Origin of the sequence: Actinoplanes aureus, assembly GCF_015704865.1 — a bacterium.
GTDB classification, from domain to species: domain Bacteria; phylum Actinomycetota; class Actinomycetes; order Mycobacteriales; family Micromonosporaceae; genus Actinoplanes; species Actinoplanes aureus.
The window spans coordinates 59,676-169,375 of the sequence record NZ_JADQTO010000025.1 but is presented as its reverse complement, the minus strand read 5'-3'; the positions used below and the strand labels follow the sequence as shown (position 1 = coordinate 169,375).

Sequence of the window (109,700 nt, the reverse complement as noted above, 5' to 3'; positions counted from 1 at the left end):
TCGACCCGGCCCGCACGTCCAGGACTGCTTGATACCGCTGTTCGGTCACGCTGATCTCCACCAACACTCGGCGGAGTGTCACGCACGTCCTGATACCGATCTGTCACGCAGGTCCTGAGACCCGACAGCCGGGAGTCCGCGCTGCGGTGAGAACTTTCTATACGTCTTCAAGGCGCGGCTTCGGGGCACGGCGCTACCGCCTTCGGCTCCGCGCCGGCCCCGGCCGCGCCGCTCACAGAAGCTCAGCGCATCGACGAGGTCTTCCCGCTCTGGGTGCAGGCGGACGTGCAGACGCCGCGCCGCCCACACCCGAGTCCCTAAGATGTCGCAGTGGCCAGGAAGCCCCTAGCGCGTCGCCGATCAAGAAGCCGTCAGTCTCTCACCAGGGCTTTGTGGCCCGATCTAGTCGCGCTGCCAGTGGGCCTCGCAGCCCTCGGTGTGGCCGGCTACTCCCTCGCGGAGAACCTCGGCCTATCCAACGCCCAGGCCGTTGGCTTCGGCGCGGCCAGCGTCGCGGTCGTACTTATTTTCGGTGCGTCACTCACGGCGGTTGGATACTTTCGGGGACGGAAGGCGGCGATCGCGTCAAAAGAAGCGTTTCGCGCGGCAGCAGACCGGGTTGTTACCTCGGTCCAACCCGCACCAACGGCGGAAGCTTCGCTCGACGAAGAGCTTGCCGAAGTAGCCACATCACTTACCACGGCTGTGTCTCGTCTACGGCAACTTAGCGCTAGGGCGGAAGCATTCGAAGCTGAAGTGCAAGCACTGGTCACCCGCGCAGAGGCTGCGAAGGCGACCGCCAGCCTGCACGAAGAAGACGCTCGCCGAATCGCACAGCTCCTCGGAGCTGAAAGCGAGAGTCGCCTACGACATGAGATCGCGAAGCTGACCACCGAGCACAATGAGCAGCTCGACAAGCTGCGCCGGTCAGCCAACAGGTCGGCGCTGTGGACCTTCACCGGCGGCGTACTGCTTGGCCTCATGGGCAATGTCGTCGTGGCCCTCTGGCTGGGATGAGGCCGGCCGTCGGTCCAGGTGCCGCCTAGGCGACCACGCGCGGCGCATCCGAGCAAGCCTCCGGCGGGCAGGATCTCCGACCCTGCACCCGGATAAGGCCTCCGGCGGCCAGGGCTACCCGCCCTGGACCCGGGCGACTCTGGGATGCCAGGCCCGAGCGACACCCCACCGCACACCGAAGGCAGCCAGACCGCGTCTGTCCGGGCCAGGTCGTACGTCCGGTAGGGCGCTCCACCTGGCCCGGACAGACGCGGCCCAGCAGGGCGGAGCCTGCGCGACGGGATGCCACCACCGAACCAGACCAGCCCCCGCTCCGTTGGGGGAAATCGGGAGAAGATCCTGGGACCCTTTCCCCAGAACGACCAACGCAGACCAACAATGACTAAGGCCGCTAGCAGCGCGTATCGAAGATCGGCCACGTCGATCAACGACCCCTGCCTCATTCGGGACGAAGGAAGCGTCGGTTCATTCGCGTCCAGCCACCTTCCAGATCCGCGAGTCCGCCAGGCAAAATCATGGCCGTCGATACCAAGCGTGAGCCCGAGGGGGACATTCCGTGAGCTACGAAGACGACGGCAACGTGGCCTACGTGCCAGTGAAGGTCTACGACAACGGCCTTGCAGTGCCGATGGGCACGACGTTCCATTCCGATCGAGAGCAGACGCAAGCCTTGGTCGACTGCCTGAACGCGAAGGCCGAGACAGCAAGCGACACCAGCCGGTATCGCGTCGGAGGACTCGCTCCTCTCCGGGACGTCCCCGTAGGGCCGAACTACCACGGACCATTCCACTCACTCGACGACTCCTGCACTGCATCGCCAGCCTGATCCCTTGACATACGCGGAGGCCCACCCCCAAGGTCATCGGGCACATCCAGGGCACAACTCCGACGAGAAACCATCCGAAAACGATGGCAATCAATGGCAGGCGTTGACGCAGCTCAGATGCCCTCTCGGCGGCATCGCCGCAGGTCACCGCGACCCCATGATTGGTTCGAGATGAACTACTACGCCCACCACGATCATGGGGCCGTCTCTGGGCCGTCCGGGCCGCCACCGGGCCGTCGAACGTCAACCAACGTCGACCGGCACCGACTAGCGCTGCCGTACGAAACACCAGGTGAGCCAGCATGACCACAGCCGTAACCAGTGCAGTGATCAGGCGCCACGCCTGAACATGCACTTCAGCACTACCGACCGGTAAGGAATTCGCGCAGCGCCGAGTTGAATTCGCGCTCGGCTTCGATGTTGCACACGTGGCCGACGCCGGGGAGAACGGTGAGCGTGGAGTGACGGATCGCCGCGTGCAGCCGCTGGGCCACGTCCAAGGGCGCCCTGACGTCCTGATCGCCGTAGATCAGGAGCGTCGGCAGTTCCAGGTGCGGCAGCGCGTCACGCAGGTCTTCGGCGGATGCCTGCGCCATGGCCCGGAATCCGGCCGGGTGGAAGGCCAGCATGGCGGCACCGAACCGGTCCCGCACGTCTGATGCTGTCCCCTCGGTGAACATCGTCGGCAGCAGCGCGTCCCGGAACGCCTTCGGCTCCAGTCTGGACAGCGTATCCGCTTGTCGCAGGCGCTGCTCGGTGACCTCGGCAGACAATGACCCGGCCCAGCCCGCGTAGGCGGAGGCGAGGACGAGAGCGGCGGGTACGGCCGGGTAGCGCCGGCAGAAGTCGATGGCCAGGGACCCACCGAACGAAAGACCGACGATAGACGGCCGTTCGAGTCCGAGGCGCGCGACGAAACCGGCGAGGCAGTCGGAGTATCCCGCCATGCCGAAGGACTCGGGCGGATCGGATGAGCCTCCGGCGCCCGGCGCATCCCAGGCCACGACGGTGAACTCGTCGGACAGCGCGTCGATCTGGCGGCGCCATGTCGTCGCGCCGTCTCCCACATAGCCGTGCAGCAACACGATCGGCGGTCCGGTGCCGGCACGCTCGTACGCGATGCGCAGCCCATCGACGTCAATGGTCTCCATGCGAAACCAGTCTGGTGGCTTAACACCCGCCGGCCAAGGGGCAGGGCTGGTCAGCCGGTGACGACGCGGTTTCGGCCGGTTTCCTTCGCGCGGTAGAGGGCGTGGTCGGCCCGGGCCAGCAGTTCGTCGAGGGAGGTGTCGCCCGGTTCCAGGCGGGTGAGGCCGACACTGATGGTCACCGTGACCGGACCGGCCTGGGTCTGGACCGGCTCGGCGGAGACCGCCTGCCGCATCCGTTCGGCGAGTTCGGTGGCGTGGCCGTCGTGGTCGGGCAGGACCACGGCGAACTCCTCGCCGCCGTACCGGCCGAGCACGTCGGAGTGGCGCAGACGGGCGCGGATCCGGGCGGCCACGGTACGAATGACCTCGTCCCCCACACCATGCCCGTGCGTGTCGTTGATCGCCTTGAACTTGTCGATGTCCAGCATGGCCGCGGCAAGCTGGCGCCCGTTGCGGGACGCCGCCTGCACCAGGGCACCGGCGATCGCGTAGAAGTGCCGCCGGTTGTGCTGCCCGGTCAGTTCGTCGGTGGTGGCCAGTTCCCGGACCTTGCTGAACAGCCGCGCGTTCTCGTACGCCGCCATGCCCTGCGTCGCGAGTGCGGCCGCGACCTGACGGCTGGTGTCGTCGAGCCCAGTGCCGCCCAGCAGGACCAGCCCCGCGCATTCGTCGCGGGCGCGCAGCGGCACGGCCAGCACCACCGGCGCGCCGTCCAGCAGGCGTTCCCGCAGGCCGGCCGTCGCCGAGGGTTCGAGCAGCACCGGGGAGCCCTCCGGCCGCTCGTCCAGGTGGAAGGCGGTGCCGACCAGTTCGGCGGGCGCCTGGCCGACCACCTCGACGACCTCGCCGCCGAGGCCGAGCAGGCAGCCCGCGGTGGCGCCGAGCTGGGTCTGGAGCATGGCGCACAGCTGACGCAGCAACTGGTCGGGTTCGAGGATGGCGCTGAGCTCGGCGAGGCTGGCCCGCAGCATCTCGGCGAGCGCCTGCTGCTGCCGGGCCGCCTGCACGGCGGAGTGCAGCTGGGCCGCCCGTGCGGTCTCCAGCGACACCGCGACGTGGCTGGCCACCGCGGTCAGCACGGCGACGTCGTCGTCGGTGAAGACGCCACGGGCGAGCCGGCTGTCCAGGTAGACCACGGCCACCAGGCGTCCCTTGAACTGGACCGGCGCGACCAGGATGCTGCGCAGGCCGTGCACCACGGCACTGCGGGAGCCGAGCGCGGCGCCCTGCTCGGTGCCGGTGACCACGAGCGGCTCGGCGGTCTCGGCGACCCGCCGGACCAGGGTGGCCCCGTACTCGATGGTCTCGGCCAGGTCGCCGGAGGCGTCCCGGCCGGCGAAGCGGACCGGCTCGCCGGCGTCGTCGAGCAGGAAGAAGAGCGCACGTTCGGCGCCGAGGATGCGTAGCATCTCGTCGAGGGCGACCTGGGCCAGTTGCCGCGGGTCGAGGATCGTCGCGGCGGCCACGCTGACCTGCTGCAACGCGTCCAGGTGCCGGTTGCGGCCGGAGCTGGGCCGGCGTTCCGCGACGGTACGCCGATGCGTGCCCGCCCCCTCGTCCACGCCGAACTCGGTACGGGTCTGCCGGCGCCGCTGCTCCCAGCCGTGGAAGACGGCCAGCCCCAGGGCGAACCGGGCCTGCCGGTCGGCCTCGTTGGCCATGCCGAGCGTCCGGAACGCGCGGGCCCGGATCCGGCACACCTCGTACTGGATGAACGGTGCGTCCACCGCGCGCAGCCGGCGTTCCGCCTCGTCGGCGGTCTTGATGCAGCGCTGCAGGTCGCCGGCCACGTAGTACAGCGAGGCCCGGGTGGTGTGGTACACGGCCCGCAGCAGCGGGGTGCCGCCGACCTTGCCGAGGTCGGCAACCGCCTTGCGGGCCACGACCAGCCGCTGCGGGCGTTCTTCGTCGGAGGCGTACCGCAGCTGGATCAGCCGAGCCTGCGCCTGATAGACGTAGATCCACTTGTGCTGGGGCATCAGCTCACCGGGGCGCAGCCCGAGTGCGTAGAACTCGGCGAGCACCTCCTCGATCTGCGGGCCGACCTCGCCCTGTTCCAGCAGGACGCAGGCGGCGGCGGTGAGGATGTTGGCCCGCTGCACCCGGGTCCCGGTGCCGTCGGGGAAGGCGGCGCGCAGCCGTTTCAGTGCCGCGCCGGCCTCGCCGAACCGGCTCTGCCCGGCCGGGATCATCACGCTGAGCATGCCGAGCGAGGTGCCGAGAGCCCGTTCCGGGTCGGCCAGGTGGCCCATACCGCGCTCGAACTCACGCTCGCTCTCCGCCACGTAGCCGCGCAGCAGGAAGCGCAGGCCGAGGGTGGCGTAGCCGGGGATCAGCTGGGCCGGCACGTACCAGCGGATGTTGCGGGTGATCACTTTCTCCCAGGCGGTGCCGTCGTCGTAGCCGCCGAAGAGCAAGGCAACGCCGCGCATCCACTCCACGTAGGCGGCCAGGCCGGGATCGCCGAGCTCGGCGGCGACCCGGGCGGCGCGGCGCAGGCACCGCTCCGAGGTGCCGCGCAACTTGATCACGGCGGTCACGTACCCGATCAGCGAATAGATCCGGACGTACTCCGGGCAGGGTCCGATCCGGTTGACCGCGTACAGGCCGCGCATGGCCAGGATCGCGGCCTCACGCAGGCGCAATCCGATTCCGGCGGCATAGCCGCCGGCGTCCAGCACGGCGGTGAGCGCGGCGAGCGTTTCCCGCCGCCGGCCCCGTGCCGTTCCAAAACCCATCCGGGTACGCCGGACGAAGCCACCCGCCATGGCGATGAACAACGTCGTGATCAGGACGAGCAGTCCCCGCCCGGGCAGCGGCCGGCGGAGTTCGGCGAGGGCCGCCCGGGCCGCCTCCAGTGCCTGACCGTCGTCCCAGAGCGTGTGGTGCAGCTCGATCCGGGTGGTGAGCAGCCGGGCCCGCAGCAGCCGGTCGGACTCGCCGGCCAGCGCCCGGTCCAGCACCTCGGCACACTCGTCGAACCGGCCGGCCCGCAGGTACGCCTGGGCGAGCGGGTGCAGCAACGCGGTACCCGGCGCCGGGTCACCCGCGATGGCTTCGGCCAGGTAGTCGATCGCCTCGGCGGGCGCCTGGTCGGCGAGGGCGCGCAGGCCGGCCGCCGCGGCGCTGCGCCGGCGGGCCTCGGCCGGCACCAGGTCACCGGCGCGCCGGTGGTGCCGCGCCACCGCGTACGCGTGACCCTCGTCCCGCAGGTCCTCCGGCAGTTGCTCGAGGGCGCCCGCCAGAGCAGCGTGGATCCGCCGCAGCCCGTCCTCGTCGACCCGCTCCAGCAGCACGTCACGCAGTTGCGGGTGGACGAACGCGTACCAGCCGCCGGGCCGGGGCTCCAGCACGTGCCGGTCGACGCCGGTGGTGAGGGCCGCCACGACGTGGTCGGGTTCGCCGATGGCGAGCAGTGGCTCCGGACGGAACCGGATCCCGGCCACGGCGGCGACGGTGAGGGACTCGACGGCCGAGCCGGACAGGCCGTCGAGCCGGGTGGCGAGCAGGTCGCGGACGTCGGCGGTGGCCGGCAGCGCGTCGGCGCCCGCGGTGTCCAGCCGCCAGGTCCCCCAGAACGGGCTGAGCAGGCCGGCGTCGAGCAGCCGGAGCAGGTGGCTGACCACGGCCAGCGGGGTCCCGTCGGTACGCGTCGTCACGTACCGGGCCAGCTCGGCGGGCACTTCGGCGCCGGGCAGCCGGGAGGTGATCAGGTCGGCGACCGCCGGATCGGGCAGCGGTGCGCAGGTCACCTCCAGCACACCGGACGCGCCCACGGTGGCGGCCGGATCGGTGGCCGCGTCCGGCGCGGTGAGCAGCAGCAGGACCGGCAGACCGGGCAGCTCCGGTACGAACTTGGCGAGCAGTTGCCGGGTGCCGGAGTCGAGCTCGTGGGCGTCGTCGACGACCACGACCAGCCCGCCGGCCCGGGTGGCCAGGTCACCGAGGAAGGCGACGCCGGCCGCGAGGACGTGCTCGTCACCGCCGGGCGCCGGGGTGGCCGGCTCGGCGGCGGCCGGGCCGAGCTCGCCGAAGAGCTTGCCGATCAGGGCCGGACCGGCCACGGCGGAGGCCTCGGCGATCTGCTGCTCCACGACGGCACGCCGGTCCTCCGGCATCCGGCGGACCGTCTCCAGCCAGCCCTCGATCGCCTCGCGAGCGGCGGACAGCGGGGACTCGTCCGGGCGTCCGGTGGCCCAGAGCACCGGGACACCGTCGGTTGCGGCCTGCCGGGCGATCTCCTCGGCGAGTCGCGTACGCCCGGAGCCGGGACCGCCCCGGATCACCGCGACGCCGCCCTGCCCGGCCCGGGCCCGTTCCCAGCGCCGGGACAGGCGCCCCGCCTCGGCGTCGCGCCCGCACAGCGGCCAGCCGGTGACGGCGGGACGTTCCGCGGCCTCGCCGCCGGGGCAGCCGCGCAGGTCGGCCAGGAGTGCGCCGGCGTCCGGGTAGCGGTCGTCCGGGTCCTTGGCGAGCAGCCGGTACACCACTGCCGTGAGCACAGGGTCGACGCCGGGGCGCAGCTCGGCGATCTCCGGCACCGGCGCGGCCAGGTGCAGGCGGAGCAGCTCACCGACGTCGTCGGCCTCGAACGGCAGCCGCCCGGTCAGGCACTCGAAGAGCACGACGCCGAGCGAGTACAGGTCGGAGCGGCCGTCGACCGGGCGCTTGAGCATGCCGGACTGCTCCGGCGGCGCGTACAGGAAGGTGCCGACCGCCTCGTCGTCCGGGCTGTCGTCCGGGCCGCCGCCCAGCTGCGCCAGCCCGAAGTCGATCAGCTTGGCCGGGCGGTCCCCGGAGACCATGATGTTGCCGGGCTTGATGTCGCGGTGCACCATGCCGAGCCGGTGCGCGGCGGCCAGGCCACGAGCCAGCCGGGCGGCCAGTTCGACCACCCGCTCCTGGCTCAGCAGCCCACCGGCCAGCAGGTCGGCGAGCGAGCCGCCGGGCAGGTGCTCGAGCACCAGCGCGGGCACACCGTCGAGGTCGCCGGCCGCGAACGCGCTGACCACGGCCGGGTCGTGGATGCAGGCCAGCAGCGCCGCCTCCCGGTGGAAGGCGGACCGGATCTCGGGGTACGCCTCCGGGTCGGCCAGCGGACGCTTCAGCGCGTACCAACGGTCGCCGCGTCGGGCCCGATGGACCATCGTGAACGCGCCCCGGCCGAGCTCCTCCTCGACGTCGAGATCGGTCAGCTCCGCCGGCCGCGCCCGTCCTTTATCCGTCACCTACACACTCACTCCGCATCCGGCGTCGTTCTGCTGATCGGCTGAAAGCGGGCCGAACTGAACGATCACCGTCTCGGCGAACATCATCGCGAGCTCCGGCGCGGGGATCGGACGGGCGAAGTGGTAGCCCTGGCCGCGATCACAGCCCAGAGCCCGCAACAGGTCGGCGTGGTACGCGGTCTCCACCCCCTCGGCAACCGTGGTCAATCCGAGGCTACGCGCCAGATCGACGATCGTGCGCACCAGCGCTGTCTGCTGTGCGTCACCATCGCCGTGTCCGTTCCCGGCCGGCATGAACGACCGGTCGATCTTCAGCACGTCGATCGGCAGATCCCGCAGGTAGGCCAGCGACGAGTAGCCGGTGCCGAAGTCGTCGATCGCCACGCGTACGCCCTCGGCGCGCAACGCGGAGAGATGCACCAGCGCCTGCTGGGCGTGCCCGCCGGACCGCACCAGCACGCCTTCGGTGATCTCCAGGGTGAGCGCCGTGGCCGGCAGGCCGCTGTCCCGCAGCGCGCTTACCACCTTCCGGGTGAAGTGCGGGTCGATCAGCTGGCGCGGCGAGACGTTGACCGTCAGCGTGGTGCCCCACCGCTGGTACCAGGGGGCGGCGTCGCGGCAGGCGCGGCGCAGCACCCACTCGCCGAGGGCGACGATGAGGCCGCTGTCCTCGGCGGCCGGGATGAACCGGTCCGGGCCGATCGGCGCCTGGCCGGGCGGGATCCACCGGACGAGCGCCTCGGCCGCGGTCGGCGTTCCGTTGTCCAGGTTCACGATCGGCTGGTAGTGCACGGCGAACTCGCCGGCGTCCACCGCCGCGCGCAGCCGCTCCAGCAGGCGGATCCGTTCGCCCTGCTCGTCGCGCATGGCGACGTCGAACAGGGCGGCACAGTCCTTGCCGGCGGCCTTCGCGGCGTACAGGGCCAGGTCGGCGTCGGCGAGCAGCTGCACGGCGTCCGAGCCGGGTTCGATCACCCGTACGCCGACGCTGGCGGTCACGTGCAGCACCTGGTCACCTGCGGTCAGCGGGCGGCGCATCGCGTCGACCAGCGGCTCGCCGCCGCTGCCGGGTCCCACCAGCAGGGCGTACTCGTCACCGCCGAGCCGGGCCACGTGCTCCCCGGCGCCGAGCAGGCCGGTGAGCCGCTCGGCGACGGCGATCAGCAGGGCGTCCCCGGTCGGGTGCCCGAGACGCTCGTTGACGTCTTTGAAGCCGTCCAGGTCCAGCAGGAGCAGCACCCCGCCATCGCCACCGGCGGCGGCCTCGGCGATCAGGCGGGTCATCTCCACCCGGTTGGGCAGCCCGGTGAGCGCGTCGTGCCGCGCCTGGTGGCTCAGCGAGCGCTGGAGCTCGGCCTGCTCACGCAGGGCGTCCCGCAGCCGGCCGGCCCGCCGGTTCGCCGTCCACGTGGCGTGGCTGGAACGGATGACCAGCAGGACCGCGGTGAGGGCGGTCGCCGCGAGTGGCAGGACCAGGTCGACGTGGTCGAGGTCGTGGCCCTTCTCCTCGCCGGTGACCAGGTACGTCGTGGCGACCGGCCCGACCAGGACGAGCGCCGCGTTGAGCGCGACCGTACGCCAGCTCTGCCCGCTCCCGGCGTGCTCCTCCGTGCCGGTCGGCGCGGACGTGTCGGGATGCAGCGCCGCCGCCCCGATCAGCAGCAACGCCAGCACCCAGCCGGCGGCGCTCCAGGCCGGGCCGGCCCAGGATCCACCGTTCGCGGTCGCGATGAAGTAGACGACGTCGGCGGCGGTGAGCACCACCGTGGCGGCGACGAGCATCCAGTCGGACCGGGTGAGCCGCCGCAACGCCACCACCAGCCGGGTCACCGCGGCGAGCATCAGCAGGTCAAGCCACGGGTAGGCGATCACGCTCGGCGCGCCCGGCCACGGACCGTGATCATGAACGAAGGGGTCGTAGAGCAGCACCCAGACCAGCACGGTCCCGGTGCAGAAGGCGATACCGGCCTCACTCACCCCGGACCACCGTGAGGCGATCCGGTCGCCCGGCAGGGCGAGCAGGCCGATCATGAGCAGCACGTACATGCTCAGGTAGAGGATGTCGACGGCGGAGACCCGCATCGCGATGGGCTGCCCGACGGCCAGGCCGACGGCCCAGATCGTGTTGGCGGCGCAGGAGCAGACCACCGCGGCGGCCATGGCCCGCCACGGCCACCGGATGTGCCGGTGCAACCTGGTCCCGGCCACCACCGCGGCGAAGGCCGCGCCGGAGGCGAGAATGTACGCGATCTGGCGGCTGAAATCGTCCATCAGCGGCGCGGCGACCGCCACGAGCAGGCCGATGATCAGGCACAACATCCAGGCATGACGCCGCAGATGGGTGGCGCTGCGCGAACTCCGGTTCACCGGCGAACCCCTCCGTAGCCTGCTCCGACCGGCTTACCATGACCCGCCCGGGGTGCGGACCGGTTGCATCCCGGGCACCGTCACGGAGCGGCGGCGGCTCAGAGGGTGGCGGCCAGTTTCTGCAGCGCCTCGGCCGCGCCGGTGGTCAGCGGTTCGCCATGGCCCGGCAGGATGACCTTGACCTGGAGCGCCGCGAGCTTCTTGACGGACGCGGCCGCCTGGTCCTGGTTCTCGGTGTACTGCGGTGAGGAGCCCTCCAGCCCGTTCTCGTTGCGCAGCGCGTCGCCGGCCACCAGGACGCCCGTCGACGGCTCGAAGATCGACATATGCCCGGCGGTGTGCCCGGGCGTACCGATGATCCGTAACCCGAAGACCTCGTCGCCGTCGGCGATCGCGGTCATCGGCTTCTCGGCGTTGATCCCGGTGATGTCGGCCTGCCCGGCGTAGAGCTTGCCGGAGACCAGCGGCGCCACCCCGGCGAGTCCACCGGCGTGGTCCTGATGCTGGTGGGTGAGGATGACGTGCTTCACCGCGGCCCAGTCGCTGCCGGCCGCCTTCAGCGCGTCACCGATCGCGGTTTCCGAGCCGGCCGTGCCGGTGTCCACGACGGCCGCCTCCCCACCCCGGATCAGCAGGTACGCCGAGACGAAATTGAGGTTCACCCGCTGCCAGTCGCCGGCCACCGCGGCGCCGCCCGACGAGGACGCGGCGGCCGGCGTCCCCGGTGCGGTGCTGCCGGAGGCGGCCGGGTCGTCCGAGTTGGAGCAACCGGTGAGAGTGTTGAGGACGGTCACGCCGAGCACACCGGAGCCGGCGGTGAAGAGCAGTCTGCGGGTGAGTCTGAAGTCACTCATCCCCCCATCCTCAGCGCGCCCGCCGAGGCGTGGGGGGCGGGCCGCGGGGATCGTTGCCCGATCGACGCTCAGCGCAGCCAGGGTCGCAGGCAGTAGTCGATCATCCGCAGCTGGCGGGCCGGATCGGCCAGATCGGACCCCATGATCGCGTGCACCTGCTGGCCGACCGCGATCGACAACAACACGTCGATCACGTCGTCGACCGGGGTGCCGGGATCGAGCCGGCCGTCCTGCACCGCCTCGGCGAGATGCCGGCCCAGCAGGTCGTGCCAGTACTCGTCGACGTCGGCGCGGGTTGCCGCGATCTTGTCGTTGGCGGCCAGCCGGCCCCAGAAACCGACCACGACGTACGCCTCGTCGACGGTCTCCTTCTCCAGCGGCAGGATCTCGCGCAACATCGCGTGCACCGCGTCCAGCCCACGCAGCTCGGCCGTGGCCGCCGCGATCCGCGCGTTGGTCCGCTCGGTGATCCGCTGATAGGCACCGGCCGCCACCGCGTCGTACCCGTCGAAGTAATGCCAGAGCGCCCCCGTGCCGACGCCGAGCTCGGCCGCGATGGCCCGGGTGGTCGCGGCGGGCAGCCCGTCGCGGGCGACGACGGTCAGGTACGCCTCGATGATCTCGTCGCGCCGCTGGTCGTGATCGACGATCTTGGGCACTCTTCTCCCTCCGGGAAACGTTGGAGAGGCTACCCGCCGTGCCGGAAGTGTTGCGCACCTGACAGTCCACAACGGGTCTGCGGGACACACGCCGCCATCGATGCCCGGCATGCTGAGCCGACACGGGTGGAAGTGAGTTGTTTCGAGGTGAGCAATGACTATCGCGTTGCGGCCGGCGGGCACCGACGAGGAGGACCGGGTCATCGCCCTGGTCAGCGAGCTGACCGCCGAGGTGGTTCAGGAGGCACCGCCGCTGGTCGTGAGCCGGCGTGCCACCGACGACGGGCCGGTGGCGGTGCCGGCCCTCGACGAGGTGCTCGATCGGGTACGCGATCTGTGGCTGCGACGCCTGAGCCCCGCTGACCGGCTCGCCGTGCACGTGGCCGCGCTGCACCGCTCGCCGCGGCCGACGCCGGTGTCCGCGGCCGTGATCGCCTGCCGCCTCGCTGCCGACTGCGGGCACCCCGTCCAGCTGCCCGAGTTCACCTCGATGACGTGCGGGACGGTGAAACCCGGCCGGCGCGGGGTGTGGTCCGCCGAGGTCGGCACCCGGCCGTACGGGATCGGGCAGATCGGCGACTACGGCAGCATCCGGGCCGCGAACGCCGCCGTCTGGGACACCATCGAGACCAACCGGGAGACGGTACGGGCCCGGATGCGTGCGGCGTCGCCCCTGCTGGCCGGGGTGGCCGGGCGAGCGTGGGAGGAGCCGCAGGTCAGTGTCTGGGCCACCGCCGAGCAACGGGACTCCGACGATCCGGACCTGGTGACGATGCACCAGATCGCACACCGGGCCCGGGTGAGCGTCACCCGCGCCGACCGGTGGCGGGCCGAGTTCCCCGCCTTCCCGTCGCCGGAACCGGGCACCTCGGTCTGGTTCTGGCCGCTGGTGCGGCGGTGGCTGACCGACACCGGCCGGACGCCCGCCGACGGCTTCGCCGCGGACCGGCCGGTGCTGCCACGCGAGCTCGGTTACTGAGCGGGGTCCGGCCCGGTCATGACGAGAAGCAGGAGAGCGATCACCTGCGTACCGGCGAGCACCACGGCGAGCAGCGTGATCGAGTAGTCGTAGAGGCCGCCGGCGAGGGCGCCGCCGGCGATCGCGGCGACACCCTGGATCGCGGCGAACACCCCGTAGGCGGTGGCCCGCCGGCTGCCCGGGACCAGATCGGCGACGAGCGCCTTCACGGTGGAGTCCTGCACGCCGACGGCCGCGCCCCAGAGCAGGGTTCCGGCGACGATGGCGGTGACGCTGCCGGACAGCGCGAGCGCGGGGGTGCCGGCGGCCAGGACCGGGAGGGCGTACAGGACCCGGGCGCCCCAGCGGTCGTAGAGATAGCCGCTGGCCAGGGCCGCCACGGCACCGGCGGCCATCGCGCCGGCGTACAGGACGGGCACCGCGGCGAGCGGGATCCCGCCGGTACGACTCGCGTGATAGGAGATCAGGCCGAACGTGACCAGACCGGCGGTGGAGGCCGCGGCGGCGGCGGCGAACCAGTAGAACCGGCGGGGAAGCGGACCGGCCGCCGCACTCACCGGGGCATCGGGCCGGGGCGCCGGGCCGGGAAACCGCCGCCGCATCCACACCAGCAGCACCATGGCGACGGCGCCGGGGACGGCGAGTACGGCGAGCGCCGGCCAGACCGTACCGGCGAGCGCCACCAGGGCGGCCACCAGCAGCGGGCCGGCGAACGCGCCGATCTGGTCGAGGGCCTTGTGCACCGCGAACCCGCGGCCCCGGCCCACCGCGCCGGCCGCCTCGGCGAGCAGCGTGGACTTCGCCGGGCTGCGGATCGCCTTGCCGATCCGCTCGGTCACGATCAGGGCGGCGGCGACGGCCAGACCGGCGGCGCCCAGGGCGGGGGTCAGGGCGAGCAGGGGTACGCACACCGCGGTCAGCCCGTACCCGGTGATGGTGAGCGCCCAGTACCGCGCGGTCCGGTCGGCGAGCGGGCCGGAGACCAGACGCAGCAGCAGGGCGGCCGCCTCGCCGGTACCGGTGATCAAGCCGACCGCGAGGGCGGACGCGCCGAGCGTGGCGAGCAGCGGGCCGGTGATCGAGCGGGCGCCCTCGTACACCATGTCGGCGGCGAGGCTGACCACCCCGAAGGCGGCGATCGCCCGCCACGGTGTCAGCCGGGGGCGCGCGAGTTGCTCCGTCACGTGAACTCCTCCGGGGGAATTTCGACCCCGCACATCATCGCGCCCGTAGTGAACCGGTAAGCGTTTCCCCCAACGCATGTTTGGCGTCCCCCAGGAACAGGAAGACGGTGCTCATGCATCCCCAACCCCCGCGCCGCACCACGCACGCCTACGGCACCCCGGTGAACCGGCTCGTCTACGACCGCTGGGGCGCGTACGGACGCCCGGTCGTCCTGCTGCACGGCCTGCTCTACGACCGCACGATGTGGTGGCCGGTCGCGGCCGACCTCGGCAACGCGTGCAGTGTCGTCGCCGTCGACCTGCCGGGGCACGGGCAGTCGGCGCCGCGCGGCGACTACGACCTGGAGTCCCTGGCCCGGGACCTGGCCGTGCTGATCGCCGGTCTCAACCTGCACCGGGCCCCGGTGATGGTCGGGCAGGGCGAGTCCGCGCTGCTCGCCCAGGCGTTCGCGGACTCCTACGCGACCCGGGCCGTGGTGACCCTGGACGAGCCGGTGGCCGGGCTGCCGGACACCGTCGAGCAGCATCTCGCGACCGCTGACCTGGGTACCATTCCCGCGCCCTACCGGCAGTTCGCCGTCGCCCGGCCGGACGCGACGCTGCTCCGGGCGTACCAATGCTGGTTCAAGCTGCCGGATGCCGGCCGTGCGCGGCCGCACCCGGTCTCCGCGGTCCGGCCGCGCTGCCGTTTCCCGCACCTGCGCTCGCCGGCGTCCTTCGCGGCGACCCTGCGCGACCTGCTGTGACCGAAACAGCCCGGGCGGAGGATCCGCCCGGGCTGGATATCAAGTGTGCCGATGGTGGAAGCGCGCCCGGTGATGGCCGTGTCCGTGCCGGCGTGGTGGTGGTAGTAGTGCGGCACTGCTGATCACTATGCAGAGGATCAGCATCGCGCCGACCAAGATGTCGATCAGCATGTGCGAGACCTCCTGATTAGCCCGGATTTATCACGGTCCTCCGCGAGCTACCGCACGTCAACCCGATCCGGTTTATTTCGCGGTTCGGCATGGTTGCCGACCGGCCGAGTGCCTAAGCTGCCCGTGAGGGGAGTACCTCCACACAGAGCGTGGCGGTCACCACGGGCACGCCGAACGTGCCCCCGTGCGCTCGCCCGCGAGCCTGCGACGTCCGTCGCGGCGGGTGAGGGAGACCTCGGACGACAACGCGTGTCCGAGGAGGCCCAGTGCTCCAGTTGCCTGACTCAACCCTGCCCTCAATCGCTTCCGCCCAGCTATGGGCGATCACCATCGCGGTGCTGCTGGCGCTGCTCGCCGCCGATTTCGCGGTCACCCGCCGCCCGCATGAGGTGGCGATGCGCGAGGCGGTCGGGTGGTCGATCTTCTATCTCGCGCTGCCGGCCGCGTTCGGCGTCCTCATCTGGCAGGTGTACGGGCGCCGGCCCGGGATCGAGTTCTACACCGGGTACGTGGTGGAGAAGTCCCTGTCGGTCGACAACCTGTTCGTCTTCGTGCTGCTGCTGGCGGCGTTCGCGGTGCCGCCGGCCCTGGCTCAGCGGGTGCTGCTCTACGGCATCGCCGGTGCGCTGGTCATGCGGGCGATCTTCATCGCCGCCGGTGCGGCGGTGCTGCAGACCGGCGCCTGGGCGTTCCTGCTCTTCGGGGCGGCACTGCTGGCCACCGCGGTGAAGGTGCTGCGTGACGCGATGCGCCACGAGCGGTATCACGTCGACATCGACACCATGCGCAGCGTGCGGCTGATGCGCCGGTTCATGCCGGTGACCGGCGACTATCACGGTGGCCGGCTGACTGTCCGGCTCGGCAGCCGGCGCGCGCTGACGCCGCTGGCCCTGGTGGTGGTCGCCGTCTTCATGACCGACCTGGTCTTCGCCGTCGACTCGGTGCCCGCGGTGTACGGGGTGACCGAGGACCCGTACCTGGTCTTCGCCACCAACGCGTTCGCCCTGCTCGGCCTGCGGGCGCTGTACTTCGTGCTGCGCAACGTGCTGGACCGGCTGCGGCACCTGGACTACGGACTGGCGATCATCCTGGCCTTCATCGGGGTGAAGCTGGTGCTGCACTGGGCGCACAAGGTCTGGCCCGCGGTCCCGGACATCCCGACCGAGCTGTCGCTGGTGGTCATCGCCGTCACCCTCGCCGCCGTGACGGTCACCAGCCTGGTCGCCAACCGCCGGGAGGCGGTTGGCGCTCGCTGACGGGTCAGGCGCGGTTCCCGGCTCTTACGCGGAGGTGGCCTCGCTGAACCGGGGACGGATCTGATCCACCGCTTCCCGGGTGATCTCGATGAGGGGGCGGGCCCGGGACAGCGAGGCCACGGCGGCATCGAGGTCACCGGAGCGCGCGTCGGTCTCGAGGCGGCCGCAGGCGTCGGTGGCCGCGCCCGCCCCGAGGTTCGCCATGATGCCCTTGAGCTGGTGCGCCTCGGTCCGCAGCGTCTCGGCGTCGTCGAACGCGAGCGCGTGGATGATCCGGTCCAGGTGTTCGGGGATCTTCTCGGCCAGCGCGCCGAGCAGCCCGTTCAGCGCTTTCGCGGTGACCACCGGGTCGGGCCCGCGGAGCTGGTCGAGCCGCTGTCCGATCTCGGCGACCACGGAGCCCAGGTCCGGTACCGGCACCCGGCTGGTCCACCGCTGGAGCACCCGCGCCACGTCAGCCGGGATGAGCGGCTTGGCGATGTGCCCGTCCATGCCGGCGGCCAGGCAGCGGGCCCGGTCCTCGGGGAGCGCACTGGCGGTCAGCGCGATGATCGGCACGTGGTGGCCCTCCGGTTCCCGCCGCCGGATCTCCTCGGTGGCGGCGTACCCGTCCATCTCCGGCATCAGGCAGTCCATGAAGATCGCCTGGTACTCACGCCGGCTCGCGTACTCGACCGCCTCCACGCCGTTGACCGCGACGTCGGCGCTGTAGCCGAGGTTGGCCAGGATGCCCAGGGCCACCGTGCGGTTGATGTCGTTGTCCTCCACCAGCAGCAGGTGGCCACGGCCGAGCGGGGCGTCGGTGGTGGCGCCGATCGCCTGATCCCCGGCGTGCCCGGTCAGTACGCCGACCAGCGCGTCGTAGAGCTGCGACTGCCGGAGCGGCTTGGCGAAGGCCGCCGAGAACCGCCCGGAGTCCGGTTCCTCGGGCAGGTGGTGAGCGTCGTCGGCGAGCAGGATGGTTCTCGGCGGCGGGCAGCCCTCCGGGGCGATGGTCAGACCGGTGATCTCCAGCCCGTCGTTACGGGCCGTACCGATGTCGACGATGACCAGGTCCATCGGCCGGCCGGCCGCGGCCGCGTCACGCAGCGCGGCCCCCGCGCTGACCGTGTCCTCGGTGCCGGTCGCCTGCATGGACCAGGCGGCGAGCTGCTCGGCGAGCACACCGCGGTCGTTCGCGTCGCGGTCCACGATGAGCACGCGCAGGCCGTCGAGCGAGTGCCGTTCGGAGAGGTCGAGGTCGTCGCGGGCGGTGCCGACCGTGACGGTGAACCAGAACGTGCTGCCGTGTCCCGGCTCGCTCTCCACCCCGATCTCGCCGCCCATCAGCTGGACCAGGTCGCGGCTGATGGCGAGGCCCAGTCCGGTGCCACCGAACTTGCGGGTGGTGCCGGCGTCGGCCTGGGTGAACGCCTCGAAGAGCAGTTCCTGCTGGTGTTGGTCGATGCCGATGCCGGTGTCGCGCACCTCGAACCGGATCGGCACCGCATCCGGGCCGGCCGGGAGCCGGTCGTCGCGGGCGGCGATGACGGTGACCTGTCCCCGGCTGGTGAACTTGACCGCGTTGCCCGCCAGGTTGAGCAGCACCTGGCGCAGCTTGGCCGGGTCGCCGCAGACGGTGTCCGGCAGACCGGGCTCGCAGACACCGGTCACGGTCACCGAGTCCCGGGTGTCCGCCGGCGCGACGAGCGACACCACGTCGTCGATGAGCCGGCTGACCTCGAAGTTGGCCTCCTCGAGAAGGACCTTGCCGGCCTCCAGCTTGGAGAAGTCCAAAATGTCGTTGATCACCGAGAGCAGCGCCGAGCCGGCGGTGTTGATGCCTTCGGCGTACCGGCGCTGCTTGTCGTCCAGCGGCGAGCCGAGCAGCAGACCGGTCAGGCCGATCACCCCGTTCATCGGGGTCCGGATCTCGTGGCTCATCGACGCCAGGAACTGCGACTTCAGGCGGGCCGTCTCGATCGCCTGGTCACGGGCCTCGGCCAGGGCCAGCTCGGTCTGCCGGCGGGCGGTGATGTCGCGGACGAAGCCGTGGAAATGCACGCCGCCGTCGTGGCCGATCCGCCACATGGTCAGCTCGACCGGGATCTCGTGGCCGTCCCGGTGGGTCGCGGCGATCTCGGTCGGCCGGTCGAGCACCCAGTCCCACCGGCCGTCCAGCAGCCGTTCCAGCGGGCCGACGTAGCGGGCCGGCAGGATGGTGCCGGCCACCTTGCGGCCCAGGACCTCATCGCGTGACCAGCCGAAGACGTGCTCGGCCTGCCGGTTCCACTCGGCGATCACGCCGTCACCGTCCATGGTGAAGAACGGGTCGCTGGCCGCCTGCATGATCATTTCGAGCTGTTCGCGCTCCACGCGGAGGCGCTGCTCGGCCTGCACCCGCGCGGTGATGTCGTGGGCGACGGTGGACGCGCCGATCACCGTGCCGTCGGTGTCGCGCATCGGGGCCATGCTCAGCGACACCTCGATGATGCTGCCGTCCTTGCGCTGGCGGCGGGTCTCGTAGCGGCTCAGCGCCTGCCCGCCGAACACCCGGCCGAGCAGCTCCTTCTCCTCGCCGAGCCGGTCCGGCGGCAGCAGCCGGGTGACGTCGCTGCCGACCATCTCGTCGGCGGTGTAGCCGTACAGCCGCTCGGCGCCGGGATTCCAGGTGTGGACCGTGCCGTCGAGGGCCTTGCTGACGATCGCGTCCTGCGATGCCTCCACGATCGCGGCCAACCGGGCGTTCACGTGGGTCTGGACGCTGAACTGAGTGCGCGGCTGGACGGCCTGGCCCCGGCGCCTGCGGCGAAGCGCTGTGGCACCGACCGCCAACACCGCCGCGGCGAATGCCCCGAAGATCAACACACCTGCTCCAGAAGACGAATCCGATTCAGCATCACCGTACATGTGATGATTTTCTGCTTTAGCCTTATTCCGGACATAAGCTCTCAGACGACGACGGGCAGAGGGAGACGCCGTGGCGACAGTGATGGTCGTCGACGACGTGGCCGCCAACCGGGACATCGTGCGCATGCTGCTCGGCTACCGGGGTCACGAGGTCATCGAGGCGCGCGACGGAGCCGACGCGCTCCGGCTGGCCCACGTCCACCACCCCGACGTCGTCGTCTCCGACGTGCTCATGCCCGGCATCGACGGCCTGGAACTGGTCCACCGCCTGCGTACCGACCCGGACCGGCAGACCGCGCAGGCGCCGGTGATCTTCTACACCGCCAACTATCTGGAGCCGGAGACCCGGCCGATCGCCGAGGCGTGCGGGGTCAGTCAGGTGGTGCTGCGCTCGCAGGATCCGCACACGCTGCTCGACGCGGTGGACGAGGCCCTGGCACACGGCCCGGTCACCGTCGAGGTCCCGGCCGCCGACGAGACGTTCACCCAGGCCCACCTGCACGCGGTCAACGCCAAGCTGATCGAGAAGGTGCGTGCCCTGCACGACACCGAGCGCCGCTTCGAGGCGATGGCGATCGCCTCGCCGGTGGGCATCGGCATCATCGACCGGCACGGCAACGCCGACTACATCAACCCGCGCCTCGCCGAGATCATGCAGGTGTCGCTGGACGGCTTTCTCGGCCAGGGCTGGCTGACCTGCCTGGACACCAGCGCGCAGGACGCCGCTCTCAGCCTGCTGCACGGCGCCGGCGACGTCAGCGAGCTGAAGTTCGACCACCGGATCACCTGGCCCGACGGCACCACCCGCCGGCTGCGGCTGCACCTGCGGCAGATCCGCGACGACGAGGACGGCCAGTTGGCCGGTGGCGTGCTCATGGTCGACGACGTCACCGACCTGGTCTCCGCGGAGGAACGGCTGCGCGAGGAGACCCTGCGCCGGCAGGAGGAGACCCGGCACCGCGACGCCGAACGGCTGGACGCCCTGCGCCGGATGGCCGGTGGCACCGCGCACGACTTCAACAACATCCTCGGCGCGATCATCGGGTACGCCAACCTGGCCATCGAGACCATCGGCGACGCGCAAGGCGAGGGCACCATCCCGTCGGAGACCGCTGAGTCGCTGCTCGGCGACCTCGGGCAGGTCGTCAAGGGCGGCGAACGGGCCAAGACGCTCACCCAGCAGCTGCTCGCCTTCGGTCGGCGCGACATCACCCAGCCGACCTCGTTCAACATGAACACGCTGCTGCGCGACACCTCCGACACGCTGCGCGCCGCGGCCGGCAAGGGCACCGACCTGGTCCTCGATCTGGATCCCAGCCTGCCGGACGTGCAGGCCGATCCCGCGCAGATCTCCCAGGCGGTGCAGAACCTGGTCCGCAACAGCGTGGAGGCCATGCCGTCGGGCGGCACCGTCACGATCACCACCGTGCTGGAGGACGACCACGTCGTACTCCACATCCGGGACACCGGCACCGGCATGCCGCAGGACGTCCTGGACCGCGCCTGCGAGCCGTTCTTCAGCACCAAGCCCACCGCCGGCACGGCCGGCCTCGGCCTCTCCACCGCGCAGGGCATCGTGAGCCAGGCCGGTGGCCAGCTCACCCTGCTCTCCCGGGAGGGGTACGGCACCACGGCCACCTTCGCCCTGCCGGCCGCTGTCACCACTCCCGCCGCCCCACCGCCCGCCGACACGCACCAGGCCGACCCGGGCGGCGAGACCCTGCTGCTCGTCGACGACGAGGCCGCCCTGCTCCAGGTCACCGCCCGCATCCTCAGCGGCGCCGGCTACCACGTGCTGACCGCCGCCGACGGCGCCGAGGCGCTGAACGTCCTGGAACAGCACCCCGGGCACGTGTCGGCCCTGGTCACCGACGTGGTGATGCCCGGCATGAACGGCCGCCAGCTGGCCCAGATCGCCACCGCGCGGCAGCCGAACCTCACCATCGTCTTCGTCTCCGGGTTCGCCGAGGCGCTCTTCGACGAGCAGGGCAACAACCTGGAACCGGGTTCCACCATCCTGGCCAAGCCGTACAACCGGGAAACGCTCGTCAGCACGGTACGGTCGGCGCTGAGCGCGGCCCACCACAGCTGACCCACAGGTCATCGGGGCCCGGCGTCGACTACGATGCTTTGCCCGCGGCGTAATCGGCGTCCGCGAATACGTCCATACCCGGACGTAGCGCCCACCGACCCCCGGAAGGACGCCCCGGTGACCACTGCCAGTGACCGACCGCCCACCGCAGCGGACACAGCGACCGTCCACCTGCCGCACCAGGCGACCCCGACGCACGACAACATCGGTGCCCCACCGGAACCGCCCGCGCCGCCGGCCGGGCGGCGCGGCCGCAAACTGCTGATCGCAGGCGTCACCGTGCTGGCCCTGATTGCGGGCGCCGGGGTGGCCGCGAACTGGGCCTTCCAGGGCGAGGTCCCGCGCGGCGTCTCGGTGCTCGGGGCCGACCTCGGCGGGCTCAGCCGGGCCGCGGCGGCCGCCGCGCTGCGCGAGCACCTCGCGGCGGACCAGAAGCTCACCGCACCGGTCCAGGTCCGGATCGACGGCGCCGGCAAGACCGCCACCGTCAAGCCCGCCGACGTCGGCCTGGTGGTCGACGTCGAGGCGACCGTCGACGCCGCGGCCAAGGGCCGGCCGGAACTGTTCGGCGAGCGGACCGTGACCCCGGTCATCGCCGTCGACCAGGACCTGCTGGACGCCGCACTGCGCAAGGCGGCCGGCAAGTTCGGCACGGCGATGCGCAAGCCCGCCGTCGTCTTCGACGGTGTCACGCCGCGCGCCGTACATCCGGAGCCCGGCCGCGACCTCGAGCCGGCCCGCTCGGCCGAGGCGCTGCGCGCCGGATGGCTGGGCGGCGGAACGGTCACCGTCCCGCTGGTCGAGGTGCACCCGGTGACCACCGCGGCGGAGGTGGATCAGCTGCTGGAGACGGTCGCCCGCCCGGCGGTCTCCGGCCCGGTCACCGTCACCTCGGAACGCGGCACGCTGAGCATCCCGCCGGCGGCCATCGCGCAGAGCCTGGTGCTCACCGCGGACAAGACCGGGAAGATCGAGCCGCGCATCGACGACAAGAAGCTGCGGGCCGCCGTCGCCGCGCCGCTCGGCAAGCTGGAGGCGCAGGCTCGCGACGCGAGCTTCACCTTCGCCGGCGGCAAACCCAAGATCGTCGCGGGCACCGAAGGCATCACCCTCGATCTGGCGGCCGCGGCGCCGCAGCTGCTCACCGCCGTCAAGAGCACCAGCGATCGTACGGTGGAAGCCGCCCTGACCAAGGCGGAGCCGAAGCTGACCACGGCCGACCTGGAGAAGCTCGGTGTAACGGAGAAGGTCTCCACGTTCACCACGAAGTTCACCGGCGGCCTGTCCTCGTCGCGGAGTCAGAACATCGTGCAGGCCGCGAAGCAGGTCCGGGGCGCCCTGGTGCTGCCCGGCAAGATCTTCTCACTGAACAAGCACACCGGTGAGCGCAGCTACAAGCAGGGCTACAAGGACGCGCCGGTGATCCTGAACGGCAAGCTGGTCCCGGGCGTCGGCGGCGGCGTCTCGCAGTTCACCACGACGCTGTTCAACGCCACCTACTACGCCGGGCTCGAGGACGTCGAGCACAAGCCGCACTCGTACTACTTCGACCGGTACCCGGCGGTCATCGAGTCGACGATCTTCTACCCGGACCTGGACTTCCGGTTCAAGAACGACAGCCCGCACGGCGTGCTTCTCGACACCAAGTGGACCAGCAACTCGATCACCGTGTCGGTGTGGAGCACCAAGGTCTGGGACAAGGTGACCACCGAGTACAGCCCGCGGCGCAACATCACCTCACCGCAGACCATCACCCTGCCGGACGGGCCGAACTGCATCGCGACCGGCGGGCTGCCCGGCTTCACCCAGGACGCGTTCCGTCTGTTCCACCGCGACGGCAAGGTGGTCAAGCGGGAGAAGTTCACCTGGAAGTACGACGCCGAGCCGAACTACGTCTGCGGCGGCGCCGAGTCGGCTGACTGACCCGGAACGGCCCGGCCGGAGCCGGGCCGTTCAACGCTTCTCCACTACTGCTTGGTCGCCGAGACGACCAGGTTGAAGCCGGTGTCGGCGGCCAGGATCGGGTTGGCGAACCCGGCACCGGCGAGCAGCTCCAGGCGCTTGGCCGGACCACCCGCGGTGCCCAGCCCGTACGCGCCCGGCTGGGCCAGCGAACCCGGAGTGCACAGGGCGGTCGACGACGCGTACCCGATCCGGGTGATCGGCATGCCGATCGTGGTGGTGAAGTCGTCGGCCGACCACGGCTCCACGGCGACCACGATGCCGCCCGGCGCCAGCGAGTCGTACGCCGACTTCAGCGCCGCCGCCGGGTCACCCAGGTCGTGCAGCGCGTCGAAGAAGACCACCACGTCGAACTGCCCGTAGCGGGCGATCTCCGCCGAGTCGGCCACCTGGAACGAGACGTTCGCCGGGCTGCCGGCCTCGATGGCACGGGCCCGGGCCGTGGCGATCGCCGGCTCGTGGTTGTCGAAACCGGTCACCGTGCCGGCCGGCCAGGTGTTGCCGATCAGCAGCGTGGCGAAGCCGTGCCCGCAGCCGACGTCGGCCACCCGGGCGCCGGACTCCAGCTTCCCGACCAGCCCCGGGACGGCCGGGAACCAGGTCTGGGCCAGGTGGTTGACGTAGGCCGTACGGAAGTAGCGCTCGATGCCGTGGTGCGTGCAACCCGGCACCTCCTCGTAGGGCAGGCCGCCGTTGCCGCGGAAGGCGCCCTCCAGCTGGTCCAGCGAGAGGTAGTGGCCCGCGATGATCTCGCCGGCCGCGACCAGGTACGCCGGCGAGTCCAGCACGGACAGCACGAGAGCGTGCTCCATGGGCAGTTCGAAGGTGTCCCCCTCGACCGTGACGTACCCGGAGACCGCCTGCTGCCGGAGCCACTCGGTGACCAGGCGCGGGTGCAGGCCGGTCTGCGCGGCGAGCTTCTCGGCGGTGACGCCTCCAGCGCCGGTCATCGCCCGGAACAGGCCGAGCCGGTCGCCGAGAACGGTCATCACGGTGCTCGCGGCGCCGGCGATGTCGGTGATCATCTGTCCGACGAAGGCCTCCACGCGGGCCTCGTCGATGGTCGGGGTCTGCTGTGTATCTGTCGTCATGCCCTTACCGTGCGGGCCGGGCCTTGCCGCTGCCTTGCGGATGCCTTGCCGCCCGCTGTCAGCCGGCGCGGGCGGCCAGCAGGGTCAGCACGTGCCGGACGATCGAGGCGGTGTCCCCGGCACCCGGCGGCGGGGCGGGCACGGCGACCGCGGCCCGCAACGCGGCCAGCCGATCCCGGTCCGGGCCCATCACCACGGGCGCCATGGAGTCGCGGTCGGCCGCCGCCACCAGCATCGCCGCGGTCTCCGCGTCGCCCAGGCCGGCGAGCAGCTCGGCGGTGAGGCGCATCATCGTCCACACCTGGGCGGTCATGTTCGCGTCCCGCACCGCGACGATCGTCTCCCGGCAGGCGGCCACCGCCTCGGCGTACCGCCGCAGCCGGATCAGGGCGGCGGTCCGGGCCACCCGGGCGACGTTGCCCATGTACACCTGGTTCACCCGGTCGCTCGCCGCGATCGACCGGTCGTACCAGGCCAGCGCCTGCTCCGGGGCGCTGCCCGCGACCAGTTCGCCGCGGGTGAACGGCACGAACCCGTCCAGTCCCTCGGTGTGCAGGTCGTCCGCGTACTTCTCCAGCCAGGCCTGACCGGCCGCCGCGTCGCCGCCGTAGACGTCCATCAGCGCCGCGCAGCAGATGCCGGTCGCCCGCGCCCAGCGCGGCGCGCCCGGGTCGGCCGCCATCCGTTCGGCGTCGGCGCGCACCGCGCCGGCCCGGCCCGCGAACATCCCGTTGGAGATCCGGACCATCAGGGCGCTCCACCGCAGCGGATGGTCGCCGGGCATGCGGTCGAGGACCGCGCTGAGCAGCCGGTCCGCCTCGGGCAGGTCACCGCGGAGCCACTCGGCGGTACCGGCCGCCAGCGCACACAGCACCTCGCTCTCCGACTCGACCCGCTGCGGCTTCCAGCCGGCCAGTTGCTCGGTGAGGCCCGCGTCGGGGGCGTCCGAGCCGATCACACCGAGCAACCCGGCCAGCCGGGCGCCCTGCTCCTCGGTGCCGCTCTCCCCCAGCCAGGTGAGCGCCTCCTGGAGGTTGGCCAGCTCGCGGCGCAGCGTCGGGGTGGTCCACGGGTCGCGCTCACGGCCCCGGCGGACCAGCTCACGTGCGAGGTCGAACATCCAGCGGGCGTGCGCGTCGCGGGCCCGCCGCACGCCGTCCGGGCCGAGATGCCCGAGCCCGACGTGGCGGACCGTCTCCAGCAGCCGGTAGCGCGGCGGGTCCGCGCTGAGATCGCAGGTGACCAGAGACGCGTCGACCAGTTCGGCGAGCAACGGTTCGGCGGCCCGGTCGTCCGGGGCGAGATAAGGCAGCGCCTCCAGGCCGAAGCCGCCCCGGCAGACCGCGAGCCGGTCCAGCAGGCGCTGCGCCGCCGGGTCGAGCAGACGGTACGACCACTCGACGGTCGCCGACACCGCGGTGGCCCGGTCGCCGCCCCGGGCCGGGTCGAGCACGTTCAGCCCGGCACCCAGCCGGTCCCGCAGGTGCACCATCCCGAACACCGACTCCCGGCGGGCGGCCAGCTCGACCGCGAGGGGGAGGCCGTCGACCAGCCGGCAGATGTCGGCGGCCAGTTCACGCGTACGCGAATCGTCGGCGAAATCGGCGCGCAGCAGCGCGGCGCGATCGCAGAAGAGCGCCACCTGGTCCTCGGCCGGCAGCGGGCCGAGCCGCAGCACCCGTTCGCCGGCAACGTCGAGACGCTGGCGGGAGGTGGCCAGCACCCGCACCTCGGGGCAGCGCACCACCAGCTCGCCCACCAGCTCGCGGACCGCGTCGAGCAGGTGCTCGCAGTTGTCCAGCACCAGCACGGCGGGGGTCGCGCCGAGGCGTTCGGCGAGGGCGGCGACGCCACCGTGCGGCGCGGCCCGCAGACCGAGCGCCCCGGCGACCGCGGCCGCCACGTCCGCCGGCACCGATCGCTCGGCGAGCTCCACCACCAGTTCGTCGCCGGTCAGCGCCTCGGTCATCAGGCGGGTCTTGCCCATCCCACCAGGGCCGACCAGAGTGGTGACCCGCCCGGTGGCGAGGGCGTCGCGTACCGCGTCCAGCTCGCTGCGCCGCCCGAAGAACCGGTCCGGCCGGCGGCGCACACCGGCGGCCGGCCGCACCGGCGCCTCCCGGACCGGCGCCGGCCGCAGCCCCGGATCCTCGCTGAGGATGCGGCTCTGCAACTCGGCCAGGGCCGGCGACGGATCGACGCCGTGGCCATCGGCCAGCCGCTCCCGGAACGCGCGGGCCGCCGTGAGCGCCTCCGCTGTGCGCCCGGTCGCGTGCAGGGCTCGCATGAGCAGCAGCTGGGTACGCTCGCGCAACGGCTCCGACGTCGCCAGCGCCTCCACTTCGGGCAGTGCGGCCGCCGCGTCGCCCGCGTCCAGGCGACGTTCCAGCCACTGCTCGCGCAGGTGCCGGCGCCACTCGGCGAGGCGGGCCACCTCCGGCGCGAAGACCAGCCGGCCGGCAACGTCCGCCAGCGGGTCGCCGCGCCACACCGCCAGTGCCTCGGCCAGCGTGACCGCGGCCTGCTCCGGCCGCTGGCCGCGGGCCCGGGTGACCAGACGCTCGGCGCGCGTGATGTCGAGCGCGTCCGCCGGCAGGTGCAGCCGGTATCCGCCCGGCTCCCGGCGGAGCGCGTCGCCACCGGTGTGCCGCCGCAACCGGGACACGTAGCTGTGCAGGTTGCCGACCGCGTTCTCCGGCGGCTCCCCCTCCCAGAGGGCGTCGATCAGGTCGGCGACCGGGACGGGACGACCGGCGGCGAGGGCCAGCCGGGCGAGCAGGACACGTTGCGGCGCGCCGGAGAGCGGGATCGGCACACCGTCCCGGCTCAGCTCGACCGGACCCAGCACGCCCACCCCGATGCCCACGGCGTCATTCTCGCCACTCGTGTGGGCCGCCGACCAGTCGTCATCCCGACTGACCTCGGCTCGCGCCCGGCGCCGGACGTTTACGGTACGTGCCGACCACCTGCCGCCGGTCCCTCGTCCTGCTGTCGTCGCCGCTGCTGATGCTGAGCCTGACCGCGTTCGCGGCCGACGAACCGCGCCGGCTTCCCGCCGTCCCGCTGCTCACCGCCGCCCGGTACACCTTCGACGGTCCGCGGGCCGGGCACGACGACTCCGGCCGCGGGCGTCACCTCACCCCGGCCGGTGGTGCCGCCGAACGCGTACGCCACGGTCGTCACCGGGCGCTCCGATTCCCGCCGCCCTGCCCGTCGCCGACGTGTCCCCGGCTGATCATGCGGGCACCGAGCAGCGCCGGCCTGAACCCGGGCAGCCGCGGCCTGCGGTACGGCGCCAGCGTCCGGCTCGCCGCGGAGCACACCAGCGAGGGGCAGAACGTGCTCCAGAAAGGCTTCTCCGCCGAGGGCAGCCAGTACAAACTCCAGATCGACGGGTACGCCGGCCGGCCCAGCTGTGTCCTGATCGGCCGGCCGGACCGGGTCATCCACCGCGCGGTCGCGGACGTCATCGTCGCCGACGGCCGCTGGCATCACCTGGAGTGCCGGCGCGGCGGGCGTACGCTGACCGTCCTGGTCGACGGCACGCCCCGCGGCGACGTCCCGGTCCCGGCCGGCCTGTCGATCGTCAACGACCGCCCGCTGCTCATCGGCGGCAAGAGCCTCACCGCGGACAACGACCAGTTCCACGGTGCCGCCGACGACGTGTGGGTGGCGATCGGCTGACAGCACCGGACGATAGGGTCTGCCGGTGCGGACCAAGCAGCAGCTGACCGAGGACATCCGCCGCGAGCGGCGGGCGGTGCTGGTCGTCAACGCGCGGTCCCGGCGCGGGCGGCAACTGTACGCGGACGCGCACGCCCGTCTGGTCGCCGCCGGGTTCGAGCTGCTCGGCGCGTACGCCGTCGAACGCGACCTGGAGAAGAGCCTGGCCGACGCCATCGCGCAGGAGCCGGACCTGCTCGTCGCCGGAGGCGGCGACGGGACCATCAGCACCGCCGGGCGGATGCTGGCGCACCGCGACATCGCGCTGGGCCTGCTGCCGCTCGGCACCACCAACAACTTCGCCCGGACCGTCGGCATCCAGCCCTCACTGGACAAGGCCGTCGCCACCCTGGTGGACGGCGCGGTGATCGACGTGGACCTGGGCGTCGCCGGCGACATGCCGTTCACCAACCACGTCGGCGCCGGCCTCTCCGCCGAAGTGATGATCAACGCGCCGAGCCGGCTGAAGCGGGTGATCGGCCGGCTCGCCTACCCGATCACCGCGCTGGGCCTGCTCACCCGCCACCGGCCGCTGCGCGTCACGGTCCGCGCCGACGGCGTCGAACAGGTCTTCCTGACCCACCAGGTGTACGTGGCGAACGGCGGCTTCCACGCCGGCCGCCCGATCACCGCCGACGCGCACGCCGACGACCGGCTGCTGGTCGCCTACCCGGTCGGCGGCGCCACCCGGCGCGAACTGCTGCGCGAGACCGCCCGCAACGCGCTCACCGGGCATCGGCGCACCTTGCACGAGCGCCCGTTCCTGGCGGTCGGCGAGCTGTGGCTGGAAACCGACCGCCCGGCCCACGTCGAGGTCGACGGCGAGCCGTGCGGCCGCACGCCCCTGCGAATCGCATTGGACGCGAACGCCCTGCGCATCATGGCGCCGCCCGGCACACCCGATCATTGAACCTTTCAACGTGGCGAGGGCCGCACTGCCGGCGCCGGCCATCGACCCGAGCACCGCCAGCCCGATGCCAGGGTGAAAAGGTTCATCAGAAATGATCGGCAACGGTCAGCCGAGATTAGCCACCGCCTGATCGGGCCACCTTCGCCGGAGGCCTGGCGGCCGCAGCGACCGCCGCGGGCACCGGAGCCGGCGCCCCGCCGCACCCAGAATCGCGGCCACCGCCGCTGCGGGCGCGTTCGGCATGCATCATGGCGATGCTGCCGATCTTCTACGATTTCATCGAGCGCACCCTTGCCGCCTCGAACACCGTGCAGGGGGAACTGGTCAGTTCGGCAGGCCTGCCGGGCGGCCACTGGCCCGGCATCAACGACCGGATCATCAACCCGAGCCGGCCGTGGGTGGTGGCGACGGACTGAGCGACACGCCCGGCACATGATGTTGTGTTGCGCGTGGCTGGTGTTTAGCAGATATAGTCCTGCCCGCAGCTGGTTCGGCCGTCCTCGCAGGCGGCCGAGGCAAGAGGGAATCCGGTGTGAGACCGGAACTGCCCCGCAGCGGTGAGTGGGAACGACCGCCGTCACACAAGCACTGGGCCTAGCGGCCTGGGAAGCGACGGCCAGTAGGAGCGCGTACGACGCCCGCGAGTCCGAAGACCTGCCAGCGTGCCGCGCGCCGACCGGCGTGCGGCGGTCGAAGGTCGCGTGGGACGACCGACGCCGAAACCGGCCGCCGCGCGGCCGGTGGCGTCTTCCCGCGCACCGACGACCCTGTCGAGAGGGCGCGAGGGAGAGAGCCATGACGACGTCGCAGAGAGCGACGCTGCCGGAGCAGCGCCGGCACGCGATGCGGGTACGCAAACGCAACGGTGACCTGGAACCGGTGGACGTCAACAAGATCGTCCGAGCGGTGGAGTTGTGGGTCGCGGACCTGGACGAGGTCGATCCGCTGCGGGTCGCGACCCGGACGATCAGCGGGCTCTACGACGGCGCCACCTCGGCTGAGCTGGACAAACTGTCGATTCAGACGGCTGCGGAGCTGATCGGCGAGGAGCCGCAGTACTCCCGGCTGGCGGCTCGGCTGCTGGCCGCCTTCGTCGACGAGGAGGTGCGCGGGCAGGGCGTGGCGAGCTTCAGCGAGTCGATCCGGTACGCGCACACGCTCGGCCTGATCGGCGACGAGACCGCCACCTTCGTCGCCCGCAACGCCGGTGAGCTGGACGACGCCGTCGACCCGCGCGGTGATCTGCGGTTCGAGTACTTCGGCCTGCGTACCGTCGCCGACCGATACCTGCTGCGTCACCCGCAATCCCGGCTGGTCGTGGAGACCCCGCAGTTCTGGTTGCTGCGGGTGGCGTGCGGCCTGTCGCGTACCGCGGCCGAGGCGGCGGGCTTCTACCGGCTGATGTCCAGTCTTGCCTATCTGCCCAGCTCACCGACGCTGTTCAACTCCGGCACCCGGCACACCCAGATGTCGTCCTGCTTCCTGGTCGACTCACCCCGCGACGAGCTGGACTCGATCTACGAGCGGTACCACCAGGTCGCGAAGCTGTCCAAGTTCTCCGGTGGCATCGGCATCTCCTGGTCGCGGGTCCGCGGCCGGGGTGCGCTGATCCGCGGCACGAACGGCAGGTCGAACGGCATCGTCCCGTTCCTGAAGACCCTCGACGCGGGTGTCGCCGCGGTCAACCAGGGTGGCCGGCGCAAGGGCGCGGCCTGCGTCTACCTGGAGCCGTGGCACCCGGACGTGGAGGAGTTCCTGGAGCTGCGGGACAACACCGGCGAGGAGTCCCGGCGTACGCACAACCTGAACCTGGCGAACTGGATCCCGGACGAGTTCATGCGCCGGGTGGAGGCGGACGGCGACTGGTCGCTGATCGACCCGTCCGACGCTCCGGAGCTGCCCGATCTGTACGGTGCCGAATTCGACGCCGCGTACCGGAACGCGGAGAAGAAGGCGGTCAAGACGGTCAAGGCCCGCGACCTGTACGGGCGGATGATGCGCACGCTGGCCCAGACCGGCAACGGCTGGATGACCTTCAAGGACCGCTCCAACGCCCTGTCGAACCAGACCGGCGAGCCCGGCAACGTCATTCACCTGTCGAATTTGTGCACCGAGATCCTCGAGGTGAACAGCGACGACGAGACCGCGGTCTGCAACCTCGGCTCGATCAACCTGGGCGCGCACACCACGTCCGAGGGCGTGGACTGGGAGAAACTGCGCGAGACGGTACGGACCGCGGTGACCTTCCTGGACCGCGTCATCGACATCAACTACTACCCGTCGCAGCAGGCCGCCGCCTCGAACCCGCGCTGGCGACCGGTCGGTCTGGGCCTGATGGGACTGCAGGACGCGTTCTTCACGCTGCGCCTGCCGTTCGATTCCGCCGAGGCTCGCGATTTGTCCACCCGGGTGCAGGAGGAGATCTTCCTGACCGCTATGGAGGCGTCGGCCACCCTTGCCGAACAATTCGGCGCGCATCCCGCGTACCCCGAAACCCGGGCCGCGAAGGGTGAGTTGCATCCGTTCCTCTGGGGTGCCCAGCCGGCGCAGGTCGCGCGCTGGAGCGCGCTGCGCGAACGGATCCGGGAGAGCGGCCTGCGCAATTCGCTGCTGGTCGCGATCGCGCCTACGGCGACGATCGCGTCGATCGCCGGCTGCTACGAATGCATCGAGCCGCAGGTGAGCAATCTGTTCAAGCGCGAGACCATGTCCGGCGAGTTCCTTCAGATCAACACCTATCTGGTACGCGAATTGAAGGCCCGGAACCTGTGGACGCCGGAGATCCGCGAACAGATCAAACGGGCCGAGGGTTCGGTGCAGGGCATCGCCGAGCTCCCCGCCGCGGTGCGGGAGCTGTTCCGCACCGCGTGGGAACTACCGCAGCGGGCGCTCATCGATCTGGCCGCCGCCCGGGCGCCGTACATCGACCAGTCGCAGTCACTGAATCTGTTTCTGAGCGCGCCGACCATCAACAAGGTGTCGTCGATGTACCTGTACGCCTGGAAAGCCGGCCTCAAGACCTCCTATTACCTGCGCTCGCGTCCCGCGACCCGCATTCAGCAGGCGACGGTCTCCGTCATCCCGGCGCTGACCGCCGCGGACGTCTGCTCCCTGGAAAACCCCGAGTCATGTGAGGCCTGCCAGTAATGCTGCTCGACCCCGGAATGGACCTGACCCTGCGGCCGATGAAGTACCCGCACTTCTTCGACCGGTTCAAGGACGCCATCAAGAACACCTGGACCGTCGAGGAGGTCGACCTGCACTCCGACCTCGCCGACCTGGCCCGGCTGACCCCCGCCGAACAGCACCTGGTGTCCCGGCTGGTGGCGTTCTTCGCCACCGGCGACACGATCGTGGCGAACAATCTGGTGCTCAACCTGTACCAACACGTCAATTCGCCGGAGGGCCGGCTCTATCTGTCCCGGCAGCTGTTCGAGGAGGCCGTGCACGTCCAGTTCTACCTGAACCTGCTCGACACGTACGTGCCCGATCTCGACGAGCGCGCGGCCGCGTTCGCCGCGGTGGACAACATTCCGTCGATCGCCCGCAAGGCCGAGTTCTGCTTCCGGTGGATCGACTCGGTCTTCGAATTGCGTGAACTGCGGACCAAGGACGACCGCCGGGCGTTCCTGCTCAACCTGATCTGCTTCGCCGCCTGCATCGAAGGCCTGTTCTTCTACGGCGCCTTCGCCTACGTGTACTTCCTGCGTTCGCGCGGGCTGCTGCACGGGCTGGCGTCCGGCACCAACTGGGTGTTCCGCGACGAGAGCATGCACATGGCGTTCGCCTTCGACGTCGTCGACACCGTCCGGCAGGAAGAACCGGACCTGTTCGACGACTCGATGCGGCAGCAGGTGCGCGACATGCTCACCGAGGCGGTCGAATGCGAGGTGCAGTTCGCCGCCGACCTGCTCGAACAGGGGGTGAGCGGAATGTCCCCCGGCGACATGCGGGAATACCTCCAGCACGTCGCCGACCGCCGACTCGCGGCGCTCGGTATCGAGCCGGTCTACGGCAGTAAGAATCCGTTCGCCTTCATGGAACTGCAGGACGTCCAGGAGTTGTCGAACTTCTTCGAGCGGCGCGTTTCGGCGTACCAGGTCGGGGTTTCCGGAAACGTAAGCTTCGACGACGACTTCTAGTACTCCGGGGTGGTGTTGTTGCACCTGCCGTAGCGGCACGTGGTCTCCTCGAGGCACCTCAGCACGAAAGGCTCCGTCTGTGACGTACTCCTTCGCCATGCCTCCCCGGCAAGTCAAGATCGGTGATGCTGCCGTCTTCGCTGGGACCACGCCGCGCGCTATTCGCCACTACCACCAGATCGGTCTGCTGCCGGAGCCCGAGCGGGGCGTGGACGGTCGCCGTCGCTATGGCTACGACGACATGATCCGCCTGCTGTGGATCCGCAAGATGGCGGAGGCCGGCATCAGCCTTGACGACGTGCGGGCCGCCTTCGAGGAGACCCGGGACATCGGGGAGGTGCTGGGCCGGCTGGAGGAGACCCTGGCCGCTCAGGAGGCCGAAATCAAACGTCAACGCGCGGCCGTCCAGCGTCTCCAAGCGGTGGGCAGCCCGCTGGGACTGCTCTCCGAACTGGTCACGGACCGGCTCGGCCACCTGCCCCCGGGCACACTGCGCCCCGCCGACCTGGACGCGCTGCTGGTCACCGAACGCGTCTTCGGCCCGCTGGGCGCCGCGATCCAGGCCAGCGTGTTCATCGTGCTGGCCACCCACCCTGACCTGCGGGCGGAGCAGGACCGTCTGGACGCGGCCGAGGCAGCCCTGGACGACAGCGTGGAGCCCGAGGACCCGCGCGTGGAAGAACTCGCCGTACAGCGATGCGCCCACCAGATGGCCCTGGAGCGTGCCGTCGAGACAGCCGGGCTGGACGCGGCCGAGGAGAAGCTCTTCGAGATCTACGACGCCGACCTGGCAGAGGAGAAGGACACTCAGATGAGCGCCTTCGAAGCAGTCACCAAGATGCCCTACGACTTGTCTCCCGCCCGGAAACGCTGCATGGAACGCACGGCACAACTCCTCGCAACGGACGGAACTGCGGTCACAACTCGCGGAGATTGATCAACGGCTGACCCGATCAATGAAGACTCGGTTCCGCCTCATCTGCTGACCGCAGATCGGCTTGGCCGGCGGGCGCCATCGCCTTGAAGGTGGAGGCGGCACGCAGGCCGAGCCGGAGGAGAAACCCATGCATCCATTCACTGCCGCGACGCCGGGCGGGACCGGGTCCGTTGACGACCAGCTGTCCGTCCAGCTTCTGCACCAACGCATCATCGTGCTCGGGGCCGAGGTCGACGACCCGATCGCCAACCGGATCTGCGGGCAGCTGCTGCTGTTGTCCGCGGAGGACCCGCTGAGCACCATCAACCTGTACATCAACTCGCCGGGCGGTTCGGTTACCGCCGGGCTGGCGATCTACGACACCATGCGGCTGATCCCCAACGACGTCAGCACGCTGGCACTCGGGCTCGCCGGGAGCATGGGGCAGTTCCTGCTCACCGCCGGCACCCCCGGCAAGCGGTATGCGCTGCCGCACGCCCAGATCCTGATGCACCAGGGCTCGGCCGGATTCGGCGGCACCGCGGCGGACGTGGAAATCTATGCCAACCAGCTGGAGCGGCTCGGCCGGACGCTGTTGCGCCTGACCGCCGAGCACACCGGGCAGCCGATCGACACGGTCGAACGCGACAGTCGGCGTGATCGCTGGTTCACCGCCGAGGAGGCGCTCGAGTACGGCCTCATCGACCGGGTCCTCGACAGCGTCGACGACGTACGCCCCGAGATGGCCCGCCAGCCGATGGGACTGAGCGCGTGAGCCACTACACCATCCCGACCGTCGTGGAGAAGACGCCGAGCGGGGAACGCGCCTTCGACATCTACTCCCGGCTGCTGTCGGACCGGATCATCTTCCTCGGCACCGAGATCGACGACGGGGTCGCCAACGTGGTGATCGCCCAGCTGATCCACTTGGAGTCGACCGGGGAACAGGAGATCGGGCTGTACATCAACTCGCCGGGCGGCTCCTTCAGCGCGCTGACGGCGATCTACGACACCATGCACTTCGTCCGGTGCGACATCGCCACCATCTGCGTCGGCCAGGCCGCGTCGGCGTCCGCGGCGCTCCTGGCGGCCGGCACCCCGGGCAAGCGGTCGGTGCTGCGGCACGCGAAGGTCACCCTGCACCAGCCGTCCGGCCAGGCCCGCGGCACGCTGCCGGACCTGGCCGTGGAGGCCAAGGAGGTGGCCAAGGTCCGGGCCGAGATGGATCAGATCCTGGCCGAGCACACCGGTCATTCGATCGCCAAGATCCGGGAGGACACCGACCGCCGGATGACCCTGACGGCCCCCGAGGCCGTCGCCTACGGCCTCGCCGATCAGGTCATCAGCCGGCGCGAGCCGCGCGGATACCGGCTCAACGCCGCCTGATCAGGCGGCCAGCAGGACGACATCGCCGGACCGGGAGCCGCGCGGCGCATGTGCCGCGCGGCGCAGCCGGGCCGTCTCCAGCCGCAGAACCGGGGCGCGATGCACCGTGAGGTCGCGCCCCACCTCGGCCAGCAGGTCGGCCAGCCCGATGCCCAGCGAGTCACAGACGGCGGCCACGATCTCCGAGCTGGCCTCCTTGCGGCCGCGCTCGACCTCGGACAGGTACTGCACCGAGACGCACGCGTCCCGGGCCACCTCGGCAAGGGTCCGCTCCTGCTCCAGCCGGCGGCGCCGCAGCACCTCGCCGAGCAGGGTGCGCAACAGAGGCCGGGGGCGGTACGTCACGTCTTCCATGCGCCGACGGTAGTGAGCCGTCGCCGTCGCCGACACCCGATCGAGCCCGGTTCTGCCAGCAGCGTAGCGGCCGCCGAGTTCCCTCCGCCGGCAAGCGACCACGACGAAACCGCGCCCGGTTCCCCCCGCAGCGCGACGGACTGGTGTTTCCCGGCGGCCGCGGTGGGGCCGGGACGGACAGCACGGCTCGCGCGGGGAGAGCGGGCACGCGTCGGCTTCGGCGGGACGCCGGTCACCCGTACCGAGGAAGGAGAGTGACCGGCAAGCGGACCTCGACCCCGTCAGGCCGGGGTGGACGCCTTCTCGTCGGGGGTCTCGCCGGCGGCCGCGGCGGCCTCCGCCTCGGCGATGATCTGCTGCTCCTCGTCGCGGTTGCGGCGGTACTGGCTGAAGGCGTACACGAGGGCGGCCGCCCAGGCCACGTAGATCACGGCGTAGATGGAGTAGCGGACGCCGTCGGAGGCGTCGATCCAGTCGCTGCGCAGCAGCGAGCGGCTGTTGGTCAGGATGATCACACCGCCGACGGCGGCGCCGAGGACGCGCGGCGGGATGTGGCGGACCAGCCAGGCGGCGATCGGTGCGGCGATCACGCCGCCGATGAGCAGGGCGGCGACCCAGCCGAAGTCGATGTTCTCCGAGCCGATGCCGATGATGAAACCGATGCTGGCGGCGATGGCGACCAGGAACTCGCTGGTGTCGATCGAGCCGATCGTCTTGCGCGGCTCGAGGCGGCCGCTGGCCAGGATCGCCGGGGTGCCGACCGGGCCCCAGCCACCGCCGCCGGTGGAGTCGACGAAGCCGGCTACGACACCGAGCGGGGCCAGGAACCGCTTGCGCAGCGGCTTGCCGAGCTGGCCCTTGGGCAGGCCCTGGAAGGTGAAGCGGAGGAAGACGTACAGGCCGAGGGTGAGCAGGATGATCGCCATCAGCGGCGCGGCGGTCTCGGTCGAGATGCTGGACAGGAACGTCGCGCCGGCGAAGGCGCCGACGGCACCCGGGACACCGATCTTCAGGACGACTTTCCAGTCGACGTTGCCGAAGCGCCAGTGCGAGAGCCCGGAGACCAGCGTGGTGCCGATCTCGGCCAGGTGCACGGTGGCCGAGGCGGCCGCGGGGTTCGTGCCGATCGCGAGCAGCAGGGTGGTCGAGGTCACGCCGTAGGCCATGCCGAGGCTGCCGTCGACGAGTTGGGCGCCGAGACCGACGAGGGCGAGGAGGAGGAGTTTTCGCATGTCTCTACCGCCAGGACTGGAGGGTTACGGTTTCCGGGGCGCCGGCTGCTTTGCCGACCTGCTCTGCCAAGCCTGTATTTCCTATTTATTGGATCGGAGATTAGTTGCTCGGGCGGCGCACGGCAAGCGGGCATCCACATGCTGTGACCGGTAGTGGTGGCCGTAACCTGTGCCCATGGCTGACGCGGACGATGTACGCCGTCTCGCACTGGCGCTGCCACAGGTGGCAGAGATCGACAGTGACGGCTTCGACTTCCGGGTGGCGAACAAGGGTTTCGTCTGGTCGTACCCGGAACGGCTGCCGGGGCAGCCGCGGGTGATCCGCGTCGACATCGCCGTGCTCTACGTCGGCGACGAGGCCGAGAAGCAGGCGCTGCTGCTCGGCGAGCCGGACCTGTTCTTCACCACACCCGGCTACGACGGCCTGCCGCTGGTCATGCTGCGCCTGCCCGCGGTGTCGGTGGACCGGCTGGCCGAGCTGATCACCGACGCCTGGCGGATGCGCGCCCCCGAGGAGATCGAGGCCGAGCTCGGCGCCTGATCAGCCGGACAGGCCCCGCGGCAGACGACCGGTGACCTTCGCCCGCAGCTGCGGGCAGGCCAGCGCGTCCTCGGCTTCGCACTGTGCCGCGTGCTCGACGACGTCCAGGGCGGCCTGGGCAGCGGCGATGCGCTGCCGCAGCTCCTCGCTGTGCCGCCGGAGCAGCTCACGACGGGCGTCCCGGTCGGCGGCGTCGGCGAGCAGCTGCCGGGTCTGCTCCAGGCTCAGCCCGCCCTCCTTGCTGATCTGGATCAGCACGATCCGGGTGGCCTCGGCCGGGCCGTAGACGCGCCGGCCGGTGCTCGTCCGCTCCGGCGCCAGCAGGCCCATCTCCTCCCAGTGACGCAGCACGTGCGGTGCGATCCCGAACATCGCCGCCAGGTCGCCGATCGGCATGGTCGCGGAGCTTGACTTCATGTCGACATGAAGATGCAGAGTCCGGGGCGTTGTCAACACCCACGGAGGAACGATCATGTCGGATCAGCAGGCCGCACCCCGGTTCGACCGGCGGGCCAGTGCGGCGTACGACCGGAGGGCTCGCCGGATGCTCGGCGGCCTCTACCGCCGGGTGACCTCGGAGGTGACCGCGGCCGCATCGGTCGGCGCGACCGTGCTGGACATCGGCACCGGACCCGGCGAACTGCTCAACCGGCTCGCCGCCCGGCGACCGGATCTCGCGCTCACCGGGCTGGACCTCTCCCCGGAGATGCTCGCGATCGCACGTCGCTCAGCCGCTTCGCCGTCGATCGGCTTCGAGGTGGCCGACGTCGCGGCCCTGCCCCGGCCGGACGACAGCGCCGACGTGATCGTGTCCACGCTGAGCGCGCACGAATGGCCCCAGCCGGAGCGGGCCGCCGCGGAACTCGCCCGGGTGCTGCGCCCCGGCGGGCGGCTGCTGATCTACGACTTCCGGTTCGTCCGCCTCGGCCCGCTGACGGACGCGCTGGCGCAGCGGTTCGCCGGAGTCCGGCGGGACGCCCTGCACCCGCTCTCGCTCGTCATGCGCCTGAGCGCTCCGTAAGCCTGCGCTTACAAAGCGGTGGTTGCTTGTGGATCACACCTTTGTTTAGGTAAGCCTTACCTTAGCAAGGACAGGATGATGAATTTGCGATACGCCGCGCCCGTCGAGGGATCCGACAGCACGGTAGTGATCACCGACCAGGTCGACATCGAGGCGCTGGCCGCGGTCTACCGCCGCGTGCACGCCGCCGACCTGCATCTCGTCGACCACAGCACGCCGACGGTGGAGGAGCGCCTGATCTGGACCGCGCAGGCACCGGGCTTCCGGGCGGCGCTGGCCTACGTCGGCGACGAACTGGCCGGCACCGTGATGGGCTGCCCGCTGCCACCGGAGACTCTCTGGTGGCGGGACCTGACCGACGTCGAGGACCCGGACCTCGCGGTCGAGTGGGAGGGCCGGACGTTCGCCGTGTGCGAGGCGTTCGTGCTTCCGGAGCACCGGAAGCACCGTCTGGGCGTACGCATGGTCACGGACCTGCTGGACCAGCGCGCGGAGGAACGTGTCTCGCTCGCCGTGGCGGAGACCAACACCCGGGTGTGGCACGCCCTGCAGCGGCTGCGTTTCCAGCACGTCGGCGACCTCGTACCGTTCCCGGGCTGGCGGTCGCACCGGATGCTGGTCCGGGCGCTGCCGCTGAGCTCGTCGCGTTAGGGATGCCGGGGCCGGCACCGGCCGGCCCCGGACGACCTCAGGAGCTCTGCGCCGCCTTGCGGTAGGCGAGCAGGCCGAGCACCAGGCCGGCGAGGCCGGCGACCAGGCCCGCGATGCCCCAGGCGGTACCGTTGCCGCCCTCCGACTCACCGGAGCCGTCGGCCACGGCGTCCGCCGCTTGCGAGGGAGCGGCCGAAGCCGCGCCCGCCGCGGTCAGCTTGAGCACCGGCGCCGGGCTCTCCGGCTCGGTGCCGTCGGTGGTCGGCTCGTCGATCCAGCGCACCACCGTGCCGTCGGAGTACGTCTGCAGCGCCTTGAAGACCATCTGCTCGGCCTCCGGCAGCGGCCCGAGCGACACGTCGAACTCCTGGAACGTGCCGGGCTTGATCTCCGAACCCTGGGCCGCGGTCCAGGTGATCTTCATGACCGCCTCGGTGATCTCGCTGTCGTGCGCCTTGATCGGGGTGGCCAGCTTGCTCTTCTCGGCCACCGCGGTCCACCCCGGGACCGGCTTGAGGGAGACCGACGCGACCGGCGCGTCCGCCGGCAGGTTGACCTCGAGCTTGGTGGTCGACGCCTCGTCGCTCTCGTTCGGTACCCGGAACGTCACCTTGGTGTAGCCACCCTGGGTGGCGGTGCTCGGGTTGACCGTCACGTGCGCGGCCGCCGGGCCGGCCACGGCCAGCACGAACGCGGCTGCCATGGCGGAGACGGCGGCGGCACGGCGGAGAACTGCTCGCTTCATCACGGGACCTTTCACGCCTTGCGGCGACGGGCGTACAGGAAACCGGCGAGGCCGGCCAGAACAACAACGATGCCGATGACCAGCCCGACGACCGTTCCGGTGCCGGACGACTCCTCGGTGGCGGCTTTCTCCTCGATGGGCGCGGCGCTCGCCACGGCCACCGCGGTGCTGGGGGCTGCGCTGGGGCTGGGTGCAGCCGCCGCGGAGGGATCCGCGACGGTGAACTCGTACGAGCCCTTCACGGTGTGCCCGTCGGTGGAGACGACCTGGTAGGCGACGGTGTAGACCCCGTTGGGCAGGGTGTCGTCGAGGGTGATCGTCCCGGTGTTGCCCTTGACCGCCGGCTCGGAGGCGGGCACCGGCTGCCGGTCCGCGTCGCTCACGGTGATGGTCGTGCGTTCCGGGTCCAGCTTTTGGAGGAACCGCAACTTCACCTCGGCGGGTGACTTCTCCAGCGTCGCCTTCTTGGCCGGGCTGGCCTCGGCGAGCGCGTTGTGCGCCCAGGCCGGCCCGCCCGGCACCAGTACGAGCAACGCCGCGACCAGGACGAGCAGCAACCGGGCCGGGGCGGTAGGCGTGGCGATTCTCGGCATCATCTTCCTCAGACTCGGGATCGCCCGTTAGTCGCCGCCGCACCGGGGTTGGTTCCCGGTATTTCTTCGGTCACGGACTGTTACTGGGAACTGGCTGAGAATCACCGCCGACTAAGGATTGACGCCGTCACCGGGACGCCGGGCGCGTCGACTGCCACTCCCTTCGACACCACGAGGACAGCCGATGTCTGTGACGCCCGAACTCGCCGATCCCCTGGCCGAAACCGCACCCACTCGCCCCGCGCGGCGCGCCTCCGGCTTCGCCGCGCTGCTGTTACGCCTGCACTTCTACGCCGGAGTGCTGGTCGCGCCGTTCCTCGTGGTCGCCGCGGTGACCGGGCTGCTCTACACGGTCACGCCGCAGCTCGACGCCGCCCTCTACGGCGACAAGCTGACCGTCGCCGAGGCCGGGAGCACCGCGCTTCCCCTCGCCGATCAGATCGCCGCCGCCCGTGCCGCGCACCCGGACGGGACACTCGCCGCGGTGCAGCCCGGCACCGGCGACCAGACGACCAGGGTCGTGTTCTCGCAGCCCGGCCTCGGGGAGAACCAGCACACCGTCTACGTCGACCCGTACACCGGTGACGTTCAGGGGCAGCTCACCACCTGGTGGGGCTCCACCCCGGTGACCACCTGGCTCGACGATCTGCACCGCAACCTGCACCTCGGCGACCTGGGCCGGCACTACTCGGAACTGGCCGCGAGCTGGCTGTGGGTGCTGGCGCTCGGCGGCATCGTGCTGTGGTGGCGGCGCCGGCGCAGCGTCCGCGGCATGCTCACCCCGGACCTGGCGGCCAAGAAGGGCGTACGCCGTACCCGCGGCTGGCACGCCGCCACCGGCGCCTGGCTCGCCGTCGGCCTGCTGATCCTGTCCGCCACCGGTCTCACCTGGTCCCGGTACGCCGGAGCGTCCTTCACCACCGCACTGGACACTCTGGACGCCCACCGGCCCGCCCTCGACGTACCCGGTGCCGCCGCCTCGGCCGGTGGCCACCACGGCGCCGGCGGCGACACACCCACCACCGTGGACCCGGCCGAGGCCGACACGGTCCTGCGGGTGGCCCGGGACAACGGCCTCACCGGCCCGGTGGAACTGACCCTGCCGGAGAGCGGCGGCCAGGCCTGGACGGTCGCCGGCGTCGACAACACCTGGCCGGTCGGCCTGGACCGGGTCGCCGTCGACCCGGCCGCCGCCACCGTCGTGGCGCGCAGCGACTTCGCCGACTGGCCGCTGCTCGCCCAGCTCAGCAAGCTCGGCGTGCAGGCACACATGGGCGTCCTGTTCGGACCGGCCAACCAGATCCTGCTCGCGGCACTCGCCGTGGGCCTGCTCTGCGTCATCGTCTGGGGCTACCGGATGTGGTGGCAGCGCCGGCCGACCCGCGGCGACCGCCGTGCGCCGGTCGGGGCCGCGCCGGCCCGGGGCGGTTGGCTCGGCCTGCCGGGGTGGGCCATCATGGCCGGGGTGCCGGTGGTCTTCGCGCTCGGCTGGGCGATGCCGCTGCTCGGGGTGCCGCTGCTGGCGTTCCTGGTCGTCGACGTGGTCGCCGGTGCGGTCAGCCGGCGGCGTGCCGGAGCACCTCGGTGATCAGGTCACGGGTGGCCTCGTCCGGCAGGGCGTAGAAGACGTTGCGGCCGCGGCGCTGCCGCCGGACCAGCCGGGCGTCCAGCAGGCAGCGCAGGTGGTGGGCGACCGCGGTGTGGTCGGCGGGCACCGCGGCCGCCAGCTCCCCCGCGGTCCGCTCGCCGTCCTGGAGCAGGATCAGGATGTGCAGCCGGTGCTCGTACGCCATGCCGCGCAGCACGGTGACCGCCCGGTCGAGCAGTGCCGGGGTCACCGGTGCGCCGACCGCAGCAGGGCGGACACGAGCAGGGTGCCGGTCGCCGCCAGGGCGATGCTCGCGCCGGCCGCCAGGTTCCAGCGGGCCGAGGCGTACAGACCGGCCAGGCCGCTGGCGATCGCGAGCCCCACCGCCAATGCCGTCACCACCGGCAGGCGGGCCGACCAGAGCCGCGCGGCGGCGGCCGGGGCGACGATCAGGGCGACCGCGAGGATGGTGCCGACCGCCGGGACCAGCGTCACCACGACCACCTCGATCAGGAGCAGCAGCAGGAGGGTCCAGGCGCCGACGGCGTACCCGGCGGCCCGGGCTCCGGACGGGTCGAAACCGGTGAACAGCAGTGGCCGGGCGCAGACCGCCAGCACCGAGCCGACCACCAGCAGCGTCCCGCAGGTGATCAGCAGGTCCCGGGTGGTGACCGTCAGGATCGAGCCGACCAGATAGGACGACAGGTCCCGGCTGAACCCGCTGCGCAGCGCGACCAGCCCGGCGCCGAGGGCGAACCCGGCGGAGAGCAGCACGCCGGTCGCGGCCGTCGCGTTGCGGCCGGTGCGGCGGCTCAGCGCGGCGACGCCGAGGACCACCGCGACCCCGGTGACCATCCCGCCGAGCAGCAGGTCCAGGCCGAGCAGGGCGGCGACCACCACGCCGGGGAACGTGGCGTGGGTGAGCGCCATCGTGAAGAACGACAGCCGGCGCAGGACCACGTGCACGCCGACCAGGCCGGCGAGCGCCCCGGCCAGGATCACCTCGGCGACCGCCCGGTGCAGGGCGTCGTCCCAGAAGCTCATCGGAGCCGGCCGGCGGGCAGCAGCACCAGGTACGCGGCGACCAGCAGCAGGACCACCGTGGAGGCCGAGGTCAGCGCGATGCCGTACCCGATCGAGGCATGCCAGCTGATCAGCAGTCCGGCGTACCCGGCGGCGAGGATCAGGCCGGTGCCGAGCAGCGCGAGCACGGCCGGCCGGTCGGTGACCAGGCGGGCCGCCGCGGCCGGCACGATCAGCAGCGCCACGACCAGGATCGTCCCGACGGCACGGACCGCGGCCACCACCACCAGCGCGACGAGCACGTTGAGCCAGAGGTCCAGCCAGAACGTGCGGTAGCCGGCGGCGGCCGCGGCGACCGGGTCGAACGCGCGGAACAACAGCGCGCGGGCGCCGACCGCGAGCAACCCGAGGATCACCGCGGCGAGGGCCGCCGTCTCGGCGATCTGCTGCGTGGTCACCGTGAGCAGCCGTCCGAACAGGAAGGTCGTGAGGTCGGAGGTGTACGACGACCGCCGCGACACCAGCACCACACCCAGCGAGAACATCGCGGTGAGCAGGACCGCTGTGGACGCGTCGTCGGTGACCGCGCCACCGCGGGTCAGCACGGTCAGCACCACCGCGGTGAGCAGGCCCGCGACCAGCGCGCCGAGGAAGATCCCGTCGGCACCGCCGGCCAGGAAGCCGACCACTACCCCGGGGAACACGGTGTGCGTGAGGGCGTCGGAGACGAACGACAGCCGGCGCACCAGCACGAAGACCCCGACCGGGCCGCAGATCAGCGCCAGCAGGGCGATCTCGGCGAGAGCGCGGCCCATGAACGGTACGGTGAACGGCTCGATCACGGGGCGTACGCCTCACGCAGCGTCGCGTCGGAGAGCACCTCGGACGGCGGCCCGGCCGCCCACTGCCGGCCGTTGACCAGGCAGGCCTCGTCGGCCACCTCCCGCGCCAGACGCAGGTCGTGGGTGCTGAGCATCAGCGCGGTGCCGGCGGCGGTCAGGTCCCGCAGCACGGCCAGGATGGCCTCCTGGCTGACCGCGTCGACGCCGTTGAACGGCTCGTCCAGCAGCAGCATCCGGGGTTCGGCCGCGAGCGCCCGGGCCAGCAGCACCCGTTGCCGCTGACCGCCGGAGAGCACCCCGTACCGCCGTCCGGCGTGATCGGCTAGCCCGACCCGGTCGAGGGCGTCGCGGGCCGCCCGGCGGTCGGCGGCGCGGGTCGGCCGGAACCAGCCGATCCGCCGGTAGCGGCCCATCAGCACCACCTGCCCGGCGGTGACCGGGAAGTCGGCGTCGAGGTCACCGGCCTGCGGCACGTAACCGCAGAGTTCCCGGCCCCGTTCCGGGCTGCGGCCGAAGACCTGGGCGGTGCCGCCGAGCACCTCGGCGAGACCGACCACGGAACGGATCAGCGTCGACTTCCCGGCTCCGTTCGGGCCGACCAGCGCCAGGCGCCGCCCGGCCCGCAGCGCGAGGTTCACCCCGGTGAGCACCGGCGAGCCCTGGTAGCCGACGCTGACCCCGGTGTACCGGAGAGCGGTCATCCGCCCAGCGCTTCGACGATGACCCGGGTGTTGTGTTCCTCGGCGGCGAGATAGGTGCCGTCCGGGCCCAGGCTGTCGCCGTACAGTGCGTCCTCGCCCGCGACCACCTTGACGCCGGCCTGGCGCGCGATGGTCTCCGCGCTCTTCGCCGGCAATGAGCTCTCCGCGAAGATCGCCTTGGCGCCGGTTGCCTTGATCTTGGCGACCAGCTCGCTGAGCTGCTTCGCGGACAGCTCGGCCGAGGTGTCCAGGCTGGGGATCACCGAGCCGACGAACTCCAGGTCGTACCGGTCCACGTAGTAGCCGAACGCGTCGTGGTTGGTGACCAGCTTGCGGTTCGTGAGCTTCGCGAAGGCGGCGGCGTTGTCCGCGTCGAGCTTGTCGAGCTTCGCCTGGTACGCGGAGAGGTTCGCGGTGAAGGCGGCGGCCTCGGCGGGCGCGGCGGCCGTGAGGCCCTTCTCGATGTTCGCCACCATCAGCTTGGCGTTGCGCGGGTCGTGCCAGATGTGCGGATCGTGCTCTTCGCCCTCCTCCGCCTCCTCTTCCTCCGCGTGTTCCTCCGCGTGGGCATGGCCGCCCTCGCGCAGCGTCACGCCCTGGCTGGAGTCGATCACGGAGCCCCGGAAGCCGGCCGACTCGATGGTCCGGTCCAGCCATTCCTCGAGTCCCACACCGTTCTTCACCACGACCTTCGCCTCGCCGATCGCCTTGATGTCGGCGGGTGTCGGCTCGTACTCGTGCGGGTCGACGTTCGGCTTGATGATCTGGGTGACGTCGATCCGGTCGCCGCCGAGGTTGCGGACGAAGTCGGCGACCTCCGGCGTGGTCGCGACCACCGCGAGTCGCTCCGGTCCGGCCGCCGCCGTCCCGGCATCACCGGAACCGCACGCGGCGAGGGAGAGGAGCGCGACCGCGAACATGCCTGTCATTCGTTTCACGCCGGAAACGGTAATCGTTTTCAAAACTTATCGTCTAATCGCGAGATGACGATGTGCTCATATGGTTCGCAGGTCCAGGGTGTGCCAGACCGCGGCATCCGGATCGCCGGTGGACCACCAGAGCATCCCGTCGCGGGTGGCCGCCAGGTCGGCCGCCGCGGCCAGGGTGACGCTGCGACCGGCGACCAGATCGTGCACGAGCAGCCCGGCGGTTCCGGTCACGTCGGAGTCGGGCCGCGGCTGGGAGAGGATCTCGAAGCGGTCCAGCACGGCCACGTCGGTGACCGCGGACTGGGCGCCGGGCCCGGCGATCCGCCGCCGCTCGGAGCCGTCCGGGCGCATCAGGTCGATCCGGGCCAGCCCGTCGCCGGACATCACCATGACCCGGCACCAGGCCGGGCTGCACATGTTCCACTCGGCACCGGACGCGACCACCCGTACCTCGCGGCCGGACACCAGATTCCGCATCCGGATCGTGCCGGACTGCCCGCCCACGTCGTCGGTCAGCCACGGCCAGGCGGTGAGCGCCCACTGGCCGGTCACCTCACGAACCCGTACCGCGCCGCCGGTCAGGGCGACCGAGCGGATCTCGGTGGTCTTCTCGTCGTCGCCGGCCGCCCAGTGCACCCGGCCGTCGGCCACCACCAGGTCGTGCTGGTTGCCGTAGAACAGGACGTTGCCGGTGTCGGCGGTCAGCCGGCGGGGCGGGTCACCGTCCTTGGCCGCCCAGATCTCGACCGGCCGGTCACCCGACGACTCGGTCCAGAGCAGCTCGGCACCGGCAGCGGTCAGGTTGTCGAAGCGCGGCTCGCCGGCGTCCGGGAGCCGGCGCAGTTCTCGCGTTCCGCCGCCGGCCGACTCCACCAGCAGCCGGACGAATCCGTCCCCGGTGACCGTGCCGACCGCCGTCGTGGCGTCCCGGAAGAGCAGCGGCTCGACGGTCAGATCGCGCAGGTCCGCCCGCCGCGCCGACGGCCAGACCGACTCCAGGGTGGGTACGACCGGAGCCGGTGACTGCTGAGGCAGACCGCCGGCCAGCAGGGCGCCCGCGGCCAGCAGGGCGATGACCAGGCCCGCTCTCATTCGTACTGTTGCTTGGGCGGGGTGACCGGCTGCCACTGGGCGACCTCCAGATAAGCGATGTCGGCCTGGTTGACCGGATCCTCGCCGCGCTTCGCGCTGTGCGTGCCGGTGACCTGGATCCAGGTTCCGGCGGGCACGTCGATCAGCGGCCCGCCGGTGAGCCCCACCTTGATCGGGCGGCCGTCCGCGGCGCAGCAGCCGACCACGATCCGGGCCAGCATCGGGGCACCGCCCGGGCCGGCCGTGACGAAACCGGTGAGCTGCACGCGGCGGCCGGTGAGGCTGCGGCCCTCGTCGAAGAGCGCCCGGGAGGCGTAGTCCAGCAGCCCGATCGGGGCGGGGTCGCCAGCCGGCAGCGCCGCATAGTCCGAACCGGACACCGGCAGGGTGCCCGACTGTCCGGCGGTGAACGAGCCGAGCGCCGGCGGGGCAACCAGCAGCAGGCCCAGCACGGGCAGGATGAGCAGCCAACCGACCCGTGGTTCGTGATGCGAATGATCGTGATCGGGCCGCCGCTCGTACCAGAGGGTGGCGATCGCGGTCGCCACCAGCGCCACGCCCGCCGCGATCAGGAACGGGCGCAGGCCCTCCTTCACGTACCGCAGATAGAGATCGGTGAACGAGGCCTTCAGGATCGCGCCGCCGAAGAGCAGCAGGACCACCGCCTGCGCCTGCCGGTTCACAGCAGCACCATCCCGGCGACCGAGCCGGCCAGCACCGCCACCACGAAGGTGGCCGGGGCGAACCGGGCGGTGAACCCGCGGCCGAACACACCGGCCTGCATCGAGATCAGCTTGAGGTCGACCATCGGGCCGACGACCAGGAAGACCAGCCGGGAGGTAAGCGAGAACTGCGACAGCGACGCGGCCACGAACGCGTCCGCCTCGCTGCAGATCGACAACAGCACGGCGAGCACCGCCAGTGCCAGCACCGACAGGACCGGTTCGGCGGCCAGAGTCTGCAACCAGGCCTCCGGCACCAGCACGTTGATCGTCGCGGCCGCCGCGGCACCGAGCACCAGGAAACCGCCCGCGTGCACCACGTCGTGCCGGCACGCCGACCAGAACGCCCGCCCTCGCGACGCACCGTCCACATCCGGCCGGTGCGGCAACTTGATCCACTCGGCCTTGCCGAGGCGCAGCCACAGCCAGCCCATCACGATCGCCACCACCAGGCTGGCCAGCCCGCGCGCCACCACCATCTCCGGGTCACCGGGAAAGGCCACCGCGGTCGCGGTCAGCACAATCGGGTTGACCGCCGGCGCCGCCAGCAGAAACGCCAGCGCGGCCGCCGGCGTCACCCCGCGCCGGATCAGCGACCCGGCGATCGGCACGCTGCCGCACTCACAGCCCGGCAGCACCACACCGGCCACACTGGCCGCCGGCACGGCGAGCGCCGGATGCCTGGGCAACGCCCGCGCCCAGAACGAGCGCGGCACGAAGACCGCGATCACCGCCGACAGCAGCACTCCGAACACCAGGAACGGAACGGCCTGCACCAGCACCGACACGAAGACCGTGGTCCAGGTCTGCCAGCGCGCGCCGGGCACCACCCCGGCGAGCTCCCCCCGGAAGATCACCAGCAGCACGAGCAGTGCCGCCAGCACCTCCACCGAACCGATCCCCGGCCCTTGCCGGGCCTCGCGTTCCAGCGTGCGGGCCTCAGCCACCCTCACTCCCCTGCCGTCGGCTGCGACGAAGAAATCTACCGCTTGCGCAACGCCCGACAACCTTGCAAACCCTTTCGGGTACGCGCGACGCCGTCCCACGTCGAGCGTGAGCGGCTGCCTGGGCCCGGCGGGCGCGGTGCGGCCTGGAGTGGGCAGCAGGTCGCGGGGCTCGGCGGGACGGCGTGGGTTCGGCGGGACGGGGTGGGGCGTACCGATTATGGGCTTGCCGCCAGGAACAGGAAAACCGCGAGCAAGCCTAGGTGCAGGCCGCCGTGGAGGATGTTGGCCCGGCCGGGCACCACGGTGAGCGTGCCGACGACGACGGTGAGTCCTAACAGCACCATCTGGGTGCCGCCGAGGCCCAGCAGCAGCGGGCCGGGCAGCCAGATCATCGCCACGGCGATGGCCGGGATGGTCAGGCCGATGCTTGCCATGGCGGAGCCGAGCGCGAGGTTGAGGCTGGTCTGGATGCGGTCGCGGGCCGCGGCGCGGACCGCCGCGATGGTTTCCGGCAGGAGCACGAGCAGGGCGATCACCACGCCGACCACGGAATGTGGCAGGCCGGCGCCGACGACGCCGGACTCGACGGCCGGGGAGATGCCCTTGGCCAGGCCGACCACCGCGATCAGGGCGAGCAGCAGGAGGCCCAGGCTGTTCAGGGCGGTACGCGAGGACGGCGGCTCCACGTGCTCCTCGGCGTCGATCACCTCGCCCTCGGTGGTGATCGGCATGAAGTAGTCGCGGTGGCGGCGGGTCTGCACGGCGACGAAGAGCAGGTACAGGCCGAGCGAGACGACCGCGGCGAAGCCCAGCTGCGCCGGGGAGAACTGCGGGCCGGGGCGGCTGGTGGTGAACGACGGCAGGACCAGGCTGAGCGTGGCGATCGCCGCGACGGTGGCGAAGGCGGAGCCGGTGCCCTCCGGGTTGAAGACCGCGATCCGCCGGCGGAGCGCGCCGACCAGCAGGGAGATGCCGAGGATGCCGTTACAGGTGATCATCACGGCGGCAAAGACGGTGTCCCGGGCGAGGGACTGGGAATTCTCCCCGCCGCTGATCATCAGGGTGACGATGAGGGCGACCTCGATGACGGTGACCGCGACCGCGAGGATCAGCGAGCCGTACGGTTCGCCGACCCGGTGTGCGACGACCTCGGCGTGGTGGACGGCGGCCAGGACCGCGACGCCGAGCAGCAGTGCCACGACCGTCACGCCCGGCGGCGGCAGGTCACGTCCCCAGGTCAGAATCAGGGCCGCGACCGCCAGAATCGGCACGTAGATGGTCCAGCGGGACAGGTACGAAACGATCTTCGGTGTCATCCGTCAACCTTGCCAAAAGGTGGGTGACGGCGCTCGGCTCTCCGCGGAGAAAAGAGGCTCAGCTCTCCTCCGCGGCGGGCGCCTGGCGGTCTGAATGGCCGAGGTCGCGGCCGGGTGCGATGCGGTCCCGGACGAGGCGCTTCAGGTGCGGCAGCTCGGGGAAACCGCCCTCGGCCTTGCGGGACCAGAGGGTCTCGTCGCCCAGCCGGATCTCGAAGACGCCGCCGATCCCCGGCACCAGCGCCACCTCCCCCAGCTCCTTGGCGAACGTGGTGAGCAACTCCTGCGCGGTCCAGGCGGCACGCAACAGCCAGCGGCATTGCGTGCAGTACTCGATTTCCAGGCGGGGCTGTCGCATGGTCACAGCGAACGAGTATGCATTCTCCGGGCCGTCATGCATGATCATGGGCCGGGATCGGGTGAACGAGGAGTCGGGTTGAAGCGACGCTGGATGAAGACTGTGGTCACCGTGGTGGTGGCGGGGATCGCGACGGCGTCCTGCTCGGGTTCCGGCAATGACGGGGGCGCGGAGGCCGCCGAGGCGCGCGACTACGTGGCGCTGGGTGACTCGTACGCCGCCGGGCTGGGCGCCGGGAACTACGCGGACACCGAGTGCTACCGGAGCACCGACTCGTCGTACCCGCGGCTGTGGGCGAAGTCGCGTCCCGCCGGCACGATCGGCGAGGTGACCGACAGCACGTGCAGCGGTGCGGTGATCCACGAGGTGCGGACCACCCAGTTGCGGGCGCTCGACGAGAAGACCGGATGGGTGACGGTGACCGTCGGCGGCAACGACGTGGGCTGGTCGCAGACCCTTCAGCAGTGCATGCTCGGCAACGACCTGACCTGCGGCTCCGCGACCCGGACCGCCGCCAGCACCGCCGAGACGGTGCTGCCCGAGCAGCTGGACGGGCTCTACACGGCGATCAAGGAGCGCGCCCCGAACGCGAAGGTGTACGTGCTCGGCTACCCGCACCTGCTGGCCTCCGGCACCGGGGTGAAGTGTGAGTCGCTGAGCGCGGCTCGCCGGGAGGCGCTGAACACCGGCGCGGACACCCTCAACGAGCTCATCAAGGCGCGTGCCGCGAACGCCGGGTTCACCTTCGTCGACGTCCGGGAGATCTTCGACGGGCACGAGGTGTGCACCGCCACGCCGTGGATCCACGCCGTCCGCGACCAGATCGCCGAGTCATTCCACCCGACCGCCGACGGGCAGAAGGCGTACGCCACCGCGCTTACCGCCGTCACCGGCTGAACTCGTCGTAGAGCGACTCCAGCCGCCGGGTCTGGGCCCGCAGGTTGAAGCGTTCCCCGACGTGGCGCCGGGCCTGCGCGCCGAGCCGGCGGCGCAGGACGGCGTCGCCCAGCAGACTGGTCATCGCGGCGGCCAGCGCGGCCGGGTCCGCCTCCGGGCAGAGCAGGCCGGTCTCGGCGTCGACGACCGCTTCCGGGATGCCGCTGTGCCGGGTCGCGACCACCGGTACGCCCAGGGCGCCCGCTTCCAGGACCGTGGTGGGCAGCCCCTCGGTGTCGCCGTCGGGGGCGGTCTTCGACGAGACGACAAGCATCCGCGACTCGGCGAGGTGCCGCTGCACCGACTCCGGCGGCTGCGCGCCCATGAACGTCGCGTCCAGGCCCAGCCGCTCGGCACGCTCGCGCATCCCGGCTTCCAGCGGGCCGTCACCGAGGAACACCGCCCGCGGCCGGGGCGCTCGCATCCCGGCCAGGGCGGTGAGCAGGTCGTCGACGCCCTTCTTGGGGACGAACCGGCCGACGAAGGCGACGTCCCAGCGTTTCGGGAGCAGCGGGGGCGTGTCGGGTACGCGTACGCCGGTGTGGTGCACGCGTACCTTCGCCGGGTCGGCACCGCAGTCGATCGCCCGGTCCCTGATCACGCCGGAGACCGCGATGATCAGGGCCGCCCGGCCGAAGACGGTACGCAGGTTGCGCCGGTAGCGCAGGCCGTGCAGTCCGGAGCTGAGCGGCTGACGGGTCACGTCGTGGCCGTGCAGGGTGACCACGAGCGGCACACCGAGCCGGCGAGCCGTACCGCTGATCAGCCAGCCGTCGCCGCCGAAGTGGGCGTGCACGAGGTCCGGCCGCAGGCCGGCGAGGGCGCCGCGCAGCCGCGGTGAGGTACCGGTCAGGCGCAGCCGCAGGAAGGCGGCCGCCCGGTCCTCGAACACTACGGTGTCGTCCGGCCGGGACAGCACCGAGGCGAGACGTTCGGCGCCGATGTAGAGCGGGCGCCAGCGGGTCAGCGCGTCACCCTGCGCCCGGACGAACGTCTCCGAGCCGGGCAGCATGGCGCTGCGCCAGACCGCGACCCGGCGGTCAGCCGGCATCGACCGCGCGGCCCACGATCAGGTCCCGCACCCGGCGCCGCAGGCCCGGCGGCAGGGCCCAGATCTGCAGATGGGTGAGGTAGTCGAGGGCGCCCGGGCGGCCGTTGCCGCGGGCCTCGGCGAGCAGCTCACGGAAATGCCGGGCCTGGCGGGAGGGCGCGGCCATCGAGCTCATCACGCTGAGCGTGAAGGCGGCGTACGCCCGCGGCGTGAACAGCTCCCGGTTGGCGCGCAGCCACCGCATCTGCTGCTCGTAGGGCATCTCCAGGCTGATCCGGTGCCGGTTCTCGTCCTGGTGCCAGAGCACCAGCGGTTCGGCGGCGTAGAGCAGTTCCACGTCCGGCTCGCGTACCGCCCGCAGCGTCCAGTCCAGCTCCTGCTGGCGGCGCAGCCCCACGGTGAACGGCACGCGGCGCAGCAGTTCGGTCGGCGCCAGGATGGTGGAGGTCTGGATGAAGCCGTCGCCGTAGAACAGGCCACGCCGGACGGTGAAGTACTCGCTCAGCGGTTGCCCGGCGGCCGGCAGCCGGCGTGGCATCACCGAGTCGGCGCGCGGCGTACGGCTGATCAGCCGGCTGGCCACGATCGGCGATCCGGCCGGCGACGCCTCGGCGAGCGCCAGCTGGATGGCGATCTTCTCGGGCAGCCACTCGTCGTCGTCGTCCAGCAGCGCGGTCCACCGGCCACGAGCCTCCCGAGCGCCGGCGTTGCGGGCGTTCGGGGCGTTGCCCCGCACCGGGAGCACCACCACCCGCAACCGTGGATCGGCGACTTCGGCCAGCGCCTTCTCGGTCGCCTCGTCGGGCCCGTCGACCACGACGATCACCTCGAGGTTCCGGTGGGTCTGGCCGAGGGCGCTGCGGACAGCGCGGGTGGCGAGGTGCGGGCGGTTGCACGTCGGGATGACGACGCTGACATCCAGCGCTGACGACATGGCCCGAAAGCTATGCGCGCCGGGCGGCCCGGACATGAACCCCAGGCGGCGCCTGAGCGAGGGCTGCCCCTCATGTGCGGAAACAGCCTTGCCCGGTGGTTCCGGCCGTCAGCGGGACGGTTCCCGGCGCGGACGAACCGGTTCTCTGAGCGCGGTGACGGGTTCCTCCTTGACCGGCGAGAGGTCGGAGTAGACGGGCCAGCCGTTCCGTGCCCGCATGACGGCCCAGACGACGTTGAGGCGACGGACGTAATCGAGAAGGGCGAGGTTCTCATACAACAGATAGGCGACCGGAAGGACGATCAGCAGCTGGACGATCGGATCCGACACGTCCGCGAGATATATCAGGACGATCCCGAGTGCGATGATGGCCGCCGTCAGGAACTGGATGACCAGGCTGCGAAGAACCCGGGGGATCGCCATCGCCGCGTAGTGCGAGAACTTGTCGGGATTCTCGCCCATCCAGGAACTGACCGCCTCCAGCCTGGCCGACTTGAGAATCAGCCGCCGGTCCCAGCGCGCGTTGTATCGCGCGACCAGGCGGGATACGGGCGGTGTCACCAGATTGGCGGCTATCGACAGCGGGATCGCGAGCACCAGGCCGAGCCAGAAAGAGAGCTTGCCGTCCACCACAGTCCTTCGGGTAGGTCGCTTTCCTACGGCGGTCAAACTGTATCGGGACATGGTTGGGGGCGCCGAACGATCGACGCCGCCCCGGCAACTTTTATGGAGCGGCCAAGGTCTCACCATCCTCCCGGGCGTCGGCGTCACCTGACGGGCCACCAATATCGTCACGGGACGGCGCCGCCGTACCGCATTCCGATTCGTGGAAGCCTGCCGTCGAATCCGTCAATTGATCTTCGGCTTGAGTCGCAGCGACTTTTGACCTGACAGGGTGAATTGCATCTTTTTCGCAGCGCCTTCCAAGGAAGCCCCAGCACAGGACAAGAAGCAAGAGTCCCATCAGGGCGAGAGACACCGCGATGAACGCGGGCTCTCGCACGTTGCGAGTCCTAGAAAACCTGGGACCTCATGGCAAGGTCCCCTTTCTCCTCGACACGGGCCTGGCCGGGCAGACATCCGGCGGTGGACCAGTCACCACCCATCCCTTGTTCACGTCATTTCGGCACCTCGACGCACGCATGAACAAATACAAGAGAGCATGGAAAGGAGGGCTTGCCCTCTTGGCCTTCGCAACTTGGTTCCGAAGGCCAACACAGCGTCCCACAAGATCAGGAATTGGCCGGCGCGGCCCGACGAGGAGATTCAGCCATCCGAGCGACCACGTACGTCTCGGGAGGAGCGGGCGGGAAACGCCCACCTGGATCCATCGGGACGATCTACCGTAGCTACGGGGGCCACGACTGAGATGGAACAGCTGATGCTCGCCCCGGCGGACGGGCTGACCGGGGCGGAGGCCGAGGCCCGGCGCCGGCGGGGCGAGGCGAACAGCGCGGTGCGCGGCGGCACCCGCGGTTACGCCGAGATCCTGCGCACCAACGTCTTCTCCTTCTTCAACCTGATCCTCTTCGTGATCGGCGCCGCGCTGCTGGTCCTCGGCCGGTACAGCGACGCCCTGATCAGCGTCGGGCTCGGCCTGATCAACGCGGTGATCAGCGCCGTCCAGGAGATCCGGGCCAAACGCAAGCTGGACCGCCTCCAGCTGCTGGACCAGGCCGGTGTGCTCGTGGTCCGCGACGGGCGGGAGACCGAGATCGCCCCCGACCAGGTGGTCCGCGGCGACGTGCTGCGGGTCCGCCCCGGCGACCAGATCGTGGTGGACGGCCCGCTGCTCGACGGCGGCCGCATCGAGGCCGACGAGTCCCTGCTCACCGGCGAATCCGATCCGGTGGTCAAACATCCCGGCGACGACCTGCGCTCGGGCAGCGTCTGCGTGGCCGGCGACGGGCACCAGCTGGCCCGGGACGTCGGGGCGCACAGTTACGCCGGGCGGCTCACCGCCGAGGCCCGCCGCTCCACCACCGACATGACCCCGTTGCAGCGGCGCATCGAGTTCATCGTCCGGCTCGTGATGGCGCTCACCGCCCTGATGAGCGGCGCCATCCTGGGCCAGGCGGCGATCGAGGGCTTCAGCGTGCTGCGGGTCGTCCAGATCACGGCGGTGCTGTCGGGGCTCGTACCCTATGGGCTGTTTTTCTTGATCGCCCTCGCCTACACCGCCGGCGCGGTCCGCATCGCCCGGCACGGCGCCCTGGTCCAGCAGGTCAACGCCGTCGAGTCGGTGAGCAACGTGGACGTCGTCTGCACCGACAAGACCGGCACCCTGACCACCGGGCGGCTCTCGCTGGAGGAGATCGTCCCGCTCGCCGACCACGAGTACGCCGAGGTGGCCGAAGTGCTCGGCGGGCTGGCCCACAACGCCACCACGCCGAACCTGACCGCCCTGGCGCTGACCGCCGCTCTGCCCGGCGAGCCCTGGCAGGTCCGCGACGAGATCCCGTTCTCCTCCTCGCTGCGCTGGTCGGGTTTGGTCGCCGAGGAGGGCAGCTGGGTGCTCGGCGCCCCGGACACGCTCGCACCGCGGCTGCGGTCGGCGCTACCGGCGGCGGAGGTGACGTCGCGGACCGGCCTAGGCCTGCGGGTGTTGCTGCTGGCCCGCACCGAGGACCCGGAGGCCGGGCTCCGTGACGCGGACGGGCGGCCGGATCTGCCGATGCTGGTGCCGGTCGGGCTGGTCGCGCTCGCCGACCAGCTCCGCGACGACGTCGTCGAGACCGTCCGCCGGTTCCGGGACGACGGTGTCCGGCTCAAGGTGCTCTCCGGCGACGATCCGCGTACCGTCGCCGCGATCGCCGGCCGGGCCGGCATCGAGGCGGACGAACCGGTTCGCGGCGCCGACCTGGACGACCTGGACGACGCCGCGCTGGACCGAGTGGTGGCCCGGGCCTGCGTGTTCGGCCGGGTGGCGCCCGAGCACAAGGAACGGATCGTCCGCTCGCTGCGCCGGCAGGGCCACTACGTCGCCATGATCGGCGACGGGGTGAACGACGCCCGCGCCCTCAAACAGGCCCAGGTCGGGGTGGCGATGCGCAGCGGCAGCACGGTCACCCGCGACGTCGCCGACATCGTGCTGGTCGACGACTCGTTCGCCGCGCTGCCGCCGGCCCAGCACGAAGGCCGCCGGATCATCAACGGCATCGGCATCTCGCTCTACGTCTTCCTGGCCCGGGTGGCCAGCCAGGGCCTGGTCATCCTCGCCGTCACCATGCTGGGGCTGGGCTTCCCGTACTCGCCCACCCAGGTCGGGCTCACCATGTTCACCGTCGGCATCCCCACGGTGTTCCTCACCTTCTGGGCCCGGCCCACCCGCCCGGACCCGCACCTGCTGCGCAACCTGGTGCGGTTCGTGGTGCCGGCCGCGGTGGTCACCGCCACCTTCGGCACCGCCGTCTACACCGCCCTCTACGAGATGATCACGCTGGGGTTGAGCTCCGGGCGCACCCCGGACCGGATCACCGACGAGTTCGAGACCTACACCGGTCTGACGTACGGCAGCGACGCCGACTTCACCACCGCCTCGGCGACGATCCTGGCGCAGACCGGCCTGTCGACCTTCTTCTGCTTCGCCTCGTTCATCCTGATCCTGTTCCTCGCCCCGCGCTCCCGGGCCTTCGCCGCCTGGACCTCCCCCAGCGGCGACCTGCGCCCCGCGATGCTGGTCGGCGCGCTCTGCCTGCTGTTCAGCGCGGTCCTGAACGTGCCGGTGCTCTGGGACTACTTCGGCCTGATGGGTCCGTCCAAGCCGGTCTTCTTCGTGGTGCTGCCGGCGCTGCTGCTCTGGTACGCCACTCTCACCGTGGTCCTCCGCTTCCAGCTGTTCGACCGGCTGCTCGGCATGCGGCCGGCGCGGTAGTTGTTCGACCGGCCGCTCGGCATGCGGCCGGCGCGGTAGCGGCTCATCCGCCCGGGAGGAAGCGAACCCGTTGGCCCGTGCGGCACGGTCGTTCCAGACGCGGAACGAGCGGGAGGGACGGAAATGGCTGTCGACACGTACTCCGTCTATGTAGGCGTGTATCCGAGCGTGGCCGCGGCACGGGCGGACTACGAGCTGGTGAAGACCCTGCACCGGGACGAGGGTCTGATCGACGACTACGACGCGGCCGTGCTGGAGCGCAGCGGGGACGGCAAGACGAAGATCATCAAGAAGCACGAGATGCCGACCCGGGTCGGCGGCGGGATGGGCGCCGGGCTCGGCCTGGCCGTCGGCCTGTCCGCGGTGATCTTCCCGTTCGCGGCCCTCGGCGGCGGCCTGCTGGCCGCGACCACCGGCGGCGGTGCGCTGATCGGCGCCCTGGCCGGGCACGCCGCGGCCGGGATGAGCCGGCACGACATCAAGGAACTCGGCGAACTGCTGGACGACGGCGAGGCCGGGCTGGTGGTGGTCGCGGCGGTCGACATGGGGCCCAAGGTGGAGCGGGTGCTGCGGCAGACCGCGGAGAAGGTGGTGGCCCGCGAGCTCAAGGCGGACACCGCCGCGATCGCGCAGGCGGCCAAGGCGGTCGAGGCGACACCCTGACCGCCCGCTTACTGCTGCATGATCCAGATCGGTAGCGGTGCGGTCAGCTCGCCCACCACCCGCCAGCCCGCCCGGCGGTAGAACTCGACGTTGCCGGGCGTGCTGGTCTCCAAGATCGCTGGCAGCCCGTCGGCCGCGGCCCGGTTGAGCCCGGCGGCCATCACGGCACGGCCCCAGCCGCGACCGGCGCTCGCCGGATCGGTGCCGAGAACGCCCAGGTACCAGAACGGACTGTCCGGCAGGGCGCTGTGCACGGCGTGGTCGTAATCCTTCAACCGCGCGACGGCATCGGGCGGCAGATCCGGCTCGGCCACATGGCTGGTGACGGCCGCGGTGCCGACCGGCGGCTCCCAGATCGCCACCGCCGCCCCGCCGATCGTCCAGATCGACTGCCGGCCCACCCGCTTGTCGAAGAGATGACCGAAGAAGGCGGCCGCGTGCGCCGGATAGGTCTCCTCGTCCGGAAAGAGGAAGCGCAGAACAGGGTCGTTACGGAACGCTGCGACCAGGGATTCGACGATCCCGGTGCGGTCGGCCGTGGTGGCCACGGTGATCTCAGGTGCTGACACAGCCGGACTGTAGCGCGACCCCCGGCACCGCCCGCACCCGTCCTAGGAGGCTAGGTGAGTCGGCGCCGGCGGCCGGTAGCGTCAGGCGGTGGGGATGGTGTGACCGTTGGCGTCCAGCCACTGGTCGAAGGTCTGCAGCTCGGGGTTGAGCTTGCGGACCTCGTCCAGGTCGCGGACGCCGGTGAAGTAGTCCTCGAACTCGGTGTAGTACTGGAGCATGTTGCCCGCCTCGTCGGCGCCCGGAAAGCCCAGGTTCCGGTAGGCGTCGTGGGTGAGCGGACGGTAGACGACCGGCTCGCCGACGGCCCGGCTCAGGCCCGCGGCGACCTGCTCACCGGTCAGGTGCTCGCCGGCGATGTGGACGGTACGCCCGGCGTACGAGGCGCCCGCCTTGAGGATCGCGTAGGCGGTCTTGCCGATGTCCTCGACCGCGATCCCGGCGAGCCTGCTCTCGCCCATCGGCAGGGCGAGTGTGAGCACGCCGTTCTCGTCGCGGGTGGCGCCCCAGCCGTTGGCCAGGTTCTCCCAGTAGAAGGTGGTGCGCAGGAAGGTGGTCGGCACTCCCGCCGCGCGGAACAGCTCGTCCGCCTCGGCCTTGGCGTCGAAGTGCGGGACGTTGTACTTCTCCTGCAGCGTCGGCATCCGGTCGTTGTCGACCGCGATGTGGTCGCGGGTGTCCTCCAGGGTCGACCAGACGACGTGTCGCAGTCCGGCCCGCTTCGCGGCGCCGGCCAGGTTGGCGGCCTCCTCGAGCTCCTTGGCAGCCGACATGTGCGCCCAGAAGTTCGTCACCAGGAAGGCGCCGTACGCTCCGGCGAACGCCCGCTCCAGGCTCTCCGGGTCATAGTTGTCCGCCTGCACCACCTCGGCGCCGAGCTTGACCAGCTCCTGCGCCTTGGGCGAGGTGACATCCCGGGTCAGGGCGCGCACCGCGAATCCACCGTCGGGGTCGGCCAGGATGGCCCGCACCAGTCCGCCGCCCTGCGACCCGGTGGCGCCGACAACCGCGATGATCTTCTTCTCGCTCATGTTGCTCACTCCCCTGTATCCGGTGCGGGGCCTGATCGGCGCTCGCAGATCACCACAACCGGTCCTTCAAATTTTAAATTCCTAGCGCCGCTGAGACGGCCGTCACCGGAAACATCCGCCGGAACTCAGTGACCGCTTTCGGCGGCCGATCGGGATGGGGTGACGGCAGGTGAGAACGACCTGGCGAGGGGCACGCGAACGGAGACGCCCGCGCTGGATCGGCTGACCCGGGCGGCGGCCAGGGTGCTGCGCGCGCCGATGGCCGGGGTGTTCCTGCCGGGCGACCCCCGGCGGCCGGCCCGGCATCCGGCCAGCCGTTACGTGCACGCCGAGAACGCACCGCTGATCGTCACCGACGCCCGGGCCGACCACCGGGTCAGCACGGCGTCCGGCGAGGGTCAGCACGTGGTCGCCTACGCCGGTCATCCACTGCGCGGGGCGGACGGCGCGGCGGTCGGCACGTTCTTCGTGACCGACATCGTGCCGCGCCGGTGGACCGACGAGGACCTGGCGAACCTGGCGGACCTGGCCGCCGCGGCCGAGGCGCTCGTCGCCTCGGACAGCGGATCCGACGCGTTCGAGCGGGAACAGGAGCGTGCGTTCCTCCAGGCGTTGCTGAACAGCCTGGACACCGGGGTGGCGGCGTGCGGCAGCGACGGGCGGCTGGCCCAGTTCAACCCGGCGATGCGGGAGATCCACGGGCTCGGGCTGCGGACGGTCGGCGCGGAGGCGTGGGCCACCACCTACCACCTGTACCGGGCGGACGGCCGTACCCGGATGAGCCCGGACGAGGTGCCGCTGGCTCGCGCGTACGCCGGAGAGTCCGTGCAGCACGAGGAGATGGTGATCCGCACGCCGGAGCGGGCGCCGCGCCGCTTCCTGGCCAACGCCCGGCCGATCGACACCCCGGACGGCCGGCGCCTCGGCGCCGTCGTCGCCATGCACGAGGTCACCGAGGCGCACCGCGCCGAGATGCTGCGCCGCTGCCGGGCACGCCGTCGCCCAGGCACTCTCCGAAGCGACCTCGGCCCGGGAGGCGGCCGTGGCGGCGGCCACCGCGGTCGCCACCGAGTTGGACTGGGTGCGCGCCGAGTACTGGGAGGTCGACGAGGAACGCGAGGTGATCGAACGGGCCGGCGGCTGGTCGCAGGCGGAGGCCGGCCACGAAGCGGTGAGCTTCCGCCGCGGTGAGGGGCTGCCGGGCGCGGTCTGGGCGCGGGGCGCCGAGCTGTGGATCAGCACCGCGATCGGCCTGCCGGTGCACGGCGAACACCAGGTGGCCGGAGTGCTCACCTTCCTGACCGGCACCGAGGTGCCCCGCGACGACGACGTGCTGACCGTGCTGCACGACATCGCCGCGCAGGTCGGCCGTTTCGTGGAGCGCCGCCGCGCCGAGGACCTGACGCTGGCACTGGCCGCCGCGCGGCGCGATCTGAACCGGGTCGTCCAGAACGTCAACGACTGCATCTGGACGGTCGAGATCATGCCGGACGCGCACGTCCGGCCGGTGTTCATCACGCCGGGCGCGACCGGCGTGTTCGGCGGCGAAACCCACGGCGCGGACGAGCAGACGGAGCGGATACACCCGGACGACCTGGACGCCTTCGCCGGGTTCCGCGACCAGATGACCGCCGGCCGGGCCGGTGAGATCGAGTGCCGGGTGATCGGGGTGGACGGGCGGATCCGGTGGGTGTGGACCCGGGGTATGCCCCGGATAGAGGACGGCCACCTCTACGTCGACGGGATCAGCACCAACGTCACCGAGCGGCGGGAACTGGCCGACCAGCGGGAGCAGCAGATGCGCCGGCTGGAGGAACTGGACCGGATGAAGGACGAGCTGGTCGCCGTCGTCAGCCACGAGCTGCGCAACCCGATCGCGATCATCGCGGCGTACACCGAGTCGCTGCTGGAGGAGCCGGAACTGGCCTGGCGGCCGGAACTGGCCGTCATCGAGCGCACCAGCGCCCACCTGGTGCACCTGGTCGAGGACCTGCTCGATCTGGCCCGGCTGGAGAACGGGCACACCGCGATCGACCCCCGGCCGCTGCGACCGGAGCGGCTGCTGCGCCAGGCCGTACAGGAGCATCAGCGCAACGCGGACGCCCGGCCGGTCACCCTGGTCGCCGAGATCGGCGCGCTACCGGTGGTGCCGGGCGACGCCGCCCGGCTGCGGCAGGTGCTGGACAACCTGCTCTCCAACGCGATCAAGTACACGCCGGCCGGCGGCACGGTGACCGTCACCGCCGGCGCCACCGACACCACGGTCGTCGTGGCGGTCACCGACACCGGGATCGGCATCCCGGCCGAGCAGTACGCGCAGCTGTTCACCCGGTTCTTCCGGGCCAGCACCGCGACCGACCGCAAGATCAAGGGCACCGGGCTGGGGCTGGCCGTCACCAAGGCGATCGTCGAGGCGCACGGTGGCACCATCGCCGCCGAACCGGGGCCGGGCGGCGGCACCCGGTTCACCGTGACGCTGCCCCGCTGACCGGCGGCGGCCTCAGGTGCCGGCCGGCCGGCCGTGCCGCCAGTAGCCGATGAAGTCCACCTGGTTCTTGGGCACCCGCAGTTCCTCGACCAGGTGGCGGCGGCCGCCGGTGACCAGCGCCGACTCACCCACCAGGTACGCGTAGACGGTCCCGCCCAGCAGCTGGGTCTCGCGGAGGCGGGACATGGCCAGCCCGCCCGGCACCCCGCCCGCCCCGTCGCGGGGCACCCAGTGCAGCTCGACGCCCGCCGGCACCCGGAACTCCTGCCGGTCCTCGGCCGACGGCAACTCCACAATGGCCAGGCCCTTCGCGTCCCCGGGCAGTGACTCGCAGATGCCGGCCACCGCGGGCAGGCCGGTCTCGTCGGCGATCAGCAGCGTCCAGTCGTGCTCGTGCCGCGGGTTGTAGCCGATCCCCTGGTCCAGCAGGCCGACCTGGTCACCGGGCTTGGCGTTCAGCGCGAACGAGGCGGCCGGGCCGCAGCTGCCGTCCGCCTCCCGGTGGATGACGAAGTCCACGTCGAGTTCGCGCTGTTCGGCGCGGTAGGCGCGGACCGTGTAGTTGCGCACGTACGGCCGCTTCTGCTTCGCGGTGGCCAGGTACTGCGCGTACCAGAGGCCGGAGGTGGCGGTCGGCAGCTTCAGGGTGTCCTGTCCCGGGCGGGGCAGGAAGAGACGGAACCACTGGTCGAAGCCGAGCGGCGTGAACCTGCCGAGGCCTTCGCCGCCGAGGGTCACCCGCACCACGTTGGGCGAGACCCGCTCGCCGCCGGCCACCTCGAGCATGAGCACGTGCGGGTCGACCGCCTTACGAACCTTGAAGCTGGCCATGTATCGGACCTCCGGAGCTGCTGCGACGGGCGATGTACGCGCCCGGCGTCTCACCGAAGTGCCGCCGGAACGCCAGGATGTAGCCGTTGGCGCTGGTGAAGCCCACCCGGGCGGCGACAGCGCCGACCAGCATCCCCTTCGCCAGCAGGTCGAGTGAGTGGTTGAGCCGCAGCCGGGTGCGCCACTCGGTGAAGGACAGCCCGCTCTCCGCGCGGAACGCCCGGCGCAGGCTGGTGGAGCTGGTGAAGTGCAGGGCCGCCCACTCGGTGGCGGTGCGCTGGTCCCCGGGCGTCTCGGCGAGGGAGCCGGCGACCGCGCGGGCGATCGGGCTGCGCGGCTCGGGAACCGCCAGCCGGCTGCCGCGCAATCCGGAGAGCAGGGCGAACAGCTTCGCGTCCCGCACTTCGACCAGAATCGCCGTGTCCGTCACCACCGCACCCTCTCCCCGCCGACCACGAGTGAAGGTAAGGCTAGCCTAACGATGTGACGGCCCGGACCCCCGCCTGATCGTCGACCGGCGTCGCCGCTTGCGTGCGGGCGGCCGCCGGAGACCCGGGTTCCCGCGCGGCCGCAGGATGCGACGCGGTGGCTCCGGCTTGCGCCACAGGTACCGCACGCGCAGGGCCACACCCAGCGAGACCAGGCCCGCGGCCGCGAGCCGGGCCAGGTATTGGAACCGGTTGTCCCAGGCCCAGCCCTCCATCGCCACCGACGTCAGATCGTCCTCGTTGATGTAGACCTGGATCCGGTCACCGGGCTGCGGGTCCCCGGCGTCCCGCTCGGTCCACGCCTGGCGCATCTCACCCTTCCACGGGAAGGAGAGGCGGTAGGTCCGGCCGGCGTCGCTCACGTTGACCTGCTCGACGGTCGCCACCCCCTCGAACCAGGTGTTCCGGTAGACCACGGCCCGACCGGCGTCCACCAGCACCGAACCCGCGAAACCGCACGCCACAAAGATCAATGCCAGGTGCGCACACATCTCCCGGAAGTCCACGCGATCATGGTGACATCCGGGCGCATCAATCCACCGGCGGCGGAGAATGACGGGATGGGGAGGAGGGCTCTGGTGCGCGGTGCTGTGGCCGTACTGATCGCCCTGGTTTTGATCTTGATCTTGGCCTGGGCCGTGCAGCGCAAGCTGATCTACTTCCCGGACCGCGCGGCGCCGCCGCAGGCGGCCGGCGCGAGCGAGGTCACCCTGCGCACGTCCGACGGGCTGCGGCTGGGTGCCTGGTTGATCAAACCCATGCCGGGTACGCCGGACCGCCGCCTCGCCGTGCTCGTGGCACCCGGCAACGCGGGCAATCGGTACGGTCGTCTCCCGCTCGGCGAGGCGCTCGCCCGGCTCGGGCTGACCGTGCTGCTACTGGAGTACCGCGGCTACGGCGGCAACCCGGGATCGCCCAGCGAGCAGGGGCTGGCCCGGGACGCCGACGCCGGGCTCGCCTACCTCGTGGAGCAGGTCCGGCTGCCGGTCCTCTACTACGGCGAGAGCCTCGGCGCCGCGGTGGTGACCGCGCTGGCGGTACGGCAGCCGCCGGCCGGGCTGGTGCTGCGGTCCCCGTTCGAGGACCTGGCGACGGCCGGGCGGGCGCACTATCCGTTCCTGCCGGTCGGGTGGCTGCTGCGCGACCGCTTCCCGGTCACATCGCTGATCTCCCAGGTCAAGGTGCCGACCGTGGTCGTCTACGGCACCGCCGACACGGTCGTGCCGCCAGCACAGAGCGCGGCGGTCGCCGGTCGCGCCGCCGGGCTCGTCTCCGCGGTCGTCGTCGACGGCGCCGACCACAACGACCGCGCCCTGCTCGACGGGCCTCAGCTGATCGCCGCCGTCGCCGCCCTCATTTAGCCTGCCTCGACAGCTGGATCACCTTGTCGACCGCCACCACGGCGGGTGCGAGCAGGGAGAGGCCGATCACGACCAGCCACTGGGTACCGGCGAGCGACGTGGTGTCCAGCAGGCGCTGCAGCATGCCGAGCTCCACGGCGGCCCAGGTCAGCGTCCAGCCGGCGATGATCCAGCCCAGGTACGGGAAGACCGGCGACGACCAGGGCGCCTCGCGTTCGCGCCGCATCACCAGGCCGATGTTGACCGCGCTGAGCGAGACGATGGCGAAGGCCATCGTCATGGCCGCGGACGGCTCCGTCGTGCTCGGCTCGTCGGGCCCCCACACCAGCACGGCCAGGGCGCTGGCGGCGATGATGAACCCGGAGACGACCCATCGGACGATCTGCGGCGTGTTGACGATCTTCGTGCCGGGCCGGCGCGGCGGGCGCTCCATGACACCGGGGTCCGGCACGTCGACGATGAAGCCGATCACGACGGTGACGACCACGAAGAACTTGGCGAACAGCAGTTGGAGCGGGAAGAGCGCGATGCCGTCGTTGATGTCGAGGATGGTGGCGAACAGCATCAGCTGAAGGACCGCGGACAGGATCGTGAGCTGCAGCCTGACGTACGCGGAGATCCGCCGGTAGATGTCGCGGCCCAAGTCGACGGCGCGGACCAGGGTGGCGAAGTTGTCGTCGGTCAGCACGATCTTGGCTGCCTGCTTCGACACCTCGGAGCCGCTGCCCATCGCGACCCCGACGTCGGCCTGTTTCAGCGCCGCCGCGTCGTTGACCGCGTCGCCGGTCATCGCGACCACCTCGCCGGACTCCTGCATGAGCCGGGCCAGCCGCAGCTTGTCCTCCGGCGCCACCCGCCCGAACACGTGCAGTTCGGGAAGCCGGTCGATGACCTCCTGATCCGGCAGGCGGGCCAGTTCGGTGCCGGTGATCACGCCACGGCCGAGACCGAGGTCGTCGGCGATGGCACGGGCCGTGACGGTGTGGTCGCCGGTGATCATCCGGACGTCGATCCCGGCGCCCAGGGCGACCCGCACGGCCGCCTTGGCCTCGGCACGCAGCGGGTCCATGATCCCGACGAGCGCAACCAGGACCAGGTCGTCGACCGCGGACATCGGGTCGGCGAGCGCCGCGGACATGGCGGCGTCGCCGAGGTCGCGGGCGGCGAAACCGAGCACCCGCAGCCCACGTTCGGACAGCTGCCGGACCGCGCCGAGGAGCTCGTCGCGGACGGTGCCGATCGGCACCAGCTCGCCGTTCCAGAGAGCCTGGCCGCACCGCTCGATCACCACGTCGGGGGCGCCCTTCACGCTGGCGAAGTGCGGCTGGTGCAGGATCCCGCCGGACAGCGAGGCGGGCCGGTCGTGGAACGTCGCCATGAACTTGTACTCGGAGTCGAACGGCACCTCGGCCCGTCGCGGCATGGCCGTACGGGTCTGCTCGGCGTCGACGCCCATCTTCGCGGCGAGCACCACGAAGGCCGCCTCGGTCGGATCACCGATCACCGTCCCGTCGTCGGCGACCGTGGCGTCGGTGCAGAGGGTCAGCCCGAGCGCGAGCCGGTGGAAGTCCGGCGCCTGCCCGCCGGCCACGCCGAGGATCTGGCCGGTCTTGCGGTAGCCGGCCCCTTCGATGCGGAACCACTGGCCGCCAGCGAGCATCGTGGTGGCCGTCATCGCGTTCATCGTCAGCGTGCCGGTCTTGTCGCTGTTGATGACCGTCGTACCGCCCAGGGTCTCGACGTCGGTCAGCGACTTGACCACCGCTTTCAACGCCGCCAGCCGCCGCGCCCCGGAGGAGAGCATGGCCTGCACGAAGGTGGGCAGGCCGTCGGGTATCGCCGAGATCGCGGTCGACACGCACAACAGCACCAGCGTGCTGGTCTCCTGGCCGCGGGCGATGCCGAAGACCGCGATCACCGCGACGGCGAGCCAGGCGATCAGGCCGAAGATCTTGGTCATGCCGTCGAGCTCGCGTTGCAGCGGCGAGCGGGTCCGCTTCGTGGCGGTCACCATGTCGGCGATCTGGCCCATCTGGGTCGCCTGACCGGTGGCGGTCACCACGAACGTCGCCGTGCCCCGGGTGACCTGCGTGTTCTGGAAGACCAGATTGGTACGGTCGCCGAGCGCCCGATCCCCGCCGGGCAGAGTGGTGCGGTCCTTGGGAACGGGGGCGCTCTCCCCGGTGAGCGCGGCCTCCTGCACCTCCAGGGAGGCCGACACCAGGATCCGCCCGTCGGCCGGGACGACATCGCCCGCCTCCAGCAGCACGACGTCACCCGGCACGAGCCTCGTCGAGTCGATCTGCTCGGTCAGGCCGTCACGCCGTACCCGGGCCGACGGCACCTGCAGCTGGGCCAGCGCCTCCACGCTCGCGCGCGCCTTCATCTCCTGGTTCGTGCCCACGACGACGTTGAAGCCCACCAGGGCCAGCACCACCAGAGCGGTCGGCACCTCCCCGATGACCAGGCTCGCCGCGCCGACGATCAACAGCATGATGTTCATCGGATTGGCCAGCTGGCCGCGCGCGACCACCCACCGGCTCGGCGGCGTCTCGACCGGCAGTTCGTTGGGGCCGTACCGGGCCAGCCGCCGGTCCGCCTCCTCGGCGTCCAGCCCGCGCCCCGGATCCACCTCCAGCCGCCGCGCCGCGTCCTGGGTCGGGACGTCGTACCAGCGCGGCTCCTCGACCGCGGGTTTGACGGCGGTCACGCCAGCTCCCCGAACGGTGTCGGAATGTGCCGCGCCGTCAGGTCCGTCTCCTGGTAGTCGTCCGCCTGCTGGCGCCGGGGCAGCTTGACGTCGCGGGTCTTCAGCGGCTCGTACGGGACCTGGCTCAGCAGGTGACTGATGATGTTCAGACGGGCGCGCTTCTTGTCGTCGGTGTTGGCGACGTACCAGGGTGCCCAGGCGGTGTCGGTGCGAGCCAGCATCTCGTCCCGGGCCCGGGAGTAGTCGTACCAGTGGGTGTACGACTTGAGGTCCATGTCGGACAGCTTCCACACCTTGCGCGGGTCGTGGATGCGGCTCTCCAAACGCCGGGTCTGCTCCTCGGCACTGACCTCCAGCCAGTACTTGAGCAGCAGGATCCCGGAGTCGGTCATCGCCTTCTCCCAGGCCGGGACGGTCTGCAGGAACCGCTCGGTCTGCTCCGGAGTGCAGAAACCCATCACCGGCTCGACGCCGGCCCGGTTGTACCAGGACCGATCGAAGATCACGACTTCGCCGCCGGCCGGGAAGTGTGCGACGTAGCGCTGCGCGTACATCTGGCTCTTCTCCCGCTCGGTCGGCGTGGGCAGAGCGACCACCCGGAACACCCGCGGGCTGACCCGCTCGGTGATCCGCTTGATGGTGCCGCCCTTGCCGGCCGTGTCCCGGCCCTCGAACACGACGCAGATCTTGGCTTTGGTCGCCTTGACCCACTCCTGCATGGCCACCAGCTCACCGTGCAGATGCCGCATCTCGTTCTCGTACGCCCGGCGCTTCATCCTGGCCACCGGGGCGGCCACCTTCGCGCTCTTCGGCCGGTTCTTGTCCTTCTTCGACATGGCGACGTCTCCGCGTCCGAGCTCAGGCATGCCGCGGCGCGGCAGCCGCAATCAGCCCCACGTGCTGGAACCGCGGGGCCGGCGCCATCGCAGTCTTCCGCCGGGCACGCTCCAGTGCCTCATCCGCATCGGATGACACCGGCGTCGGACCCAGGTCGCCGGGTGGCTTCCGGGTTCGTTGGGCGTCCCGTTCCGGGACAGACCAGGCGGCACTCCAGCAGGCGGCGGGGCCTGACGGCGCTCGCCGGGCCGCCATTTCGGCCGCAAGTCCGCATCCCCGCATCCCGGCCCGGTCCGGCCCCGGCTGGCGCTCAGGCCCCTGACGCGGCTAGCAATCCCATGCTTTGCGTGACGGGCGCCGAGGACCGTGAGCGCCGTAACCGTCAGGTGATGCTGTTTCCCGGCGGTCGCGCTGGGGCCGGGACGGAAAGCCTGGTCCGCGCCGGGAGAGCGGGGACGGGGTCGGCTTCGGCGGGACGACCGGTTGCGCGTACCCCGAAAGGGCACGGGTCTAAAGGAGGCGGGCGAGTTCGGCGAGGTCGCTGACTTTCAGGTCGGCGTCGATGCCGCGCAGGCCGGCGGTGCGGGCGCCGGCGGCGCGGCCGGCTCGGATGCCGACGTCGGCGTCCTCGACGACCAGGCAGCGGCGGGGTGCGACGCCCAGGGAGGCGGCGGCGTGCAGGTAGCCGTCGGGGGCGGGCTTGCCCCGCGGTACGTCCTCGACCGTCACCAACAGCGGCGGGGTGATGCCGGCGGCGCCGAGCCGGGCCTGGGCCAGCCGCACGTCGGCGCTGGTCACCACGGCCCACGGGAGCCGGCGTTCGGCCAGGACGGTGAGCAGGTCGGTGGCGCCGGGGGCCGCGGTCACGTCGGCTAGATCGTCGTACTGCAGGTCTAGTTGGCGGGCGGCGGCGGTGGCGATGGTCTCGTCGTCGGCGCCGGGCAGGAAGCGGCGGGCGGTGGTGTGCGCCGGGGCGCCGTGGGCTACGGCCAGCACCGCGTCGGCATCCACGCCGTGCTCGGCGGCCCAGGTACGCCAAGCCCGCTCGACGGCGGCATGCGACTCGACGAGTGTGCCGTCCATGTCCAGCAGGACGGCGTCGATCTCCAGCAGGTCCATCGGGCACCTCCGAGATTAAAGTCTTACTACGAGCATAATCCGGTGCGGGAGCCCGTGCCGGGATGGTTAGGCTGCCTCACTTTCGCCGGCCGGAGCGGCCGGCGAGTTCGGGCACTCTGCGATGGGAGCGGGATCCGTGACGGTTGCCGGGTTCAGCACTCCCCGCACGGCATGAGCAACCAACTGCTGCGAGCTGCCCTGCGCCGGCAGCGTGGGCGGCTGACCGCCGGGGTGGCGCTGCTCTGCCTGCATCAGGCCGCCGAGGCGATGGTGCCGGTGGCCATCGGCATCGTGATCGACCGGGCGGTGGCCACCTCGGACACCGGCGCGCTGCTGCTCTCGCTCGCCGGGCTCGCCGGCCTCTTCACCGTGCTGGCCTTCGCCTGGCGGACCGGTGCCTGGCTCTCCTTCGGCGCGGCTGAGCACGAGGCCCACTTCGCCCGGGTGCGGATCGCCGAGCGGGCGCTCGACCCGCGCGGGCAGCGGTCCGGGCTGCGCGACGGGGAACTGCTGAGCATCGCCTCCTCGGACGCCGACCAGACCGTGGAGGCGATCCGGGCGGCGGGGATGGCCGCCGCGGCGTGCACCGCGCTCGTCGTCTCCGCGGTGGCACTGATCGTCGTCGACCCGCCGCTCGGCATCGGCGTGCTGTTCGGCGTACCCCTGGTGGTTCTGGGTTTGCAGCGCCTCGCCCCACTGCTCACCCGGCGCGCCGACGCCCAGCAGGAGGCCCTCGCCGCGACCACCGCGACCGCGGTGGATCTCGTCTCCGGCCTGCGCGTGCTGCGCGGCATCGGCGCGCAGCATCACGCGGCCGGCCGGTACGCGGCCGCCAGCCGCCGCGCCCTCGCCGACACGCTGCGCGCCGCCACCACGAAAGGCCTGCACCTCGGCCTCACCACCACGGTGAACGGGCTGCTGCTCGCCGCCATCACCGGCGTCGCCGGCTGGCTCGCGCTGAACGGCCGGATCACCGTGGGTGAGCTGGTCGCGGTGGTGGGGCTGGCCCAGTTCATCGCCGAGCCGGTGCAGACGCTCGGCTGGTGCGTGCAGATGTGGGCCACGGCCCGGGCCTCGGCCGGACGGATCAGCCGGGTGCTCGAAGCGGCGCCGGCCGTGCTGCCGGGCGAGGCCGATGCCGCGCCGCCGGCCGGGGAGCGGCTCGTTCTCGACGAGATTCGGTACGGCACGCTGGCCGGCCTGGATCTGCGGGTCGAGGCGGGCGAGGTGCTGGGGGTGCTGGCGTACGAGCCACGCGACGCCGAAGCCCTGCTGGCGGTGCTCGCCGGAACCGTGCCACGCGAGGAGTACCGGGGCGAGGTCCGCATCGACGGCGCCCCGGCGCAGACGCTGCGCTTGGCGGCGGCCCGTGGTGTGGTGCTCGTCGAACGGCACGACGTCACGCTCTTCGAGGGCACGCTGCGCGGCAACCTGGCCGTCGGCGCGGCCGCGGACGACCGGGACCTGCTGGCCGCGGTCCGGGTCGCCGCCGCCGAGGACGTGCTGGAAAGCCATCCGGAAGGCTTGGACCAGGAGCTCATCGAGCGGGGCGCCAACCTCTCCGGCGGCCAGCGGCAGCGGGTGGCGCTCGCCCGGGCCGTCGCCGCCGGACCTCCGGTGCTGGTGCTGCACGATCCGACCACCGCGGTGGACGCCGTCACCGAGGCTCTGATCGCCGAACGGCTCACCGCCACCCGCGCGCGGCCACCACTGGCCACCGTCGTCGTCACCAGCAGCCCCGCCCTGCTGCGGGCCGCGACCCGGGTGGTCGTGCTGGACGCCGGCCGGGTCGCCGCCGAGGGCACGCACGAGGAGCTCGTCGCGGCTGAGCCGCGCTACCGGGAGGCGGTGCTGCGTTGAGCGAGCCGGTACGGATGCTGCTGCCGACCGCCACTGCGCGCGAGACCTGGGCCGTCACCCGGGCCGAGTTCGCCCGGCTACCCGGCCTCAGTGCGACCGCCCTGACCCTGCTGGTGGGCGCCGCCGCCACCGGGCTGGTCCCGCCGTGGGTGCTCGGCCGCCTGGTCGACGACGTGATGGCCGGCGCCGGCACCAGCCGGGTGGTGGGCTGGGCCGCGGTGATCGCGGCGGCGGCGCTGGTCGGGGGCCTGCTGACCGCGGCCGGCGCGGCCGTTGCCGCCCGGCTCGGCGAGACCGTGCTGGCCCGGCTCCGGGAGCGGGTCGTCGACCGGGCGCTGCACCTGCCGTCGGCCACTCTGGAGAAGACCGGGACCGGGGATCTGGTGGCGCGTACCGGCGACGACGTGGCGGTGGTCGCCAACGCGATCACCGGCAGCGGGCCGCTGCTGGCCGGGGCGCTGCTCTCGGTGGTGCTCACCGCCGGTGGCCTGTTCGCGCTGGACTGGCGGCTCGGCTTGGCCGGGCTGGCGGCGGCACCGGGGTACGCGCTCGCGCTCCGCTGGTATCTGCCGCGGTCGGCGCCGTACTACGCCCGGGAACGGGTCGCGGCCGGTGAACGCGCTCAGGCGCTGGCCGGTGCGTTGCAGGGGGCGGCGACGGTCCGGGCGTACCGGATCGAGGAGACGCACGTGGCGCACGTCGCCGAACGGTCCGCGGTCACCCGGGACCTGTCGCTGGACGTGTTCCGGCTCTTCACCCGGTTCGTCTCGCGGGTGAACCGGGCCGAACTGATCGGGCTCTCGGCCGTACTGATCGTCGGCTTCCTGCTGGTCCGCGAGCAGCTCGGTACGGTCGGCGCGGCCACCTCGGCGGCGCTCTACTTCCATCGGTTGTTCAACCCGATCGGCATGCTGCTGTTCGAGGCGGACACCGTCCTGCAGGCCCGCGCGAGCCTGGCCCGGCTGGTCGGGGTGGCCTCGCTGCCCGCCACCCCGCGCAGTGAGGAAGTCGACGCTTCGGGGCCCGGGGAGCTCGAGGTGGTGGTCACCAAGCACCACTACGACGACGGGCCGGTGGTGCTCGCCGACGTCACGCTGCGCCTGGAGCCGGGATCCCGGGTCGCCCTGGTCGGCGCCAGCGGGGCCGGCAAGACCACGCTCGCCGCGATCGCCGCCGGCATCATCGTCCCGACCGGCGGTGCGGTACGCCTCGACGGCGTACCGCTGACCGATCTCGGCGAGGACCACGTCCGGAAGCGGATCGCCCTGATCAGCCAGGAGGTGCACGTCTTCGCCGGTACGCTCGCCGACGACCTGCGGCTGGCCCGTCCCGGCGCCGGCGAGCAGGAGCTGCTCGCCGCACTCGACCTGGTCGGCGCGACCGGCTGGTTCCGGGCCCTGCCGGAGGGTCTGGGCACACACGTCGGCGAGGGCGGTCACCGGCTCACCGCGGCACAGGCCCAGCAGCTCGCCCTGGCCCGGCTGGTCCTGGCCGGACCCGAGGTCGCCGTCCTGGACGAGGCCACCGCCGAGGCGGGCAGTGCGGGCGCCCGTGACCTGGAGCGGGCGGCCGCGGCCGCCACCGCGGGCCGGACCACGCTGATCGTGGCGCACCGCCTGACCCAGGCCGCGACCGCGGACCGGGTGCTGGTCCTGGACCACGGCCGGGTCGTCGAGGAGGGCTCGCCCGCCGAGCTGCTGCGGGCGGGTGGGCGCTACGCCGAACTGTGGGCGGCCTGGAGTCCTTAGAGGAGTCCGAGGCGGTGTGCGGTGTCCACCGCCTCACGGCGCCGGGCCGCGCCCAGTTTCCGATAGATGGCCCGCATGTGCGCCTTCACCGTGTTGACCGACACGCCCAGGTTGCCGGCGATCTCCTGGGCGGTGAGCACGCTCGGCAGGAACCGGAGTACCTCGGTCTCCCGCTGGCTGAGCGGATCGGCGAGCTCGGCGGCCGCGGTCTGCGGCCGGTGTTCCGATGCCGCGTCGAGCCCGCCGGGGTACAGCCGGCGCAAGGGCCGGCGGATACCGTCCGGCTCGGCCAGGGCGGTGGCCCGCCGGACCGCCTCGGCCGAGCGGGACTTCTGCCCCCGGTCCGCGGCCAGCCGGGCCAGGGTGATCCACGCGTGCACCGCCGCGATCCGGTTCGGGCCGGCGGCGGCGCTCGTCAGCAACCGCTCCCCCGTGGAGTCGCCGACCCCGGTCAGCGCCCGGCCGAGAACCGCCTGTTCCGCCGGGCCCAACGCGGACCGGGACCGGTAGCGGGAGATCACCTTCTCCGGGACGCCCAGCGCCAGGTCGATCTCGCTCTCGATCAGGTCCAGCCATCGACGCAGGTACGGAGCGTCAAGCGACGGGCCGGTCTCCTGGCGCAGCTGCCGCAGGAAAGGGCCGGCGTGGGCCGGGTCATCGGCGGCGAGCAACAGGAACAGCACCGCCGATGAGACCACGGTGAGGGTGGCCTCCGGCGGGTTCGCCTCGGTGTGCAGGGCGCGACGGAGCATCGCCTGCGCTTCGGCGACCCGGTCCCGCTCCACTTCGACCAGGGCCGAGGCCAGGGCGGCCGCCGTGGCCATCGCGGTGTCGGCGAACCCGAGCCGATCAGCGAGCCGGCACGCCGAGTCCGCGTGTTCGGCGGCAGCGCCGATGGATCCCCGGAAGTACGCCAGCAGAGCGAGATGCCCCTCGGCATTGATCTCCACGAGCTCCAGACCGGTCGCGCGAGTCGCTCGCAGACCCGACCGCAGGTACTGTTCCGCCTGATCGAGGCGGCCCAGCCAGAGCAGGCCGACGCCCTTGTTGCTCAACGCGATGGCGCGAAGCTGAAGCAGCATGGGAATGTCGCGGACGCTCGCCGCCCGCAACCGCGCGAGGATCCCGCCGGTAGCCGCCACCAGATCCGACATGTCACCGCGGATCCGGAACACCGTTGCCGCTTCCAGGGCGTCCAGTGCCACCCGCGCCGCCCGCCGCTCCCGGACCTCGCCGGACAGCATCGCCCGGGCCTGCCGGATACAGTCCGGGATCGCCGAGTAGTCACCGTTGAACAGCATCAGCAGCGCGGAGCAGAGGCACAGCTCAGCAGTCGTCGGAAGGAGTTCCGGCGGGATCCGCCGCAGGACGTCCACCAGAAATCGCCGGTCGGTCGACACGATCCGGGTCACCGCCAGCTCGGCCACGATCCGGCCCAGATAGACCCAGTCGGCCGCCTCCGCCGCGTGCCACAACGCCTCGGGAACCGCGATCTCGCCGGCGTACCAGCGGGCGGCCGCCGCGTGCAGCCCGGCGACCTCGTCCGGTTCCTCCATCTCCAGCCGGCGCCGCAGCATCGCCCGCAGCCGGCCGTGGCAGCGGAACCATCGCCGGCCGTCGTGCTCCCGGCTCGTCACGAAGCCGAGCCCGCGCTCCAGTTCCTCGAGGATCGGCAGGCTGTCCACCACGCCGGTGAGCGTCTCGGCGAGCGCCGGGCTGACCTCCTCCACGACGCTGGCGCGCAGCAGGAACCGCCGGATCGCGGCCGGCTGCACGGCGACCACCTCACGCCACAGGTAGTCGTCGATCGCGTCCGGTCCGGTGGTCTCGGCCGCCAGCCGCACGCCGAGCGGCCACCCCTCACCGGGCGACGCGTCCGCTCCACCGTAGAGAGTGACCAGGTTCGTGGCCTCGTCGCTGTCGAGTGCCAGGTCGTCCACACCGACCGTGGGCGGATTCATCGGCAGGTCCGGAACGCTCCGGCTGAGCAGGATCAGGTGCAGGCCGGCGGGTCGTTCGGCCACCAGGAGGGCCAGAGCGCGCATGGCCGCGGTGCCGTCGAGGACGTGCAGATCGTCGAGAACCAGCACGGTCGGTTCATGTGCGCGATCAAAAACGGACTCGAGCCGGCGAAGCAAGGCGTCCTCGGACTCTGCCTCACCATCGGCGTCGCCGGGCTCGGACACGGTGGCTCCGGCGGCCCGCAGTGCCGCGACGACGCCGCCGGTGAACGCCGAGACACCGGTGTGCCGGTGCCGCACGGTCAGCCAGGCGATCCGCTCCGGTTCCGGTCGCTGTGCCAACCAGGCGGTGACGAGTGTGGTCTTTCCCCAGCCAGGACCCGCCCGGAGCAGCGTGACCGTCTGCTCCACACCCGCATCGAGCAGGGCGTACAGCCGCGGGCGCGGCAGGTACGGCTGCGGCGCCACGGGCCGGCCGGCGCCCACCGCGAGATAGTCCGCAGGGGCTCGGCGGGCTGACTCGGTCACTGCTCGATCACCCCGCGATCACCGTCTCGACCAGGCGCCGGTGATGCCGGCGGACGCCTCGCCACCTCGGCCGAAACTACGCGCCACCAGGAGCTTCAGCCGTCGAGTGCCGGAAACGCGACACCTGATCATAGGCTCAGACGTTGACCTCCATCATGCCGGATACGGTGCCGGTCCGGGATCGGCGGGCGGCACGGTGCCCGGGGCCGGCTGAGGGGTGAGGATCGCGTTCAGGGATTCCAGGACACTGTCCACTTGCGGACGCAGGCGGTGCCACTCGCGGCCGCCGGCGAGCGCCTCGTTCTCCGCGTCGATCGCTGGGACCAGATCCCGGAGGAGCGCGGCGACCGTGCCGGCGTGTGCCTGTTGTGCGTCACCGATGGACCGGGTGGCCAGGGTCCCCCACCGGGCGGAGAGATCGATCAGGTCGTCGCGGGCCGGTGGCCAGGAGAGGGATCGCTCGGCCGCCGTCCGGGCGGTGAGCACCGGGGGCAGGCGTACGCCGGTCACGCTCCGGGTCTCGGCGGCCAGCGCGGATGCCTCCGCCTCCCAGACCGCTACCCGCCTCGAGCGGCTGACCAGCACGATCGCGATGACGCTACCGAGTAGGACGAAGAGCAGCAGCCAACCGAGAAAGCCACCGGAGTCGGCGTCGTCCGAGACCGGGACGGCCGCCGCGCTCGCGGCCGGCTGCTCAGCCGGTTCCTCTGTGGAGTCCGGGTCCTGGGTGCGCGTCGGCTCAGGCTCGGTTTCCTGGGTGCGCGTCGGCTCCGGCTCGGTTTCCTGAGTGCGCGTCGGCTCCGGCTCGGCTTCCTGGGTGCGTGTCGGCTCCGGCTCGGGATCCTGGGTGCGCGTCGGCTCAGGCTCGGTCTCCTGAGTACGGGTCGGCTCAGGGTCCTCGGTCTGCTCCGTCCTGGTCTGCTCCGGGGTGCCCCGCGTGGTGCGGTCCAGCGAGACTTCGACGGATGGCCGGCCCGACGGCAGTGCTCTGCCGTCACCGTCCCCGTCACCGCCGCAGGCCGCCGCACCGAGAAGCACCGCTGCCGCCAGCCCCATCACCAAGTGCCGGTACCGTGCCCGTCGCGCCATTCCGGCTCCCCACTCTCGACCCGATAGAGGGCCGGCTCGCAGTGCCGTCTCGTCCCCCGAGAGACGACGCTGCGAGCCGGCTGGGCCCGGGCAGGACAAGCACCGGGCCCGTCCGCTGCGACACCCCGGCTGGTCTCCAGTGCTGCCTACGCCCCCACGGAGGAAGCACTGTGAGCCAGCCGGGCCCGGCGGGGTGACACCGGGCCCGGGCCGCTGCGGTACCCGGTTACGTCTCTCAGGACTGTCCAGCCCTCGCGGGGCAGCGCTGGAGACCAACCGGGTCATGTGACGGTTCGTGATGTCGACGTGATCAGCTTTCCGGCCGCGACCGATTCCGGGATCCTTCGCAGCGGATGATTCCGACACCCCCGCATGGCCATCGCCTTTCTGCGGGGGGGGTGACCGCTTCTGAACGCGGCCTCGGCAGCGGGATCACCCGGTAGAACGCTGATTCACCCGCCGGGGATGACGTACCGGAAGGCCTGCCGGTCAAGGCTGGAACGGTGCAGAGCCGACTTCTCCTCGCCGGTCAGGCGGTACGGCCGTTGCTGCTCATGTTCCCGTTGGGCCTGTTCACCATGGCGGTCCTCTTCGACCTGGCGACCGTGCTCGGTGCACCGCACCTGATCGGCACGCTGGCCTACTGGAACATCGTGGCCGGCCTGGTCGGCGGCCTGCTGGCAGCACTGGCCGCGGGCGTCGACGCGTTCGGCGCCCACGACCCGAAGGCCGCCCGGATCTCGTTCCTCAGCCTGCTGATGGACTTCGCCGTGCTGATCCTGTTCGCGGTGCTGACGCTGATGCGGATCCGCAGCCCCGATCGCGCCGCCGACCCGGGGCTGCTGGTCGTGGAACTGGTGGGGCTGGTGCTGGCCGGATTCGGCGCCTGGTACGGCGGCCGGTTCGGTGACCCGTACGCCCCGATGGTCCGCCTGCAACGGCGACCGCCGGTCCCGCAGAATTAAGCCCGCGAACGCAGGCCGGCGACCGCGACGAAGATCAGGCAGATACCGAGGAAGCAGAGCGTCGTCGCGCCGATGAACAGAAAGGCGGTCAGGCCGATCCCGGGCCAGACCAGCAGGGCGATCGCGGCGACGATCGCGCCCGCGCCGAAGGCGAGCCGCCAGCCACGGCCCGACTCGCCGGAGCCGATGGCCAGGACGATCTCGGCGATCCCGTCGAGGATCCAGCCGATCGCGACGATCAGCAGCAGCAGCGCCACCGATCCCGCGACGTTGCGCAGGCAGAGGATGCCCACGATGGCGACGAAGACGCCGAAGACGATGCCGACCACCCGGTTCAGCGTCGGGTAGCCGCTGGAGAAGAGCAGCACCACGGTCCGCGCCACTCCGACCACCAGCAGGTTGAGGCCGAAGAGGAAACCGACCACGCGCAGGGTCGCCTCCGGCCAGACGAACGCGACGATGCCCAGGGCGAGGGTCAGCAGGCCGGCGACCAGCCCAACCCAGTGCCATGTCCGGGCCATGGACGTTTCGGACCTCGCGATCGACATCTCCGCCATCGGGTCGTCCTCCTGTCAGTTCTCGCGCCGGGGCACCGGCGCCTTGGGCAGGTCACTGAAGGCCGCGGCCAGGAACGGCCCGACCAGCTCGGTGCGTTCCGCCTCGGTGGCGGTGACCTCGACCAGCGACCCGTCGCGCAGCCAGAGCCGTACCGCGATCGGGTGCTGCCCGCACCGCTTCGCCTCGCCGGGTGGCACGACGTAGACGCCCACCGGGGAGACTCGCGCCGTCAGCCGGATCGTCCGGTCGAACACCGGCCCGCGCCGTACCACCAGCTCGTCGCCGGACCAGCGTGCCCACATCCGCCGGGACCATTGCCGGCGTAGCCGCCGCCACGCACGCGGCGGGCCACCACTGGTCCGGATCCGGCACCAGAACGCGGATCCGCCGTCGATGAAGTGGCGCCGGCTGCGGCGCTCCCTGGCGACGGCGCCGAGCAGCAACAGAAACGCGAGGAACAGCAGTGACCACAGCACGGGAACTCCTCAGTACGGCGCTGCCGGAATGCTCACCGTCGATCAGGTCCGGGCGCGTCATCCCCGGCGAATGAGCGATCCCCGTTCTCGGCCTCCCAGTTGCTCGGCCGCCACTTGTCGACCACCTTCGCCACCGCGGTGACCAGGAAGAGCGTGCCCACGAGGGTCTCCAGGACGGCGATGCTCTGCGCCGGGTTGGTGGCCGGCACCAGGTCGCCGTACCCGGTGGTGGTCATCGTGACGAAGCTGAAGAACAGGACGTCGGCGAGCGAACCGTCGCCCCGCTCGCCGAAGAGTGGCCCGGGTTGGATGGCGGCGACGCACTCGTACGCGAACGCGAACGCCATCCCGATCAGCAGGTAGGCGGCGAGCGCGCCGAGCATCGTCTGCTGGTTCACCCCGCGGTGCCGGCCGAGGTCCCGGACGATCGAGAACGGGGCCACCAGGTACAGGGCGCTGGAGGCCAGGAAGGTCCAGCCGATCAGCGGGACGTTGCGGGCGAACAGGTTGAGCAGGGCCGCGACCAGCGCCAGCAGGAAGACCAGTCCGGCGATCAGTCGCAGCCCGGCCCGGGCCTTGGAGACCCGCAGCGTCTGCCAGACCGTGCCGGTCTGCACGAACAGGAGCACCGCCACCATCCAGCGCTCCTCGGTGAGCAGCGCCAACACGTACGTGATGACGATCAGCACCAGCACCATGCCGTAGCCGCCGCGGGTCTGTGGCGTTCTCAACGGGATGGTCCCGGCTGGTCGCCCGGCCCCTCCTCCGCGGGCAGCCGGCGTACCTCGATGAGCCGCAGCCCGAGGCCGTGGATCCGGGAGATGAGCCCGACCACCGCCGACTGGTCGGGTAACGACCCGTGCAGTACGGTCTCCGGCGGCTCCACGCTGACCGTGAGGTCGCGTAGTTCCGCCAGCACCTCGTCGGGGATCACCCCGGAGACTCTGACCTGGTAAGACGCCTCGGGCACGATCATGACCTCCTCACCCGATGAACCTGCCGCTCCGGTCTCGCTCGGCCTCCATCAGGGCGATCTCCTCCGCACCGCGCACCACGATCTCCGGGTCCGGGGTGAAATCGAGTTGGGGATCGCGTCCCTTGTAGTCGACCGCGTTCAGGATGACCTTCATGGTGTTCAGCCGGGCACGCTGTTTGTCGTTGGAGCGGACGATCAGCCACGGTGCGGCCCGGGTCTCGGTGCGCTTGAGCATCTCGTACTTGCGGACGGTGAAGTCGTCCCAGCGGTCCTGCGCCTGCAGGTCGATCTCGCTGAGCTTCCACTGCCGCAGCGGATCGGTACGGCGACGCTCGAACCGCCGGGCCTGCTGCTCACGGGTGACGCTGAAGTAGAGCTTCACCAGAATCGTGCCCTGGCGCACCAGGTCCTTCTCGAATCCGGTGACGCCGAGCAGGAAGTCGCGGTACTCCTTCGGACTGCAGAAGCCGAAGACCCGCTCGACCATCGCGCGGTTGTACCAGCTCCGGTCGAACAGCACCATCTCGCCGCCGGCCGGGAACTGCGCCACGTAGCGCTGAAAGTACCACTGCGACCGCTGTTCGTCGGTGGGCCGGCCGAGCGCGACGACCCGGTAATGCTTCTCGTTCATGAACCGGGTGACCCGGCGGATGGCACCGCCCTTGCCCGCCGCGTCCCGGCCCTCGAAGAGCACGATCATGCGGAGGTTCTCCAGTTCCAGGTGCCGCTGCAACTTCAGCAGCTCCACCTGCCAGCAACGCAACCCGCGCTCGGCCCTCAGCTTGCGGTTCAGGGCCGTACGTTCGTGCCGCAGCTCCGCGAGCTCTCGCAGAGCCTGCGCATACGCCTCGGTGAGGTCCGGCCCCATTCGCTCCTCCTCGGTTTCGCGGGTCTCAGCCTTTCGGTCCGCACGTGGCGGCACGTCATCCCGAACGGATGAGGCTGATCAGACCGGTGTTCCGTGCTCGGCCTCGCGTACCCGGGACTGGAGCAGGCCCAGGCGGAACAGGCGCTCCAGCCGCCGCACGGTGAACGGATGCGACCGGGTGAGCTGGGCCAGTTCGACCCAGAAACCTCGCAGCTGCCGGCCCTGGCGAACCAGTTGATCGACGTCAGTGGTCTGCTCGGTGTACCGGCCCGAGGCGAGCAGCACCAGGCCGGTCGCGCCGGTCGGGCAGAGGTGGGCGCCGTGCCGGTCGCAGGAGTACTCCCGCAGCCGGGACAGGGTCGGGCCGAGGATCGGGATGCGCTCGGAGTAGGCGACTGAGAGCTGGTACCAGAGCGAGACGTGGTGCAGTTTGATGTGCCCCAGCTCGTGGCCGAGGATGAACCGCAGGCCGTCCTGGTTCTCCCGGTAGAGGTTCACGAACAGCTCGTTGGAGAGCACCACGTAGTCGTGGCCGGTGGCCTGCGCCGCGAACGCGTTCAGGGTCCCGTTGCCGTTGGCCAGATACAGATTCGGGCGCCGGGGCAGGTTCAGCTGCCGGGCGAAGTCGTCCATGGTCCGGTAGAGATCGCCGTACTGCGCGGTGGACAGCTCGACCGCGCTGCCGCGGGTCGAGGCCCGCTGCGTCTCACGGATCACCACGATGGCCGGGACCAGCAGGAGCAGACCGATGAACGCGGAACGGACCGCATCGACCCAGCCCGAGTCCTGGAGCCGCTCCGGCAGGAACGGAACAGTGACAGCCGCCTGAATGATCAACCAGATGATGATCAGATTGAGGACGACCATGAACACGTAGAAGGGCAATTCGGCGGGGTGGCGCAGCTGACTTCCGGGTGCTGACGATGTCGCCACAACGGATCTCCTGTCCGGCCGGTCCGGGGGTTGTGGTCGACGATCCACCCGCGCCGATGCGCGCCACCTCATCCCGCCGGTATGAAGCCCACCGGAAGACCGCGCGCGACGCTTGGTCCATGGCTGAGCTTGTCGATGTCCCCTCGTCCCGGCGCTGGCTGGCGAGACTGTCCTTCCTCACCGTGGCGGCGGCTGTCCTGCTGGTCCTCGCCGTCGCCGGGCTGCGCGGCAGCATCGGGCTGCTGCTGGTCGGCTCGATCGGCTCAGCCGTGGGCCTGGCCGCCGCCTGGTGGTTCCTCACGCACCGCGGCCTGCTGCGCTGGCTGGCCGGTGCGGTGGTGGTGCTCGCCCCGCTGGTCGTCGCGGTGCTCTTCGCCCGGGCCAACCTGATCTGGGTGATGATCGTCTTCGGGCTGCTCTGGTCAGCCGCTGTGGCGGCCGGGCAGCGCGCGCTGGCCCCGGACCGGGAGGACACCATCACCGAGTACGAGACCCCGCCGCCGCGCCGCCCGTACCTGATCATGAATCCGCGCTCGGGTGGCGGGAAGGTCGAGCGGTTCCACCTGGCGGAGCGTGCCCGTGAGCTCGGCGCCGAGGTCTACGTCTTCCACGGACCGGCGGTGGACGTCGCCGAGGTTGCCCGGGACGCCGTCCGCAACGGCGCCGACCTGCTCGGCGTGGCCGGCGGAGACGGTACCCAGGCCCTGGTGGCGGGCATCGCCGCCGAGCACGGGCTGCCGTTCCTGGTCATCTCCGCGGGCACCCGCAACCATTTCGCCCTCGATCTGGGCCTGGACCGCGAGGACCCGTCGACGTGCCTGGACGCCCTCAGCGACGGGGTGGAGCTGCGAATCGATCTCGGCCTGATCGGCGACCGGACGTTCGTCAACAACGCCTCGTTCGGCGCGTACGCCGCGATCGTGCAGAGCCCCGCCTACCGCGACGACAAGATCGGCACCACGCTGGATCTGCTGCCCGATGTGCTCACCGGGCACGACGGGGCCCGTCTGCGGCTCGACGTGGACGGCGTGTCCGTGACCGGCCCGCAGGCCGTGCTGATCAGCAACAACCCGTACGCCGCGGACGATGTGGCCGGCCTCGGCGAGCGGCCCCGGCTGGACGGCGGGACGCTGGGCGTGCTCGCGGTCACCGTGCGGGGTGCGGCCGACGCGGCCGGGCTGATCAGCGGTGGTGGCCGGGCGAGAGCACTGACCGTCCGGGCCACGACCGAGGCGGTGGTCGACGCGGACACGCCGACGTTGCCGGTGGGCATCGACGGGGAGGCGGTCATCCTGCCCACCCCGGTGCGCTGCTCGATCCGGCCCGGTGCGCTGCGCGTACGCGTACCCCGCCGTCGCCCCGGTGTCCGCCCGGCCCGCCCGGAGATGGACTGGAAACGGCTGCGGCGGCTGGCTTTCGCCCGCCGCCGCAGCTCAGACGCCGCCGCCGTCTAGAACCGGCGGTCCTGGCGCCGATCCACCCGGCGCGCGGTGCGCCGGCTCGTACGGCGGGCGACTCTCCGTGTAGCGAACATCGGACGCTCCTTATGTCGTGTGGTCAGGCCGTCTTACCCGCGGTCTCCAGGTCGTGCAGTTCCTTTGCCTCCTCGGCCGCGATCAGGCCGATGCCGACCAGGTCGAGCGGGCTGATGAAGCCGTCCGCGACCCGGAAACCACCGGCGCGGACGATCGCGTCGCGCAGCGGTACGGCCCAGTGGTGCTCGATCAGGAGCAGGGCGGCGGCGGAGTCGTTCGGGATGTCGGCGAGCACGTCCCACGCCTGTGGATCGTCGAAGACCGCGACGCCCTCCTCGGCCGCCAGCTCGGCCCCCTTCTCGTAACCGGCCGCGGCACCCGCCTCGCCCTCGAAACCGAGCCCGATCAGCGCACCGATCTTGCTGCCCAGCTCGACCGCTTCCTCGCGGGTGAGGTTGCTCAGGTGCTCGGCCGACAGTTCGCCGTCAGCGTCCTTGTAGACGGCGAGCGCGTCGATCACCCGTACGGTGTCACTCGCCTTCAACCGCTCCAGTTCCTCGATGATCTCGCCGTGAAAGTTGGGGTGTTTGAAGCCCAGCACCAACAGCTGGACGGGACCGATGGCCATGTCTCACTCCTCCACTCGTCGGTCCCATCGTGCTGGCGGCCCCTGCGCACGTCCTCATCCGGCGCGGGTGAGGACGCTCCCCGTACCGCGGCACGGTGCTGAGCACGACCGTCTGAGGCACGCGTTCATCCCGCCGAGATGACGTCCGCGGCGCCGCGTGGCGTCATCCTCGGCGGCATGGAGCGAATCCCGAGAATCCTCACCGCGACGATGGCCGTCGGCATCCTCGGCCTCGGCGGCTGCAGCAGCACCCCGGCCGAGGGGTCGACCCAGGCGGTGTGCGACAGCTTCGCGGCCGTGCAGAACACCGTGAACCAGATCAAGAACGCCAACGTCTCCGAGAACGGGCTGAACGCGGCCCGGCCGTACGTCAGCCAGCTGCTGAACGAGCTCAACCAGCTCGTCCAGGACGCCAAGGCCCAGTTCAAGCCGCAGGCCGACATGCTGAAGACCACCGTGGACCAGCTGCAGGCGAGTGTGGACACGGCGCGTACCGATCCGAACCGCACGAACCTGTCGGCGGTCCGCGCTTCGGTCGCAGCGGTTCGCGAGAGCGCCGAGAACCTGCGCGACGCCGTCTCCGGGTTCTGCTGATCCGGCCGGAAAGGAGAGGCGAGATGGAAGTGGAACAGAGCCGCGCCACCGGTTGGGTCGCCTGGGTGCTGTTCGGTGGCATCCTGCTCGTCCTGCTCGGCACCGTGCACCTGTGTGTGGGTCTCCTCGCGCTGCTGCGCCCGGAGATCCTCGCCGGTACCCGCGCCGACCAGCTGCTGCCGGTGTCGCTGACCGCCCTGGCCTGGCTGCATCTGGTGCTCGGCGCGGCGGCCGTGGTCACCGGCGTCGGCCTGATCCGCGGGCTGAGGTGGGCACGGGTCATCGCGATCGTGCTCGGCTGCCTGACCGCCCTGGTGAACTTCGCCTTCCACCACGCCCATCCGGTCTGGTCCGTCCTCGCGGTGGTGCTGGCCGCCCTCGTCGTCTACTCGGTCGCCGCGCACGGCGGCGAGGTGGCCGACGCGTACGGGTCGTGATCGTCCGGCGCCTCGACGACCTGCAGCGGCGGTGGCCGGTACTCGGCTTCTGCTACGCGGTGATCTGCAAGTACCTGGACGACGGCGGCATCCGCGAGGCGGCACTGATCACCTACTACGGGTTCCTCAGCCTCTTCCCCACGCTGCTGCTCGGCGTGACGATCGTGTCCGAGGTACTGGTCCGCCATCCCGAGCTGCGGCAGGAGGTGGTGGCCGCGATCGTGCCGCCGTTGCTGCAGGACGGCGTGGAGAACTCGGTGGCCGCCTTCACGTCGTCGAGCACGGCGCTGGTCCTGGGCGTGATCGGGCTGGTCTTCTCCGGGATCGGGGTGGTCGTCTCCGCGTACGAGACCTTGAACCACCTCGCGGCTGTGCCCTTCGTGCGGCGCCCCGGGGTGGTCGTCCGCTATCTGCGAGTGGTGGCCGGCCTGGCGATCATCCTGGCCGGGACCGTAACCGTCGGCGCGCTCACCGTCGCGGCCTCGTCCCTGTCGATGTGGCCGGGCCCGCCCCGCTTCGGCGCGTTCATCGGCTCGTGCGGGGTGGTCTTCGTCGTGCTGGTGTCCGTCGCCCGCCTGCTGCTCGCCCGCCCGGCCACGCTGGGCATGCTCTGGCCGGCGGCGCTGCCGGGTGCGGTGGCGGTGACGCTGGTGCTCCATCTCGGCGCCACCGTGCTGCCCGAGATCGTCCGGCGGGCCGGCCGGGTCTACGGCGCCTTCGCCACCGTGGCCGGCATCTTCACGCTGCTCTACCTGCTGAGCAACGCCCTGGTGATCGCAGCCGAGATCGCCGCGGTACGGCACGCCCGGTTGTGGCCGCGCGCCCTCGACCCGGGCCGGCCGGCACCGGCCGACGCCCGGGCCATGCTGTTGCTGGCCCGGGAACAGGAACGGCTGCCGGCCGCGTCCATCGACTACGTGCTGCGTGACCCGCCGGCCGGCGCGGACTGCGTGTCGGAGGCCGGGGTGAAGCCGCCACGCGGCAGATAGGCGGCGGCGATCAGGCCGATCACGCCGGCGCCGGCCACCGCGATCATCGCCCAGACGTACGCCCGGCCGGGATGCGAGCCGTCGACCTGGGCGACCAGGATCGTGCCGGTCAGGGCCGCGCCCAGCGACGAGCCGAGGTTGGAGACGCTGCGGGACAGGCCGGAGATCTCGCCCTGGAGGTCCTCGCCGAAGCTGGACTGCACCACGTTCACCGACGGGGTCAGCATCCCGCCCAGGCCCAGGCCGATCACGAACAGGCCGGGCAGCATCGCCCACACCCCGTCCCCGGTGCCGCCGAGCAGCAACAACAGCGCGATACCGGAGATGGTGACCACGAACCCGGCGATGATCAGGGTGCGCTGCGGCCGCCGCCGCGCCATCCGCCCGGCGGCCAGCGACGAGATCAGTACGCCGACCGTGGTGGCGGTGAACACGGCACCGGTCTCGATCGCGTTGTAGCCCCGGACCACCTGCAGGTACGTCGACACCACGAACGAGCTGCCCATCACCATCAGCCACTGCATGTTCTGGGTGATCAGGCCGAGGTTGGAGGTGCGGTTGCGGAACAGCACGGTGGAGAGCAACGGCTCACCGCCGGTGCGCTCCTTCGCCCGGACCGTGGCGAAGAACCAGACCAGCATCAGGACGCCGGCCAGCACCAGGCCGACGAACGCCCAGACGTTGTCGTCGCTGACCAGGATGCCCATCACGATCAGGATCAGACCGGCCGCGGAGAGCACCGCGCCGAGGACGTCGAACGGCATCGTCCGGTCCGCCGGCAGCGGGTCCCGCACCGCGCGGCGGGCCAGCAGCACGATCACCAGGACGATCACGGCCTGCAGGACGAAGGCGGCCCGCCAGTGGATGGCGGAGGCGACCAGGCCGCCGATCAGCGGGCCGGCCACCGCGCCGACGCCGCCCATCGCGCTGATCAGGCCGAACGCCTTGGCCCGCGAGCCGAGGTCGCGGAACAGCAGCGTGGTGAGGATGTAGACGGGTGGGATGAGCAGGGCCGTGCCCACGCCCTCCAGGATCGAGTAGCCGATGATCAGGACGCCGAGTCCGGGCGCGAACGCGCTCAGCAGCGCGCCGGAGCCGAACAGGATGAGCCCGGCGATCAGGCACCACTTGCGGCCGAGCAGGTCGGTCAGCTTGCCGCCGGGGATCATCAGGGCGGCCATCACCAGCAGGAAGAGCGTGATCGCGAGTTGCACGCCCTGAACCGTGGTGTCCAGGTCCTGGCTGATGTCGGTGATCATCACGTTCATGTTCGAGCCGGCGAAGCTGCAGATGAACTGGGCCAGCGCGAAGGCGATCAGCGCCTGCCGCAGCCCGGGGGCGATCCGTTCGCTGGTCATCGGCCCAGGATCTGCGGCGGATACCGGAAAAGCGTCACTCCCACCGGATGAACCGGCCGCGGCTACTGCCGATCGCGACTCCATTGCGGGCCGACCTCGAGCCACTCGCGTTGCCAAGCCCGCTCCCGCTGGCGATTGAGCAGTGCCCGGGCGATCGCGCTGAGCCCGGCCAGGGCGACGGCGAGACAGAGGAGCACCGCGCCGGCCACCACGACGGCCTGTCCGACGGGGTGGCGTTCCAGCGGCGGGGCCCGCAGCACGCCCCGGTCGTCGACCCAGACCGGGATCCGGTCACCGCGCCGGTCGGTCTTGGAGACCTGCACGATGCCGCTGCGCGGCGTGCCGTCCGGCGCCTGCCAGGTGGCCCGGGCGGCGCGGGGAGCGACCGTACGCGAGTCGCTCATACCCAGCATCTCCGGCTCGGTGACCAGCACCGCCTCGACCCGGAAGACGTGGTCCTGTTCCCACTCCAGGGCCCGGACGTCAGCCAGGTAGCTGGAGCGGCCGGCCCACCACGCGAGCAGCGGCGCCCCGATCAGAAAGAGCACGAGCAGCACCAGAATCACCCCGCGCTCGACCCGATCCGAGCGGCGGCGCAGCTCGTTGCCCATCGTCGGCTTCCTTCCCCCCGATACTCCGCGATCAGCATCAACGGACCGGGCGACGCGTGGTTCACCCCGGCCGGATGAGGAGTCCGCGGCCGGTTCGGGCGACGCTCGGTCCGACGCCTGCTGACGGGAGACCCCATGGCCCGCTTGATCCCGATCCGGCTGACCCACGACACCGAGGAGGGCACCGCGGCAGGCATCTACGGCCTGATCGTGGGCGGCGGGATGGTGGTGTCCTCGCACGCGAAGAGGGCCGTGGTGGTGGCCGTCGCGGTGCTGGTCACGCTCACCGTCTACTGGGCGGCCGAACGCTATGCCCGGATCGTCGCCGAACGCATCCACGCGGGACACCGGCCGACCTGGCACACCGTACGCCGCCAGCTGACCAGCGGCTGGGAGCTGGTGACCGCCAGCACGCTGCCGCTGGTCGTCCTGCTGACGGTCCGGGCCACCGGCATCAAGCTGATCAACGCGGAGATCGCGTCACTGATCTGCACCACGATCCTGCTCGGCGTGGCCGGCTGGCGGATGGGTGTGGGCGGGCGCCTCTCCCCGGCGGAGCGAGTCGTCTCCACGCTGGTCGCGAGCGCGTTCGGCGTCGCCCTGATCGCTCTGAAGACCTCCCTGCACTGATCCGCGGGGAAGCGTCACCACACGCCCGGTGTGCCAGCCGGACGGCCCGAAGTAGCGCTCGCGGACCACCACCGCGCCGGTGTCCACGGTGATCAGGCTCCAGGACCGGCTGGTGCCGCGGACCCGGCGGCTGGTGGCCGTACCGGCGACCACGAACACCGGCCGGGACCGTTCCGCGATCCGGACGTCCGGGACGTGGGTGTGCCCGGCCAGCACCAGGTCCACCCCGGCCGCGCGGGCGGCGCCGAGCAGCCGGCGCCGGCCGAGGATCCGGGCGGTCCCGGTGGCGAGCGGCGGGTGGTGCAACGCGAGCAGCCGGACGTCCCCCGGTGGCGCGCCGCCCAGGACGCGGGTCACCAGGGCCGCCTGGTCGCCGGTCACCCGGCCGTTCTTCCACCGCCAGCGCGGCATGGATTGCAGACCGAGGGCGGTGAGGCCGGGGATCGAGACGACCGGGTCCAGGTCGTCGTCAATCCAGCTCCGATAGCGCGAGTACGGGTCGAACACCCGCCGCGCGCTGAACAGAGGCAGGTCGTGGTTGCCGGTGACCGCGAGTACCGGGCCGGTCAGCCGGTCGAGCAGTTCCCGCACCTGTCGGAACTCGGCCGTGCGGGCCCGCATCGTGCTGTCCCCGGTGACCACGGTCAGGGCCGGGCGCGCCGCGGCGACGTCCACGAGGAGGCCGTCCACAGCGTCCTCGTGGTGTGCGCCGAGATGCAGATCGGAAATATGGGCGACGACGACCGTCACGGCACCGCGGGCTCGAACCGCCCCAGTTCGTCATCACCCTTCTGGATCACCCCGTAGCTGGACTCGGGCACCGGCTGCCAGGCCCCTTCCAGGTCCGCGAGGGGTTCCGAGACGACCAGCCGGGTCTCGTCGGAGAGCCGCCGCAACCTCTCGTTCTCCGGGTAGAGCTGGTGCAGCGCGGAGATGGCGGTGCTGTAGTAGAGGGAGCGGCTGTGCCCCTCGCTGGAGTAGCGGAAACACCAGGTCTTGTCGCCGTCGGTGGTGGCCACGGTCATCTGCAGCGGCTGCTCCACGCCGTGCGTCCGGCCCACCGACTCGACCAGCCCGGCCATCCGCTCCACCGCCGCCACCGGCCGGTCCCGCAGGCCGTACGTCAGCGCGAGATAGAACATCACCTCGGAGTCGGTGGAGCCGGCCATGAACGGGTAGAGCTCCGGATCGACGGCGAGGACCAGATCCCGCTTGAGCCGGTGGAAGTCGCGGATCGACCCGTTGTGCAGCCAGAGCCAGTGCTCGTAGCGGAACGGGTGGCAATTGGTCTGCTGCACCGGCGTGCCGGTGCTGGCCCGGATGTGTGCCAGGAACAGCGGTGACATCGTCGACCGGGCGAGCTCCCGCAGATTCGCGTCACTCCAGGCGGGGCCGACGCCACGGAACAGCGTGGGCTCGCCCGGACCGTCGACGGGATACCAGCCGACGCCGAAGCCGTCGCCGTTCGTGGTCTCCACCCCGAATCGGGAGTGCATGCTCTGGTCGATCAACGAGTAGCGCGGCTTGTAGAGCAGCTCTTCGAGCCGGATGGGCGTACCGGAATAGGCCAGCCAGCGGCACACGGCGATTTCCTCTCCCCGAGACGATGTCCCCATCGTCCGCCGCCCGGCCCGGCGGCGGGTTCACCCCGGAAGGATGAGGTCCCGCCGGGCGGTCCGGCATCCCACCTGCTCCATCCAGTCGCAGAGCAGGCGGTGCACCGCGTCGGCGCCGACCAGTTCGCGCGGCGCGGAGAACGATCGCGGATGGATCAGCACCGGCCGGTTCTGCCATCCGCCCAGGCCACCGTGGCAGCCGATGAGCTCCTCGAACGCGGCGACCTCCTGGGTGACCGGATCCCAGAGACTGTTGATCAACAGATCGCCGGTGTTCGCCAGACCGTCGTGCCGGCGCAGGTCCTCCGCGGCCAGCGGGCCGAACCCGAGCAGCGGATCGAGGCCCTCCACCTTGTCGTCGTCGAGCCGGCGCCGCCCGGCGCGGCCCAGCACCACCGGGCCGTCGGTACGGGAACGCACCATCACCCAGCCCACGCCGGGATGCTCGACCAGCCCGGGCAGCAGTTTCGGGTGCCGCTCCTCGATCTCCTCGAGGGTGACCCGGCCGGCCAGCCGGGTGAAGTACAGCAGGGCGAGGTTCCCGGAGGCGGCGATGACGATCTCCGGGCGGTCCGGCGCCGGCTCCGCCGCCGGTTGCGCTTCTTTCTCCGGGGTACGGGTGAGCCCGGCCCGCAACGCCCGCGCCCGTCCCTCCTGCTCGTTCTCCTTCGTGACAGCCACCTCGCCGGCCGCCGTCAACCGCTCCACCAGGTCGTCCAGCCGCAGGCCGTAGCGCTGCTCGAAGGTGGCACCCTGGCTCTGCCCGTGATCGGAGAGCACCACGAAGTGGTACGGCCGGGGCGCCGACGCCGCGATCTCCTCCAGGGTGGCCAGCACCCCGTCGATGCCCTCCAGGGAGGCCAGCGACTCCGGCCGGGCCGGACCGGCGTGATGGGCGATCTCGTCGTAGTCGACGAAGTCGCAGAAGACCGACGGCGCGCCGCGCATCATCTGCTCGGCGATGATCGTCAGATTCAGGTGCCGCATCAGCACGTTGGTGGCGCCGCGCAGCAGCACGTACGACCCGTGCCGGCGCATCCGCGGCTGCACGTGGCGCAGCCTCTGCCGGCGTGCCTGGTACAGCTCCTTGATCATCTCGCCGACGGTCAGCACCAGGGACCGGGTCAGCCCGAACGGGTCGATCAGGTACGCGCTGAGATACCGGGCCGGCCCGGGGCGCTGCTTCGCCTGGACCGTGCTCATGGTCAGCAGGGAGGTGGCGGCGTCACCGGAGAAGACGTTGCTGACGCTGACCCCGCCGTCGGCGAGCAGTCCACGGCCGTCCGAGCAGCGGGACTCGACCAGGGCGCTGTCCCGCGGGTGGTTGGTCACCACGAGGCGGCCGGCCGTCTTCTCGTACCACCGGAAAGCTGGAACCTGCGCGCTCGCGCCGTGCAGCAGCCCCGCCTGGCTGGCCGGCGTCGTCGCCGGCAGCTGCGCGTGCCACTCGGCGAGCGTGTGGCTGCCGGTGCGCAGCCACCGGCCCAGGGTGGGCAGGTTGCCGGCCTCGATCGCCCACCGGGCCAGCGGCGCCGACAGCCCGTCGATCTGGATCATGACGACGCCCGGCACCTCGGTGGTCGGCACGCTGCGCCGGAAATGCCGGTTGACCCGCAGCAGGTGCTGGGTGACCGCGCCGGGCTGCCCGGCGGTGACCACCCAGAGTCCGATGCTCACCAGAACCGCACCCAGCCAGGAGGCCCAGAACGCGCTCCAGAAGTCGTGCACCTGGATGCCCGGGACGAGCAGCAGCGCGGCGTAGACGAGCAGCGCCTGCACGACCAGCCAGCCCGCCACGACGCCGGCCCAGCCGATAGCCGAGAGCGCGACCACCAGAACGGGACGCACCACGGCTCCGAAGAGTCCGATCAGGACGGCGGCGGCCAGGATCGCCCACCCGCTGTCGGCGCTGATGCCGGGCACCAGGCCCACGGTGACGGCCACCGCCACCACGCCGAGGCCCACCGGGACCAGAGCGGATAGCACCGGCGCTGCGAACCGGCGCACGTGAGGTTCGGGTTGCTGCATTCCGCAAGTGTCGGTGCCGTCCGGGGCGCCGACGCCATCCGTGCCGGATGATGCTCACCCCCACCGGGCCGCAGACCATGACGGGGTGACCGAGCCGTCCACATCGGGTCCGGGGCCGACATTCACCGCCGGCCGGATTCTCGCCGTCATGCCCCGGTGGCTGCGCCCGCGCGCCGCGCCGATCCTCCAGAACCGGGCCGGGCAACTGGCGCTGACCACGGCGAGCGAGCTGATCCGGGTACAGATCTTCGACCGGGCGATGACCCTGGCCGCCCAGGCCTTCACCTCGATCTTCCCGATTCTGATCATGCTCGGCGCGTTCTTCGGTCATCGTGCCCGCGACAAGCTGGACGACCTGCTGAAGCTGCCGGACAGCGCGGTCCGGGTGGTGGACGAGGCGCTCAGCGATAGCGGCAGCAGCGCCTTCGGGCTGCTCGGGAGCCTGATCGTGGTGCTGTCCGCGACCGGACTGGCCCGGGCGCTGAACCGCGCGTACCGGGTGATCTGGTCGTCGCCGGGACGGCCGGCCGGTCCGGCCGCGACGGCGTGGCAGATCGGTACCGTGATTCTGCTCGTCCTCTTCCTGATCACCGCGCGGGTGCTGGGCTGGCTGAGCGGCCTGCTGCCGGCCCCCCGGGTCGCCGGTGTTTTCCTCGCCCTCGCCGCCGACTTCGCCCTCGCCTTCCTGCTGCCCCGGATTCTGCTGGGACCTCTGCCCCGGCTCCGGCTGCTGTTCAGCGGCGCGCTCTTCGCGCTGGTCATGGTCGGGGTACGGGCGGCCGGCTCGATCTACCTGCCGCGGGCCATCCAGACCAGCGCCGAACGGTACGGAACGATCGGCCTGGCCTTCACCTTCATCGGCTGGCTCTATGTGATCTCGTTCGTCCTGCTGCTCACCGCCGTCGTGGGCGGGCTGCTCGCCGACCTGTGGTCGGAACGACCGCCGCGCTTGCGGCGGACCGCGCCTCGGGTCGACGCCCCACCGGGCTGACCGGCCTCAGAGCAGGCCGAGCTGGCGGGACTGGACCACGGCCTCGCGCCGGCGCCCGGCCCCCAGCTTGCGGTAGATCGACCGCATGTGGGCCTTGACCGTGTTCACCGAGATGCCGAGGTTCTCCGCGATCTCAGCCGCGGTGAGCACGGTCGGCAGGTACTGCAACACCTCCATCTCGCGCTCGCTGAGCGGGCCGGCCGTGTGCGCCGCCGCCCCGAGCACCGGCAGTTCCCCGGTGATCTCCTCGAGCACCCCCTCGCCGCCCGGCCGGCGCAGCTCGGTCAGCCATTGCTGCCGTTCGGCCAGGACCGTCACCCGTGCGGCGTCGAAGCTGCGGAACGGCCGGCGGATCAGCTCCGGCTCGGCGTCGGCGAGAGCGCGGGTGAGCGCCTCGCCGGCGCGGGATGCCCGGCCGTGCGCGTCCGCCGCCAGCGCGGTGAGGATCCAGGCGGAGACCGCGGAGACGCGGTCCGGGCTCTCCCGCACCCGGGTGAGGAGACTCTCGGCCGCCGATTCCCGCCCGGCTCCGAGGTACGCGCGAGCCAGGCACACCTGCTCGGCCGGGAGGAGCGCGGGCAGCGCGGGCCGGTTGGCGTACCGGGCGATAACGGCGTCCGGCGCGCTCAGGGCCAGGTCGGTCTCCGCGATGCCGAGCCAGCGCAGCCGGTCGAGCAACGGTGCGGTCAGCCGTGGCCCGGCCTCGTCACCGGCCCGGCGCAGAACGGACCGGGCGGCGAGCGGCTCGCCCCGGTCCAGCAGCAGCCGGGCGCGGACCAGCACAGCCACGATCGCCAGCGTCGCCTCCGGGTTGTCGCCGAGCGCGTGCAGCCCGCGCCGCAGCGCGGCCTCCGCCTCGGACTCCCGGCCGCGTTCCGACTCGATCAGCGACTCGGTGAGGTACGCGAGCGCGACGGCGGGCCGGTGCTGGGCGTCGATCCGGCGGGCGACGTCGGTGGCCGCGGTCACGTGCTCGAGGGCCCCGTTCAAAGACCCCTGGACGAAGGCGAGCAGGGAGAGGTGGGCGAAGGCGCTGATCTCGACGAGCGGCACCCCGGCGGCACGGGCTCCGGAGGCGGCCGCCCACAGATACCGTTCCGCGTGGTCCAGGCGGCCGGTCCAGAGCAGACCCGTGCCCTTGTTGCTGAGCGCGATCGCCCGGTACTGGAGCCGGGCCGGCACCTGGTCCCAGCGCAGCGCGGCCAACTCGTCGAGCATCTCGGAGCTGACCGTGGTGAGCCGGGACATCTCACCGTGCCGGCGGAGAACGGCGCCGCACTCCATCACGGTCAGCGCCAGGTCGCTGCCGGCGCGATAGGCCGGATCACGACCGGCCAGTAGTGAGCGGGCCCGGGTCAGCCGCTGCGGGATCACGTCCAGATCGCCCTCGGCGTACGCGAGCATGGCCCCGCTGACGGCGAGTTCGGCGGTGTCGGTGAACCGGTCGGCCGGGATCCGCCGCAACACCTCGATCAGGTCGGCGCGGTCGACCGAGGCGAACAGCTGCAGCCCCCGCTCCACGACGAGCCGGGCGACGAAGTCCCAGTCCTCGGCGGCCGCGGCGTGGTTCAGGGCGGTCAGGCCGTTGCCCTTGCCGGCGTACCACTGCGCGGCGAGCAGGTTCAGCCGCGGCACCGTCTCCGGATGGGTCAGCGCGAGCTGGTGGCGCAGCGCGGCGCGGAACATCTGGTGGTAGCGGAACCACCGCCCGGGACCGATCCGCTCCACGAAGACGTTCGCCCGTTCCAACCGCTCCAGGGTCTGGTGGCCGTACCGCTGCCCGGTGAGCGCGTCGGCCAGCTCCCCGCAGACGCGGTCCGGCACGCTGGTCCGCAGCAGGAAGTCCCGGACCTGTGGTGGCTGCCCGGCCAGTACCTCCCGGACGAGATAGTCCTCGACGGCCCCGTACCCGTCCGGGGTCTCCGCCGTCAGGCGCAGCCCGGCTCCCCACCCTTCCGCCCGCCGGACCAGGGCAGCGAGGTCCGGGCGGGCCGGGCGGCGGCCCTGAAGTGCGAGCAGCTCCCCCGCCTCTTCCACCCGGAACGCCAGGTCGGCGGCGCGCAGCTCGGTCAGGTGGCCGGCCGCCCGGAGCCGGTGCAGCGGCACCGCCGGCTCGGTACGCGAGATCAGCACGAACCGCAGCCGCTCCGGCAGATCCGCCAGCAGGTCGGCCAGCCCGCCCAGCACCCGCGAGTCGGTGACCCGGTGCAGGTCGTCGAGGACGACCACGGTGACCGCGGGCAGACCGGCGAGCGCGGCGGTGAAGGCCCGCCGGAACGCCCGGTCGTCGTCCACGGTCTGCGGCGGCGGTTCGGGAATGGAGTTGGTCGGCGGGATGGCCCCGGCCGTGCGTAGCGACAGGATCAGGTCGGACCAGAAGGCCAGCGGATCGTCGTGCTGGGCGTCCAGCGTGAGCCAGGCGATCGGGCCGGAGAGCGACCGGGTGCCGGCCCAGGACGAGACCAGGGCGGTCTTGCCCCAGCCCGGCCCGGCGCAGAGCATCGTCACCGCCCGGCGGACACCGGCGTCCAGCGCCTCGGCCAGGCGTGCGCGCCAGAGCACTCCCTGTGGCACGCGCGGGCGGACCACGCGCCCGGCCGCCGCCGATATGGACAGGCCGCTCAGCCTGATCTCCCGCATACCGCAATCCCCCCAACGGCACCACGCAGCGGGTACGCCCGGTTCGCGGAACGGGCGAGCGCTGGGTGCCTTTCTTCGAAGCCTGGCCGTCGGGCGAGCGCCGGTCCAGTCGCGTGTCCGCCCCCGGCACGCGACAAACACGAAGCGTCACCATCGACGAATAACGTCAGCGGTGAATCCGTCGTCGAGGAACCTGTGAATACGGAGGGTGAATCATCGGCTGAGCCTTCACGGTCACCGAAGCACACGCCGTACGCACACGACAACCCCTCGTATTGGCGTGTGGCGCAGAACGGGTGGTCAAACTGCAAGTTGCATTAGCGGGTAATGCGCCCGATATCTACATTGGTGCAAGACGGGGCAAGTCGCCCGCGATGGCACGATTCAGATGAGGTTCAGCGCCCGGGCCCGCCGTACCGCCTCATTGCGCCGGGCGGCGGACAACTTGCGCAGGATGCTCCGGACATGGGTCTTGACGGTGTTGACCGAGACGTAGAGTGTCGCGGCGATCTCCTCGGTGGGCAGCATCGCCGCCATCCCCTTGAGGACATCGAGTTCCCGTTTGCTCAACGCCTCCACCACCACCGGCTCGCCCACCACGGCCGGCGTCCCCGGTGCCAAGCCCGCGCCGAGCGCGCCGTACTGCACCGCCAGCCGGTCGTCGTCGCGCAACAGCCGCCGCAACTGGCTCCACACCTGGTGCACCGGCCGCCGGTAGGACTCCCCCGCCGCCACCCGCAGTGCCCGGCGCAGCGCCTCCCGAGCGCCCGAGGTGTCCTCCCCGTTCGCCGCCAGCATGGCCAGCAGCAGCCAGGCGTCGAGTGCGACCGGCACCGGTACGCCGGCGGCGTCCGCGACGGTCCGGGCGACGTCGTGCGCCTGCCCGGCCTCGCCGCGGGCCATCGCCAGGGCGGCCCGCACCACCGCGACGTCCGGCGGGCACGGTTCGGGATACCGGTCCAGCGTCTTTTCCGCCTCGTCCAGGTGGCCGCCCGAGATCAGCATCCGGGCCCGGCCCAGGGCCACCTCCCGGACCAGCCACACCGGAGCCGACGCCGCCACGTCGGACTCGTCCGCGGCACGCAGGGCGTTGATCGCCCCGCGCAGCTCACCGCGGGTTTGCAGACGGCGGGCCCGGACGATCGCGTACGACAGCACCGCCAGCCCGTCCGCCCCCGTCCCGCAGAGCGGCTGAGCCGCCCGGATGTGCCGGTCGGCGGCCTCGATGTCGTACCGCTCCAGCGCCACCCAGGCCAGGGCGACCTCGGCCGCGCCCAGCCGCTGCTTGCGCTCGAACCCGTACTCGCCGGCCAGTTCGAGCGCCTGCCGCGCCACCGTCTCGGCCCGGCTCAACCGCCCCCGGTACGCCTCGAGCAGCGCCAGCCGGCTCAGGCTGTTGATCCGCAGCGACTCGCAGCCGGGCAGCAGCCCGGCGGCCGCGTCGCTGAGCACGTCGGCGGCCGCGTCCACAGCCCCGGCGTTGCTCAGCGCCATGCCTTCCGCGGTCCGCAGGAGCAGCCGCAGCTCGGGATGCCGGGCCAGTCGCTCGGTCGGGGCGACGGCGAGGAAGGCCTCGGCGACCGCCACCAGCTCGGTCACCCGCTCGGCCTCCGGACCCTCGGCCAGCAGCAGGATCTGCACCAGGAAGCCGGTCAGCGTGAGCCCGTCGCCGCAGGCGCTGCCGCGCACGCTGAGCAGCTTGCCGGCGTACGCGAGCCGCTCCGCCGCCTCCTCGCGCCGGCCGTCCCCATAGGCCATCGCGGCCCGGATCATGACCACCTCGGGCAGTTCCAGATGCTCCGGGAGCCGGGCGAAGATCGCACCCAGCCGCCCGGAGCTGCCCTCGATCACCAGCCGGCCGACCGCGTAGTCCTCGACCACCATGGCGGCCGCGGTGCCCCAGTCGCCGCCCTGCACCGCGTGGTCCACCGCCTCCAGCAGCCGGCCCTGCTCGGCCAGCCACACGGCCGCCCGCCCGTGCAGTACCGCCACCTCCTCCGGTTCCGTCCAGGCCAGCTGGGCCCGGAGCAGTTCGGCGAAGAGCCGGTGGTACCGGTAGACGTCCGACCCTTCGCCGACCGGCTGGATGAACGCGTTCTCCCGGGTCAGCGTGGTCAGCATCCGGTAGGCGTCCGGCCGGGTGGTGACCACGGCGGCCAGCTCCGGTGTGAAAGTGTCCAGCACGCTGGTCTCCAGCAGGAAGCGGCGCACCTCCGGCGGCTGGAGCCGCAGCACCTCGCCGACGAAGTACTCGGCGATGGTGGACTCGTTGCCCGAGATCGTGTTCACCAGCCGTTTCGCGTCCGCACGGCCCTGGAGCGCGCATGCGCACAGCCGGATCCCGGCGGCCCAGCCCTCGGTGTGCTCCAGCAGCGTCGCCAGCTCCGGCTCCCCGAGGTCCACGCCGTGCAGCTCCATCAGCCGTCGCGCCTCCGCGGCGGTGAACGCCAGATCGGCGGTACGCAGCTCGCGGAGCTGGCCGGAGAGGCGGTACCGGTACAGCGGAAGCGGCGGATCCCAGCGGCCGGTGAGCACGACCCGCAGCCGGTTCACGTGGCTGAGCAGGAACTCCAGCCCGATCGCCCAGTCCCGCCCGGGGAGCTGGGAGGCTCCGTCCAGAACCAGGACGATCGGCGTGGGCTGCTCGTCGAGCATCGTCGCCAGGCGGCCGAGGACGGCCCGGCTCACCGCTCCGCCGGGCACCGGAGGAACGTCGACGCCGGCCCGGCGCAGCCCCTCCATCACGTACGTCCAGAACGTCGACGTCTGCTCGTCACCCTGCTCCAGGGTGATCCAGGCGACTGGCCAGTCCACCGCGCGGCTGTTCACCCAGGAGGCCAGCAGCTGCGTCTTGCCGCTGCCGGCCAGCCCGGTGACCAGGGTGACCGGGCCCTGTACACCCTCGGTGACCCGGTCTAGCAGCGCGGGACGGGCCACCATGAACGGCGGCGCCGCCGGGACCGCGAACTTGCAGTCGAGCAACGAACTGTCCGGGTCAAAGCTCATCACGCCGGACGGATCCGCGATCAGTTCGATAGACACGTCTGTTTACCTCCGAGAGCCGACCCCATTCGATCTCTCGTTCAGACTCGTCTCGGCGACTTACCCGCGCATCGTCCGGATCGGATAATCGTGACCCTGGGTACCTGGCTCCTTACTCGACCGCGAGTACGTGCGCTCCCCAGGCCGGAAGGTCCACGTAGAGGCCGCTTCGTGCCAGTTCGTCGCCGTCGCGTTCGAAGACCCGGCCGTCCAGCAGATCGGTGAGCCGCCAGGCCCGTCCGGCCACCGTCGGCCAGGGCAGCGCGATCCGTCCCTGCGACGTGTGGTCACCGAAGTTGATCGCGATCACGTGCCGCGGGGTGTCACCGTCCGACCAGGCCCAGGCCAGCACGTCGTGGTGGGTCGGGTTGTCCGGCCAGCCGTGACAGTCGAGCAGCCGCCAGTCGCCCCGGCGCAGCGGAGCCGTCACCTCGATCAGCCGGCGATAGAAGTCCCGCAGGTTGAGGTCGAGGTGCTCCTCCGGGTAGCGGGCCAGGAAGACCGGCAGATGCGTACGCCGCCCCTCGAACTGCCCGTCGTGCCAGAGCACCGCGCCGGGCAGGGTGGCGATCGCGATCGCCGCCGCGCGGGCACGATCCCCGGGCATGGTGGCGGCGGCCCGCGGCTCGTCGTGGTTCTCCACGAAGCGGAGCAGCCCGTCCTGATAGTCGCGTCCGGCGCTGAGATGCTTGCGGACCGAGTCGGCGTCCTCGTGGGCCATCCGGTCGTAGAGCCGCTTGTCGTAGCAGAAGTCGAACCCCTGCTGCTGGAGCGCCCACTCCATGTCCCAGTACGCCTCGGCGATCAGGACCAGGCCGGGGTGCGCCGCCCGGACCCGCTCGAAGACGTACGGCCAGAACTCCGCACCCGGCGCCGGTCCGGCCCACCGCCCCCACGTCCGCGCGAAGATCTCGTTGGTGACCAGCATCGCCATGTCGCAGCGGACACCGTCGCACTGCTCGCCGATCCCGATCAGCGCCGCCGCCGTCGCCTCCCGCAGGCCCGGGTCGAAGGCGTTCAGCTGGGCGACGTCGGGCCAGGGCGGGAAGTACGGGTCCCGGCCGTGGGCAAGGACCCGGCCGGCCGCGGTGAACCAGCCGGCCGGATCGTCGAGCTGCTCCTGTGCGGTGCCCTGGATGAACCAGTTCGGGTGCTCGCCGGTCGCCGGGTGATCCGGGGCGACGTGGTTCGGCACGTAGTCGAGCACCAGCCGCAGACCACGCCGGTTCAGCTCGGCGCGGGCCGCAGCCAGCCCGGCGGGCCCGCCGAACCGGTCGTCGGCCCGGTACCGGCGTACGCAGTACGGCGAGCCGACGACATCCGCCGGCGTGAGATCGGGCAGCGCCGCCCGGAACGCCCGCTGCAACGACTCGTTCGCCCGGGCCACCTCGAGCCCGGCGGGACTGCGCTCCCAGACACCCATCAGCCACACCGCGTCCAGGCCGGACGCGGCCACCTCGTCCCAGATCTCACCGGGCACGTCGGCCAGGGTCAGCGGGCGGCCCAGCCGGCGCTCCAGTCCGCTCAGCCACGGCCAGGTGTCGATCTCGTAGATCGCCGGTGCGGACGGCCACGCGCTCATTCCCGTTCCTCCTGCCCTTCCAGCCGGTGCAATACCCCGGCCATGCCGTGGTCCAACAGCTCGGGACCGGTCAGTCCAGCGAAGATGTTCGGGAAGACCGCCACGAGCCCGGTCCAGCCGGTCTGGTGAGAGGCTCCGAGCCCCGCCCCATTGTCGCCGTGGAAGTACTCGGAGAAGGTAATCAGATCACGCCAATGTTCGCTGGCGAAGATGTGCTGGCCGCCGAAGCAGGGCCGGCGGCCCTCCTCGTCGGGGAGGAAGATCCTGGTCAGCCGCTCGGAGAGCTCCCGGGCCACCTCGAACAACGTCATCTTGACGCCGGAGCCGGTCGGGCACTCGACGGTGAGCTCGTCGCCGTACGCCATGTAGAGGTTGAGCAGCGCGCGGATCAGCAGGACGTTCGTCGGGAACCAGATCGGCCCGCGCCAGTTCGAGTTGCCGCCGAACATCCCGCTGTCCGACTCGGCCGGCTCGTAGTCGACGGAGAACGTCCGGTCGCCCACCCGGAACTCGAACGGATGATCGCGGTGGTACCGGGACACCGACCGGATGCCGTACGGGCTGAGGAACTCGTCCTCGTCGAGCATCCGGGCCAGGATCCGGCGCAGCCGGCTCTCGTCGAAGAGCGCGAGCAGGTGCTCACCCTTGCGGCCCTGCACCCGGCCGCCGGTCAGCACCGAGCTGACGCTGGGATGGCGGGCGACGAAGTCCCGCATGTTCTCGATCAACTGGGGGTGCCGGGAGGTCAGCCCGGGGTCGTACACGGTGGCCGCGGCCAGTGGGAGCAACCCGACCAGTGAGCGCACCCGCAGCCGCTGGGAGCTGCCGTCCGGCAGCCGCAGCAGGTCGTAGAAGAAGCCGTCCTCCTCGTCCCACATGTTCGCGCTGCCGGTCGCGTGGTTCACCGCCACCGCGATCCAGGCGAAGTGCTCGAAGTACGCCTGCGCCTGCTCGACGTAGACCGGGTCCCGAGCCGAAAGCTCCAGGGCGATCTGGAGCATGCTCTGGCAGTACAGGGCCATCCAGGCGGTGCCGTCCGCCTGGTCCAGATAGCCGCCGGTGGGCAGCTCGGCGCTGCGGTCGAAGACGCCGATGTTGTCCAGCCCGAGGAAGCCGCCCTGGAAGATGTTGTTGCCGTCGTGGTCCTTGCGGTTCACCCACCAGGTGAAGTTCTTCGCCAGTTTGTGGAAGACCGACTCCAGCCAGTCGTGGTCGCCCTGGCCGCCGCGGCGGGACTTGTCCAGCTCGTACACCAGGTGGATGGCCCAGGCGTGCACCGGCGGGTTGACGTCGCTGAAGTTCCACTCGTAGGCCGGGATCTGGCCGTTGGGATGCAGATAGCGGCGGCTCAGCAGCAGGTCCAGCTGGTTCTTGGCGAAGCCGAGGTCGACCATGCTCAGCGCGATCGTGTGGAAGGCCAGGTCCCATGCCGCGAACCAGGGGTACTCCCAGGTGTCCGGCATCGAGATCACGTCGTGGCAGATCATGTGGAACCAGTCGCCGTTGCGGACCCCGCGGGCCTCCAGCGGGTCCCGGCCGTGCTCGGTGAGCCAGCGCTCCACGTCGTACCCGAAGTACTGCTTGCTCCACAGCATGCCGGCCAGCGCCTGGCGCACCACCTCGCGTTCGGCGTCCGGCAGGCCGGGGGCGAGCAGCGTGCCATAGAACTCGTCGGCCTCGGCCCGGCGCAGCGCCACGAGCGCGTCGAACGCCTCCTCGGACGACCGGCGGTCCTCGCCGCCCGCGACGATCGGCTCGTCGGTCAGGCGTACCCGGACCACCGCCGAACCGCCGGCCGGAATGTCGAGGGCGACGTCCGCGGCCGCCTTCGTGCCGATGCCGGCCGGGTTCACCGCGCCGGTCTCCCCCCGCACGACGTAGCGGTCGAAGCTGTCCTTGACGTACGGGCTGTGGTTCGGCTCGCCGAGGATCCGCTCGGCGTTCGTCTCGTTCTCGGTGAACAGCAGCGGGGACGAGCCCAGACAGGCCAGCCATCGGGTGCCGAGCCGCGGATGATCCGCCTCGACCACCGACATACCGGGTACACCGGGCACCGAACGCAGCACCGGCCGCGGTTCCGGTCCGTCCCAGGACCAGGTGTTGCGGAACCAGAGGGTGGGCAGGACCCGCATCGTCGCCGCCTCCGGACCGCGGTTGTGCACGGTGATCCGGCACAGGATGTCCTCCGGCCCGTCCTTGGCGTACTCGATCTCCACGTCGAAGTAGCGGTCCTCGTCGAAGATGCCGGTGTCCAGCAGCTCGTACTCGAAGTCGCCGAATCCCCGGTCCCGGTTGGTGGCGACCAGGTCGTTGTACGGGAACTCCCGCTGCGGGTACTTGTAGAGCATCCGCTGGTACGAGTGGGTCGGCGTGGCATCCAGGTAGAACCAGTACTCCTTGGCGTCCTCGCCGTGGTTGCCCTCGGCGTTGGTCAGCCCGAAGAACCGTTCCTTGAGGATCGGGTCAGCGCCGTTCCACAACGCCACCGACACGCAGATCAGCTGTTCGTCGTCGGAGAAGCCGCCGATGCCGTCCTCGCCCCAGCGGTACGCCCGGGACCTCGCGTGATCGTGGCTGAAGTAGGCCCAGGCGTCGCCGCCCTGGCTGTAGTCCTCGCGGACCGTCCCCCACTGCCGTTCGCTGAGGTAGGGTCCCCACCGGCGCCAGGGCACGGTGTCGTTGTCGGCGTCGCGCAGGCGCCGGTGCTCGGCGCCGGGTTCAATGATGGCCATGCCGTCAGAGTCATCCCGTGGTCACGCGCCGTGTTCCCCCGGCGCGGATGAAATCAGGATGCGGCAATTCGGTACGCGGCCACCGCGTCCTCGATCGTCGGGTAGAAGTGCGCCGGGTCGATCGTCCGGGTCAGCTTGTACCGGTCGATCTTCTGCCGGACCGGATCCTTCATCTCCGCGAAGACCAGCGAGATCCCATGGGCGTTGAGTTCCTCGTCCAGGTCCTCGAGCATGTCGGCGGCGGTGGTGTCGATATCGGTGATCGGCTCCGCGGCGATCACGATCCACCGTGGTGCCGGCTCGGCATGCGAGAGGTGCCGGATCTCCTCCCGGAACGTGCGCGCGTTCGCGAAGATCAGCGGCGCGTCGAAGCGGAACAGCACGAGTCCCGGGATCAGCTCCGCGTCCGGATAGGAACGCAGGTCGTGGTACCCGGCCACGCCGTCGGCCCGGCCCAGCACCGCCTGGTACGGCCACCACACCCGGCGGAACACGTTGAGCACCGACAGGCACACCGCGACCAGGATGCCCGGCAGCACCCCGAGCAGCGCCACCCCGAGGAAGGCCGCGACGGCGAGGGAGAACTCCACCCGCCGCTGCCGCCACAGCCGGCGCATGCCGCCGATGTCGGCCAGCGACAGCGAGGCCGCGATCACCACCGCGGCGAGCATCGGCTGCGGCAGGTTCTGCAACAGGTCGGGAGCCACCACCAGCATCAGCGTGATCGCGGCGGCGCCGACCACACCGGTCAGCTGCGTACGGGCACCGGACTGCAGGGCCACGGCGGTACGCGAGCCGCTCGTGCTCACCGGAAAACCCTGGAAGAAGCCGGCCGCCAGGTTGGCCGTACCGATGCCGACCATCTCCTGGTTGCCGCGCACCTCCTGCCCGGTCCGCTCGGCGAAGGCCGACGCGGTGGAGATGGTGTCGGTCACCGAGACCAGGGTGATGCCGAGCGCGCCGGCGGCGAGCAGGCCCAGGTCCGACCAGCTGATGCTCGGGACGGTGAACGGCGGGAAGCCCTGCGGCAGCGGGCCGACCACGTCGACGCCCCGGTCCGGGAGGCTGAACACGGCGACCGCGACGATCCCGCCGAGCACCGCGAGCAGAATGCCCGGAATCTTCGGCAGCCAGCGTCCCAGCACCAGGATCACCAGCAGCCCGCAGGCCCCCACGGCAAGAGCCGCCGGCACCGTCGCACCGGACGCCACCCCCTCGACGAACCCGGCGGTTTCGTCGATCAGGCCGTCGGCGTCCACCGAGAAACCGAACAGCTTCGGCAGCTGTCCGATCAGGATGGTCAGCGCCAGGCCGTTCACGTAACCGAGCTGCGTGGGGTGGGACAGCAGGTCGGCGACGAAACCCAGCTTGAAGATCGCGGCCGCGGTCATCAGCACGCCGACCAGCAGGGCGAGCATCGAGGCGAGCGCCACCGCCTTCGCCGGGTCACCGTCGGAGGCGGCGATCGGAATGATCACCGCGGCGATCATCGGACCGAGCGAGGAGTCCGGGCCGAGCACCAGGATCCGGGACGGACCGAAGACCGCGTACGCCAGCAGGCACATGATCGACGTGTACAGCCCGGTGATCGCGGGCAGGCCGGCCAGCTCGGCGTACGCCATGCCCTGCGGCACCAGCAACGTGGTCAGGACGATCCCGGCGACCAGGTCCCGGGGCAGCCAGGCCGGCTTGTAGGTAGCGGCGGCCTGCAGGCCCGGTATCCAGTCGGTGCGCGCCATCTCCCCACCCTCCACGAAGGACGCCGCCCGGTTCACGGGCGGCGTCCGGACGAGACACGAACCTTACTGCTGGCCGCCGCCGTGCAGCGCCTCCTGCAGTTCCTGCTCGGTCTCCTTCGGCAGCGAGGACTTGAGGACCGTGCCGCCGTACTTGCTCAGGGCCTCGACGGCCTTGTCCGGGGTGACCGCCTCGACGACGAGGAAGAGCGCCGAGGTGCCGGGCTGAAGCTCCTCGCGGATCCGCTCCTGGAACTCCTTGTTGATGGCGCTCTTGGTCAGCTTGCCGGTCAGCGCACCGAGGCCGGCACCGATCGCCATGCCCAGCACCGGGACGAAGAAGAGCATCCCGAAGAGCAGGCCCCAGAACATGCCCCAGGTAGTACCGCCGGCAACCGCGTGGTGGTTCGTCGTGACGTGGTACTTGCCCTCACGGTCCCGGATGATCACCGCGATGGCATCCGGCTGAATGATGAGATCCTTCGCCAGCCGGTCAGCTTCCAGCGACGCCGCTGTCGCCGTGGTCTCGTCGGGGTAGCCGATGGCGACCAGAGTTGCCATGAACTTCTCCTTCCATAGCCGCGCGTCTCTGTCGTGCCGCCGCGGCGCGGCGCAGCGGCGTCCCGATCAGTGAGCCATGAAGGGCCGCGGCCGCTCCTCATTCCGGACGGATGAACTCCGGCCCGCGCGCGGTACCGCCGCCGGGTTCCGCACCGCGGTTCCGGGCCGTTCATCCCGCACGGGGGAGTCGCGTTACGTGATCGATCGGCGACCGTCAGAGACATTCGTCGTCCCCGTTGAAGGAGTCGTGTCATGTATGAGCGCTACGAGATCCGGGTGCGCGGCTTCCTCGGCCCATTGCTGCGCATGGCGCTCCGTGACCTGCGCTGCCGGGCCCTGCCCCACCAGAGCACCATCCGCGGCAGGTTGTCCGAAGCCGACCTGGTGCGACTGCTCACCCGCCTGGACGACTCCGGTCTGCAGGTGGTCTGCCTGAGCCGGGTCGGAGGCGGTTCATCCGCCACGGATGGCGTGCCGGTCATCGATACCGGCACACGATCGGAACTCAGTCGCACACCTTCTGACTAGGAGATGGAGCATGACCGACACAGAATCCCGGCGGGCGCACGACGAGCCGGCGTATCCGGCGGCCCGTCGCGAACCGACCGGCTGGGTGGGCATGGTTGTCTTCGCCGGCGTCATGCTGTTGATGCTCGGCTCGTTCCAGGCCATCGAAGGGCTCGTCGCGCTGTTCCGCGACGACTTCTACATCACCACCAACAACGGCCTCGTCATCCCGATGGACTACAGCGCCTGGGGCTGGACCCATCTGATCATCGGCCTGATCGGCGTCGCCGCCGGTCTCGGCATCCTCTACGGGAAGATGTGGGCCCGGATCGTCGGCATCGTCATCGCCGTGCTCAGCGCCCTGGCGAACATCGCCTTCCTGCCGGCGTACCCGGTCTGGGCGACGATCGTGATCGCTATCGACGTCCTGGTCATCTACGCCCTCACCGCCCACGGCCGTGAGGTTCGGTACTGACCCCCGCCCGGCCGGGACCGCTCGAGGAGGCGGTCCCAGCCGGCGCGGGCTGCCCTCATGACCCGCTTGGTGTCCCGGCCGCACCGCAACACGGTGCGGCCGGGTTCCGCACCCCCGCCGGGCCTTCCGCGCGGGGTGCTCGTCCTGCTCGGCACGGCCTGCGGTGTGGTCGTCGTGGGCGGGATGCGGGGGATCGCACATCTCATCGGCCCGGTCTTTCTCGCGCTGATGCTGACCGTCACGGTCAGCCCGATCGCCACTTGGCTGCGCCGCCGAGGCGCACCGGCCTGGGCCGCGATGCTCGCGATCCTGGTAGCGGCGAACCTGATCCTGGTCGCGCTCGGCGCGGCGCTCGTCGTCTCGATCGCCCAGCTGATCGACATACTGCCGCAGTATCAGAGCCAGTTCGCCGCTCTGCGCGACGATCTGGTCAACGGGCTCGCCGGCCTCGGCGTCAGCACGGAGCAGATCCGGTCCGCCGTCACCGGCGCCAACCCGAGCACCGTTCTCCGCATCGTGGAGACGATCTTCGGAGGGCTGACGGGCCTCCTGTCCAACTCACTGTTCCTGCTGGCCGTCGTGCTGTTCATGTGCGTCGACGCGATGCAGTTCCCGGCCAAGCTGAACTCGGTGATGGTCGATCGCCCGCAGGTCGTCAGCGCGTTCCGCTCCTTCGCCCAGGGCACCCGCCGCTACCTGTGGGTGTCGACGGTCTTCGGGCTCATCGTGGCGGTCGTCGACACGTTGATGCTGTGGGCGCTGGACGTACCGTTGCCGGTGCTCTGGGGTCTGCTCGCGTTCATCACCAACTACATCCCCAACATCGGTTTCGTGATCGGTCTGGTGCCGCCGGCGCTACTCGCGCTGCTCGACGGCGGCCCCGAGAAGATGGTGACCGTCATCGTGCTCTACTGCGCGGTCAACTTCGTGATCCAGTCGGTCATCCAACCGAAGATCGTCGGCGACGCCGTCGGCGTCTCGGCCAGCGTCTCGTTCCTGTCCCTGGTGTTCTGGGCCTGGGTGCTGGGCCCGCTCGGCGCGCTGCTGGCGATCCCGCTCACCCTGCTCACCAAGGGCCTGCTGGTCGACATCGACCCCTCCACCCATTGGATCAACGGCCTGATCTCGGCCGGCGCGCCGGCCGAATCCCCCACCCCGGATGAAGAGACGCCGTCGCGCAACGGCGCAGGATGGCGGCGCACACGAACCGCGAGGAGCAACCCATGACCACTTTCACGGTATGGAAGTTCGACGACCCGAATCGCGCGGAGCAGATGTCCAAGATCCTCAAGGACGCCGCCGCCGACGGCCTCGTCCACATCATCGACCACGCGGTCGTCACCTGGCCGGAGGGCACCGACAAGCCGCAGACCCACCACGAGCACGAACGGGCCTGGCGGGGCACCGGCTGGGGCGCGTTCTGGGGCATCGTGATCGGCGGCCTGTTCCTGGTCCCGGTGGTCGGCGGCGTGGTCGGCGCCGGCATCGGCGCCCTCGCGAAGGCCACCCAGGGCACCGGCATCGACCGGGAACAGCTGGAGAAGATCCGGCTCGAGGTCACCGAGGGCACCTCCGCCCTGTTCCTGGTCACCGAGCAGGGCAACCTGGACCGGCTCGGCGAGCGCTTCCACGGCCTGCACAGCAAGCTGATCGCCACCAACCTCACCGAGGGCGAGCGGGACATCCTGCTCGAGACCTTCGGCGACCACACTCGATGACCGGGCCAGCCTACGGGCGCGACCCCGCCGCACGGGCCGAGGCGGGGCGCGCCGCCCGCAAGCGCGTCCCGCTCGACCGCCACGCCGACTTCCAGCCGGCTGCCGACCGGCCCGATCCGGTCGAGGTGCTCGTCGCCGAGGAGACCGACCGGCTGCCCGAGCTGGTGCCGATCCGGCACGGCCGGATGCTCGCCTCCCCGCTCACCTTCCTGCGTGCCTCCGCTGCGGTGATGGCCGCAGACCTGGCCGGCACCCCGTCGTCCGGGCTCACCAGCCAGCTCTGCGGCGACGCACACCTGTTCAACTTCGGCGCCTACGCCTCACCGGAGCGGCGCCTGGTATTCGACCTCAACGACTTCGACGAGACCCATCCCGGCCCGTTCGAGTGGGACGTCAAACGCCTGGTCGCCAGCTTCGCCCTGGCCGGCCGGGCGAACGGCTTCCGGCGCAAGGAACGGGCGCTGGTCACGACCGCGGCCGCCCGCGCCTACCGGCAGGCGATGATCGAGTTCGCCGGCATGCGCGAGCTGGACGTCTGGTACGCCCGCGCGGACATCGACGATCTCCAGAAGCGGCTCGGTGACCAGCTCGGCAAGGTGCGCCGGAGACGGCTGGAGAAGGCGGGGGCGAAGGCGCGTACCCGGACCAGCCTCCAGGCGTACCGCAAACTCACCGCGCTGGTCGACGGAGAGCGCCGCATCGTGGCCGACCCGCCCCTGCTGGTGCCGGTGCAGGACCTGGTCCCGACCGTGGCCCGCAAGCAGCTGGAGAGCCAGATCCGCGACCTGCTCGCCGGCTACCGGGACAGCCTCCCGGCGGATCGTCAGCGGCTCTTCGACGCGTTCGAGTTCGTCGACCTGGCCCGCAAAGTGGTCGGAGTCGGCAGCGTCGGCACCCGCTGCTGGATCGTCCTGCTGACCGGCCGCGACGACGGTGATCCGCTGCTGCTCCAGGTGAAGGAGGCCGGCCGCTCGGTGCTGGCCGCACACACCCCGCCCGCCGGCTACGAGCACGAGGGACGACGGGTGGTCACCGGCCAGCGGATCATGCAGGCCGCCAGCGACATCTTCCTCGGATGGCACCGGGTGTCCGGCTTCGACGGCAAGACCCGCGACTTCTACGTGCGCCAGCTGCGCGACTGGAAGGGCGGGGCGGTGGTCGAGGTGATGGACCCGCCCGGCATGCAGGCGTACGCCGAGCTCTGCGGCTGGACCCTGGCCCGCGCGCACGCTCGCGGCGGCGATCGCATCGCGATCGCCGCCTACCTCGGCGACAATGACCGCTTCGAACGCGCCCTCGCCCAGTTCGCCGAGTTCTACGCCGACCAGTCCGAACGCGACCACGCCACCTTCACCGCCGCCGTCGACGAGGGACGGATCAGCGCACAGACCGGCATCTAGATCTAGAGGGCTTCCGTAGTCAGGCTCCCCAAGCGGTGATCTGCTCGGCCCACGCTCACTGCTGTCTCAACGGCTGCCAGACAGCACCCACGTTGGGCCGGAAGGCTCTCCAGGTCTAGCTTCTTCGGGGTACGCGTGACCGGTGTCCCGCCGAAGCCGACCCTGTCCCCGCTCTCCCGGCGCGGGCCAGGCTGTCCGTCCCGGCCCCAGCGCGACCGCCGGGAAACAGCATCACCTCCCGGTTACGGCCCGCCGCCTGGGTATGTCCGCGGGTCGGCACCAGGGCTGGCGCACGGCTGAAGTGACGTCGGGTAGCCGGCAGTGGCCGGGTTTGCGGCTGATCTCGCGGATCGTGGTGGATCCACATTCCCCAACCCACCACGCAACGGCGGCTACCGGCAGTAGTCCCCCGCCGATCGCCTACCCGTGGGCGGCCCTTCCACCCGGAGCCGACGCCCAGGGCGCTGGCACGCAACCACGACGAACCGCGCCCGGCCCCGCCAGCCCTGGGCAGGCAGCCCGGCCGCGTGGCCAGCACCCGCGCCCGGTCCTGCCCGCAGTACGACGGCTTGGCGTTTCCCGGCGGCCGCCGCGGGCAGGGACGCAAACCCCGGCTCGCGCGGGAAAGGCGGGCGGTGGTGGAGCCGTTCGCTTGCGGTTTGCAGAGCCGGTCGCCCGGCGGTTGCTGGCCAGCGGCCGGGGGCGCCTGCTCGCGGTTCGCAGGGCCGGTTGCGGTCGACCGGTGGCTGTCGACCGCACGGCCGGGCACGGCCGCCGAGGTGTTGATCAGCGAGACAGCCACTGCTGCTAGCTCGGTGGCCGACAAGGCGGGGTTTTGCGGGCCGGCTGTGCGCCAGGGCTGCTTCACCCGCCCGGGAAGCAGCGCTGGCGCAC

At 71.4% G+C, this 109,700-nt stretch carries 93 protein-coding genes, 1 pseudogene and 1 riboswitch; of the genes and pseudogenes, 39 read left to right on the top strand and 55 right to left on the bottom strand.

Annotated elements, in window-relative coordinates; genetic code table 11:
• Positions 1-417: 417 nt before the first annotated feature.
• Positions 418-1,017: a hypothetical protein gene (locus I4J89_RS37935; RefSeq protein ID WP_196419004.1), complete on the top strand. Its 600-nt coding sequence runs from the start codon at positions 418-420 to the stop codon at positions 1,015-1,017.
• A gap of 556 nt (positions 1,018-1,573) precedes the next feature.
• Entirely contained in the window at positions 1,574-1,843 is a 270-nt protein-coding gene (locus tag I4J89_RS37930; RefSeq protein ID WP_196419003.1) for a hypothetical protein, read from the top strand.
• A 362-nt stretch (positions 1,844-2,205) separates the two neighbouring features.
• Here the strand turns inward: I4J89_RS37930 and I4J89_RS37925 are convergent, their stop codons facing one another.
• From I4J89_RS37925 to I4J89_RS37905, 5 genes are all read right to left on the bottom strand, one after another.
• On the bottom strand, positions 2,206-2,994 hold the full coding sequence (locus tag I4J89_RS37925) for an alpha/beta fold hydrolase (RefSeq protein ID WP_196419002.1): 789 nt from the start codon (positions 2,992-2,994) through the stop codon (positions 2,206-2,208).
• 50 nt (positions 2,995-3,044) lie between these two features.
• On the bottom strand, positions 3,045-8,222 hold the full coding sequence (locus I4J89_RS37920; RefSeq protein ID WP_309238654.1) for a diguanylate cyclase: 5,178 nt from the start codon (positions 8,220-8,222) through the stop codon (positions 3,045-3,047).
• The gene (locus I4J89_RS50275) at positions 8,223-10,589 is read right to left on the bottom strand and encodes a putative bifunctional diguanylate cyclase/phosphodiesterase (RefSeq protein ID WP_196419001.1); all 2,367 of its coding nucleotides are present in this window, start codon (positions 10,587-10,589) and stop codon (positions 8,223-8,225) included.
• A gap of 98 nt (positions 10,590-10,687) precedes the next feature.
• The gene (locus I4J89_RS37910; protein WP_196419000.1) at positions 10,688-11,443 is read right to left on the bottom strand and encodes an MBL fold metallo-hydrolase; all 756 of its coding nucleotides are present in this window, start codon (positions 11,441-11,443) and stop codon (positions 10,688-10,690) included.
• A gap of 68 nt (positions 11,444-11,511) precedes the next feature.
• Positions 11,512-12,102 (bottom strand): TetR/AcrR family transcriptional regulator, encoded by a 591-nt coding sequence (locus I4J89_RS37905; protein ID WP_196418999.1) that lies wholly within the window; start codon positions 12,100-12,102, stop codon positions 11,512-11,514.
• A 154-nt stretch (positions 12,103-12,256) separates the two neighbouring features.
• Here I4J89_RS37905 and I4J89_RS37900 point away from each other — a divergent pair, with 154 nt between their 5' ends.
• A complete protein-coding gene (locus I4J89_RS37900; protein WP_196418998.1) occupies positions 12,257-13,081 on the top strand; it encodes a hypothetical protein in 825 nt (274 codons plus the stop codon).
• Here the strand turns inward: I4J89_RS37900 and I4J89_RS37895 are convergent.
• A complete protein-coding gene (locus I4J89_RS37895; protein WP_196418997.1) occupies positions 13,075-14,343 on the bottom strand; it encodes an MFS transporter in 1,269 nt (422 codons plus the stop codon). The two genes, I4J89_RS37900 and I4J89_RS37895, sit on opposite strands and share 7 nt — an antisense overlap.
• Before the next feature lie 35 nt (positions 14,344-14,378).
• On the opposite strand from I4J89_RS37895, the gene I4J89_RS37890 reads away from it, so the two are divergent.
• Complete coding sequence (locus I4J89_RS37890; protein ID WP_196418996.1) at positions 14,379-15,011, top strand: alpha/beta fold hydrolase; 633 nt, start codon at positions 14,379-14,381, stop codon at positions 15,009-15,011.
• A 437-nt stretch (positions 15,012-15,448) separates the two neighbouring features.
• On the top strand, positions 15,449-16,438 hold the full coding sequence (locus I4J89_RS37885) for a TerC/Alx family metal homeostasis membrane protein (RefSeq protein ID WP_309238653.1): 990 nt from the start codon (positions 15,449-15,451) through the stop codon (positions 16,436-16,438).
• 24 nt (positions 16,439-16,462) lie between these two features.
• Here I4J89_RS37885 and I4J89_RS37880 read toward each other — a convergent pair whose 3' ends face one another.
• Complete coding sequence (locus I4J89_RS37880; protein ID WP_196418995.1) at positions 16,463-19,168, bottom strand: hybrid sensor histidine kinase/response regulator; 2,706 nt, start codon at positions 19,166-19,168, stop codon at positions 16,463-16,465.
• A 229-nt stretch (positions 19,169-19,397) separates the two neighbouring features.
• On the opposite strand from I4J89_RS37880, the gene I4J89_RS37875 reads away from it, so the two are divergent.
• Both I4J89_RS37875 and I4J89_RS37870 read left to right on the top strand, forming a co-directional pair.
• On the top strand, positions 19,398-21,419 hold the full coding sequence (locus tag I4J89_RS37875; RefSeq protein WP_309238652.1) for a response regulator: 2,022 nt from the start codon (positions 19,398-19,400) through the stop codon (positions 21,417-21,419).
• 117 nt (positions 21,420-21,536) lie between these two features.
• Complete coding sequence (locus I4J89_RS37870) at positions 21,537-23,342, top strand: VanW family protein (RefSeq protein WP_309238651.1); 1,806 nt, start codon at positions 21,537-21,539, stop codon at positions 23,340-23,342.
• A gap of 44 nt (positions 23,343-23,386) precedes the next feature.
• Here I4J89_RS37870 and I4J89_RS37865 read toward each other — a convergent pair whose 3' ends face one another.
• Positions 23,387-24,472: a class I SAM-dependent methyltransferase gene (locus I4J89_RS37865; protein ID WP_196418993.1), complete on the bottom strand. Its 1,086-nt coding sequence runs from the start codon at positions 24,470-24,472 to the stop codon at positions 23,387-23,389.
• A gap of 58 nt (positions 24,473-24,530) precedes the next feature.
• Positions 24,531-27,338: an ATP-binding protein gene (locus tag I4J89_RS37860; RefSeq protein ID WP_196418992.1), complete on the bottom strand. Its 2,808-nt coding sequence runs from the start codon at positions 27,336-27,338 to the stop codon at positions 24,531-24,533.
• A gap of 89 nt (positions 27,339-27,427) precedes the next feature.
• Here I4J89_RS37860 and I4J89_RS51745 point away from each other — a divergent pair, with 89 nt between their 5' ends.
• From I4J89_RS51745 to I4J89_RS37820, 8 genes are all read left to right on the top strand, one after another.
• Positions 27,428-28,156, top strand: coding sequence for a LamG-like jellyroll fold domain-containing protein (locus I4J89_RS51745; protein WP_196418991.1), 729 nt, complete (start codon positions 27,428-27,430; stop codon positions 28,154-28,156).
• Between the two features lie 25 nt (positions 28,157-28,181).
• Positions 28,182-29,105, top strand: coding sequence for a diacylglycerol/lipid kinase family protein (locus I4J89_RS37850; RefSeq protein WP_196418990.1), 924 nt, complete (start codon positions 28,182-28,184; stop codon positions 29,103-29,105).
• Between the two features lie 248 nt (positions 29,106-29,353).
• The gene (locus I4J89_RS37845; RefSeq protein ID WP_196418989.1) at positions 29,354-29,521 is read left to right on the top strand and encodes a hypothetical protein; all 168 of its coding nucleotides are present in this window, start codon (positions 29,354-29,356) and stop codon (positions 29,519-29,521) included.
• A gap of 53 nt (positions 29,522-29,574) precedes the next feature.
• A riboswitch (cobalamin riboswitch) is annotated at positions 29,575-29,781 on the top strand.
• A gap of 119 nt (positions 29,782-29,900) precedes the next feature.
• Entirely contained in the window at positions 29,901-32,252 is a 2,352-nt protein-coding gene (locus I4J89_RS37840) for a ribonucleoside-diphosphate reductase subunit alpha (RefSeq protein WP_196418988.1), read from the top strand.
• Positions 32,252-33,247 (top strand): ribonucleotide-diphosphate reductase subunit beta, encoded by a 996-nt coding sequence (locus tag I4J89_RS37835; RefSeq protein ID WP_196418987.1) that lies wholly within the window; start codon positions 32,252-32,254, stop codon positions 33,245-33,247. Before I4J89_RS37840 ends, I4J89_RS37835 begins: the two co-directional genes overlap by 1 nt.
• A gap of 79 nt (positions 33,248-33,326) precedes the next feature.
• Entirely contained in the window at positions 33,327-34,184 is an 858-nt protein-coding gene (locus I4J89_RS37830) for a MerR family transcriptional regulator (RefSeq protein ID WP_309238650.1), read from the top strand.
• A gap of 127 nt (positions 34,185-34,311) precedes the next feature.
• On the top strand, positions 34,312-34,938 hold the full coding sequence (locus I4J89_RS37825; protein ID WP_196418986.1) for a ClpP family protease: 627 nt from the start codon (positions 34,312-34,314) through the stop codon (positions 34,936-34,938).
• Positions 34,935-35,549 (top strand): ClpP family protease, encoded by a 615-nt coding sequence (locus I4J89_RS37820; RefSeq protein ID WP_196418985.1) that lies wholly within the window; start codon positions 34,935-34,937, stop codon positions 35,547-35,549. Before I4J89_RS37825 ends, I4J89_RS37820 begins: the two co-directional genes overlap by 4 nt.
• On the opposite strand, the gene I4J89_RS37815 is transcribed toward I4J89_RS37820, so the two are convergent.
• Together I4J89_RS37815 and I4J89_RS37810 are read right to left on the bottom strand one after the other, a co-directional pair.
• Positions 35,550-35,903, bottom strand: coding sequence for a helix-turn-helix domain-containing protein (locus I4J89_RS37815; protein ID WP_196418984.1), 354 nt, complete (start codon positions 35,901-35,903; stop codon positions 35,550-35,552).
• Positions 35,904-36,184: 281 nt separating this feature from the next.
• Complete coding sequence (locus I4J89_RS37810; RefSeq protein WP_196418983.1) at positions 36,185-37,135, bottom strand: sulfite exporter TauE/SafE family protein; 951 nt, start codon at positions 37,133-37,135, stop codon at positions 36,185-36,187.
• Between the two features lie 175 nt (positions 37,136-37,310).
• On the opposite strand from I4J89_RS37810, the gene I4J89_RS37805 reads away from it, so the two are divergent.
• A complete protein-coding gene (locus tag I4J89_RS37805; protein ID WP_196418982.1) occupies positions 37,311-37,676 on the top strand; it encodes an MmcQ/YjbR family DNA-binding protein in 366 nt (121 codons plus the stop codon).
• Here I4J89_RS37805 and I4J89_RS37800 read toward each other — a convergent pair whose 3' ends face one another.
• On the bottom strand, positions 37,677-38,093 hold the full coding sequence (locus tag I4J89_RS37800) for a MerR family transcriptional regulator (protein ID WP_196418981.1): 417 nt from the start codon (positions 38,091-38,093) through the stop codon (positions 37,677-37,679).
• 55 nt (positions 38,094-38,148) lie between these two features.
• Here I4J89_RS37800 and I4J89_RS37795 point away from each other — a divergent pair, with 55 nt between their 5' ends.
• Both I4J89_RS37795 and I4J89_RS37790 read left to right on the top strand, forming a co-directional pair.
• Positions 38,149-38,697 carry a class I SAM-dependent methyltransferase gene (locus I4J89_RS37795; protein WP_196418980.1) on the top strand — a complete coding sequence of 183 codons (549 nt, stop codon included), beginning with the start codon at positions 38,149-38,151 and terminating at the stop codon, positions 38,695-38,697.
• Between the two features lie 75 nt (positions 38,698-38,772).
• Entirely contained in the window at positions 38,773-39,348 is a 576-nt protein-coding gene (locus I4J89_RS37790; protein ID WP_230860267.1) for a GNAT family N-acetyltransferase, read from the top strand.
• A gap of 37 nt (positions 39,349-39,385) precedes the next feature.
• Here the strand turns inward: I4J89_RS37790 and I4J89_RS37785 are convergent, their stop codons facing one another.
• Positions 39,386-40,093: a YcnI family protein gene (locus tag I4J89_RS37785; protein ID WP_196418979.1), complete on the bottom strand. Its 708-nt coding sequence runs from the start codon at positions 40,091-40,093 to the stop codon at positions 39,386-39,388.
• An 11-nt stretch (positions 40,094-40,104) separates the two neighbouring features.
• A complete protein-coding gene (locus I4J89_RS37780; RefSeq protein WP_373688191.1) occupies positions 40,105-40,689 on the bottom strand; it encodes a copper resistance CopC family protein in 585 nt (194 codons plus the stop codon).
• Positions 40,690-40,870: 181 nt separating this feature from the next.
• Here I4J89_RS37780 and I4J89_RS37775 point away from each other — a divergent pair, with 181 nt between their 5' ends.
• A complete protein-coding gene (locus tag I4J89_RS37775) occupies positions 40,871-42,274 on the top strand; it encodes a PepSY-associated TM helix domain-containing protein (protein WP_196418978.1) in 1,404 nt (467 codons plus the stop codon).
• On the opposite strand, the gene I4J89_RS37770 is transcribed toward I4J89_RS37775, so the two are convergent.
• The 10 genes from I4J89_RS37770 to I4J89_RS37725 all read right to left on the bottom strand — a co-directional run bounded on the left by I4J89_RS37770 (position 42,243) and on the right by I4J89_RS37725 (position 50,204).
• Positions 42,243-42,524 (bottom strand): ArsR/SmtB family transcription factor, encoded by a 282-nt coding sequence (locus tag I4J89_RS37770; RefSeq protein ID WP_309238649.1) that lies wholly within the window; start codon positions 42,522-42,524, stop codon positions 42,243-42,245. The two genes, I4J89_RS37775 and I4J89_RS37770, sit on opposite strands and share 32 nt — an antisense overlap.
• Positions 42,521-43,318 (bottom strand): metal ABC transporter permease, encoded by a 798-nt coding sequence (locus I4J89_RS37765; RefSeq protein ID WP_196418977.1) that lies wholly within the window; start codon positions 43,316-43,318, stop codon positions 42,521-42,523. The genes I4J89_RS37770 and I4J89_RS37765 overlap by 4 nt, the downstream gene beginning before the upstream one ends.
• On the bottom strand, positions 43,315-44,139 hold the full coding sequence (locus I4J89_RS37760) for a metal ABC transporter permease (protein ID WP_196418976.1): 825 nt from the start codon (positions 44,137-44,139) through the stop codon (positions 43,315-43,317). The genes I4J89_RS37765 and I4J89_RS37760 overlap by 4 nt, the downstream gene beginning before the upstream one ends.
• The gene (locus I4J89_RS37755) at positions 44,136-44,840 is read right to left on the bottom strand and encodes a metal ABC transporter ATP-binding protein (RefSeq protein WP_196418975.1); all 705 of its coding nucleotides are present in this window, start codon (positions 44,838-44,840) and stop codon (positions 44,136-44,138) included. The genes I4J89_RS37760 and I4J89_RS37755 overlap by 4 nt, the downstream gene beginning before the upstream one ends.
• Positions 44,837-45,769: a metal ABC transporter substrate-binding protein gene (locus I4J89_RS37750; protein ID WP_196419016.1), complete on the bottom strand. Its 933-nt coding sequence runs from the start codon at positions 45,767-45,769 to the stop codon at positions 44,837-44,839. Before I4J89_RS37750 ends, I4J89_RS37755 begins: the two co-directional genes overlap by 4 nt.
• Positions 45,770-45,835: 66 nt before the next feature.
• Positions 45,836-46,861, bottom strand: coding sequence for a hypothetical protein (locus I4J89_RS37745; RefSeq protein WP_196418974.1), 1,026 nt, complete (start codon positions 46,859-46,861; stop codon positions 45,836-45,838).
• Positions 46,858-47,544, bottom strand: a complete 687-nt coding sequence (locus tag I4J89_RS37740; protein ID WP_196418973.1) for a TIGR03943 family putative permease subunit — start codon at positions 47,542-47,544, stop codon at positions 46,858-46,860. The genes I4J89_RS37745 and I4J89_RS37740 overlap by 4 nt, the downstream gene beginning before the upstream one ends.
• A complete protein-coding gene (locus tag I4J89_RS37735; RefSeq protein WP_196418972.1) occupies positions 47,541-48,536 on the bottom strand; it encodes a permease in 996 nt (331 codons plus the stop codon). Before I4J89_RS37735 ends, I4J89_RS37740 begins: the two co-directional genes overlap by 4 nt.
• A 209-nt stretch (positions 48,537-48,745) precedes the next feature.
• Entirely contained in the window at positions 48,746-49,846 is a 1,101-nt protein-coding gene (locus I4J89_RS37730; RefSeq protein ID WP_196418971.1) for a calcium:cation antiporter, read from the bottom strand.
• Between the two features lie 58 nt (positions 49,847-49,904).
• Entirely contained in the window at positions 49,905-50,204 is a 300-nt protein-coding gene (locus I4J89_RS37725; RefSeq protein ID WP_196418970.1) for an Rdx family protein, read from the bottom strand.
• A 93-nt stretch (positions 50,205-50,297) separates the two neighbouring features.
• Here I4J89_RS37725 and I4J89_RS37720 point away from each other — a divergent pair, with 93 nt between their 5' ends.
• Positions 50,298-51,101: an SGNH/GDSL hydrolase family protein gene (locus tag I4J89_RS37720; protein WP_196418969.1), complete on the top strand. Its 804-nt coding sequence runs from the start codon at positions 50,298-50,300 to the stop codon at positions 51,099-51,101.
• Here I4J89_RS37720 and I4J89_RS37715 read toward each other — a convergent pair.
• The 3 genes from I4J89_RS37715 to I4J89_RS37705 form a co-directional block, all read right to left on the bottom strand.
• Positions 51,091-52,191 carry a glycosyltransferase gene (locus I4J89_RS37715; protein WP_196418968.1) on the bottom strand — a complete coding sequence of 367 codons (1,101 nt, stop codon included), beginning with the start codon at positions 52,189-52,191 and terminating at the stop codon, positions 51,091-51,093. The genes I4J89_RS37720 and I4J89_RS37715 overlap by 11 nt on opposite strands.
• Positions 52,181-53,125, bottom strand: a complete 945-nt coding sequence (locus tag I4J89_RS37710; RefSeq protein ID WP_196418967.1) for a glycosyltransferase family 2 protein — start codon at positions 53,123-53,125, stop codon at positions 52,181-52,183. Before I4J89_RS37710 ends, I4J89_RS37715 begins: the two co-directional genes overlap by 11 nt.
• A 108-nt stretch (positions 53,126-53,233) precedes the next feature.
• Positions 53,234-53,755, bottom strand: coding sequence for a hypothetical protein (locus tag I4J89_RS37705; protein ID WP_196418966.1), 522 nt, complete (start codon positions 53,753-53,755; stop codon positions 53,234-53,236).
• A gap of 739 nt (positions 53,756-54,494) precedes the next feature.
• Here I4J89_RS37705 and I4J89_RS37700 point away from each other — a divergent pair.
• Positions 54,495-56,999 (top strand): HAD-IC family P-type ATPase, encoded by a 2,505-nt coding sequence (locus I4J89_RS37700; protein ID WP_196418965.1) that lies wholly within the window; start codon positions 54,495-54,497, stop codon positions 56,997-56,999.
• Between the two features lie 123 nt (positions 57,000-57,122).
• Positions 57,123-57,662: a DUF1269 domain-containing protein gene (locus tag I4J89_RS37695; protein WP_196418964.1), complete on the top strand. Its 540-nt coding sequence runs from the start codon at positions 57,123-57,125 to the stop codon at positions 57,660-57,662.
• Between the two features lie 8 nt (positions 57,663-57,670).
• On the opposite strand, the gene I4J89_RS37690 is transcribed toward I4J89_RS37695, so the two are convergent.
• Both I4J89_RS37690 and I4J89_RS37685 read right to left on the bottom strand, forming a co-directional pair.
• Entirely contained in the window at positions 57,671-58,231 is a 561-nt protein-coding gene (locus I4J89_RS37690) for a GNAT family N-acetyltransferase (protein WP_196418963.1), read from the bottom strand.
• Positions 58,232-58,312: 81 nt separating this feature from the next.
• Positions 58,313-59,260: an NmrA/HSCARG family protein gene (locus I4J89_RS37685; protein ID WP_196418962.1), complete on the bottom strand. Its 948-nt coding sequence runs from the start codon at positions 59,258-59,260 to the stop codon at positions 58,313-58,315.
• A gap of 159 nt (positions 59,261-59,419) precedes the next feature.
• Between I4J89_RS37685 and I4J89_RS50265 the strand changes: the two genes are divergently transcribed.
• Positions 59,420-60,451: a PAS domain-containing protein gene (locus tag I4J89_RS50265; RefSeq protein ID WP_309238647.1), complete on the top strand. Its 1,032-nt coding sequence runs from the start codon at positions 59,420-59,422 to the stop codon at positions 60,449-60,451.
• A 292-nt stretch (positions 60,452-60,743) separates the two neighbouring features.
• Positions 60,744-61,748, top strand: coding sequence for a PAS domain-containing sensor histidine kinase (locus tag I4J89_RS50260; RefSeq protein ID WP_309238655.1), 1,005 nt, complete (start codon positions 60,744-60,746; stop codon positions 61,746-61,748).
• Positions 61,749-61,760: 12 nt separating this feature from the next.
• Here the strand turns inward: I4J89_RS50260 and I4J89_RS37675 are convergent, their stop codons facing one another.
• Genes I4J89_RS37675 through I4J89_RS37665 form a run of 3 tightly spaced genes read right to left on the bottom strand, consistent with a single transcriptional unit; the run spans position 61,761 to position 63,573 of the window.
• A complete protein-coding gene (locus I4J89_RS37675) occupies positions 61,761-62,579 on the bottom strand; it encodes a siderophore-interacting protein (protein ID WP_196418960.1) in 819 nt (272 codons plus the stop codon).
• Positions 62,557-63,009, bottom strand: coding sequence for a helix-turn-helix transcriptional regulator (locus I4J89_RS37670; RefSeq protein ID WP_309238646.1), 453 nt, complete (start codon positions 63,007-63,009; stop codon positions 62,557-62,559). Before I4J89_RS37670 ends, I4J89_RS37675 begins: the two co-directional genes overlap by 23 nt.
• Positions 63,010-63,054: 45 nt before the next feature.
• Positions 63,055-63,573 carry a hypothetical protein gene (locus tag I4J89_RS37665; protein ID WP_196418958.1) on the bottom strand — a complete coding sequence of 173 codons (519 nt, stop codon included), beginning with the start codon at positions 63,571-63,573 and terminating at the stop codon, positions 63,055-63,057.
• Positions 63,574-63,645: 72 nt separating this feature from the next.
• On the opposite strand from I4J89_RS37665, the gene I4J89_RS37660 reads away from it, so the two are divergent.
• Positions 63,646-64,428, top strand: coding sequence for an alpha/beta hydrolase (locus tag I4J89_RS37660; RefSeq protein WP_309238645.1), 783 nt, complete (start codon positions 63,646-63,648; stop codon positions 64,426-64,428).
• Here the strand turns inward: I4J89_RS37660 and I4J89_RS37655 are convergent.
• The 3 genes from I4J89_RS37655 to I4J89_RS37645 form a co-directional block, all read right to left on the bottom strand.
• Entirely contained in the window at positions 64,421-67,138 is a 2,718-nt protein-coding gene (locus tag I4J89_RS37655; protein WP_196418956.1) for a cation-translocating P-type ATPase, read from the bottom strand. The genes I4J89_RS37660 and I4J89_RS37655 overlap by 8 nt on opposite strands.
• A complete protein-coding gene (gene ppk2, locus I4J89_RS37650) occupies positions 67,135-67,974 on the bottom strand; it encodes a polyphosphate kinase 2 (RefSeq protein WP_196418955.1) in 840 nt (279 codons plus the stop codon). Before ppk2 (I4J89_RS37650) ends, I4J89_RS37655 begins: the two co-directional genes overlap by 4 nt.
• Before the next feature lie 511 nt (positions 67,975-68,485).
• Entirely contained in the window at positions 68,486-69,094 is a 609-nt protein-coding gene (locus I4J89_RS37645; protein WP_196418954.1) for an HAD-IA family hydrolase, read from the bottom strand.
• Positions 69,095-69,265: 171 nt separating this feature from the next.
• Between I4J89_RS37645 and I4J89_RS37640 the strand changes: the two genes are divergently transcribed.
• The gene (locus I4J89_RS37640; protein ID WP_196418953.1) at positions 69,266-70,954 is read left to right on the top strand and encodes an ABC transporter ATP-binding protein; all 1,689 of its coding nucleotides are present in this window, start codon (positions 69,266-69,268) and stop codon (positions 70,952-70,954) included.
• A 14-nt stretch (positions 70,955-70,968) separates the two neighbouring features.
• On the top strand, positions 70,969-72,702 hold the full coding sequence (locus I4J89_RS37635; RefSeq protein WP_196419015.1) for an ABC transporter ATP-binding protein: 1,734 nt from the start codon (positions 70,969-70,971) through the stop codon (positions 72,700-72,702).
• On the opposite strand, the gene I4J89_RS37630 is transcribed toward I4J89_RS37635, so the two are convergent.
• Both I4J89_RS37630 and I4J89_RS37625 read right to left on the bottom strand, forming a co-directional pair.
• On the bottom strand, positions 72,699-75,191 hold the full coding sequence (locus I4J89_RS37630) for a winged helix-turn-helix domain-containing protein (RefSeq protein WP_196418952.1): 2,493 nt from the start codon (positions 75,189-75,191) through the stop codon (positions 72,699-72,701). The two genes, I4J89_RS37635 and I4J89_RS37630, sit on opposite strands and share 4 nt — an antisense overlap.
• 153 nt (positions 75,192-75,344) lie before the next feature.
• Complete coding sequence (locus I4J89_RS37625) at positions 75,345-76,280, bottom strand: hypothetical protein (protein WP_196418951.1); 936 nt, start codon at positions 76,278-76,280, stop codon at positions 75,345-75,347.
• Positions 76,281-76,783: 503 nt separating this feature from the next.
• Between I4J89_RS37625 and I4J89_RS37620 the strand changes: the two genes are divergently transcribed.
• Positions 76,784-77,245 carry a DUF2231 domain-containing protein gene (locus tag I4J89_RS37620; RefSeq protein WP_309238644.1) on the top strand — a complete coding sequence of 154 codons (462 nt, stop codon included), beginning with the start codon at positions 76,784-76,786 and terminating at the stop codon, positions 77,243-77,245.
• Here the strand turns inward: I4J89_RS37620 and I4J89_RS37615 are convergent.
• From I4J89_RS37615 to I4J89_RS37590, 6 genes are all read right to left on the bottom strand, one after another.
• The gene (locus I4J89_RS37615) at positions 77,242-77,766 is read right to left on the bottom strand and encodes an HdeD family acid-resistance protein (RefSeq protein ID WP_196418950.1); all 525 of its coding nucleotides are present in this window, start codon (positions 77,764-77,766) and stop codon (positions 77,242-77,244) included. The genes I4J89_RS37620 and I4J89_RS37615 overlap by 4 nt on opposite strands.
• A gap of 51 nt (positions 77,767-77,817) precedes the next feature.
• A complete protein-coding gene (locus I4J89_RS37610) occupies positions 77,818-78,279 on the bottom strand; it encodes a hypothetical protein (protein ID WP_309238643.1) in 462 nt (153 codons plus the stop codon).
• 32 nt (positions 78,280-78,311) lie between these two features.
• Positions 78,312-79,010, bottom strand: coding sequence for a potassium channel family protein (locus I4J89_RS37605; RefSeq protein ID WP_196418949.1), 699 nt, complete (start codon positions 79,008-79,010; stop codon positions 78,312-78,314).
• Positions 79,007-79,255 carry a DUF8691 family protein gene (locus tag I4J89_RS37600; RefSeq protein ID WP_230860266.1) on the bottom strand — a complete coding sequence of 83 codons (249 nt, stop codon included), beginning with the start codon at positions 79,253-79,255 and terminating at the stop codon, positions 79,007-79,009. Before I4J89_RS37600 ends, I4J89_RS37605 begins: the two co-directional genes overlap by 4 nt.
• A gap of 7 nt (positions 79,256-79,262) precedes the next feature.
• Positions 79,263-80,123, bottom strand: coding sequence for a polyphosphate kinase 2 (gene ppk2 / locus I4J89_RS37595; RefSeq protein WP_230860264.1), 861 nt, complete (start codon positions 80,121-80,123; stop codon positions 79,263-79,265).
• A gap of 78 nt (positions 80,124-80,201) precedes the next feature.
• Positions 80,202-81,056: a M48 family metallopeptidase gene (locus I4J89_RS37590; RefSeq protein ID WP_309238642.1), complete on the bottom strand. Its 855-nt coding sequence runs from the start codon at positions 81,054-81,056 to the stop codon at positions 80,202-80,204.
• 119 nt (positions 81,057-81,175) lie between these two features.
• Between I4J89_RS37590 and I4J89_RS37585 the strand changes: the two genes are divergently transcribed.
• Positions 81,176-82,510 carry a diacylglycerol/lipid kinase family protein gene (locus I4J89_RS37585; RefSeq protein ID WP_196418946.1) on the top strand — a complete coding sequence of 445 codons (1,335 nt, stop codon included), beginning with the start codon at positions 81,176-81,178 and terminating at the stop codon, positions 82,508-82,510.
• A gap of 103 nt (positions 82,511-82,613) precedes the next feature.
• On the opposite strand, the gene I4J89_RS37580 is transcribed toward I4J89_RS37585, so the two are convergent.
• Complete coding sequence (locus I4J89_RS37580) at positions 82,614-83,159, bottom strand: hypothetical protein (protein WP_196418945.1); 546 nt, start codon at positions 83,157-83,159, stop codon at positions 82,614-82,616.
• 177 nt (positions 83,160-83,336) lie between these two features.
• Between I4J89_RS37580 and I4J89_RS37575 the strand changes: the two genes are divergently transcribed.
• From I4J89_RS37575 to I4J89_RS37565, 3 genes are read left to right on the top strand one after another with little or no spacing between them, the layout of a single operon-like run.
• Entirely contained in the window at positions 83,337-83,753 is a 417-nt protein-coding gene (locus I4J89_RS37575; protein WP_196418944.1) for a hypothetical protein, read from the top strand.
• Positions 83,754-83,776: 23 nt separating this feature from the next.
• Complete coding sequence (locus tag I4J89_RS37570; protein WP_196418943.1) at positions 83,777-84,190, top strand: DUF7144 family membrane protein; 414 nt, start codon at positions 83,777-83,779, stop codon at positions 84,188-84,190.
• Positions 84,187-85,179 (top strand): YihY/virulence factor BrkB family protein, encoded by a 993-nt coding sequence (locus tag I4J89_RS37565; protein WP_196418942.1) that lies wholly within the window; start codon positions 84,187-84,189, stop codon positions 85,177-85,179. Before I4J89_RS37570 ends, I4J89_RS37565 begins: the two co-directional genes overlap by 4 nt.
• Here the strand turns inward: I4J89_RS37565 and I4J89_RS37560 are convergent.
• Positions 85,104-86,537, bottom strand: a complete 1,434-nt coding sequence (locus I4J89_RS37560) for an MFS transporter (RefSeq protein WP_196418941.1) — start codon at positions 86,535-86,537, stop codon at positions 85,104-85,106. The genes I4J89_RS37565 and I4J89_RS37560 overlap by 76 nt on opposite strands.
• 62 nt (positions 86,538-86,599) lie before the next feature.
• Complete coding sequence (locus I4J89_RS37555; protein WP_196418940.1) at positions 86,600-87,148, bottom strand: Rv1733c family protein; 549 nt, start codon at positions 87,146-87,148, stop codon at positions 86,600-86,602.
• 135 nt (positions 87,149-87,283) lie between these two features.
• Here I4J89_RS37555 and I4J89_RS37550 point away from each other — a divergent pair, with 135 nt between their 5' ends.
• Positions 87,284-87,778 carry a hypothetical protein gene (locus I4J89_RS37550; RefSeq protein WP_196418939.1) on the top strand — a complete coding sequence of 165 codons (495 nt, stop codon included), beginning with the start codon at positions 87,284-87,286 and terminating at the stop codon, positions 87,776-87,778.
• 93 nt (positions 87,779-87,871) lie between these two features.
• On the opposite strand, the pseudogene I4J89_RS37545 reads toward I4J89_RS37550, so the two are convergent.
• From I4J89_RS37545 to I4J89_RS37535, 3 genes and pseudogenes are all read right to left on the bottom strand, one after another.
• Positions 87,872-88,528, bottom strand: a pseudogene (locus tag I4J89_RS37545) (metallophosphoesterase family protein); the annotation flags it as partial.
• Entirely contained in the window at positions 88,525-89,361 is an 837-nt protein-coding gene (locus tag I4J89_RS37540) for a class II glutamine amidotransferase (RefSeq protein ID WP_196418938.1), read from the bottom strand. The pseudogene I4J89_RS37545 and the gene I4J89_RS37540, both read right to left, overlap by 4 nt.
• Before the next feature lie 60 nt (positions 89,362-89,421).
• Positions 89,422-91,422 (bottom strand): phage holin family protein, encoded by a 2,001-nt coding sequence (locus I4J89_RS37535; RefSeq protein WP_196418937.1) that lies wholly within the window; start codon positions 91,420-91,422, stop codon positions 89,422-89,424.
• An 85-nt stretch (positions 91,423-91,507) separates the two neighbouring features.
• On the opposite strand from I4J89_RS37535, the gene I4J89_RS37530 reads away from it, so the two are divergent.
• Positions 91,508-92,413: a YhjD/YihY/BrkB family envelope integrity protein gene (locus I4J89_RS37530; protein ID WP_309238641.1), complete on the top strand. Its 906-nt coding sequence runs from the start codon at positions 91,508-91,510 to the stop codon at positions 92,411-92,413.
• Between the two features lie 6 nt (positions 92,414-92,419).
• Here the strand turns inward: I4J89_RS37530 and I4J89_RS37525 are convergent, their stop codons facing one another.
• The 6 genes from I4J89_RS37525 to I4J89_RS37500 form a co-directional block, all read right to left on the bottom strand.
• Positions 92,420-95,053: a winged helix-turn-helix domain-containing protein gene (locus I4J89_RS37525; RefSeq protein ID WP_230860262.1), complete on the bottom strand. Its 2,634-nt coding sequence runs from the start codon at positions 95,051-95,053 to the stop codon at positions 92,420-92,422.
• A 384-nt stretch (positions 95,054-95,437) separates the two neighbouring features.
• Entirely contained in the window at positions 95,438-98,095 is a 2,658-nt protein-coding gene (locus I4J89_RS37520) for a winged helix-turn-helix domain-containing protein (protein ID WP_196418936.1), read from the bottom strand.
• Positions 98,096-98,207: 112 nt separating this feature from the next.
• Entirely contained in the window at positions 98,208-99,677 is a 1,470-nt protein-coding gene (locus I4J89_RS37515) for an alpha-amylase family protein (protein ID WP_196418935.1), read from the bottom strand.
• Positions 99,674-102,409 carry an MGH1-like glycoside hydrolase domain-containing protein gene (locus I4J89_RS37510; RefSeq protein WP_196418934.1) on the bottom strand — a complete coding sequence of 912 codons (2,736 nt, stop codon included), beginning with the start codon at positions 102,407-102,409 and terminating at the stop codon, positions 99,674-99,676. Before I4J89_RS37510 ends, I4J89_RS37515 begins: the two co-directional genes overlap by 4 nt.
• A gap of 53 nt (positions 102,410-102,462) precedes the next feature.
• A complete protein-coding gene (locus tag I4J89_RS37505; RefSeq protein WP_196418933.1) occupies positions 102,463-104,148 on the bottom strand; it encodes a SulP family inorganic anion transporter in 1,686 nt (561 codons plus the stop codon).
• A gap of 63 nt (positions 104,149-104,211) precedes the next feature.
• Positions 104,212-104,706, bottom strand: a complete 495-nt coding sequence (locus I4J89_RS37500) for a DUF1269 domain-containing protein (protein WP_196418932.1) — start codon at positions 104,704-104,706, stop codon at positions 104,212-104,214.
• Positions 104,707-104,958: 252 nt separating this feature from the next.
• Between I4J89_RS37500 and I4J89_RS37495 the strand changes: the two genes are divergently transcribed.
• From I4J89_RS37495 to I4J89_RS37475, 5 genes are read left to right on the top strand one after another with little or no spacing between them, the layout of a single operon-like run.
• Positions 104,959-105,234 carry a DUF8691 family protein gene (locus I4J89_RS37495; RefSeq protein WP_196418931.1) on the top strand — a complete coding sequence of 92 codons (276 nt, stop codon included), beginning with the start codon at positions 104,959-104,961 and terminating at the stop codon, positions 105,232-105,234.
• Between the two features lie 10 nt (positions 105,235-105,244).
• A complete protein-coding gene (locus tag I4J89_RS37490; RefSeq protein WP_196418930.1) occupies positions 105,245-105,688 on the top strand; it encodes a DUF7144 family membrane protein in 444 nt (147 codons plus the stop codon).
• 57 nt (positions 105,689-105,745) lie between these two features.
• Entirely contained in the window at positions 105,746-106,915 is a 1,170-nt protein-coding gene (locus I4J89_RS37485; RefSeq protein WP_196418929.1) for an AI-2E family transporter, read from the top strand.
• Positions 106,912-107,406, top strand: a complete 495-nt coding sequence (locus tag I4J89_RS37480) for a DUF1269 domain-containing protein (protein ID WP_196418928.1) — start codon at positions 106,912-106,914, stop codon at positions 107,404-107,406. The genes I4J89_RS37485 and I4J89_RS37480 overlap by 4 nt, the downstream gene beginning before the upstream one ends.
• On the top strand, positions 107,403-108,806 hold the full coding sequence (locus I4J89_RS37475) for a DUF2252 domain-containing protein (RefSeq protein ID WP_196418927.1): 1,404 nt from the start codon (positions 107,403-107,405) through the stop codon (positions 108,804-108,806). The genes I4J89_RS37480 and I4J89_RS37475 overlap by 4 nt, the downstream gene beginning before the upstream one ends.
• Positions 108,807-109,700: the final 894 nt, after the last annotated feature.

Coding starts and splice junctions, on each gene's coding strand:
- I4J89_RS37580 (WP_196418945.1), bottom strand. CDS start 83,159: ATGGCCATCGGTCCCGTCCAGCTGTTGGTGCTGGGCTTCAAACACCCC.
- I4J89_RS37815 (WP_196418984.1), bottom strand. CDS start 35,903: ATGGAAGACGTGACGTACCGCCCCCGGCCTCTGTTGCGCACCCTGCTC.
- I4J89_RS37895 (WP_196418997.1), bottom strand. CDS start 14,343: ATGCGTTGGGGGAAACGCTTACCGGTTCACTACGGGCGCGATGATGTG.
- I4J89_RS37775 (WP_196418978.1), top strand. CDS start 40,871: ATGTCTGTGACGCCCGAACTCGCCGATCCCCTGGCCGAAACCGCACCC.
- I4J89_RS37800 (WP_196418981.1), bottom strand. CDS start 38,093: ATGAAGTCAAGCTCCGCGACCATGCCGATCGGCGACCTGGCGGCGATG.
- I4J89_RS37825 (WP_196418986.1), top strand. CDS start 34,312: ATGCATCCATTCACTGCCGCGACGCCGGGCGGGACCGGGTCCGTTGAC.
- I4J89_RS37865 (WP_196418993.1), bottom strand. CDS start 24,472: ATGACGACAGATACACAGCAGACCCCGACCATCGACGAGGCCCGCGTG.
- I4J89_RS37500 (WP_196418932.1), bottom strand. CDS start 104,706: ATGGCAACTCTGGTCGCCATCGGCTACCCCGACGAGACCACGGCGACA.
- I4J89_RS37845 (WP_196418989.1), top strand. CDS start 29,354: ATGGCGATGCTGCCGATCTTCTACGATTTCATCGAGCGCACCCTTGCC.
- I4J89_RS37555 (WP_196418940.1), bottom strand. CDS start 87,148: ATGGGCAACGAGCTGCGCCGCCGCTCGGATCGGGTCGAGCGCGGGGTG.
- I4J89_RS37785 (WP_196418979.1), bottom strand. CDS start 40,093: ATGAAGCGAGCAGTTCTCCGCCGTGCCGCCGCCGTCTCCGCCATGGCA.
- I4J89_RS37505 (WP_196418933.1), bottom strand. CDS start 104,148: ATGGCGCGCACCGACTGGATACCGGGCCTGCAGGCCGCCGCTACCTAC.
- I4J89_RS37720 (WP_196418969.1), top strand. CDS start 50,298: ATGAAGACTGTGGTCACCGTGGTGGTGGCGGGGATCGCGACGGCGTCC.
- I4J89_RS37810 (WP_196418983.1), bottom strand. CDS start 37,135: ATGCGAAAACTCCTCCTCCTCGCCCTCGTCGGTCTCGGCGCCCAACTC.
- ppk2 (WP_230860264.1), bottom strand. CDS start 80,123: ATGGGGCCGGACCTCACCGAGGCGTATGCGCAGGCTCTGCGAGAGCTC.
- I4J89_RS37625 (WP_196418951.1), bottom strand. CDS start 76,280: ATGGCGCGACGGGCACGGTACCGGCACTTGGTGATGGGGCTGGCGGCA.
- I4J89_RS37890 (WP_196418996.1), top strand. CDS start 14,379: ATGCATCCCCAACCCCCGCGCCGCACCACGCACGCCTACGGCACCCCG.
- I4J89_RS37615 (WP_196418950.1), bottom strand. CDS start 77,766: ATGGCCCGGACATGGCACTGGGTTGGGCTGGTCGCCGGCCTGCTGACC.
- I4J89_RS37480 (WP_196418928.1), top strand. CDS start 106,912: ATGACCACTTTCACGGTATGGAAGTTCGACGACCCGAATCGCGCGGAG.
- I4J89_RS37695 (WP_196418964.1), top strand. CDS start 57,123: ATGGCTGTCGACACGTACTCCGTCTATGTAGGCGTGTATCCGAGCGTG.
- I4J89_RS37790 (WP_230860267.1), top strand. CDS start 38,773: ATGATGAATTTGCGATACGCCGCGCCCGTCGAGGGATCCGACAGCACG.
- I4J89_RS37550 (WP_196418939.1), top strand. CDS start 87,284: ATGGCCCGCTTGATCCCGATCCGGCTGACCCACGACACCGAGGAGGGC.
- I4J89_RS37495 (WP_196418931.1), top strand. CDS start 104,959: ATGTATGAGCGCTACGAGATCCGGGTGCGCGGCTTCCTCGGCCCATTG.
- I4J89_RS37640 (WP_196418953.1), top strand. CDS start 69,266: ATGAGCAACCAACTGCTGCGAGCTGCCCTGCGCCGGCAGCGTGGGCGG.
- I4J89_RS37755 (WP_196418975.1), bottom strand. CDS start 44,840: ATGACCGCTCTCCGGTACACCGGGGTCAGCGTCGGCTACCAGGGCTCG.
- I4J89_RS37485 (WP_196418929.1), top strand. CDS start 105,746: ATGACCCGCTTGGTGTCCCGGCCGCACCGCAACACGGTGCGGCCGGGT.
- I4J89_RS37805 (WP_196418982.1), top strand. CDS start 37,311: ATGGCTGACGCGGACGATGTACGCCGTCTCGCACTGGCGCTGCCACAG.
- I4J89_RS50260 (WP_309238655.1), top strand. CDS start 60,744: ATGCCGGACGCGCACGTCCGGCCGGTGTTCATCACGCCGGGCGCGACC.
- I4J89_RS37475 (WP_196418927.1), top strand. CDS start 107,403: ATGACCGGGCCAGCCTACGGGCGCGACCCCGCCGCACGGGCCGAGGCG.
- ppk2 (WP_196418955.1), bottom strand. CDS start 67,974: ATGTCGAAGAAGGACAAGAACCGGCCGAAGAGCGCGAAGGTGGCCGCC.
- I4J89_RS37575 (WP_196418944.1), top strand. CDS start 83,337: ATGGAGCGAATCCCGAGAATCCTCACCGCGACGATGGCCGTCGGCATC.
- I4J89_RS37635 (WP_196419015.1), top strand. CDS start 70,969: ATGCTGCTGCCGACCGCCACTGCGCGCGAGACCTGGGCCGTCACCCGG.
- I4J89_RS37570 (WP_196418943.1), top strand. CDS start 83,777: ATGGAAGTGGAACAGAGCCGCGCCACCGGTTGGGTCGCCTGGGTGCTG.
- I4J89_RS37750 (WP_196419016.1), bottom strand. CDS start 45,769: ATGACAGGCATGTTCGCGGTCGCGCTCCTCTCCCTCGCCGCGTGCGGT.
- I4J89_RS37730 (WP_196418971.1), bottom strand. CDS start 49,846: ATGACACCGAAGATCGTTTCGTACCTGTCCCGCTGGACCATCTACGTG.
- I4J89_RS37490 (WP_196418930.1), top strand. CDS start 105,245: ATGACCGACACAGAATCCCGGCGGGCGCACGACGAGCCGGCGTATCCG.
- I4J89_RS37700 (WP_196418965.1), top strand. CDS start 54,495: ATGGAACAGCTGATGCTCGCCCCGGCGGACGGGCTGACCGGGGCGGAG.
- I4J89_RS37900 (WP_196418998.1), top strand. CDS start 12,257: ATGACTATCGCGTTGCGGCCGGCGGGCACCGACGAGGAGGACCGGGTC.
- I4J89_RS37535 (WP_196418937.1), bottom strand. CDS start 91,422: ATGCAGCAACCCGAACCTCACGTGCGCCGGTTCGCAGCGCCGGTGCTA.
- I4J89_RS37645 (WP_196418954.1), bottom strand. CDS start 69,094: ATGGACCTGCTGGAGATCGACGCCGTCCTGCTGGACATGGACGGCACA.
- I4J89_RS37925 (WP_196419002.1), bottom strand. CDS start 2,994: ATGGAGACCATTGACGTCGATGGGCTGCGCATCGCGTACGAGCGTGCC.
- I4J89_RS37675 (WP_196418960.1), bottom strand. CDS start 62,579: ATGGCCAGCTTCAAGGTTCGTAAGGCGGTCGACCCGCACGTGCTCATG.
- I4J89_RS37685 (WP_196418962.1), bottom strand. CDS start 59,260: ATGAGCGAGAAGAAGATCATCGCGGTTGTCGGCGCCACCGGGTCGCAG.
- I4J89_RS37600 (WP_230860266.1), bottom strand. CDS start 79,255: ATGATCGTGCCCGAGGCGTCTTACCAGGTCAGAGTCTCCGGGGTGATC.
- I4J89_RS37780 (WP_373688191.1), bottom strand. CDS start 40,689: ATGATGCCGAGAATCGCCACGCCTACCGCCCCGGCCCGGTTGCTGCTC.
- I4J89_RS37725 (WP_196418970.1), bottom strand. CDS start 50,204: ATGCGACAGCCCCGCCTGGAAATCGAGTACTGCACGCAATGCCGCTGG.
- I4J89_RS37835 (WP_196418987.1), top strand. CDS start 32,252: ATGCTGCTCGACCCCGGAATGGACCTGACCCTGCGGCCGATGAAGTAC.
- I4J89_RS37910 (WP_196419000.1), bottom strand. CDS start 11,443: ATGAGTGACTTCAGACTCACCCGCAGACTGCTCTTCACCGCCGGCTCC.
- I4J89_RS37765 (WP_196418977.1), bottom strand. CDS start 43,318: ATGAGCTTCTGGGACGACGCCCTGCACCGGGCGGTCGCCGAGGTGATC.
- I4J89_RS37585 (WP_196418946.1), top strand. CDS start 81,176: ATGGCTGAGCTTGTCGATGTCCCCTCGTCCCGGCGCTGGCTGGCGAGA.
- I4J89_RS37515 (WP_196418935.1), bottom strand. CDS start 99,677: ATGAGCGCGTGGCCGTCCGCACCGGCGATCTACGAGATCGACACCTGG.
- I4J89_RS37525 (WP_230860262.1), bottom strand. CDS start 95,053: ATGCGGGAGATCAGGCTGAGCGGCCTGTCCATATCGGCGGCGGCCGGG.
- I4J89_RS37715 (WP_196418968.1), bottom strand. CDS start 52,191: ATGCCGGCTGACCGCCGGGTCGCGGTCTGGCGCAGCGCCATGCTGCCC.
- I4J89_RS37560 (WP_196418941.1), bottom strand. CDS start 86,537: ATGACCAGCGAACGGATCGCCCCCGGGCTGCGGCAGGCGCTGATCGCC.
- I4J89_RS37795 (WP_196418980.1), top strand. CDS start 38,149: ATGTCGGATCAGCAGGCCGCACCCCGGTTCGACCGGCGGGCCAGTGCG.
- I4J89_RS37510 (WP_196418934.1), bottom strand. CDS start 102,409: ATGGCCATCATTGAACCCGGCGCCGAGCACCGGCGCCTGCGCGACGCC.
- I4J89_RS37745 (WP_196418974.1), bottom strand. CDS start 46,861: ATGAGAGCGGGCCTGGTCATCGCCCTGCTGGCCGCGGGCGCCCTGCTG.
- I4J89_RS37710 (WP_196418967.1), bottom strand. CDS start 53,125: ATGTCGTCAGCGCTGGATGTCAGCGTCGTCATCCCGACGTGCAACCGC.
- I4J89_RS37840 (WP_196418988.1), top strand. CDS start 29,901: ATGACGACGTCGCAGAGAGCGACGCTGCCGGAGCAGCGCCGGCACGCG.